Annotated in this window: 100 protein-coding genes, 1 tRNA gene and 2 pseudogenes (2 of these 103 only partly in view); 38 read left to right on the forward strand and 65 right to left on the reverse strand. The window is 65.5% G+C overall.

The features are described from left to right. The 5 genes from QFZ83_RS25380 to QFZ83_RS25400 form a co-directional block, all read left to right on the forward strand. Positions 1-566 carry the 3' portion of a zinc-binding dehydrogenase gene (locus tag QFZ83_RS25380; RefSeq protein WP_307511018.1) on the forward strand. 376 nt of this gene lie to the left of the window's left edge, so the window shows 566 of its 942 coding nt (coding positions 377-942); its start codon lies off the left edge, out of view; it ends in the stop codon at positions 564-566. Beyond that, the gene (locus QFZ83_RS25385) at positions 563-2017 is read left to right on the forward strand and encodes an efflux transporter outer membrane subunit (RefSeq protein WP_307511020.1); all 1455 of its coding nucleotides are present in this window, start codon (positions 563-565) and stop codon (positions 2015-2017) included. The genes QFZ83_RS25380 and QFZ83_RS25385 overlap by 4 nt, the downstream gene beginning before the upstream one ends. Beyond that, positions 2014-3138, forward strand: a complete 1125-nt coding sequence (locus tag QFZ83_RS25390; protein ID WP_307511021.1) for an efflux RND transporter periplasmic adaptor subunit — start codon at positions 2014-2016, stop codon at positions 3136-3138. Before QFZ83_RS25385 ends, QFZ83_RS25390 begins: the two co-directional genes overlap by 4 nt. Before the next feature lie 11 nt (positions 3139-3149). Continuing rightward, a complete protein-coding gene (locus QFZ83_RS25395) occupies positions 3150-6239 on the forward strand; it encodes an efflux RND transporter permease subunit (protein ID WP_307511022.1) in 3090 nt (1029 codons plus the stop codon). A 167-nt stretch (positions 6240-6406) separates the two neighbouring features. Continuing rightward, positions 6407-7267: a VacJ family lipoprotein gene (locus QFZ83_RS25400; RefSeq protein ID WP_307511024.1), complete on the forward strand. Its 861-nt coding sequence runs from the start codon at positions 6407-6409 to the stop codon at positions 7265-7267. Between the two features lie 283 nt (positions 7268-7550). On the opposite strand, the gene QFZ83_RS25405 is transcribed toward QFZ83_RS25400, so the two are convergent. Both QFZ83_RS25405 and hutH read right to left on the reverse strand, forming a co-directional pair. Continuing rightward, complete coding sequence (locus QFZ83_RS25405; protein ID WP_307511025.1) at positions 7551-8219, reverse strand: GntR family transcriptional regulator; 669 nt, start codon at positions 8217-8219, stop codon at positions 7551-7553. Between the two features lie 8 nt (positions 8220-8227). Next, positions 8228-9883, reverse strand: coding sequence for a histidine ammonia-lyase (hutH, locus tag QFZ83_RS25410; protein ID WP_307511026.1), 1656 nt, complete (start codon positions 9881-9883; stop codon positions 8228-8230). A gap of 89 nt (positions 9884-9972) precedes the next feature. On the opposite strand from hutH, the gene QFZ83_RS25415 reads away from it, so the two are divergent. Next, on the forward strand, positions 9973-10128 hold the full coding sequence (locus tag QFZ83_RS25415) for a hypothetical protein (RefSeq protein WP_307511028.1): 156 nt from the start codon (positions 9973-9975) through the stop codon (positions 10126-10128). Positions 10129-10394: 266 nt separating this feature from the next. Here QFZ83_RS25415 and QFZ83_RS25420 read toward each other — a convergent pair whose 3' ends face one another. Continuing rightward, positions 10395-11375 carry a LysR family transcriptional regulator gene (locus QFZ83_RS25420; protein WP_307511029.1) on the reverse strand — a complete coding sequence of 327 codons (981 nt, stop codon included), beginning with the start codon at positions 11373-11375 and terminating at the stop codon, positions 10395-10397. Between the two features lie 113 nt (positions 11376-11488). Here QFZ83_RS25420 and QFZ83_RS25425 point away from each other — a divergent pair, with 113 nt between their 5' ends. Both QFZ83_RS25425 and QFZ83_RS25430 read left to right on the forward strand, forming a co-directional pair. After that, on the forward strand, positions 11489-12487 hold the full coding sequence (locus tag QFZ83_RS25425; RefSeq protein WP_307511031.1) for an MBL fold metallo-hydrolase: 999 nt from the start codon (positions 11489-11491) through the stop codon (positions 12485-12487). A gap of 440 nt (positions 12488-12927) precedes the next feature. Next, positions 12928-13740, forward strand: a complete 813-nt coding sequence (locus QFZ83_RS25430) for a GntR family transcriptional regulator (protein ID WP_307511033.1) — start codon at positions 12928-12930, stop codon at positions 13738-13740. Here the strand turns inward: QFZ83_RS25430 and QFZ83_RS25435 are convergent. The 4 genes from QFZ83_RS25435 to QFZ83_RS25450 are packed head-to-tail and all read right to left on the reverse strand — an operon-like array spanning position 13737 to position 18695. After that, positions 13737-15419: an FAD-dependent oxidoreductase gene (locus QFZ83_RS25435; protein WP_307511035.1), complete on the reverse strand. Its 1683-nt coding sequence runs from the start codon at positions 15417-15419 to the stop codon at positions 13737-13739. The two genes, QFZ83_RS25430 and QFZ83_RS25435, sit on opposite strands and share 4 nt — an antisense overlap. Then, positions 15419-16816 carry an FAD-dependent oxidoreductase gene (locus QFZ83_RS25440; protein WP_307511036.1) on the reverse strand — a complete coding sequence of 466 codons (1398 nt, stop codon included), beginning with the start codon at positions 16814-16816 and terminating at the stop codon, positions 15419-15421. The genes QFZ83_RS25435 and QFZ83_RS25440 overlap by 1 nt, the downstream gene beginning before the upstream one ends. An 8-nt stretch (positions 16817-16824) precedes the next feature. Next, positions 16825-17832 (reverse strand): tripartite tricarboxylate transporter substrate binding protein, encoded by a 1008-nt coding sequence (locus tag QFZ83_RS25445; RefSeq protein WP_307511038.1) that lies wholly within the window; start codon positions 17830-17832, stop codon positions 16825-16827. 41 nt (positions 17833-17873) lie between these two features. Continuing rightward, positions 17874-18695: a shikimate dehydrogenase gene (locus QFZ83_RS25450; RefSeq protein WP_307511040.1), complete on the reverse strand. Its 822-nt coding sequence runs from the start codon at positions 18693-18695 to the stop codon at positions 17874-17876. A 205-nt stretch (positions 18696-18900) separates the two neighbouring features. Here QFZ83_RS25450 and QFZ83_RS25455 point away from each other — a divergent pair, with 205 nt between their 5' ends. Then, positions 18901-19590 carry an alpha/beta hydrolase gene (locus tag QFZ83_RS25455; RefSeq protein WP_307511042.1) on the forward strand — a complete coding sequence of 230 codons (690 nt, stop codon included), beginning with the start codon at positions 18901-18903 and terminating at the stop codon, positions 19588-19590. A 539-nt stretch (positions 19591-20129) separates the two neighbouring features. Here QFZ83_RS25455 and dmpG read toward each other — a convergent pair. The 15 genes from dmpG to QFZ83_RS25530 all read right to left on the reverse strand — a co-directional run bounded on the left by dmpG (position 20130) and on the right by QFZ83_RS25530 (position 35393). Beyond that, positions 20130-21170 (reverse strand): 4-hydroxy-2-oxovalerate aldolase, encoded by a 1041-nt coding sequence (gene dmpG, locus QFZ83_RS25460; RefSeq protein WP_307511043.1) that lies wholly within the window; start codon positions 21168-21170, stop codon positions 20130-20132. A gap of 10 nt (positions 21171-21180) precedes the next feature. Further along, entirely contained in the window at positions 21181-22134 is a 954-nt protein-coding gene (locus tag QFZ83_RS25465; RefSeq protein WP_307511044.1) for an acetaldehyde dehydrogenase (acetylating), read from the reverse strand. 17 nt (positions 22135-22151) lie between these two features. Continuing rightward, positions 22152-22952: a 2-keto-4-pentenoate hydratase gene (locus tag QFZ83_RS25470; RefSeq protein WP_307511046.1), complete on the reverse strand. Its 801-nt coding sequence runs from the start codon at positions 22950-22952 to the stop codon at positions 22152-22154. Positions 22953-23116: 164 nt separating this feature from the next. Next, entirely contained in the window at positions 23117-24055 is a 939-nt protein-coding gene (locus QFZ83_RS25475; RefSeq protein WP_307511049.1) for an NmrA family NAD(P)-binding protein, read from the reverse strand. A gap of 24 nt (positions 24056-24079) precedes the next feature. Beyond that, a complete protein-coding gene (locus QFZ83_RS25480; RefSeq protein ID WP_307511051.1) occupies positions 24080-24280 on the reverse strand; it encodes a hypothetical protein in 201 nt (66 codons plus the stop codon). Positions 24281-24561: 281 nt separating this feature from the next. After that, a complete protein-coding gene (locus QFZ83_RS25485; RefSeq protein WP_307511054.1) occupies positions 24562-25326 on the reverse strand; it encodes an SDR family NAD(P)-dependent oxidoreductase in 765 nt (254 codons plus the stop codon). A 79-nt stretch (positions 25327-25405) separates the two neighbouring features. Continuing rightward, positions 25406-26995, reverse strand: coding sequence for an AMP-binding protein (locus tag QFZ83_RS25490; protein WP_307511056.1), 1590 nt, complete (start codon positions 26993-26995; stop codon positions 25406-25408). Between the two features lie 423 nt (positions 26996-27418). Then, entirely contained in the window at positions 27419-28282 is an 864-nt protein-coding gene (locus QFZ83_RS25495) for an amidohydrolase family protein (RefSeq protein WP_307511058.1), read from the reverse strand. A gap of 65 nt (positions 28283-28347) precedes the next feature. Next, positions 28348-29943 (reverse strand): AMP-binding protein, encoded by a 1596-nt coding sequence (locus QFZ83_RS25500; RefSeq protein ID WP_307511060.1) that lies wholly within the window; start codon positions 29941-29943, stop codon positions 28348-28350. A 3-nt stretch (positions 29944-29946) separates the two neighbouring features. Then, on the reverse strand, positions 29947-30870 hold the full coding sequence (locus tag QFZ83_RS25505; RefSeq protein ID WP_307511062.1) for a nitronate monooxygenase family protein: 924 nt from the start codon (positions 30868-30870) through the stop codon (positions 29947-29949). Continuing rightward, positions 30867-31589 (reverse strand): ABC transporter ATP-binding protein, encoded by a 723-nt coding sequence (locus QFZ83_RS25510; RefSeq protein WP_307511063.1) that lies wholly within the window; start codon positions 31587-31589, stop codon positions 30867-30869. The genes QFZ83_RS25505 and QFZ83_RS25510 overlap by 4 nt, the downstream gene beginning before the upstream one ends. Then, complete coding sequence (locus QFZ83_RS25515; protein WP_307511064.1) at positions 31576-32361, reverse strand: ABC transporter ATP-binding protein; 786 nt, start codon at positions 32359-32361, stop codon at positions 31576-31578. The genes QFZ83_RS25510 and QFZ83_RS25515 overlap by 14 nt, the downstream gene beginning before the upstream one ends. Beyond that, a complete protein-coding gene (locus QFZ83_RS25520) occupies positions 32358-33308 on the reverse strand; it encodes a branched-chain amino acid ABC transporter permease (RefSeq protein ID WP_307511066.1) in 951 nt (316 codons plus the stop codon). The genes QFZ83_RS25515 and QFZ83_RS25520 overlap by 4 nt, the downstream gene beginning before the upstream one ends. Then, positions 33301-34176, reverse strand: coding sequence for a branched-chain amino acid ABC transporter permease (locus QFZ83_RS25525; protein WP_307511067.1), 876 nt, complete (start codon positions 34174-34176; stop codon positions 33301-33303). Before QFZ83_RS25525 ends, QFZ83_RS25520 begins: the two co-directional genes overlap by 8 nt. Positions 34177-34184: 8 nt before the next feature. Beyond that, positions 34185-35393: an ABC transporter substrate-binding protein gene (locus tag QFZ83_RS25530; protein ID WP_307511069.1), complete on the reverse strand. Its 1209-nt coding sequence runs from the start codon at positions 35391-35393 to the stop codon at positions 34185-34187. A 123-nt stretch (positions 35394-35516) separates the two neighbouring features. On the opposite strand from QFZ83_RS25530, the gene QFZ83_RS25535 reads away from it, so the two are divergent. After that, positions 35517-36185: a TetR/AcrR family transcriptional regulator gene (locus QFZ83_RS25535; protein ID WP_307511071.1), complete on the forward strand. Its 669-nt coding sequence runs from the start codon at positions 35517-35519 to the stop codon at positions 36183-36185. Between the two features lie 344 nt (positions 36186-36529). Here QFZ83_RS25535 and QFZ83_RS25540 read toward each other — a convergent pair whose 3' ends face one another. From QFZ83_RS25540 to QFZ83_RS25570, 7 genes are all read right to left on the reverse strand, one after another. Then, positions 36530-38182: an acyl-CoA synthetase gene (locus QFZ83_RS25540; RefSeq protein ID WP_307511072.1), complete on the reverse strand. Its 1653-nt coding sequence runs from the start codon at positions 38180-38182 to the stop codon at positions 36530-36532. A 28-nt stretch (positions 38183-38210) separates the two neighbouring features. Further along, the gene (locus QFZ83_RS25545; RefSeq protein ID WP_307511073.1) at positions 38211-39341 is read right to left on the reverse strand and encodes an NADH oxidase; all 1131 of its coding nucleotides are present in this window, start codon (positions 39339-39341) and stop codon (positions 38211-38213) included. Between the two features lie 165 nt (positions 39342-39506). Next, entirely contained in the window at positions 39507-40220 is a 714-nt protein-coding gene (locus QFZ83_RS25550; RefSeq protein ID WP_307511074.1) for a ThuA domain-containing protein, read from the reverse strand. Positions 40221-40223: 3 nt separating this feature from the next. After that, positions 40224-40577 carry an NIPSNAP family protein gene (locus tag QFZ83_RS25555; protein WP_307511076.1) on the reverse strand — a complete coding sequence of 118 codons (354 nt, stop codon included), beginning with the start codon at positions 40575-40577 and terminating at the stop codon, positions 40224-40226. 1 nt (position 40578) lies between these two features. Next, positions 40579-41325, reverse strand: coding sequence for an SDR family oxidoreductase (locus tag QFZ83_RS25560; RefSeq protein WP_307511078.1), 747 nt, complete (start codon positions 41323-41325; stop codon positions 40579-40581). 10 nt (positions 41326-41335) lie between these two features. Beyond that, positions 41336-42265, reverse strand: coding sequence for a 3-keto-5-aminohexanoate cleavage protein (locus tag QFZ83_RS25565; RefSeq protein WP_307511080.1), 930 nt, complete (start codon positions 42263-42265; stop codon positions 41336-41338). Positions 42266-42290: 25 nt separating this feature from the next. Continuing rightward, positions 42291-44048, reverse strand: coding sequence for a CocE/NonD family hydrolase (locus QFZ83_RS25570; RefSeq protein WP_307511082.1), 1758 nt, complete (start codon positions 44046-44048; stop codon positions 42291-42293). A gap of 137 nt (positions 44049-44185) precedes the next feature. On the opposite strand from QFZ83_RS25570, the pseudogene QFZ83_RS25575 reads away from it, so the two are divergent. Further along, positions 44186-44978 (forward strand): annotated as a pseudogene (locus tag QFZ83_RS25575) (transposase); the annotation flags it as partial. Between the two features lie 198 nt (positions 44979-45176). Here QFZ83_RS25575 and QFZ83_RS25580 read toward each other — a convergent pair. From QFZ83_RS25580 to QFZ83_RS25620, 9 genes are all read right to left on the reverse strand, one after another. Further along, on the reverse strand, positions 45177-46145 hold the full coding sequence (locus QFZ83_RS25580; RefSeq protein ID WP_307511084.1) for a tripartite tricarboxylate transporter substrate binding protein: 969 nt from the start codon (positions 46143-46145) through the stop codon (positions 45177-45179). A gap of 107 nt (positions 46146-46252) precedes the next feature. Then, positions 46253-47218, reverse strand: a complete 966-nt coding sequence (locus QFZ83_RS25585) for a LysR family transcriptional regulator (RefSeq protein WP_307511085.1) — start codon at positions 47216-47218, stop codon at positions 46253-46255. Between the two features lie 555 nt (positions 47219-47773). Then, the gene (locus QFZ83_RS25590) at positions 47774-48766 is read right to left on the reverse strand and encodes a tripartite tricarboxylate transporter substrate binding protein (RefSeq protein ID WP_307511086.1); all 993 of its coding nucleotides are present in this window, start codon (positions 48764-48766) and stop codon (positions 47774-47776) included. Between the two features lie 28 nt (positions 48767-48794). Beyond that, entirely contained in the window at positions 48795-50237 is a 1443-nt protein-coding gene (locus QFZ83_RS25595) for an MmgE/PrpD family protein (protein ID WP_307511087.1), read from the reverse strand. 33 nt (positions 50238-50270) lie between these two features. Further along, on the reverse strand, positions 50271-51263 hold the full coding sequence (locus QFZ83_RS25600; protein ID WP_307511089.1) for a tripartite tricarboxylate transporter substrate binding protein: 993 nt from the start codon (positions 51261-51263) through the stop codon (positions 50271-50273). A 48-nt stretch (positions 51264-51311) separates the two neighbouring features. Continuing rightward, positions 51312-51944 carry a YbhB/YbcL family Raf kinase inhibitor-like protein gene (locus QFZ83_RS25605; RefSeq protein WP_307511091.1) on the reverse strand — a complete coding sequence of 211 codons (633 nt, stop codon included), beginning with the start codon at positions 51942-51944 and terminating at the stop codon, positions 51312-51314. Then, positions 51941-52567 carry a 3-isopropylmalate dehydratase small subunit gene (gene leuD, locus QFZ83_RS25610; protein ID WP_307512812.1) on the reverse strand — a complete coding sequence of 209 codons (627 nt, stop codon included), beginning with the start codon at positions 52565-52567 and terminating at the stop codon, positions 51941-51943. The genes QFZ83_RS25605 and leuD overlap by 4 nt, the downstream gene beginning before the upstream one ends. 2 nt (positions 52568-52569) lie before the next feature. Continuing rightward, positions 52570-53970: a 3-isopropylmalate dehydratase large subunit gene (gene leuC / locus QFZ83_RS25615; RefSeq protein WP_307511092.1), complete on the reverse strand. Its 1401-nt coding sequence runs from the start codon at positions 53968-53970 to the stop codon at positions 52570-52572. A 1-nt stretch (position 53971) separates the two neighbouring features. Further along, entirely contained in the window at positions 53972-54844 is an 873-nt protein-coding gene (locus tag QFZ83_RS25620) for an oxaloacetate decarboxylase (protein ID WP_307511093.1), read from the reverse strand. Between the two features lie 132 nt (positions 54845-54976). On the opposite strand from QFZ83_RS25620, the gene QFZ83_RS25625 reads away from it, so the two are divergent. Further along, positions 54977-55795 (forward strand): GntR family transcriptional regulator, encoded by an 819-nt coding sequence (locus QFZ83_RS25625; protein ID WP_307511094.1) that lies wholly within the window; start codon positions 54977-54979, stop codon positions 55793-55795. A 361-nt stretch (positions 55796-56156) separates the two neighbouring features. Here the strand turns inward: QFZ83_RS25625 and QFZ83_RS25630 are convergent, their stop codons facing one another. The 4 genes from QFZ83_RS25630 to QFZ83_RS25645 form a co-directional block, all read right to left on the reverse strand. Continuing rightward, positions 56157-56399, reverse strand: coding sequence for a hypothetical protein (locus QFZ83_RS25630; protein WP_307511095.1), 243 nt, complete (start codon positions 56397-56399; stop codon positions 56157-56159). A gap of 2 nt (positions 56400-56401) precedes the next feature. Next, positions 56402-56605, reverse strand: coding sequence for a hypothetical protein (locus tag QFZ83_RS25635; protein WP_307511096.1), 204 nt, complete (start codon positions 56603-56605; stop codon positions 56402-56404). A gap of 584 nt (positions 56606-57189) precedes the next feature. Then, positions 57190-59337, reverse strand: a complete 2148-nt coding sequence (locus QFZ83_RS25640) for an amylo-alpha-1,6-glucosidase (protein ID WP_307511097.1) — start codon at positions 59335-59337, stop codon at positions 57190-57192. Then, positions 59334-60422 (reverse strand): glycosyltransferase family 4 protein, encoded by a 1089-nt coding sequence (locus QFZ83_RS25645; RefSeq protein ID WP_307512813.1) that lies wholly within the window; start codon positions 60420-60422, stop codon positions 59334-59336. Before QFZ83_RS25645 ends, QFZ83_RS25640 begins: the two co-directional genes overlap by 4 nt. 191 nt (positions 60423-60613) lie before the next feature. Here QFZ83_RS25645 and QFZ83_RS25650 point away from each other — a divergent pair, with 191 nt between their 5' ends. The 3 genes from QFZ83_RS25650 (at position 60614) to groL (ending at position 63454) form a co-directional block, all read left to right on the forward strand. Beyond that, positions 60614-61273 (forward strand): diguanylate cyclase, encoded by a 660-nt coding sequence (locus QFZ83_RS25650; RefSeq protein WP_307511099.1) that lies wholly within the window; start codon positions 60614-60616, stop codon positions 61271-61273. Positions 61274-61444: 171 nt separating this feature from the next. Further along, positions 61445-61765, forward strand: a complete 321-nt coding sequence (gene groES, locus QFZ83_RS25655) for a co-chaperone GroES (RefSeq protein ID WP_307511100.1) — start codon at positions 61445-61447, stop codon at positions 61763-61765. 63 nt (positions 61766-61828) lie between these two features. Continuing rightward, positions 61829-63454, forward strand: a complete 1626-nt coding sequence (gene groL, locus QFZ83_RS25660) for a chaperonin GroEL (protein WP_307511101.1) — start codon at positions 61829-61831, stop codon at positions 63452-63454. A gap of 307 nt (positions 63455-63761) precedes the next feature. Here the strand turns inward: groL and QFZ83_RS25665 are convergent, their stop codons facing one another. The 3 genes from QFZ83_RS25665 to QFZ83_RS25675 all read right to left on the reverse strand — a co-directional run bounded on the left by QFZ83_RS25665 (position 63762) and on the right by QFZ83_RS25675 (position 66950). Next, positions 63762-65060, reverse strand: a complete 1299-nt coding sequence (locus QFZ83_RS25665; protein ID WP_307511103.1) for an NRAMP family divalent metal transporter — start codon at positions 65058-65060, stop codon at positions 63762-63764. A 207-nt stretch (positions 65061-65267) separates the two neighbouring features. After that, on the reverse strand, positions 65268-66473 hold the full coding sequence (locus QFZ83_RS25670; protein ID WP_307511105.1) for a YihY/virulence factor BrkB family protein: 1206 nt from the start codon (positions 66471-66473) through the stop codon (positions 65268-65270). A 201-nt stretch (positions 66474-66674) separates the two neighbouring features. Beyond that, positions 66675-66950: a hypothetical protein gene (locus QFZ83_RS25675; RefSeq protein WP_307511106.1), complete on the reverse strand. Its 276-nt coding sequence runs from the start codon at positions 66948-66950 to the stop codon at positions 66675-66677. Positions 66951-67195: 245 nt separating this feature from the next. On the opposite strand from QFZ83_RS25675, the gene QFZ83_RS25680 reads away from it, so the two are divergent. Continuing rightward, positions 67196-67501, forward strand: coding sequence for a collagen-like protein (locus QFZ83_RS25680; protein WP_307511107.1), 306 nt, complete (start codon positions 67196-67198; stop codon positions 67499-67501). A 109-nt stretch (positions 67502-67610) separates the two neighbouring features. Here QFZ83_RS25680 and QFZ83_RS25685 read toward each other — a convergent pair whose 3' ends face one another. The 3 genes from QFZ83_RS25685 to QFZ83_RS25695 form a co-directional block, all read right to left on the reverse strand. Beyond that, positions 67611-67814, reverse strand: coding sequence for a histidine kinase (locus QFZ83_RS25685; RefSeq protein WP_307511109.1), 204 nt, complete (start codon positions 67812-67814; stop codon positions 67611-67613). A gap of 541 nt (positions 67815-68355) precedes the next feature. Continuing rightward, entirely contained in the window at positions 68356-68514 is a 159-nt protein-coding gene (locus tag QFZ83_RS25690; RefSeq protein WP_307511110.1) for a DUF3309 family protein, read from the reverse strand. A gap of 138 nt (positions 68515-68652) precedes the next feature. Beyond that, positions 68653-68835 (reverse strand): hypothetical protein, encoded by a 183-nt coding sequence (locus QFZ83_RS25695; RefSeq protein WP_307511112.1) that lies wholly within the window; start codon positions 68833-68835, stop codon positions 68653-68655. Positions 68836-69963: 1128 nt separating this feature from the next. Between QFZ83_RS25695 and QFZ83_RS25700 the strand changes: the two genes are divergently transcribed. From QFZ83_RS25700 to QFZ83_RS25710, 3 genes are all read left to right on the forward strand, one after another. Further along, on the forward strand, positions 69964-70188 hold the full coding sequence (locus tag QFZ83_RS25700; protein ID WP_307511114.1) for a hypothetical protein: 225 nt from the start codon (positions 69964-69966) through the stop codon (positions 70186-70188). Positions 70189-70299: 111 nt separating this feature from the next. After that, positions 70300-70458: a hypothetical protein gene (locus tag QFZ83_RS25705; RefSeq protein WP_307511115.1), complete on the forward strand. Its 159-nt coding sequence runs from the start codon at positions 70300-70302 to the stop codon at positions 70456-70458. Positions 70459-71606: 1148 nt separating this feature from the next. Beyond that, a complete protein-coding gene (locus QFZ83_RS25710; protein ID WP_307511117.1) occupies positions 71607-71834 on the forward strand; it encodes a hypothetical protein in 228 nt (75 codons plus the stop codon). A 36-nt stretch (positions 71835-71870) separates the two neighbouring features. On the opposite strand, the gene QFZ83_RS25715 is transcribed toward QFZ83_RS25710, so the two are convergent. From QFZ83_RS25715 to QFZ83_RS25740, 6 genes are all read right to left on the reverse strand, one after another. Continuing rightward, positions 71871-72260, reverse strand: coding sequence for a hypothetical protein (locus QFZ83_RS25715; RefSeq protein ID WP_307511119.1), 390 nt, complete (start codon positions 72258-72260; stop codon positions 71871-71873). 82 nt (positions 72261-72342) lie between these two features. Next, the gene (gene bamE, locus QFZ83_RS25720) at positions 72343-72786 is read right to left on the reverse strand and encodes an outer membrane protein assembly factor BamE (RefSeq protein WP_307511120.1); all 444 of its coding nucleotides are present in this window, start codon (positions 72784-72786) and stop codon (positions 72343-72345) included. A 53-nt stretch (positions 72787-72839) separates the two neighbouring features. Next, the gene (locus tag QFZ83_RS25725; protein WP_307511121.1) at positions 72840-74072 is read right to left on the reverse strand and encodes an HlyD family efflux transporter periplasmic adaptor subunit; all 1233 of its coding nucleotides are present in this window, start codon (positions 74070-74072) and stop codon (positions 72840-72842) included. Further along, positions 74069-76261 (reverse strand): type I secretion system permease/ATPase, encoded by a 2193-nt coding sequence (locus QFZ83_RS25730; protein WP_307511123.1) that lies wholly within the window; start codon positions 76259-76261, stop codon positions 74069-74071. The genes QFZ83_RS25725 and QFZ83_RS25730 overlap by 4 nt, the downstream gene beginning before the upstream one ends. Beyond that, entirely contained in the window at positions 76258-77592 is a 1335-nt protein-coding gene (locus tag QFZ83_RS25735; RefSeq protein WP_307511125.1) for a TolC family outer membrane protein, read from the reverse strand. The genes QFZ83_RS25730 and QFZ83_RS25735 overlap by 4 nt, the downstream gene beginning before the upstream one ends. A 71-nt stretch (positions 77593-77663) precedes the next feature. Next, positions 77664-82922, reverse strand: coding sequence for a tandem-95 repeat protein (locus QFZ83_RS25740; RefSeq protein WP_307511127.1), 5259 nt, complete (start codon positions 82920-82922; stop codon positions 77664-77666). 619 nt (positions 82923-83541) lie between these two features. On the opposite strand from QFZ83_RS25740, the gene QFZ83_RS25745 reads away from it, so the two are divergent. Continuing rightward, complete coding sequence (locus QFZ83_RS25745; RefSeq protein WP_373423484.1) at positions 83542-84375, forward strand: DNA-binding response regulator; 834 nt, start codon at positions 83542-83544, stop codon at positions 84373-84375. A gap of 492 nt (positions 84376-84867) precedes the next feature. Here QFZ83_RS25745 and QFZ83_RS25750 read toward each other — a convergent pair whose 3' ends face one another. Together QFZ83_RS25750 and QFZ83_RS25755 are read right to left on the reverse strand one after the other, a co-directional pair. Then, a complete protein-coding gene (locus tag QFZ83_RS25750) occupies positions 84868-85683 on the reverse strand; it encodes a DNA-binding response regulator (RefSeq protein WP_307511131.1) in 816 nt (271 codons plus the stop codon). A 129-nt stretch (positions 85684-85812) separates the two neighbouring features. Further along, positions 85813-86526 carry a response regulator transcription factor gene (locus QFZ83_RS25755; protein ID WP_307511133.1) on the reverse strand — a complete coding sequence of 238 codons (714 nt, stop codon included), beginning with the start codon at positions 86524-86526 and terminating at the stop codon, positions 85813-85815. 28 nt (positions 86527-86554) lie between these two features. Here QFZ83_RS25755 and QFZ83_RS25760 point away from each other — a divergent pair, with 28 nt between their 5' ends. Further along, positions 86555-88645: a sensor histidine kinase gene (locus tag QFZ83_RS25760; protein WP_307511134.1), complete on the forward strand. Its 2091-nt coding sequence runs from the start codon at positions 86555-86557 to the stop codon at positions 88643-88645. Positions 88646-88815: 170 nt separating this feature from the next. Here the strand turns inward: QFZ83_RS25760 and QFZ83_RS25765 are convergent, their stop codons facing one another. Further along, positions 88816-91131, reverse strand: a complete 2316-nt coding sequence (locus QFZ83_RS25765) for a TonB-dependent receptor (protein ID WP_307511136.1) — start codon at positions 91129-91131, stop codon at positions 88816-88818. A 636-nt stretch (positions 91132-91767) separates the two neighbouring features. Between QFZ83_RS25765 and QFZ83_RS25770 the strand changes: the two genes are divergently transcribed. After that, entirely contained in the window at positions 91768-91998 is a 231-nt protein-coding gene (locus QFZ83_RS25770; protein WP_307511137.1) for a hypothetical protein, read from the forward strand. Positions 91999-92375: 377 nt separating this feature from the next. Here the strand turns inward: QFZ83_RS25770 and QFZ83_RS32800 are convergent. Continuing rightward, positions 92376-92534: pseudogene (locus QFZ83_RS32800) on the reverse strand (acyl-CoA dehydrogenase family protein); the annotation flags it as partial. A 76-nt stretch (positions 92535-92610) separates the two neighbouring features. Here QFZ83_RS32800 and QFZ83_RS25780 point away from each other — a divergent pair. Next, the gene (locus tag QFZ83_RS25780) at positions 92611-92877 is read left to right on the forward strand and encodes a LysR substrate-binding domain-containing protein (RefSeq protein WP_307512814.1); all 267 of its coding nucleotides are present in this window, start codon (positions 92611-92613) and stop codon (positions 92875-92877) included. Between the two features lie 644 nt (positions 92878-93521). Here QFZ83_RS25780 and QFZ83_RS25785 read toward each other — a convergent pair. From QFZ83_RS25785 to QFZ83_RS25795, 3 genes are all read right to left on the reverse strand, one after another. Beyond that, positions 93522-94736: an integrase arm-type DNA-binding domain-containing protein gene (locus QFZ83_RS25785; protein ID WP_307511139.1), complete on the reverse strand. Its 1215-nt coding sequence runs from the start codon at positions 94734-94736 to the stop codon at positions 93522-93524. A 179-nt stretch (positions 94737-94915) separates the two neighbouring features. Next, positions 94916-94990 (reverse strand) — tRNA-Arg (locus QFZ83_RS25790). 43 nt (positions 94991-95033) lie between these two features. After that, complete coding sequence (locus QFZ83_RS25795; RefSeq protein WP_307511141.1) at positions 95034-95675, reverse strand: TetR family transcriptional regulator; 642 nt, start codon at positions 95673-95675, stop codon at positions 95034-95036. A gap of 206 nt (positions 95676-95881) precedes the next feature. On the opposite strand from QFZ83_RS25795, the gene QFZ83_RS25800 reads away from it, so the two are divergent. From QFZ83_RS25800 to QFZ83_RS25815, 4 genes are all read left to right on the forward strand, one after another. Next, on the forward strand, positions 95882-97222 hold the full coding sequence (locus tag QFZ83_RS25800) for an efflux RND transporter periplasmic adaptor subunit (protein WP_307511143.1): 1341 nt from the start codon (positions 95882-95884) through the stop codon (positions 97220-97222). Positions 97223-97238: 16 nt separating this feature from the next. Then, entirely contained in the window at positions 97239-100403 is a 3165-nt protein-coding gene (locus tag QFZ83_RS25805; protein WP_307511144.1) for an efflux RND transporter permease subunit, read from the forward strand. Next, complete coding sequence (locus tag QFZ83_RS25810; protein WP_307511145.1) at positions 100396-101817, forward strand: efflux transporter outer membrane subunit; 1422 nt, start codon at positions 100396-100398, stop codon at positions 101815-101817. Before QFZ83_RS25805 ends, QFZ83_RS25810 begins: the two co-directional genes overlap by 8 nt. Positions 101818-101933: 116 nt before the next feature. Then, positions 101934-102575, forward strand: a complete 642-nt coding sequence (locus QFZ83_RS25815) for a cytochrome c5 family protein (protein ID WP_306882593.1) — start codon at positions 101934-101936, stop codon at positions 102573-102575. Positions 102576-102641: 66 nt separating this feature from the next. Here the strand turns inward: QFZ83_RS25815 and QFZ83_RS25820 are convergent, their stop codons facing one another. From QFZ83_RS25820 to QFZ83_RS25830, 3 genes are read right to left on the reverse strand one after another with little or no spacing between them, the layout of a single operon-like run. After that, entirely contained in the window at positions 102642-103205 is a 564-nt protein-coding gene (locus QFZ83_RS25820) for a DUF2946 family protein (RefSeq protein WP_307511146.1), read from the reverse strand. 19 nt (positions 103206-103224) lie between these two features. Beyond that, positions 103225-104232: a YheT family hydrolase gene (locus tag QFZ83_RS25825; protein ID WP_307512815.1), complete on the reverse strand. Its 1008-nt coding sequence runs from the start codon at positions 104230-104232 to the stop codon at positions 103225-103227. Between the two features lie 41 nt (positions 104233-104273). After that, positions 104274-104726, reverse strand: coding sequence for a nuclear transport factor 2 family protein (locus QFZ83_RS25830; protein WP_013543846.1), 453 nt, complete (start codon positions 104724-104726; stop codon positions 104274-104276). Between the two features lie 215 nt (positions 104727-104941). On the opposite strand from QFZ83_RS25830, the gene rutA reads away from it, so the two are divergent. The 6 genes from rutA (at position 104942) to rutF (ending at position 109379) form a co-directional block, all read left to right on the forward strand. Next, positions 104942-106054 (forward strand): pyrimidine utilization protein A, encoded by a 1113-nt coding sequence (gene rutA, locus QFZ83_RS25835; RefSeq protein ID WP_307511147.1) that lies wholly within the window; start codon positions 104942-104944, stop codon positions 106052-106054. A 13-nt stretch (positions 106055-106067) separates the two neighbouring features. Then, the gene (rutB, locus tag QFZ83_RS25840; protein ID WP_307511149.1) at positions 106068-106871 is read left to right on the forward strand and encodes a pyrimidine utilization protein B; all 804 of its coding nucleotides are present in this window, start codon (positions 106068-106070) and stop codon (positions 106869-106871) included. A 25-nt stretch (positions 106872-106896) separates the two neighbouring features. Next, positions 106897-107289: a pyrimidine utilization protein C gene (gene rutC, locus QFZ83_RS25845; protein WP_307511150.1), complete on the forward strand. Its 393-nt coding sequence runs from the start codon at positions 106897-106899 to the stop codon at positions 107287-107289. An 82-nt stretch (positions 107290-107371) separates the two neighbouring features. Beyond that, entirely contained in the window at positions 107372-108190 is an 819-nt protein-coding gene (gene rutD / locus QFZ83_RS25850; protein ID WP_307511152.1) for a pyrimidine utilization protein D, read from the forward strand. Further along, the gene (locus QFZ83_RS25855; RefSeq protein WP_307511154.1) at positions 108187-108783 is read left to right on the forward strand and encodes a malonic semialdehyde reductase; all 597 of its coding nucleotides are present in this window, start codon (positions 108187-108189) and stop codon (positions 108781-108783) included. Before rutD ends, QFZ83_RS25855 begins: the two co-directional genes overlap by 4 nt. Before the next feature lie 38 nt (positions 108784-108821). Next, the gene (gene rutF / locus QFZ83_RS25860; RefSeq protein WP_307511156.1) at positions 108822-109379 is read left to right on the forward strand and encodes an NADH-dependent FMN reductase RutF; all 558 of its coding nucleotides are present in this window, start codon (positions 108822-108824) and stop codon (positions 109377-109379) included. 26 nt (positions 109380-109405) lie between these two features. On the opposite strand, the gene rutR is transcribed toward rutF, so the two are convergent. Then, on the reverse strand, positions 109406-110116 hold the full coding sequence (rutR, locus tag QFZ83_RS25865; RefSeq protein ID WP_307511157.1) for an HTH-type transcriptional regulator RutR: 711 nt from the start codon (positions 110114-110116) through the stop codon (positions 109406-109408). A gap of 250 nt (positions 110117-110366) precedes the next feature. Here rutR and QFZ83_RS25870 point away from each other — a divergent pair, with 250 nt between their 5' ends. From QFZ83_RS25870 to QFZ83_RS25890, 5 genes are all read left to right on the forward strand, one after another. Beyond that, positions 110367-111368 carry an isopenicillin N synthase family oxygenase gene (locus tag QFZ83_RS25870; RefSeq protein ID WP_307511159.1) on the forward strand — a complete coding sequence of 334 codons (1002 nt, stop codon included), beginning with the start codon at positions 110367-110369 and terminating at the stop codon, positions 111366-111368. A 13-nt stretch (positions 111369-111381) separates the two neighbouring features. After that, a complete protein-coding gene (locus QFZ83_RS25875) occupies positions 111382-111768 on the forward strand; it encodes a VOC family protein (RefSeq protein WP_307511161.1) in 387 nt (128 codons plus the stop codon). A 64-nt stretch (positions 111769-111832) separates the two neighbouring features. Continuing rightward, complete coding sequence (locus QFZ83_RS25880) at positions 111833-112939, forward strand: BMP family ABC transporter substrate-binding protein (RefSeq protein ID WP_307511163.1); 1107 nt, start codon at positions 111833-111835, stop codon at positions 112937-112939. Between the two features lie 21 nt (positions 112940-112960). After that, complete coding sequence (locus QFZ83_RS25885; RefSeq protein WP_307511165.1) at positions 112961-114493, forward strand: ABC transporter ATP-binding protein; 1533 nt, start codon at positions 112961-112963, stop codon at positions 114491-114493. After that, a protein-coding gene (locus QFZ83_RS25890) for an ABC transporter permease (RefSeq protein ID WP_307511167.1) crosses the window boundary here: on the forward strand, positions 114486-114604 show its start. Its footprint extends 1057 nt past the window's final position; 119 of the gene's 1176 nt are visible here — the first part of the coding sequence; it begins with the start codon at positions 114486-114488; the stop codon falls past the right edge of the window. Before QFZ83_RS25885 ends, QFZ83_RS25890 begins: the two co-directional genes overlap by 8 nt.

Here is a 114604-nt window from a genome sequence, read left to right on the forward strand (position 1 = left end):
GCCGCGCGCCGTTTCAGAGAGGGCAGAAGGTGCTCATCCTCGGTGCCACCGGAAGCTCAGGAAGCATGGCCGTGCAGATCGCCCGGCACCTGGGAGCGTCGCGGGTCATCGCCGCTGGGCGCGACAAGGAGAGGCTCGCGAAGCTGCCCGCGCTTGGCGCCACAGAGATCGTGACGCTGGGGGATGCCGGGTTGGGCGCCCTTGCGCGCGACGTCGATGTCGTGCTCGATCTCGTTTGGGGTGAGAGTGCGGTTCGCGTCATGGAGACCGTACTCAATCAACGGACGGATCGCAGCTTGCCGATCACCTGGATACACATCGGCTCGACGGCAGGTGAAGTTGCTGCCATCCCAGGCGCCTTCCTGCGTTCTGCAAGACTCCAGATCCTGGGCAGTGGATACGGCTCGGTGCCAGGTCGCGAGATCCTCATGGAGTTGCCAGCGCTGGCAAGAGAGATCGCAGGCGGAACGTTCCGGATCGCCGTGAAGGCCACGCCACTGCGCAATGTGGAGCAAGCGTGGGTCGAGGCAACCCACGCGAGCGAGCGCATCGTTTTCACACCATGACGAACGGTCGCCTGTCCTCCCTGGTCGCGACCTACGGGCTGGTCCTGCTGTTGGCAGCCTGCGCCAGCCCGTCATTGCGCGCGCCTGTAGCCATTGAGCTGCCCGAGGTCTGGCGCGCGCCCTTGCCCCATGACGGATCGACGGTGGCACTCGCCGATTGGTGGAAGGCATTTCCCGATCCGATGCTCGTCCATTTGATCGAACGTGCCCAGGCCGCCAACCCGAACCTGCAGGTCGCCGCCGCTCGGCATCGGCAAGCACGCGCCTTGGTCACACAAGCCCGAGCCGGCCTGCTGCCGCAACTTGGCGTAATTGCCGCATCGAGCCGTGGCAAGAATCTCAACAGCGTCCCCGGCGTTTCCACCCAGTCCGACGTCCAGTTCAATGCCAGTTGGGAGATCGACCTTTTTGGCGGCAAGCGCGCCGAAGCCGATGAACAGGCGGCGCAAGCTGACGCCGCGCAACACGACTGGCACGCCGCCCGCGTGACGCTGGCAGCCGATGTCGCCGGGGCCTACGTGAACCTGCGGCTGGCTCAGGCGCGCGAGGAAGTAGCCGAACTCGACGGCCTGCTGGCAGCTCAGCTTGCCGCGTGGGGGCGACAACAGCAGGCGGTCGGCCTCATGAACGCCAGCGACGTGGCCTTGTTGCAGACCGATGCTTCCCTCGCCACGGCCCGTCGCAGTGCCGAGCGAGCCGAAGCGCAGGTGGCCCTGCAGGAACTGGCCTTGCTGCTCGGCGTGTCGGCGACTCCGTTGGCGGCCGAGCTGCAAGCCCCCGCCTTGCCCGCCGCCTGGATATCTCCTCGCCGCTCGCTTCCCGGCGCGCCCGCCTTCGCGGTCCACACGATGCCGGCACAGTTGCTGGCGCAGCGTCCGGATGTGGCCGCGGCCCATCGGCGCTGGTTGGCCGCGCAGGCCCACCAACGCAGCGTGGACGCCCAGCGCTATCCGCAGCTCAGTCTGGGTGCATTGATCGGCGAAGCGCGTCTGCGTGTAGGCGGAGAGAGTTCGGTGAGTTCCCTGTGGTCGATCAGCCCGAGCTTGACGCTGCCGCTGTTCGACGGTGGGGCACGCCGGGCACAAGGCCAGGCTGCGCTCGCCGCAGTCGATGAGGCGGCTGCAACCCTGCAAGCGAAGTGGCAAACCGCCGTCGCCGAAGTCGAGGAGTCAATGGAGCGCACGGCAGCCACGCGCGACCGCCAGCGCGAAGCTGAATCCGTCGCGCGTGAGTGGCAGGGCATTGCACAGCGTGCCGTCCTGCAGGCGCAGGCAGGCCTGCACAGCGGAGCACAGCGTGTCACTTCGCAACGCAATGCATTGGCGGCGCACGGCGACTTGCTTACCGCCCAGGCGGATCAGGCACAAGCCTGGTTCCGTCTGTACCGCAGTCTTGGCGGTGGTTGGAACGCCGGCCCGAGTCCCATCGATCAACTTGCCGCTCAACCATGAAACTTCACCCCGTCTACCCCTTTTCTGCAGTCGTCTGTCTTTGCGTTGCCTCCGCCGTGCTGCTTGTCGTCACGCGCAGCGCCGCCCAACCGACGCCGTCCCCTGATGCGCCCCCCGCACTGACGGTCAAGCCAACTTCCGCCGTTGCACAGCGGTGGCCGCAGACACTGGCCGCAGTCGGCAGCATTGCTGCCTGGCAGGAAGTGGTGATCGGTGCCGAGATAGGTGGCCAGCGCCTGTCGCGGCTGCTGGTCGATGTCGGGGACAGGGTGAAACAGGGGCAGCTTCTGGCGCAACTCAGCCCTGGCACCCTGGAAGCCGATCTGAACGCCGGCCGTGCTGCGCTTCAGGAGGCCGAGGTCAATGCCGCAGAGACGGGCCGCGCTGCCGCCCGTGCCAAAGCGCTACAGGGCACCGAGATCTTGTCGGCCCAGGCCATTGATCAGGCACTGGCGGCCGGCGATGCCGCGCAAGCCCGTCTGGCCGCAGCCCGCGCACGGGTGCAGGCCGATACGCTGCGGCTGGCCTACACCCAGGTGCGCGCGCCAGACGACGGTGTGATCAGCGTCCGGCCTGCTGTTGAAGGTGTGCTCGTTCAAGCGGGCGCAGAAATCATGCGCCTGCAGCGCCAGGGCCGGCTGGAATGGCGCGCCGAATTGCCGGGGCCGGAACTCGGACGCGTGGCACCAGGCCAGGCCGTGATCATCAACCCAGGCGGTGCGCAGGCCACCGAAGGCCGCGTTCGCAAAGTTTCGCCTCAGGTCGATCCGCAAAGTCGTACCGGCATCGTGTACGTGGACCTCAAGCCCGCCGCGCCGGTGCGCGCCGGCCTGTTCGCCCGTGGTGAGCTGCTGTTAGACCAGCACACGGTACTGACGCTCCCCGAAACCGCCGTCCTGCTGCGCGATGGTTTCAGCTATGTGCTCCGCATCGATGGCGACAGGGTGCGCCAGCAGAAAGTAGTGTTGGGCGCGAGGCGCGGTGATCGGGTGGAGATCCGCGAAGGGCTTGCCGCCGACACGGCAGTCGTCGAATCCGGCGTCGGCTTCCTTGCGGATGGCATGACGGTGCGCGTCACCGCCGCCAGTCCGAATGCATCCCCCCGGACCACCACGCGCTGAAGGGGAAGACCATGAACTTCTCCGCCTGGTCGATCCGCAACCCCGTGCCGGCCATCCTTCTATTCGTCATGCTCACGGTGGCTGGGCTGTTCGCGTTCCACGGCGCCAAGGTCCAGAACTTCCCGGACGTGGATCTGCCCATGATCACCGTCATGGCCAGCCTGCCAGGCACTGCTCCGGCCCAGATGGAAACCGAGGTTGCGCGCAAGCTGGAGAACGCGATGGCCACGATGAAAGGGCTCAGGCACCTGCACACGAAGGTGCAGGACGGCGTGGCCACGGTCTCCGCGGAATTCCGCCTCGAGAAGCCGCCGCAGGAAGCCTTGGACGACACCCGCGCTGCCGTGGCCCGTGTGAGAGCGGACCTTCCTGCGGCCTTGCGTGATCCCGTCATCAGTAAGGTCGAGTTCAAGAATGATCCGATCCTGACCTATACGGTGGCATCGCCGCGCATGGACGACGAAGCACTGTCGTGGTTCGTCGATGACCAGATCACCCGGCGCCTGCTCGCCGTGCCCGGCGTCGGTTCCGTCATCCGCGTGGGCGGTGTGAACCGAGAAGTGCGCGTCGAGCTCGACCCGGACCGATTGCTGGCATTGCGTCTGAGTGCTGCCAATGTCTCGCGCCAGCTTGTCCAGGTCCAACGCGAGGCACCGGGCGGACGTACCAGGCTGGGCAGTGGCGAACAACCTGTGCGCATGGTCGTCGCGGCACCCTCGGCCAGCGCCCTCGCTGCCATGGAAATCCCATTGCCCGATGGACATGTCGTGCGGCTGGATCAGGTGGCCACCGTCACGGATGGGCTGGCCGAGCGGCGCAGTGGCGCCTTTCTCAACGGCAAGCCGGTGGTCGGCTTCGAGATCCTGCGCACCACGGGCGCCGGTGACATCGACGTTGCCAACGGCGTGCGCCAGGCGCTCGCGGTGCTGAAGACGCAACAACCGGACATCCAAATCACGGAGGCGATCAACGCTGTCGATCAGGTGGTGGAAAATTTTGAAGGCAGCATGTCGCTGCTCATCGAGGGCGCGTTGCTCGCGGTGCTGGTGGTGTGGATCTTCCTGCGCGACCTGCGCGCGACGTTTGTCGCCGCCGTGGCGCTGCCGCTGTCCATCGTCCCCAGCTTCCTGTTCATGCAATGGATGGGGTTCACGCTGAACCTCATCACCTTGCTGTCGCTGTCGCTGGTGGTCGGCATCCTGGTGGATGACGCCATCGTCGAAATCGAGAACATCATGCGCCACCTGGCGCAAGGCAAGGAGCCCCTGGTGGCCGCCCGCGAGGCGGCCGACGAGATCGGTCTCGCGGTGATCGCCACTACTTTCGCGCTGATCGCCGTCTTCCTGCCCACCGCCTTCATGACAGGTCTGGTTGGCAAGTTCTTCGTGCAATTCGGCTGGACCGCATCCATCGCCGTGTTCTTCTCGCTGGTCGTGGCGCGCTTGCTCACGCCGATGATGGCGGCCCACCTGCTGAAGAAGCCGAGCCGACCCCACGCCGAACCATTCTGGATGCCGGCCTATCTGAAGGCGGCACGCTGGGCCTTCACCCACAAGGTCGCCACACTGGCGATCATGGGGGCCTTCGGCATCGCCAGCTGCACGCCGCTGCTCATGGGTGCGATCAAGGTCGACTTCATTCCGCCGGGCGATCTGAGCCAGACCCGGATCAGCGTCGAGCTGCCGCCAGGCAGCACCTTTGAACAGACGCGCGCCATCGTCGATCAGGTGCACGCCGCCGTGACTGCGCATCCGCATGTGACGATGGTCTACGCGGCCGTCGGCGGCGGCAGCACAGGAGGCAACTTGACCGGCGGCGTTGCCGAAGCGCGCACGGCAAATTTGACGCTGAACCTGACGCCACGCAAAGAACGCCCGGGCCTTACCCAGCAGCTTATCGAGAGCGAGCTGCGCACACGCCTGCAGGACGTTGCCGGTGCACGTGTCAACTTGGCCGCGAATGTAGGCTACACACTGGTGCTCTCCGGCGAGGACAGTGACCTGTTGGCGCAACATGCGGCCACGGTAGAGCAGGAACTGCGCAGCCTGACAGGGATCGGCCAAGTGACCAGCAGTTCGAGCCTGCAGCGACCCGAGTTGATCGTGCGCCCGGACACTGCCCGCGCGGCCGATCAGGGGGTAGCGACCGATGCCATTGCAGAGACGGTGCGTGTGGCGACCTTGGGAGACTACGACCAGTTGCTTCCGAAGCTCAACCTGAGCCAGCGCCAGGTGCCGATCGTGGTACGGCTGCCCGACGAAGCGATGAGAGACCCGGAACTGCTGCGTCAGCTGACGGTGCCGGGTGCGCGCGGTCCGGTTCCGCTGCGTGATGTGGCTCAGGTGGAGATCGCCAGCGGCCCCGCGCAGATCAATCGCCTCGACCGTTTGCGCAACGTGAACTTCGAGATCGAACTCAACGGTCAGGCCCTGGGCGATGTGCAGAAGCGCGCCGCCGCGCTGCCCAGCCTATCGCACCTGCCGCCTGGTCTGTTCAAGAACGAGATTGGACCAGCGGAAACTTCCAACGAGCTTGGCCGGAGTTTCCTGCTGGCGATGGGAACGGGCGTGGTCTGTATCTACATCGTGCTGGTGCTGCTGTTCCACGCCTGGGTGCAACCGGTGACGATTCTCGGAGCGCTGCTCTTGTCGATCCCGGGAGCGATCCTGGCCCTGTTCGTGACCGGCACCAACCTCAGTATGCCCGCCATGATCGGGATGATCATGCTGATGGGCATCACCACCAAGAACTCCATCCTGCTTGTGGAGTACGCCATCGTGGCGCAGCGCGATCACGGCATGTCCCGGCTCGAGGCGCTGCTCGACGCCTGCCACAAACGCGCACGTCCGATCGTGATGACCACCCTGGCGATGGGCGCAGGGATGCTCCCCATCGCGCTGGGCTTAGGCGCCGATCCGAGTTTTCGCGCGCCGATGGCCATCGTTGTGATCGGCGGCCTCGTCACCTCCACCTTTCTGAGCCTGCTGGTCATTCCAGTCCTCTATGAAGTCGTTGATGACTGCGTCCAACGCTGCACGCCGAAGCGCTGGATGGCGGCGCGCGAAGGAGTCTCGATCGTTCGCACTTTCCCCAACCCTTGAACCGCGCTTGATCGCCTGCATTGGCAGGGGCTCTGTCCCCAACGCAACCGATGCGGCGACTCAACGGCCAGTCGAGCGACAGCCCTGTGGTCAACATCCAGCGACCGAACGCTCGTCCACCAACCTTGTGATTTTCTTTCCTCAACGCCTGCCTACCGGACATCCATATGAAAGCTCACCCTCCCCTGTTGCTCGCCGCGATGGTTCTGGCCACCAGCGCGTGCGCCAGCAGTTCCGCCCCACATCAGATACAGCGCGCGTCGGTGCCCGTCGCTCCAGTCGACGCCGCGCCGGCGACGCTTGCAGCAGCATTGCCCCAAGATGAGTCAAGTGCCATGCGTTCCGGTGCCGACACGAACGACATTGCCTCGTCCGATCCGGACGCAGAAGCGATCTATGAACAAAAATGGGCGCACGATCCCTGGCAGGGCTTGAATCGAAGGACCCACGGATTCAACAACGCGGCGGACAGGTGGGTGCTTCGGCCGGTGGCGGTGGGCTACGACACGATCACGCCTGCGTCGGTCCAGGCGGGCGTCTCGCGCTTCTTCGCGAACCTGCGCATTCCCGCGACGGCCCTGAACCAGGCCCTGCAGGGGCGCCCCCAGCATGCGGCGCAATCGCTCGGGCGACTCGTCGTCAACAGCACCGTTGGCATCGGGGGACTGTTCGATCCGGCTTCCCACCTGGGAATTGCGAAGCGCACTGACGAAGATTTCGGCCAGACGCTCGCGAGCTGGGGCTGGCGCGACTCGCGCTATCTGGTACTTCCGCTGTTGGGCCCGCGCACGGTGCGCGATACCGTTGCCATGGCGGGCGATCAACCGATGTCGCCCATCGGGCAGATTGACGACAGCGGAACTTACAACGGACTCCTCTTGCTGCAAACAGTGGACGGTCGAGCGCGGATGCTGCCGCTGGACAAGTTTCGTCAAGATGCGTTTGACGACTACATTCTCGTACGCGACGCTTGGGTTCAGCGGCGAAACCATCAGATCCGACAGGATCTGCTGCCCCATCGCGATTGAGGTGGAAACGCAACCGCGCGTCCCCTTCGGGATTGCAGAGAGTGCGACACCGTGAACGGACGGCGGCAGCAGCCACGAGGGCGGCCGCTTGAACTCGCGCCGCTCGATGGGCGCATTGGCGGGTTTTCAGGCCCCAAGTGCAACACCGGGATACGTCTTCGGTGCGTACCTTAGGTCGCGTGGATTGCAGATGGGCGCTTCGGCAGCGCTACCCTGCCAACCGGCCAAGCGCTCCGACGACGGCGACGTACTTGCCTGTTGCATGCCTGCCGCCTGCGGAGCACTACGTCTCGATGATTGCTTTGACCAGAACGGTTCTCGACTCGCCGATGTGCTTCTTGAGCAACTCGCAAGCGCGGTCCACCTCGCCAAACCTGACCGCAAGAAGAATTTCCGCGTGATCGGCACTCGAGGTTGGGTCCCAGTCTTCGGCGTGCGTGGCACCGATCATGTAGCGTGTTCTTGCGACATGGAGTTCCCTGATCGAATTGAGCAAGATCGGCATTCCGCAGGGCTCGTACAAGGCCATGTGAAAGCGCCGATTTGCCTCCTCCCAATCTCGCATGTTCTTGGCTTTCTCGCTCGCGGCGATGGCCGCCTTCGCCAGCGCAAGACTCTCGTTCGTCATCCTCTTCATCGCCCCGGCCAGCGCCAACGGTTCCAAGGCTTCACGCATCATGGTGATTTCGACGACAGACGCGAGATCCAAAGGTGCGACCCGCACACCTTTCCTTGCTGTGGCAACCAGCAGGCCCTCGGATTGAAGCTGCCGGAATGCTTCGCGTACAGGGATGTGGCTCGTGCCGAACTCCTTGGCGACCGCGTCCTGAAGCACTCTTGCGTCCGCCTTGAGCGTGCCATTGACGATTCGCTCTTTCAGGATGCGTGCGATCTTCTCGGACCACGACAAGTTCGATAGATCGTCCAACATCAGGGAAGAGGTCGTATTCATTTTTTCGGCTACAGATCAAGCGAGCCCACCGCTGCCTCGACTGCGGCGAGTATCGAACCGTCAACGACGGCCTTCTTCAGCGTGTCTAGGTCATCATGAACCCAGCGGTCCTCGCCCCATGTCGCAGGAACCACCGTTCGTACGGCTTTGAGTGCGGCCTGGCTGCCGACCCCCAGTGCAAACTGCTTCAAGTTGCGCTCGCTCAGATCGAGCGCCTGGGCCGCCAGAAGCAGTTCAACAGTGACGACGGCCTGCGCATTTTGGACCACCGTGCGGCTTCGCCGGGCCGCGAAGCATGAGTTGCTGATGTGATCCTCGGTGTTGCCTTTCGCAGGCAGACTGGTCGCGCTTGCAGGACTGCACAGGCCCATGTTCTCAAGCACCAGGCCCGTTCCCATGCTTTGCACGGTCGGAAAGCCGGAATTCACACCAGGACGTTCCGCAATCAGATTGGCAGGCAGCCCGAAGTTGCAAGCCGGATCAATCAGGCGTGAGCTGCGGCGATCGCAGATGGCGCTGAGATCGGTGACGACCAGCGCGAGCAAGTCCATGGCCTGTGCGATGTACTGGCCATGGAAGTGACCCGCGGAGACGATCTCGTAAGTATCGTCTTCCGGAAAAATCAGCGGGTTGTCGGTCGCGCTGTTCATCTCTGTCTGGAGAATGCCATCGATGTAGTCGAGAGCGTCCAAAACGGGCCCATGAACCTGCGGCGCACAGCGCAGGGAATATGCGTCCTGAATCCTCGGCGCTAGAGGCGGATTCTGCGGCAGCCCCACCGTCGAGCTCTCGGCATTGGGCGTTCCCCACAGAACGATCTGTCGCGCAGGCTCCGTACAGCGCGCCGAATTCTCGATGAGCTTGCGGATCGATGCGGCCACGCGCCGCTGGCCTTTGTGGGGTCGCGCCAGCATGACGCGATCCTGGAAGCACGCGACATCCGCGCGCAGCGCCTCGAGCGAAAGCGCAAGTGAGACCGTTGCGCTCGAAAGCAGCGCACGGGCGTCATGCGCTGCAAGCACTGCGTACGCCAGGGAAGCAGTTGCCCCGTTGATCAACGCCGTCGCGTCCTTGGCCTGCACGTCCAGGGTAGGCGCGAGGCCCGCTCGCTCGAATGCTGCGGCGGCTGAGAGCACCTCGCTCTCGTATTCGACCTTGCTCTCGGGCATTCCCATCATCGCCCCCGCCATCAGCGCCAGCGGCGCAAGATCACCACTTGCTCCCACGCTGCCCTTGGAGGCGACGATCGGCGTGATGTCGTGATTGAGCATGTCGAGCAGGCGGTCGACCATGGCCAGCCGAACACCGGAGTGATTGCTTGCGAAGGCATTCACCCGCAAGACCATCATGGCGCGCACAACCTCCTTCGGCATCAACTCACCCGTGGATGCCGAGTGCGACCGGATCAAGTTTGTCTGGAAGGCGACGACATCCTTCGCCCCGATCCGAAGGCTCTTGAGCGAGCCGACGCCGGTATTGAAGGCATACATGAGGGGCGCCGCGTCAGTCAGCCAGTTGGTCTCTATGTATTCACGTGCCTGGGCAAGCGCAGTCCTGCATTCCTTGTCCAGCTCGAGCCATTGGTGCCCTCGTGCGACCGCGACCAGCGACGCCGGGGTGAGGGATCTTCCATCAAGGATGACAGGAGCATGTTCAGTGTTCATGGATCGCCCATTTAATTTCATATATTATCTATGATACTTCGAGACAATGACCCCCCTCTGGGCGCACATCACAACTTGGATGCCTATTCATGTTGCGCTCAACAGATGGCCAACACGCGTCGCTCGACGCGACAGCATCGGGCCATGAGCCTGCCCTGCGGCCGTTCGGCGTGCTATCGGTCGTCATGATGTGGGTCGGCCGGCATTTCGACGACGCGACGGTGCTGGCCGCCGCCTTCGCTTGAGCAGGCAGGATTCGCGTCACTCGGTCGAGCCAGCCCAGCGCAGGCTGCAATAGAGCTGACGACGAGGAACATCCGTGCCTTCGCGGCTGCCGAGTGCCGTGACGATGTTCGGGTGTCCGCTGACCTCCTTCGTCCGTCATGGCTCAGCTCATGACCCAGAGAAATGCTAGCAAGAGTGAGTCGTTTGCCGGCACCTTCAAGGTGTCCTGAATCTCTGCTTGCCTTGCGGATCGCCGCCTCCGCGGGAGTACGGAAGGTCGTGCGGGCTAGGCGCGGCCAGACGCGCAGCGTTCCGGCTTTTTCGTGTTGCGCTGCCCTATCGCGCCGGCCCGACCGGTCCCTTCGGGCAGCATGTGCGCCCAAGCGTCCTGCAACCGCTCAACAGCAAAGTCAATGAATTGCCGGACACGTGGCGCAAGTTGACGGCCATGCGGAAAGACCACATGCAAAGGCTCCATCGGAGCCGCGAAGTCTTGCATCACATGCAAAAGGCGGCCGGCCTGGATGTGCGAGCCGACATCCCAAACCGACTTGAAGAAAATCCCGGCTCCCTCCAATGCCAACGACTGCGCCACATCGCCGTCGTTCACAAGAAAAGTCCCTTGGATCTTGACCGCGAGCGGTTGCCCGTTGACTTGAAATAGCCAATGGCCAGCAGGACGCGCGCCGTAGACGATGCACGCGTGCTGGGACAGTTCGTCAGGTGTTGTCGGCGCACCATTGCGTGCAACATAGGACTGCGCGGCACACAGCACTCGGTAGTTCGGCGCAATTTGACGCGCACTGAGCGACGAGTCGTGCAACGTACCGAAGCGGAAGGCAACGTCGATGCCACTCTCGGCCAAGTCCATGACATCGTCACTCAGTTTCAGGTTGATAGACAACGCGGGATGCCTTGCCTGAAAAGCGGCAACGATGGGCGTCAAGTATTGCCGTGCAAACGTGCGGGGAGCGGTCAGCGTCAGCATGCCGCTGACGGTATCGCGACTGCCCGCCATCAGGTGCTCCGCGCCCTGGATTTCCTGCAAGATACGGGCGCAGCGCTCGTGGAAAGCCACCCCCTCTGGAGTGAGCGACTGGCTTCGCGTGGTGCGCAGCATCAGGCGCACGCCCAATTTTCGCTCCAGCGACCCGATCCGCTTGCTGACCACCGCCAATGACAGGTCCATATCGCGGGCTGCGGCTGACATGCTGCCGGTCGCGACCACTCGAACAAAGACCCTTAGATCCACAACATCGTCAATCATGCGGCGGCTGCTCTCAACGTTATGAAGAGAGTGTATCTATTGCCTGCTACTTTATTAACCTTCCGGAGATGAAGAAACTGGCGTTATCGCTCTCAACCTCCAGGAAAGTCTCGATGACTGCACGTCAATCTTTCGCCCCGATGCTCGCCGCGCTGCTGATCGCCATCGGCGCCGGATCTTTCTCATCGGCCCATGCACAGCACAGCGCCGCCGAGCCCCTGACCAAGCTTGCCAAAAGTCAGGCGGGCTTCTATCGCTTAAAAATCGGTGACATCGCCGTGACCGCTTTGTCTGATGGGACCATCCCATTGGAGACGAAGATTCTGACGAATACGAAGGGCCACCACGTCGCAAGACTGCTCAAGGATGGATTTGCCGGAACGACCATCGACGCGTCGATCAATGCATTCCTGATTGAAACCGCCGGCAAGCTCATCCTGGTGGACGCCGGCACCGGAGAGCTCTATGGGCCGACGCTAAACAAGTTGCCGGCCAGCCTGCGTGCCATCGGCGTGGAGCCAGCGCAGATCACCGACATTCTCCTCACCCACGTCCACACGGATCACAGCGGCGGCTTGATGGACGGCACAACGCGAGTCTTCCCGAACGCCGTCATCCACGTTGAGCGCAAAGAGGTCGACTACTGGCTGGATCCACAAGCACTCGCACGAGCGCCCGAGTCTCAAAAGCAGTACTTCCAGCAGGCCAAGGCGAAGATCGGTCCCTACGCCGACTCCGGCCAAATCGAACCGTTTGACGGCGCCGTCGAATTGTTTCCAGGCATCCGCTCCGTGCCCGCTCCGGGTCATACTCCCGGCCACACGTTCTATTCACTCGAGAGCAGGGGCGAAAAACTCATGTTCTGGGGCGATGTGCTGCACGTGGCAGAAGTACAGTTGGCGGCGCCCGGTGTGACGATCCAGTACGACGTCGATCCCAAGGAAGCGGCCGCTGCGCGACGGCGCGCGTTCGCCGACGCAGCAGCGAAGGGTTACCTGGTTGCGCCTGCACACTATTCCTTCCCGGGTGTCGGTCATCTGCGCAAGGTGGCCGATGGCTATCGCTTCGTGCCGCTGACCTATGTCAACGACGCGCTACCGGTAAAAAGATAGACCTCGGAGCCCGGTTCGCCTTGAACCGAGCGAAGGGGGCGTGGCGCGAATGGCCGAACAAGCCGCATGTCAGGAATCTGATGTCGCCTGCGGTGCATGCCTCGCGTTTTCCATAAAGCGTCGAGCGCCTTCGCCGCCTCCTCCTCTGACCCTTGGCCACATCCTGAGCGATGGCAGCCTGCAACTTACTGCCTCCGAGAGATCTGCGGCCCGTTCGCGATGGGTGAACCAGAACCGCCTGGACATGCCTTGCATGATCTTCCTCGATGAGACGGCGAACTCGTCGCGGGCGGCGTCGAGCAGCAACTGGTCAAGACGCCAGCGCAACACCGAAAAACCTGGCCATCGTTGCGCTTGGCTTCCGAGAGGCCCAAATTCAGACGAACTGACGGCGTAGCTGCGTACCATTTCTCGATCCGAAAAGCCGCGGCGGCCGGCCTATGATCCTCGCCATGTCATCCACAGAGAAGCGCGCTAGCCACACGTCGCCACAAGCCGCAGGTCAACCGTCATTGGTGGATCCTCCCGAACGGGCCATCTTCGAAGGTCAATCGGAAGACTTGCTGTCCGACCGGCTGGCGCGGCAGATCCGCATCAGCATACTTCGCGGAGACAACCCCGCGGGCTCCCGCTTGAACCTTGACGAGATGAAGGGGCGATACGACGTCAGCCTGAGTCCCTTGCGGGAAGCGCTTTCCCGCCTTACCGCTGAAGGATTCGTGCGCTTCGAAGCAAAACGCGGTTTTCGCGTCAGCGAGATGTCGGGCGCCAACCTCGGCGAGATCACCACCATCAGGAGACTCTGCGAGCCAGTCGCGATCCGGGAATCGGTCTTGCATGGCGACGACGACTGGGAGGAGCGGGTAGCAGCTGCTGCGCACATGCTCGGCAAGCGCGTTGCGGCGGAGCCGAGCCCGATCTCGGCCGCCGAATGGGAAAGCGCCCATCGGAAGTTTCACCTCGCCGTGCTGTCGGGTTGCGGCATGCCGATGCTCATGCATTTCTGCAGCACGCTGATGGACTTGCAGGATCGCTACCGCCTGCAGCTGGCAAAGGGGGGCGCCTATTCCCGTCGGGCCGATGGCAAACATTTGGCCCTGCTCGATGCCTGCCTGACGCGCAATGCGAAGCTCGCCGAGAAGCTCGCACTTGAGCACATCGATCGCACCCACCAGGAACTGATCGCCGCGATGAGCGGCACGCCATTGCCAGTCGCGAAACCCCGGGCCGGAGCGCGCCGCCGAAAGAGCTAGCAATCGCTCAAGTGGCGGACGGCGCGCCATGCGAACGTCATGCCCGGCCCGAGAGTCGCTCCTGGGCCCGGGTAGGCGCCCCGCATCATCGAGGCCATGTCGTTGCCGCACGCATAGACGCCCGGGATCGGTCGTCCTTCGGCATCGAGGACGCGCGCGTCCGAATCCGTCCGCAGGCCCACGCTCGTTCCCAGGTCAGCGACGTGAATCTCGACTGCGCACAGGGAACGCGTGTCGAGAGGGCGCAAACACCGATTCGGTGTGCTCGTCGGATCGCCATTGTGCTGATTGAGCGCCGACTCACCGCGATGGAAATCCACATCCACTCCGCCAGCAGCGAGTTCGTTGTACCTGGTCAGTGTGCGCTCGAGCGCACCGGGCTCGAGCTGAAGGCGTTGTGCGAGTTGGCGGGGCGATCCAGCTCTCGTGAGATAGCCCGCCCGCGTAAGGCGCCGCGGCGACCTTCGGCCTGGATGCGCCAAGCCAAGGCCATGGCGTTCGACGAATGCAGCATCGGTGATCAAGAAGAAGCGCTCGCTGCCCGTGCGTCGGTTCGATTCGAGCATGCCCTCGCAAAAGTGGTGATACGAGTCCGCCTCGTTGGCGAATCGGTTGCCGGTCGCGTCCACCGCGAGAAGACCTGGCTTGGCCCGGTCCATGACGATGTGCGGAAAGGTCGCGACGCTGCCATCCGTTCGCTTCATGGTCGAGACTGGCATCCAGAACGCAGGCGGCATGTGGTCGCCGTCCATCGTGCCGCCCAGCGAAAGCCCCAGCTGGATGCCTCCGCCGGTCCCGCCCGCGTGCGCGACGCTGTACGCACGGGCGACCGCTGGCAACCAGCGCTGCCGCATCGCCGGGTTGCCCGAGAACCCACCGGTCGCCAGCACCACCGCCTTTCGGGTCCGCACCTGCCGCTCCCCTTGCGCGCCGGAAAGCGTGCAGCCGAATCCCGACGCCGTCCGCACCACTTGGGTGACCCTTGTATCGAAAGCGATCTCGACATCCGAATGCAACAAGCTGTCGAGAAGCTGCGCGACAAGCGCATTGCCCATGACGAGCCGCGTTCCCCGGGCACGGGTGAGCCGGTCTCTCGCGTATCGGGCGACCAGTCGTGCTGCCTGCAGGAAGGCTCGCGGCTCACGCAGTGCGTTCAGCAGGATCGGGATGTCGGTCTTGGAAACCATCATCCCGCCCAAGACCATGAATTCCGGCAGCGGCGGACGTACACGCGAAAAACTACGGCCGAGCCGGCGGCCGTCGAACGGATCGGGAGCGAATGCTCGACCGCCAAGCGTGGCGCCTGGCAGCCCTTGAAGGTAGTCGGGGTGATGGCGCACCGCTTCGAGGCGTACCTGCGTCTGCTCGCGAAGAAATCGCAGAAGCTCGGGCCCCGATTCAAGGAGCGCGTCGATCTTGGCGCGGTCGGCGTCCGCCCCGATGCATGCCTGCAGGTACGTGCTTGCCGCCTGGCGGCAGCCAGTGATGTCGTTGACGTCCAGCGGGGACGCGCAAGGAATCCATAGCGTGCCAGCCGACGTCGCGCTCGTGCCGCCCACCTGGTTGGTCGATTCGACGAGCAGAACCTTCAAGCCTCGGGCCGAAGCGCACAGCGCGGCCGTCATGCCAGCCGCACCTGCTCCTACGACGAGGACATCGAAGTCCAGCGCCTGTGGCATCACGCCTCGCTTTGAAGGATGGCGCCCTGCTCCCGCAAACGGTGCTGCAGCTCGGGAATGGATGTCTCCCGGACGTCGCCTGTCCAGCTTCGATCGGTCGAGCACATCGCGGCCGCCGTGCCCGCAGCCTGGCCCATCGCCATGCAGGTGCCCATCACGCGCGCCGAGCTTTGCGCCTCGCGCGTGGCGGACAGGCATCGGCCGACAACGAAAAGGTTGCGGACATCCTTGGCGATCGCGACAGCCAAGGGAAGATCGTAGGACCCCCCTTCCCTGATCGTCTGGCGGCGATGGGAAGATACCGCGAACAGGTCGATTTCGTGGCCGCCCTTGGCGACCACATCATCGCGCTTGCGCGCGGTCAGCACGTCATCTTCATCAAGGACGTAGTCGCCCACGATCCGACGCGTCTCGCGCACGCCGATCTTGCCCGCGACACCCGAGAAGTGTGCGTCCTCGAAGCCGGGCACGCGTTCCTTCAGGAATCGCATCGATTGCTCGATCTGAGCAAAGAAGGTCGGTACTGCCGCGCTGAGCCGCCGCATATCGGTCGCATCGACATTTCCGATCTGCGTGCAGTTGATGCTGACTTCGCGGCGCGCCGTGGAGATGGGCACCACAGCGACGATCGACGTGGGGAACATCTCACCGGCCTCCACCGCCCGCTGCAGGATGCCGCGCTCGCCAAGGAGCACCACCTTGGGCTGGCCCTGTTTCCAAAGGGCCTCGGCGCATTGTTCGCGCGACATGCCCAGGCCGGGAAATTCCGCGAGTCCGTAGTCTTCCGGATGGCTCCTTACGTTTCCGAGCAACCGGGGTGTGTCCACGCCAGTCATGCGGAAAATCAGCGACGGTGGCTGGAAGAAGCGTCCGTCCTTGCCCAGCTCCGTCTTGCCGCCAGCAGCATCCACGAGATCGGCGTCTCCGCTGGCGTCGATGACGACCTTGGCGCGCACCAGGTGGCGGCCGGACTTGTTCTGGACAAAGACCCCGCGCACCTGTCCGTCGACGGAAAGAACTCCCGTGGCGAGCGTGTAGAGCATCAGCTCGACGCCCGCCTTGTTGAGCAGACCCACGACAGCGAACTTCATCAGTTCAGGGTCGAAACACACGAGATGCAGCGATCGATAGTCGAAGACGGGACCGATGTAGCCGCCGAGCGTCTCGACCTCGCGCAACAGGTCGCGAGCCACGCCGCCGACGATCCATTCTCCGCGCGTCGAGATCATGCCCAACATTGAGATGCCGCTGACAAGTTCTCCGCCCACCATGGGCGAAGCTTCGACTAGCAGTGTCTTCGCGCCACTGCGTGCTGCGCTGACCGCAGCGGCAACGCCCGCGCTGCCGCCGCCCACGACCAGCACGTCGCATTCGATTTCATGAGTGATGTCCAGCATGGAGAAGCTCAAGTAGTGATTTTCTTTGTGATGACGATGTCGCCCCAGCGCTTCACCTCGGAACGCAGCAGGGTCATGAACTCTTCTCGCGAGCCGGCAATGGGAGTCGACCCCAGCGCCGCAAAGCGAGCGGCGACCGCCGGATCTGCGAGCGCCTTGTCGAGCGAGGCATTGAGCTTGTCCAGCACTGCGGCCGGCGTGCCCGCTGGCGCAAGCAGCCCATACCATCCCTGGGCATCGAGTCCGGGCATCGTTGCCTCGGCGAGCGTAGGCACGTTCGGCAACTGCGGTGAACGCCGTCGGCTGCTGACCGCGAGCGCGCGCAGCTTGCCACCCTGCACCTGCGGGAGTGCCGTCTGTACCAGATCCATGACGAACTCGATCTGGCCGCCGAGTAAGTCGACGATGGCAGGGCCGGTGCCACGGTATGGCACATGGGTGAAACTCGCGGCGGTGCTGGATGCCACCAACTCCGGAAGCAGATGCGTCAGCGTGCCGGCGCCGCCTGAGCCGTAGGGAACGGGCTTGGACCTGGCCGCCGTGATGACGTCGGCGAACGTCTTGTAGGGAGAGTCCGCGCGCACGACCACGACAAGCGGAGTCTGCGCAACGCCGCCGACCGCGGCGAAGTCTTCAACTGCGTCGAAGGGCAGCGGCTTCATCATCGTGGCATTGACCGCGTGTCCGTTGGATGCCATCAACAATGTGTAGCCGTCCTTGCGTGCCTTCGCGACCAATGCTGCGGCGATCGTGCCGCCGGCACCGGCACGGTTGTCCACCACGACGCTCTGCTCGAGCTGCTGCGAGAGCAGGGATGCGGTGATGCGGGCCAGCGTGTCGGCAATGCCACCGGCGGCGAATCCCACGACGATGGTGACGGGTCGGGCGGGAAAAGCTGGCTGCGCGTGGGCCAGCGGGGCCAGGCTGGCGAGGCCCATCGCGCCGAGAAACTGCCGCCTGCGCACAAGCCATTGGGGCAGGTGAGCGCTGGGAAGCCGAGGGTCTGTGGTTTCCATTGAATGTCTCCGGTAAGTTCGAATGGCGGGGAGCCGCTGCGTCAGCGGAAGAAATCGAGCAGCCGCTGCAGCTGCCCGTCCAATACCTGCTTGCCTGGGTGGATCTCGCAGCCCAGCTTGCGCGCGGCATGAAGAAGTGGCGTGAGTTCCGGGGTCATGACCACCTCGGCAACGACGTGGAATCCACGCAGCAGATCCGTGTCAATAGGTGAACGCGTGTCACCGGCCATTCCGATCGGCGTCGCATTGACGATCAGCTGGAAATCGGCCGCCGATGTCGCGCTTCCCGCATCGAAGCGCGTTCCCGCCGGGCCGTGTTCGGCAAGGCGCAACGCGAGCTGTTGCGCGCGCCAGCCATTGACGTCGACGACGGACACACGCGCAGCACCTTCCTGCGCAAGTGCAAGTGCAATGGCTGAGCCGACCCCGCCGGCGCCGATCACGAGTGCCGAGCACCCCTTTGTCGCAAACCCACGTCTGGCGAGCCCCGACACAAAGCCGTAGCCGTCGAAAAGATCGCCGAACGCCTTGCCGTCGCGAAACCGGACGGCATTTACGGCGCCTGCCACGCGTGCGGCCACCGAGAGTTCGTCCATCCAGTCGACCAAGGCGATCTTGTGCGGGACCGTGGCGATCCAGCCGCGCAAATTTCGAATCCGACGCGCTCCCTCGAAGACCGTCCGCAGATCCTCGCTGGATACCGGTGCCGGCAGGACGAGAAGGTTCTCGCCCGCCGCAAGGTAGTGCGGATTCATGGCTTGGGGCGCCTTCACCTGCGCGATCGGGTCGCCGACGATCCAGACGAACTGGGTCGCGGCATCTATGAGCGACGCCTTGCTTGAAGCGCTTTGATCGTTTTCCATTCATCGATGGTATCTTAATCATCGATGATCTGACAACAATCGATTATTCTTCGGACACTCTGATCACGCGAAATTGCGTCACTTCATCCCACCGAGGAGATCACGATATGAAGCGAAGGACCCTTCTAGGCACCGCTGCGGCCAGCGCCTGACTGCATGTGCGAATGGCTCACACACCCCTCAGGCCAAGCCGACACTGTTACTCGTGCACGGTGCCTGGCACGGGGCTTGGTGCTGGGAACGTGTTGTGCTCTTGCTGGGCAATGGCGGATATCGCAGCGTGGCAGTCACGCTGCCGGGCATGGGCGAGCGACGCTCGGAGTTGTCTGCAGCCATTGATCTGGACTGCCACATCAACGCTGTTTCCGACGCGGCGCGCGCCATCGAAGGGCCGGTCGTTCTTGTCGGCCACAGCTACGCGGGCTTTGTAATCACCGGCACCGCAGACCGCCTTGCCGCTTCTGGCACGCTTCGGTCGCTGATCTACGTGGATGCATTCGTACCGTCCGAAGGCGAGAAGGCTTCCGACTACATGCCAGAGGAGGCGCGCACAAAACTCGCCGCAACGCTCGCGATGGGTGATCCCGCTTATCCGCCGATACGGGCGGAGTTCTTCGGCCTCGAACAACCCGAAGATGTTGCGTGGGTGCAGGCCAGACTCACCGCGCAACCGGCGGCGACCTACTTCCAACCCATTCGGCTCGACAACAGATTGGGCGTCGGCATCAGGCGTAGCTATGTGGCGTGTCAGTCGCCCCGCCTCCCCGTCTTTGATTCGACCAAGGCACGGATCCGTGCGGACGCCTCGTGGATCTATCAGGAATTGCAGACGGGACACGATGCCATGATCACGTCCCCGGATCGCTTGGCCAAGTTGCTCATTCAGCTTGCCTGAGTGGAAGGTCAGCGGGTCGAATGAGCCACTTGAACGAAAAACAGCGTCTGGCGGGAAATCGTTGGAGGCTATGCCGTCCGGCCTCGCATGACCGGGAGCATCTGTGAACGCGACACGGCATGCGATCGACGCATCCAGCCGTGTCAGCCACGCGCGTGCTTGCAGACTCAATGTTGCTCCGAGACACGAGCGCGCTTGCGCACTTCCAACATCGCGGTACCCGAAGCGAGTACCGTGACGACGAGCCCTTGGCGAGCCAGTTGGCGGCGGTCTACATGGCCGGCATGGGCGAAATCTTCCGAGTGCCACTGGCCGGAGCACCCGAGGGCCTCGCGCTAGCGGAAGTTGTCGGAGCTCGGGCCGCGGCGCCCAACAGTAGCTTGTACACCCTGTCCGAGAGCCACCAGCCAGTCGCTGCTCTGGTACACACCGACGGTCACCACCACATCCCCGCATCGACGACAACGACGCTCGCGCAGCGCGGCATCCCTGAGCGGGCCGGGCGATGGACAGGGAGCACCATGGGGATCTTCGGTGGGTCAGGCGGTGGCCACAGCGGGTCCGGCTCCACGCGAACGCAGCAGGTCGAGCGCGACGTCGACGATCATGTCTTCCTGGCCGCCGACCATGCGGCGCCGGCCGAGTTCGAGCAGGATGTCAACGGCCGGCAGGCCGTAGCGTGCCGCGGCGGCTTCCGCATGCCGCAGGAAGCTGGAATAGACGCCGGCATAGCCAAGCGACAGCGTCTCGCGGTCCACGCGAACGGGCCGGTCCTGCAGCGGCCGCACGATGTCATCGGCCGCATCCATCAGCGCCTTCACGTCGCAGCCATGCTTCCAGTGCAGCCGCTCGGCCGCCGCCACGAAGACCTCGAGCGGCGCGTTGCCGGCGCCGGCACCCATGCCGGCCAGGCTGGCGTCCACGCGGTCGCAGCCTTCCTCCACGGCCACGATGCTGTTGGCGACGCCGAGGCTGAGGTTGTGGTGGGCATGCATGCCGGTTGCGGTTTCTGGGCGCAGCACGTCTTTGAAGGCGCGGAACCGGTCGCGCACATCCTGCATGCCCAGTGCCCCGCCCGAGTCGACGACGTACACACAGGTGGCGCCGTAGCTTTCCATCTTCAGTGCCTGCTGCGCGAGTTCCGCCGCGGTGGCCATGTGGCTCATCATGAGGAAGCCGACGGTGTCCATGCCGAGCTCGCGCGCGGTCTCGATGTGCTGCTTCGCGACGTCGGCTTCCGTGCAGTGCGTCGCCACGCGCACGACGCTGGCTCCGGCCGCGTGGGCCGCCTTCAGGTCGTGCACGGTGCCGATGCCCGGCACGAGCAAGGTGGCGATGCGCGCCCGGCGGACGGCGTTGCGCGCCGCGGCAATCCACTCGAGGTCGGTGTGCGCCCCGAAGCCGTAGTTGAAGCTGGAACCGGCGAGCCCGTCGCCATGGGCGACCTCGATGGAGTCGACGCCTGCGGCATCGAGCGCGGCCGCGATCTGCGCCACCTGTGCCAACGTGTAGCGGTGCCGGATGGCGTGGCTGCCATCGCGCAGCGTCACATCGGAGATGTAGATCTTCTTGTCATTCATGGAAATCTCCTCACGCGATCGCCGCGGCACGGGTAGCCAGCAGGCGCGCCGCGATGCGCTCGCCGCTCGCGAGGGCCGCGCTCGTCATGATGTCGAGGTTGCCCGCATACGCCGGCAGGTAATGCGCCGCGCCTTCAACCTGCAGGAACACAGAGGTTTTGAGTCCAGCGAGTCTTCCCACGCCAGGAATCTGCAGCGCCTGCCCGGGCAGGATGTGCTCGAACTGCACGGCCTGCTTGAGGCGGTAGCCGGGCACGTACTGCTGCACGGCCGCCACCATGGCCTGCACCGAGGCTTCGATCGCGGCCTCGTCGCCGCCGGCGCTCAGCGTGTAGACGGTGTCGCGCATCAGCAGCGGCGGCTCGGCAGGGTTAAGGATGATGATGGCCTTGCCCTGGCGGGCTCCGCCCACCACCTCGATGGCGCGGGCGGTGGTTTCGGTGAACTCGTCGATGTTGGCCCGCGTGCCCGGGCCCGCGGAGCGGCTCGACACCGACGCGACGATCTCGGCATAGTGCACGGTCGCGACCTGCGCGACGGCGCGCACGATGGGGATGGTCGCCTGGCCGCCGCAGGTGACCATGTTGAGGTTCGGCGCGTCCAGGTGTTCGTCGAGGTTCACCACGGGGACGCAGTAGGGGCCGATGGCGGCCGGCGTGAGATCCACCATGCGGAGGGCCGGCTTGCGCTCGCGCAGGAAGGCGTCGTTGCGGATGTGCGCCGCAGCCGAGGTCGCGTCGAACACGATGTCGATGTCGGCGAAGGCGGGGTGGCGGGCGAGCCCCTCGACGCCCTGGTCGGTGGTTGCCACGCCGAGGCGGCGTGCGCGCGCGAGGCCGTCCGAGTTCGCGTCGATACCGGCGAGCGCGACCACCTCGAGGTTTCGCGCGCCCCGCAGCGCCTTGATCATGAGGTCGGTGCCGATGTTGCCGCTGCCGACGATGGCAGCCTTGATCTTGTCCATGGAGTTTCCTTTCAGGGTCAGGTGAACCGCGCCGCGACGCGGCCGAGGCCTTCGATGTGCGCCTCGAAGAACGAGGGCCCGCCGATCGTCACCATGGGCCCGAGCGCCCCGGTGAGCACGACGTCGCCTGCGCGCAGCGGAGTGCCGAGGCGGGCCAGTTGCCGCGTCAGCCAGACGGCGGCATTCAGGGGGTGGCCCATGCACTCGCTGCCGCGGCCCTGGCTCGCCTCTCGGCCATCTTCGGTCAGTGTCATGCCCGCGTCGCGCAGGCTCAACCGGTCCAGCCGCTTCGGGTCGGCGCCGAGCACGTAGCCAGCGGCCGATGCGTTGTCGGCGATGGTGTCGAACAGGCGGATGTCCCAGGCCGCGATGCGGCTGTCCACGATCTCGAGCGCGGGCACCGCATAGGCGGTGGCCGCCAGGAGGTCGGCCAAGGTTGCGTCGCCGGCCGTCACATCCTTGTCGAGCACGATCGCGACCTCGGCTTCCACCTTGGGCCGGATGAAGCCGGCCAGCGGGATCTCCGCGCCGTCGCCAAAAGCCGTGGAGCTCCAGAGCGCGCCGTAGTCCGGCTGGTCGACGCCGAGCTGCCGCTGCACGCTGGCGGCAGTGAGCCCGATCTTGCGGCCCGTGACGCGGTCGCCGCCCGAAATACGGCGCGCCTCGTTGATGCGCTGCACGGCGTAGGCGTTCTCCTGGGTAGTCGGCCAGCCGAGAGACTCGGCACGGTGCCGCAAGGGCGTGCAGGGGGCGCGCTGCTGCTCGGCATCGCGCAGCGCCGCGGCCAGGGCTTCGGCGGGTTCGGGTGGATGTTGCATGGATGGTTTCTTTTGATGGGGTTCAGTTGAGGCAGCGCTAAACGCAGGTGAGTCGGCACCGCCCCGTACATCTGGGCCAGGCCGGTCAGGTCCGACACGCTGGCCGGGTTCACGGTGAGGTGCGCGGCTGCGCCAGGATCGTGGCGATCGCGTTTTTTCAGGGGTCACGCCACCCGGGCGCACCATGTGTTGAAAGACTCGGGCTCGCGTGTGTTGGCGAGCGACACCAAATAGTGCGGCTTCCAAGTGTTGCGAAGGAAGCTCTCCATCGTGGTGGGCAGCGGCCGGCGCTCGCCATGGAAGCGCACACGGCGGTCGTTCAGCGCGGCAAGCGTTTGGTTTTCGTAGCGCCACAACTCCGAGGTTCCGAACCGCTGGAGGAACTCGGCCTCGACCTCCTTCCGGTTCCTGTCGATGAACCGGTATTCCACCGGGCGCTCGATCTCGCGGCTGATCATCGCTGTCACCTCCGGCATGGAGAGGTCTTGCGAACCGACCTCTCGGACGATGCGCCTGTCCCCCGTGGGATGATTCAATTCGTGGGCCGCCAGCTCGGCGATGTCGTGCGTGGCCACCCAGGGCATCCTTACGTCGGGGTTCAGCGAATAGCCGATGCGTCCATGCCTCGCGATGGCACCCGTCCAGGCCAGCAGGTTCTCCATGAACCAGCCGGCACGCAAGTGCACCAGGTCGATGTTCTCGAGTTCGTTCAGCTTCTGATCGAGCTGGTGGAAGCCGGCGAAATGCCCGGTGGCACCCTCCACTTCAGAGCCGATGCCCGTCAGGCTCACGACCAGCCGGACCGGCGAATCGCGTAGCGCATCGACGAAGCGGCGTGCGACCGCCAGATAGTGCCCGTGGATGTCGTTGGCCCAGTCAGTCTTCACCATGAGGAAGGCGGCATCCGCGCCGTGGAAAAACTTGCCCAGTTCTCCTGCGCCCGTGTCGAAGCTTCCCAAGAAAGGCTCCGCACCGGCCTGCACCAGTGCGTCGAGGGACGGACCGCCCCGCGAGAGGGCCCTGACCTGGTGGCCCGCACGCAGCAGCTTTTGGGTGAGTTGAGCACCGATTCTTCCGGTGGCTCCGACGACGGCAATTTTCATGTTGTTTCTCGAGAGGATTTCAGTTCAAAAGGCAAGGGCGTCCAGCAGGCGCGTGGTGTGCGCGATCTCGTGCGCGGCGTGGACCTCGGGCCGCATGAAGAAGTCGGACTTGGCCCGCGCAACGGGCTCGAGGTCCGCTGCGAAATGCTCCGACGTCACTTCGTTGAGCCGGATGCGCTTCTCCCGCACGCCCCGGTCGGAGTTCGCGGCGTCCGGTGAACGCAAACACGTTGTCCGCGAATTTGCTGCGCAGGCGATGTCGGTCCTACGATCGTGTTTCGCCTTTTCATACGACTGTCTCCTCTGATAGCAATGTGATTCGAGGAGAGGTTAGCGACCGGGCGATTGCGGCGGAAATGCTTTGTCGGCATGGAGCCCATGCCGATCCGGGTGTCACGGTCCGGGAGGCAGCGGTCGGCGCCAGCGCGGGTGAGAGCTTCGATCTTCGCCCGGTCATCCCCGGCAGCAACCATGAGCGAGCGGATGTGTCGGGGCATTGGCGATTCCTAGGCGAGACTCTTGTTGGAACCGCCGTCTACGGCGAGCGTGGTTCCGGTCACGTAGGAGGCCATGGGCGACGCGAGGAACGCCGCCACCGCGGCGATCTCTTCCGGCTGTGCAATGCGGCCCAAGGGGATCGAAGCGACCAACTCCTGGAACTGCTGGCTCTCGCCTACGTTCGCAGCGTCGAGCCGCGGCGTCTGCACGAAGCCCGGGCAGAGGGTGTTGATGCGGATGTTATCGCCCGCGAGCTCCAGCGACAGGGTCTTCGCGAGCCCGATGACGCCAGCCCAGGTCGCAACCGACAAGCCGAACTTCGGAATCGGCTGCAGCGCAGAGAGCGCGGCGATGTTGACGATGCTGCCACCGCCGCGGCGCTTCATGCCGGGGACGACGCCACGCACCATGCGCACGACGCTCATCAGGTTCTGTTCCACCGCCCGCATCCAGCGCACGTCGTCGAATTCGATCGCCTCGCCGACTGGTGGCGCTCCGTCGTTGTTGACGAGGATGTCGACGCCGCCTTGCGCTTCGACGGCGGCGAGGATGTTCGCGCAGCCGTCGGCCATGCGGATGTCGCCGACGACGGTTCGGATGGTCCCGCCGGTCTCAGCACGCAGCCGCTCGGCGGCGGCCTCGAGCGCATCGAGCTTGCGTGCGCTGATCAGCACCTCGGCGCCTTCCGACGCCAGCGTATGAGCGATCGCGAAACCGATGCCCTGGCTCGCGCCGTTCACGACGGCAAACTTGCCGCGCAGTTTCATGTCCATGGTACTTCTCCTTTAAGTTTCTTCGGATTGGCCGGGTCCCGACCTCTTCCCGAATGCAAGTTCACCTTCTGCACTGGCCTCATACCCTTGCCAACAGCTGTTTCACCAGCTCGGGCCGGCGGATCTTGCCGCTGGGGGTCATGGGGAATTCGGTCATCACCTCGAGCTGCTCGGGCAGCTTGTAATCGGCCACTCGGCCTCTGAGCAGGCCCGCCACTTCGTCCAGCGTGAGCGACTGCCCGGGCTTGAAGATGGCGCACAGGCAGTTGCGTTCACCGAGGCGCGCATCCGGCATGCCGACGATCGCCACCTGCAGGAAGGCCAGATGCTGGTAGAGCAGCTCCTCGATCTCGCGCGGGAAGTACTTCTTGCCGGCGCGGTTGACGATCTCTTTCTTGCGGCCGGAGATGCGCAGGTTGCCTTTGTCGTCGGCCATCTCACCGAGGTCTCCGGTGCGGAACCAGCCGTCCGGCGTGAACGAATCGCGATTTGCTGCATCGTTGTCCAGGTAGCCCAGGTTCACCGAAGGCCCACGGGCGACGATCTCGCCATCCATGATGTCCACTTCCATCTGCGGCAGCACGCGCCCTACCGTGCCCATCACTGCGAGCGGGTCGTCGTCCATTCGGGTGCAGGTGTGAATACCCGTTTCCAGCATGCCGTATGCTTCCACCAGCTTCACGCCTGGCAATGCCGCCTGGAAGTCCTTGATCGCTTCCACCGACGCTGGCGCACCACCGCTGAGCATCACGCGCAGCGACGACAGGTCGTGGCGGCGCAGTTCCTCGCTGTTGATCATGGAAACCATGGCCGCTGGCGGCGTCGGAAAGTACGTGACCCGCTCGCGCTCGATGAGGGCCAGCGCGGCAGCCGCCGAGAAGCGTTCCATCAGCACGCCGCGCCCACCCGCCAGCACGATCTGCAGCAGCGTGCAGTACCCGGTGTTCAAGCCCACTGGCATGAACAGCAGGACGACATCGTCGCACCCCAGGCGCAGTGGCATGTTCATGAATTCCGCGGTGCACAGCGTCGTATTGAAGCTGTGCAGCACGCCCTTCGGGTTGCCGGTGGTGCCCGAGGTGAAGCACATGCGCATCACCTCGTCGGGGCCCATGCGCACGCGGTCCCCGTCGGCAATCTCCGGCGTGTTCTCGAGCGCCTGCGCGAAGGAGATGACACCGGGCGCATCGACCGTATCGATGCAGATCACCGTGCGCAGGTCGGGCAGGCCGCCGCGGAGGCCCTGGATCATGTCGACGTAGTCGTAGCCCTTGAACACGTGCGGGCAGACGTACGCCGCCGACTTCGAAAACCGCAGGATGTAGTCCAGCTCCAGCTTGCGCAGGTCAGAGCTGACCTTGTTGGCCACCGCGCCGATCAGCTCCAGCGCGAAGAAGACCACCGCAAATTCGATCCGGTTGGGCAATTGCAGCGTGACGACGTCACCGCGCCCGACGCCCTGGCGGCGGAGGAATTCGGCGAAGCACTTCACCTCGGACCACAACTGTCCGTAAGTGAGGCTGCGCTTGTCGTCCTTGAAGGCGGTGCGGCCGGCGTCCTCGCGCGCACGCTGCGCCAGCACGTCGCTGAAGACGCGATCGCTCCACCAGCCCTGCCGCCGGTACTCGGCCTGCAACTCCGGGGGATGGCTGCGGGATGCCTGGATCATGCTCATTCCTTGTTCATGCATGCGCTGACTGAGCGCTCAGTTTAAATAATGCACGCACCATTGTCAATGCGCGGTGCGCGCCTGATCAGGGGCTGGTGTGGGGTCTGCTGGCGCTGTCAATTACGGGGCGACACAAACGTTGCACCCATTCCGATGCCGGAGCTCACATCTCGAGAGCCTTGGCGCAGCCGATGACTTAGACCAGACTGCCAAGGGAGCTGCCATTGCGACGGTGCGGCGCTTCACGACCGCGGAAACGACGCTGAAACTACTGCCGCCTTCTGCCGTCGTGTGTGGCAGCGCCGCCCTCACGGACATCACGATGTAGCAAAAGGGCTTTGCGAGCGCCTGCATTCAGATCTCCTCGTTGAGCTCCGCGATGCTTCGGAGGGGAGATCGGCCGTCGTTGCGAGCCCCAACCCATCACTCAACTCCTATGGATGCCAGGAACGAATCGGCATTGCGGAAAAACACGTCGTCGAGAACATCCTGTTCGAAGCCCTGCTCGGCCCATTCCCTCGCGATGCGTTCGTGATTGAGCATCGGATAGTCGGCACCAAAGAAGGTCTTCTTCCGCAGTCGTCTTGCAATCTCGCGCTTCAGTTCGTCCGAGAAATAGCGGGGGGACCAACCATGAAGCTCCATCCAGACGTTCGCCTTGTGGAGAGCGATCGCGATCATCTCGGACTGCCAGGGCCACGCGACGCGAGCGGCGATCACGTTCAGGTCCGGGTACTTTGCGGCGACTCGGTCAACGTACCGCGGGTGCGCGCCCTCGAGCGTGATGCCCATACCACCGCGAGTTCCCGCACCGGTTGCGGACATGCCCACATGCATCAGGATCGGTCGGTTGGCCTCGATGCACATTCTCAGACACCGATCCCACGCGGGTTCATCCGGAGTGCCCGCGGGCGTGAGCGAGTGAACCGCCAGCCCGACAAGTCCCGGGCCATCCTGCAGGCAGCGCTCCAACTCTCTGACGTGGTCCGGCTGCGTTGGGTCGATGCCGATCCAGTTGCCCAGGACGACGTCCGGGTGCTTGCGCGCGTAGTCGAATGCGTAGTCGTGCTGGTCGCGCACCGCTCCGACGTCCATCCTGTACGTAAAAGCGAAGTCGAGCATGACCCGGACATTGTCCCTACGGAACTGCGCGGCCTGCTCCTCCTCGCTGACAAAGCTCATCTCCCATTTGAAATAGCCCTTCAAGGCCTTGCGATCTTCTGCCGTCTCGAACGGGCTGCCCTTCCAGCCTCGCTCCGTCCCCCAATGGGAGTGGAAGTCGATCATTCGGGGTGGGGTTGTGCTCACTCTGGGTACCTTTCTTGCTGGCGTGACGAACGAATGCGGATGAATCAGTTGACGTTGCGCGTCGTCTTGCGCCAGTAGGGCGCGCGCAGCGCTTTCTTGTCCACTTTCCCGACTGGCGTAAGGGGCAATGAATCCAAGACGACGATCTCTTTGGGCGCATACATCGAGCCCTTGACCTGCTTCACATGGTTCTGGAGGGCAGCCGCATCGACAACCTGCCCGGGACGTGCGACCACGAACGCAGTGACTGACTCGCCCCACTTCTCGTCGGGAACGCCGATGGCTGCTGCCGAGCTGATGGACGGGTGTTCAATCATGGCTCGCTCGACTTCGCTGGCGTAGATGTTGAAGCCGCCCGAGATGATCATGTCCTTCTTGCGGTCGACGATGTAGATCAAGCCTTGATCATCCTGGCGAGCGAGGTCACCGGTGTGCAACCAGCCGCCCTTGAGGGCCGCCTCGGTTTCGTGAGGAAGGTTCCGGTAGCCGAGCATGACGCCACGACTGCGCATCGCGATCTCCCCTACATCGCCCAAAGGAACGTCATGGCCGTCATCGTCGACCAAGCGGATCCGCGTGCCGACCATTGGTCGCCCGCAGGAAGCAAGCTGCTCCAAGGTGGCGGTCGCGTGCGCCGCCTTGGTGTGCAACGTCCCGACGCCGGCTGACTCGGTCTGACCATAGAGTTGGCAAAACACCGGTCCGATGCGCTCGCGCGCTTCGGCCAGTCGGGCCGGCGACATCGGCCCCGTCGCATACCAGATCGTCTCCAGGCTAGAGAGGTTTCTCGTTTCGGGGCGGCCGTGGTCCAACAGCGCGTAGATCATTGTCGGGATCGCGTTGGTCCAGTTGATCCGCTCGGTCTCGATAAGGTCCAGGAATCGCTCGGGATCGAAGCCCTGCTCGACCACCACGGTGCCGCCGCGAAGCAGGGCAGGCAGGACGCCGAGTCCCGTGGCGTGCGTGAGCGGCGCGGCTGCCAGGTAACGAGGCACGTGAGGCAACTCGGCGTCGGCCATGCAAGTGGCGACCGTGTGGACCATCGCGCGATGCGACACCATCACGCCTTTGGGCCTTCCCGTCGTCCCGCCGGTGTATTGCAGCCATGCGACATCTTCTTCGGTCGCCGGCCCTGAATCGAGCGCTCGGGATGGATGCGACTCGCCTTTGGGCAAGCCGCCCTCGTTCGGAATCACGATCACATGCGAGAGCGAAGCGACCTGATCGAGGATGTGGTGCGCCTGGTCCTTGAATGGTGCCGCGGCCACTAGCACGGAAGCCTCCGCGTCATTGCACACCACGATGTGCTCCTCGGCTGATGACCGGGTCTGCAGCCCTGTAAAGCGCCCTCCCAGCAGGTACACCGCAGCCGCGACGATCCAGGACTCCGGCATGTTCCCGCTCAGCATTGCGACCCCGACACCGGGGCCGACGCCTCGAAGTGCCAGCGCCGACATGAATTGCGACACAAGATCCGAGGTCTGCGCATAGGTGATACGCCGGTCGCCGGCAACGAAGGCCTCTGCCGAGCGATGCCGCGAGAGTGCCTGGACGATCACGTCGCCGAGCGACACGCCCGACGAAGCAGTCCGTGCATTTGCCGAAGCGGGTGCACCATGGGTGGCAGTGGGTTTAGACATGGTTCATCTCCTCGACTTGATACTTGCGCGCTGCAGACTATCTGCGGCCTGCTCGAATTCGCCTGCCATTCGCTCTACGAGTTCCGCTACGGTTGGCGTGTCGTAAATCGACCCGACGCCTTGGCCGGCGCTCCAAATGTCGCGCCACCTTTTCACGTCCTCCATCGGATCGATCGTTCCCGCTTCGATGGCCAATTGCGGCATCGTCGACTTGAGCCAATTCCCGCCCACTCCACCAACCTTGTCCGAATAAACGATGTCGGTAATGTCCGAATCGACTATCAGCTGCTTGTGACCTTCCTGGGCGCTGCTCTCCCGAGTCGCCGCCATCCGCGTGCCGACGTAGACCAGGTCGGCACCAGCGGCGATCGCACCCGCCATCGAGTACCCATCGCCGATGCAGCCGCCCAGGAGCAACGTGCGCTCAGGCCCCACGAGTGGTCGCAGTTCTGCGAGAAATGCAAACGGGTTGTACGTTCCTGCGTGTCCTCCTGCCCCGTCGCACACGGCGATGATCCCGTCGACATTGGCATCGAGTGCCTTTCGTGCGTGGCGCACACTGATCGCGTCATGGAAGACGAGTCCGCCGTAGCTATGAACCGCATCTGTGATCTCCCGCGTGATCCCCATGGACGTGATCAGGAGAGGGACCTTGTGATCGACGGTGATCGCCAGGTCTGTTTCCACGCGAGGATTGATCCGGTGGATGGGGAGTTGCACGCCAAAGGGGACGGTCTCGCCGACCCGGCTACGTATCTCCTTGAGCCAATCCTCGTAGCCATCAGACGTGCGCTGATTGAGCGCCGGGAAGGTCCCTACGATCCCTGCCTTGCAGCTGGCGACCACGAGGTTGGGGTTCGAGACCAGAAACATCGGTGCGGCCAACATAGGCAGACGCAAGGCGCTCTGAAGCTGCGGGGGAATCATGTTGCCCCTTGATGAGTGATTCCGAGGTAAGCCTCGGCCACGCGTGGGTCACTTACCAGTTCCGCTGCGGAGCCCTCAAGCGCCACAGAGCCGTTCTCCAGGACGTATCCGTACTGCGCAATCCGCAGGACCTTGCGCGCACTCTGCTCCGCGATCAGGACCGACGCACCAGCCGCATGAATCTCGCGCACCTTGTCCAGGATTCCGTCGAACACCTTGGGCGCCAGCCCCAGCGAAGGCTCGTCCAGCAGGAGGAGGCGCGGCTGCGTCATGAGTGCACGGCCGATTGCGAGCATCTGCTGCTCGCCGCCGGAAAGGTACGCTGCCGCTTGCCAGGCACGCTCCTTCAACACGGGGAACATCGCGAACACCTGTTCGAGGCTGCGCTCGCGTGCGGCACGGTCGCGTACCAGGTACGCCCCGAGTTCCAGGTTTTCCAGGACGCTCATTGCGCCAAAGAGCGCGCGCCCCTGCGGGACTTGCACGACCCCGAGCTCGGTGATGCCCGACGGATGGCGTCCTTGCAGCGTGATGCCGTCGAAGGCCACTCCGCCGCCGCGGATGCGATTCAGCCCGCTGATCGCGCGCATCACCGCAGTCTTGCCCGCGCCGTTAGCACCGAGTAGCGCCACGATGGAACGCTCGGGCACACGCAAACTCAACCCGCGCACGGCGTCCACGGCCGTGTAGCCGGAATACAGCTTCTCAAGCGCCAGCATCGGTTTCCTCGCCGAGGTAGGCCTCGATCACGCGCGGGTCGCGCTGGATCTCGGCTGGCGTGCCATCGGCGACGAATGTGCCGAATTGCATCACCGTTATGCGCTGCGCGAGTGCCATCATCACGCGCATGTTGTGTTCCACCACAACCAGGGTAATGCCGCGCAGCGCTGCCAACTCGCGGGCTGCTGCGACGGCGCTGTCTGCTTCCGACTCGCTCATGCCGGAGGTCGGTTCGTCCATCAGCAGAAGCTTCGGCGCAGCGGCAAGCGCCCGGGCGAGGTCCATCCGCTTCAGAAGACCGAATGGCAACTCGCTGGCGGGCATGTCACGCACCGCCGCGAGCCCAAATGCCTCGAGGCTCTCCTGCGCCAGGTTGTGCATGGCAGCCTCGGCGTCGCGCGCAAGGCGCGTTCGCAGCGCCTGATGAAATACATTCGCGCTGGCGCCGGCCCGACCCGCGCCCACCAGCACGTTCTCCAGCACGCTCAGTTCGCCGAAAGGCTCCACATGCTGGAAGGTACGGCCTATGCCGCGCCTGCTGCACAGGTGCGCCGGCAGCCCGCCAATGTCTTCACCGTCGAGCCGAATTCGGCCCGCTGCAATCGGCACGGCTCCTGTGATGGCGTTGATCACGGTGGTCTTTCCGGCTCCGTTCGGCCCAATGAGGCCGTGGATCGCGCCAGCGGCAACAGAGAGGGAGAGAGCCTGGACGGCGTGCACGCCGCCGAAGCGAACGTCCACGGCTTCGAGGGCGAGCCGCGGCGGGGTCATGCGACCGCCTCGCGACGACCCGAACGCCCCGCCAGAGCGGCACGCCACAGCACCACCAAGCCATGCGGCAGAAGCAGCATGAATGCCAGTAGCACAAGCGCGAACACGAGGTCGTTGTATTCGCGGACGGGGCGCAGCAATTCCGGCAACCCGGAGAGCACCACGGCACCGAGCACCGCGCCCGCCAGCGAACCCACACCACCGACGACAATGAACGTCAGCTGACGTATGGCCGCCGAAATGCCGAACTCGTTGGGATCGATGAATCCGACGAGTTGCGCAAACAGGCCACCGGCAAAGCCTGCGTAGGCGGCCGACAGGGTAAACGCCGTGAGCTTGATCCGTGCCAAGGAGATGCCGAGTGCTTGCGCAGCATGTGGGCTGAGACGCAGCGCGTTGAGCTCCCGGCCGAGCCGTGAATGCAGGAGGTTATGCGCCGTCCACACTGCTAGCACGCAACCAGCCACTACGACACCGTACACGGCGAACGGCGTCAACACCGCGCCGGGCCACAGTTCCGGCTTCGGGATCTTCAGGCCGCGTACCCCCCCAGTGACGCTGCTCCACTCCTCCAGGGCAATCTGCACGATCTGCATGAAGCCGAGCGTCGCAAGCGCGAGATAGATGCCTCCCAGACGCCGCGCCGGGAGCGCGAGCAGGGCTCCCACACCCGCAGCAAGTGCCGTACCGCAGGGGATTGCCAGCCAGAACGGCAGCCGCGCATACGCGGCGAGCAGCGCCGCCGAGTAAGCGCCGATAGCCATGAAGGAGGAGTGGCACAGCGAGATTTGCCCCGAGTTTCCCACCAGCAGATTCAGCCCGATAGCGGCGATGACATTCACCATCGCCAGCCCGATCATGTAGGCGGGGTAGCTGCCAAGTACGGCGCCGGCCAGCAGAAGTGCGGCAACGACGATCGCCGACCATACGAAACGTTGTTCAAACACGATGCACCTCTCGCGTGCCGAACAGGCCGTATGGCCGAAAAGCGAGCAGTAACAGCAGCACGATGAAGGGCACCAGGTTCTTGAACGTACTGCCCACCGCGACGGACGCGAAGGTTTCGATCAGTCCGACTGCAAAGCCCCCGACCACGGCGCCGGCGATGCTCGTGAAGCCACCCAGGACCGCAGCCACCAGGCCGCGCAAGATCAACTGTCCGACTTCTGGATTCACACCGACCACGGGCGCCACGAGCAGGCCAGCCAGCGCCCCGATTGCGGCGCTGATGGCCCAGGCCCAGCGGTAAGTCGCATGCACCCGGATGCCCATCAATGTTGCAGCCTCCGGGTTGAGGGCCACCGCCCGCATCGCCATGCCGTTGCGCGCGTAACGAAAGAACAAGGTGAGTAGCGCCGTCACCGCCACCGTGCAGAAGACAATCCAGAGCGAAGTGGGATTTGCGCGCAAACCCGCGAACAGCAACGGATCGTCACCAAATGGACCTTCCACACTGAAGACCGTGTCGCCCCATCGCACGGAGACCGCGCTCTTGATCGCGAGGCCGATGGCGAACGTCGCGATCACGAGAGTAAAGGCGGGAGCATTCGCGATGGGCCGGATCAGCAGCCGCTCGATCACCATGCCGAACACCGCGCCACCCAGCAGCACCAGCGCGAATGCGACGCCGTACGGGAGTTGAAACGACGCGAGCACCAAAGCAGCGTAGGCCCCCATCGTCGCCAGTTCGCCTTGACCGAAGTTGAGCACACCGGAAGCCTTGTACGGGATGACGATGGCTACGGCGACGAGCGCGTAGACCGCCCCGACGGCCAAGCCGGCAATGGCCAGCTGAAGGTAGAAAGTGGCACCCATCGCAGCACCTACTCGTAGCGCTTGAGGATCTCGGTCGGGTGCGTGCTACTCCACTGCACCGGTTCCCAGTTCCCGCCACGCACTTCCACAGGCGAGAGCGTCAGGTTGCCGATGTGGTGCTTGGCTGTGAAGCTACGAGGCGAAGCGACCGGGCCTACGCGGTAATTCTGCAAGCCTTCTAGGCCGCGGATGAACGATTCCGGCGTCGGCTGCGGCCCTGCACGGCGAAGGCCTTCGACCACGACATATGCATCAGCGTAGGCCAAGGCATCGAAGATGCTCGGCCGGCCGGCGCGGGCATTCGGATATTCACGGCGCCAGGCCGCCTCCCACTTTTGCATATCCGGATGTTTGGAGCCCGGCAGCATCGGAATGAGCGCGAAACCCTTCACGCCTTCGGCACCGCCCTTCGAGGCGGCGATGACGCCCTGGTCGACAATGGCCGATCCGACGAAGATCGGCTGCTTCAAGCCGAGATCCCGTGCTTGCTTGAGCGCGATGGCGGCTTCCGGCGGGCTGCCGAAGACGGCGATCACGTCGGGGTTGGCGCGCTGCGCCGCGATCAGCTGGGACGTGAAGTCCTTGTCGCCATTGTTGAACTCAAGGCGGCTCTCAGGTTCTATGCTGAACCACGCCTTCAGCTTCGCCACAGTGGCATCGCCCTCGTTGCGCGAGTATTCGTCGCGGCTCGTCATCAGCACGATTCTCTTGGCTTGGTAGTGCGACGCGAGGAACTCGGCGTACACCTCGCCGTAGCGGGCCGCCTCGGTGGTTGCGCCCCTGAACAGGTTTCGGGCAAACGGATAGGTGACTTCAGGTGCGGACGCGATCGACACGTACATCGGCGTGCCACGCTCCTTTACGTACCCGATCGTGCCGGCAGTCGCATTGCTGCCACCGACGGACATCAGCATGAACACCCTGTCCTGTTCAACCAGCTTCTTGACTGCCGCGAGCGCGCGGACCGGCGAATGCGCGTCGTCCTCGAACTGCATCTGGATCTTGCGACCGTTGACGCCACCGAGGGCGTTGATTTCCTTGAACGCGAGCGCTGCACCGTCACGCCCGGCCAGTCCCAAGAATGCGGCGGGTCCTGAAATTGGGCCAAAGGCGCCGATCAGGATGTGATCGGTCGCGACGCCGGCACTTTGGGCACTCGCCGTGGTCGCGGTGAGCACGAGGTAAGCCGATGCGGCCCACAGCAACAAGCGCTTCATCTGTTGTCTCCTTCGAATATGTTTGACTGACTGAGCGCTCAGTATTAAACGGCGGGAGGGTCACGTCAACCCCCGGGGTTATACTGACCCGGTGCTCAATCGGCAGGTTCTGAAGGAGAGTTGATGGCCGACGTGAAGGTAAAAATGGCCCCGGGACCGAAGGAGGCGCCGGCGCGACGCGGCCGGCCAGTGAAAGCCGCCAGTAAAGACGCGGACCTGGTGCGCGAAAGGCGCGGGCTCTTGGTGGCCGCTGCCGTGCGTGTCTTCAAGGAGAAGGGCTTCCACGAGGCGACCGTGCGCGACATCGGTCGCGAGGCAGGCATGACCCAGGGGACGATCTACAACTACGTCGGTTCCAAGGACGACATCCTTTACTTGGTCTGCGACCAAATCGTCTCCGAATACCAGGAGGAGACCCGCAAGGCCCTCGACAATTCGGCCGATCCGCGCACGCGGGTGCGCAGCGCGGTGCGCGCCTTATGCGAAGTGATGGTCAAGCACCAGGACGAGGTCCTCCTTACCTACCAAGACAGTCATCTGCTCGATACACGCTCGAGGCGCGTGATCTTTGCCCGGGTGGAGGAGTTTGTCGGGATGTTCGAGACCATCCTAACGGACGCGGCTCGTGAGTTGGGACGCCCGCTACCGGAGCCACACTTTGCGGCGAATGCCATCACCTTCTTTCCGACCATGCTCGCGCTCAGGCGATGGTCGCTAAAGGCGAGGCACCGGCAATCCGAACTGATCGAGTGGCTCGTGGATTTCCTCGTGCAGGGCTTGGGATTCGACTAGCGCGACCTTCTGCGACCAGCGCAGGCCGACTCAGGCGGCCGTCTTCGACTTCGATCCAGCCACTCGCAGCAAGCTTGCTGCTTGGTCCCCACTTTGCTGGGCGCGATGGCCCTATCGAGCCTACTCAACTGCAAGTCCGTCATCTGCTCGGCGATCGAGATGGTCCGCTGACGCGTCGGTAGGGCGGGGACCACCAGCGAAGATGGGATGATTGGACGCTCACCCCGAAGCGGACACCCCCCGCTAACTTGATCGAGGCCTGCCCTCGGCGAGCGCGGGAACTTGCCCTCTGACGCCAGCAAATGTTCGAACGCGAGCGGCTCAATGCCCAAAGCAGTTGCCGCTCACGCGTCTACGGCAGTAGGCGTACTCGAGCAGTACCGTCGCAGCTCGAACTTCTGGATCTTGCCGGTGGAAGTCTTGGGCAGTTCGCCGAAGACCACCGCGCGCGGCACTTTGAACCCAGCTAAGTGCTTCTTGCAGTGCGCGATGATGTCTTCGGGCGCGAGCTTCGCGCCCGCCTTAAGCTCGACGAAGGCGCACGGTGACTCGCCCCACTTAGGGTCAGGCTTGGCCACCACGGCGGCCGCCAGCACGTCCGGATGCCGATACAGGACGTCCTCCACTTCGATCGAAGAGATGTTCTCTCCGCCAGAGATGATGATGTCCTTGCTGCGGTCCTTGATCTTGATGTAACCGTCCGGGTACTGTACTGCGAGGTCACCGGTGTGGAACCAACCGCCCGCGAACGCCTGCTGCGTCGCCTTGGGGTTCTTGAGGTAGCCCTTCATGGTGATGTTCCCGCGGAACATGATCTCGCCCATGGTCTCGCCGTCCCATGGTACGGGCAGCATCGTCTGAGGATCCATCACGATGGCGCCCTGCTGCAGGTGGTAGCGCACGCCTTGGCGTACGTTCAACCGCGCGCGCTCGCCGATGTCCAGCCCGTCCCATTCAGGGTGCTTCGGGCAGACCGTCGCCGGACCGTAGACCTCGGTCAGGCCGTACACGTGGGTGAGGTCGAAGCCGAGCCGCTCCATACCCTCGATCATCGAGGCGGGCGGCGCTGCGCCGGCCACCATCGCTTTGACGCCGCGCGGCAAGCTGCTCTTCAGCTCATCAGGCGCGTTGACCAGCATCGAATGCACAATCGGCGCGCCGCAGTAATGTGTGACCCCGTACTCCCGGATCGCCTTCGCCATCGTGCCGGCATCCACTTTGCGCAGGCAGACGTTCACCCCGGCCCGCGCCGCGATGGTCCAGGGAAAGCACCAGCCATTGCAGTGGAACATCGGTAGCGTCCAGAGGTAGACGGCGTGCTTGGGCATGTCCCACTCCAGAATGTTGGACAAGGCGTTCGTGGCCGCGCCGCGGTGGTGGTAGACGACGCCCTTGGGGTCGCCAGTGGTTCCGCTCGTGTAGTTCAATGCGATGGCGTCCCACTCGTCTTCAGGCAGGGCCCAGGCGAACTGCGGGTCACCTTCGGCCACGAGTGCGTCGTAGGTCACCTCGCCGATGCGCTCCACCGGCCCGGTGTAGACCGGATCCTCGACGTCCACCAGCAGCAGCGGCGCGCTGCTCTTGCGCAATGCAAGCGCCTTCTTCAGCACGGGCGCAAACTCCGGATCGACGATGACCGCGCGGGCCTCGCCGTGATCCAGCATGAAGGCAATGCTCTCCGGGTCCAGCCGCGTGTTGAGGGCGTTAAGCACCGCCCCGGCCATGGGCACGCCGAAGTGCGCCTCCACCATCGGGGGCGTGTTGGGCAGCATGACCGCAACGGTCTCCCTTCTTCCGATGCCGCGCCGCTGCAGCGCGGAAGCCAACCGGCGGCAGCGGGTGTACACCTCGGCCCAGGCGCGGCGCAGGTTCCCGTGCACGATGGCCAAATGCTGTGGGTACACCTCGGCGCTTCGTTGGAGGAACGGCAGCGGAGAGAGCGACACGTAGTTCGCGGATGTTTGGGGAAGGTCCCGGTCGAAGAGCGGAGTGTCCATGGATGTCACCTATTTAGCCGCGGGGGAGTCAAGCTCGATCGTGACCTCTGAGCGACCTTCGACGAAGGCGTGGTGCCCGGACGCGGGAAATGTTCAGCTCCCGACAGCGGATGCAGTGCGCTCTCAGGGTCAGCGAATTTGAGATCAGTGTTTCCGATGGTTCGATCAGCAGCTTTTCCACGGCTCGATCAAGAATTTCATTCCCGTTGCGGGACGTGCGCACACCTTGAGTACTTCGGGTGAGGTGACCTCTTCCGGCGAAACACATCGGCTTTATCGGCTCGCAAATGTGGTTGTGAGCCCTGAAGCAACCCGGGGCTTTGAGCCCGTCAAGGGTTTTCCGTTGTGCCACCTTGAGATACCGAAGAACAAGCCAGCCGCCAGCGGCCCATGCGGTGCCGATGTCGCGCGGTATCTCAATCGGGCGAGGATCAAGAGTGCCGTAGACATACAGCTGTTTGAGAACTTCGGAGCCGAAACGGGTGACCACCTGGCCGGGACGGCGTCTGATGGCTGCTTCCATGCAACTCAAAATCTGCCCCCCCGCTGCCCCACCAATGAGATCGAGAGCAATCGTCGCTCCCGTGGCCGCAATAGCGTCAATGAGCTGTTCTCTGAAATGGTCGGAACTTGAATTGCAAACGTAGCGTGCACCCTGCTCTCGCAAGAGTCCCACTTTCTGCTCCGATCGCACAACGTTGACGAGCGGGATATCGTCAGCAAGACAAACCCGAAGGAGGATCTGTCCGAGATTTGACGCAGCAGCAGTTTGGACAATCGCTGTGTGCCTTTCACTGCGAGCTGTTTCAATCATCCCTAACGCGGCCAGAGGGTTGACGAAGCAAGAAGCAGCCTGTGCAGCGCTAGTCCCCTCGGGGAGAACGAGGCATTTCGCCGCCGGTATACAGCGATAGCGCGCGTACATACCTCCAGCCATCGCGGCAACCGTTCGCCCCATCAAAGACTGCGCAGCATGTGAACTTCCTGCCGCCACAGTTGTACCCGCACCTTCAAGACCGACCCGCATCGGCGCATCCCCGCGCGATTGCATCGCCTTCAATGATTCCACAGGCACAGGCGAAAGAGAGAGCTCAACCTGTCCTTCGGGAGTAACAACAGAGCGGAGTTGGAGTGACGCGCCCGGAGTTTGATTTTTCATGGTGAATGCCGGGTTAAAACAGTTGCAAGGCTCGTCCGGTCGAAAAACCAAGCACGAGCACCCATGCGCCATGCAGCACGCCAGTGCGCCGACGGCTGCGCAAATCCAGTATCTGACTATCCCGGCATCTTCCTTGAGGTTGAAGGCGCGGGCGGCAGAGTGCGGTCAAAACGGCCGCCGCTGCGCGGCCCATTCCACGCCGCGCTTCACCAGCTCTTGGAACACCGGCAGGCCCCAGGGGCCACGATAGTCGGACTGATCGGACGCGTCCGGGAACGGCTTGTCATAGGGCCGATTCGCGTGGCCGAGCGCGAGATAGAGCACGCCGCCATCGCCGACCGCCCGGCGGTAGAGCATCGGGCGATCGGCGTCCTCGAACTGAACGTCGCCGAACGCTTCGCCGCCCCAGCGCGTGTGGAGCAGCACATCGAGGTCCTTGGTGACATCCTCGATGCAATAGAGCTCGTCGGGCACTTCGAAGTTGCCGATGCCTTGGAGCAGCGGCTCTTCCGGCCGCGTCACCTTGACCGGAAAGGTCATGTACTTCGGGTGCGAGATGAAGCGCGTGCCGAGGATGCGCGGCATCGCCTGATTGCCCGCGACCGAATTGCTCGCATGCAACGCGAACCAGCGCCCGCCGCGATCGAGGAAGCGCCGGATCGTGGTGCCGGCCTTGTCGCTCACCGGCACCTGCGAGGTGTAGCTGACGAGCAGGTCAGCGCCGAGGATGCCGGCCGAATCCTCATAGTCGTTGTAGCAATCGGTGCGGATGCCGTGCGCGCCGTAGAGCGCCTGGGCCAGCTGCAGCCGCGCCCAATCGAAGTCGTGGTTGCGGTGGGGGCTGCCGCACACCAGCGCGGCGACGAGCGGGCGCGGCATCGTTCAGCCTACGCGCCCGAGGTGCCGCGTCGCGTCCTTGATCGGCAACGCCTCGATGAAAGGGGCCGGCATCAGAAGTCTGCTTTCCTGCCGGATGAATAGAGGAGCGACCTCGGCGACATACGCTTGCCACGCGGGGAGGTCGGCGAGCGCGGCGCGCCGGCGCATCCGGTCCTCGAACGAACTGAATCCCCAAATGAAGATCACTTGGTTGAGGTCCCCGACTTCCGTCGTGTAGCACCCGGCCATGTGCCCGAGCACGTCACACTGAAGGGACTTGCCCTTCTCTGCGTAGATCGCGAGGTAGTCCTTCAGGCGTGACGGCGGCAACTGGTAGGTCCGCATCTCGAAGAGCATCTTATCTTCCACCCGAGATGTCGATGACAGCACCGTGTACGTACGACGAGCGTTCCGAGGCCAGCCAGAGCACAGCGTCGGCGACTTCGTCCGCAGTGCCCGGACGCCGCATCGGGATCGTCGGCGCAATGCTCTCGATGAGCTTTGCGCCTCCGAACTCATCGTGCATTTCGGTGGCGATGACACCGGGTCGAACGCTGTTCACCCGAACGCCGAGTGGCCCGAGTTCCTTGGCGAGCGCGATGGTCATGCCGTCCAACGCGGCTTTCGTGGACGCATAGTGCACAAGCCCGGGCATGCCGCCATGACGTGCCGCGGCCGACGAGACGTTCACGATCGAGCCACCTTCGCCCCCGCTGGTGCGGCTCATGCGCCTGATAGCCTCGCGGGAACAGTAAAACGCGGAAAACACATTCGTCTCGAAGATCCGCCGCAACCTGTCCTCGTCGATTTCGGTGATCGAGCACCCGCTACCAGAGATGCCGGCGTTGTTCACCAGCGCGGAAACAGGGCCCAATTTTTGGTCAACTTCGGTGAAGAGCTTTGCGGCTCCCGCGCTGGTCGACACATCAGCGCAGATGGCAACGGCCCTGCCTCCTTGACTAGCGATGTCTCGTACGAGCGCTTCCGCCCGATCACGGTCACTCCGGTAGTTAACTGCGACCCCGTAGCCCTCCTTCGCACCAAGGAGCGCAATCGCGGCACCAATACCCCGGCTAGAACCGGTCACAACAAGCACTTTCGACACGTTCGTTCCTTCAGAAGTTGACACTTGTGACACCCTTTAGCTGCAGGCGCTCGCGCGCCTCCTCGGCAGAAGCGATCTCCAGCCCCAATCCTTCGATCAGCTTTCGCACGGCCCGGACCTGGTCCGCATTCGACTCAGCCAGCTTGCCGGGACGGAGCCAAATGGAATCTTCCAGGCCGACGCGTACGTTTCCGCCCATCGTTGCCGCCTGCGTCGCCACTCGCAGCTGCGCGGCGCCTGCACCGATCACTGACCAGTGGTACTGGTCCCCGAACAGCCGGTCGGCCGTCCGCTTCATATGCACCACGTCCTCCGTGTGCGTCCCCGCTCCTCCCAGGATGCCGAGGACAGACTGGATAAAGAGAGGAGCCTTCACCATTCCGCGGTCCAGGAAATGCCGCAGGTTGTAGAGGTGCGCGGTGTCGTAGCACTCGAACTCGAAGCGGGTGCCCGTCTCGTACCCGACCCGCAACACGTGCTCGATGTCTTTGAAGGTGTTCCTGAACACGAGGTCGCGGGTGCCCTCCAGGAACGGCGCCTCCCAATCGAACTTGAAATTGCTGAAGCGCTCCAGCATGGGATACATGCCGAAGTTCATCGATCCCATGTTGAGCGAGGCGACTTCCGGCTTGAACTCGATCACAGGTTGAATGCGCTCGCTCACGGTCATGCCCGGCGCACCGCCCGTGGTGATGTTGATCACCGCATCGCATCGCTCCTTGATCTTCGGCAAGAACTTGCTGAATGCCTCCGGCGACTGGTCCGGGCGCCCGGTAACGGGGTCTCGCGCGTGCAAGTGGATGATGGCGGCGCCAGCCTCGGCTGCACCCACTGCCGCGTCCGCAATCTCTTGGGGGGTGATCGGCAGGTGGGGCGTCATCGAGGGCGTATGGACACTGCCGGTCACAGCGCAGCTGATGATCACTCGGTGTTGCTTCACGAAAATGGTCTCCTGGAGGGATGAATCACGCTCGTGGCGGGATCACGGGAAGAAGGACGGAAGACGGATGCGCCGGACCGGTATGAATCGTGACCCTCCCACCGAACACCGATTGCGGACGGTCCCGCTCGTCGTCGTGAACGAACGCCCCACAGCCTCGCATTTCGTGTGCGGGGTGCAACGCCATCACGGGTGGGCCGGCGTATTCGAAGTCCTTGCCACGGACGCTCAGCGCCAGTCGGTAGCCCGGCGGCACCACGATGCTCGTCGGCCAGATCTCCACGTCGACCGAATAGACCTCGCCTGGCACGAGCGGCATGATCTCGTCGTGCGCATGCCAGGGCCGCCAGGGCTTCGAGCGCCCTGCGTCCAGCTTCCGGTGCGACGCACGCAGCCACCCTTGCGCGATCGGCGTGTTCGGATCGTTGGCGCCCTGGAAGGTGACTTCCTTCATGTCAGGCGTGAACAGGCGAACGGTAAGAAAGAGATCCGCGTCGGTGGTCTCGGAGGAAATGTAGAGACGGGCTGCCAAGGGCCCCGTCACCTCGAGTTCGCTAGTCGAGGGCGGCAGCATGAACACCAAGCCCGCCCCGAGGGCCTCGTAGGTAACGGAAGCGTTGTCCACCGGGACGGAGCTGCTGAGGACGGCATGCCCTGGCTCCAGGTAATACGGGGTCCAGCGCGTGTCCGGAATGGGCCATGCCTGTTCCTTGCGTGCAACGAACCTGTCCACGTGCCGGATCTGGAGGTTCACCGGAGGTTCGGCGTCCCAGCCGTTGTCCGCGCCCTTCAGGAAGTGATCGAAGAACCTTTTTTGCAGGGCAACCGAACTGGCGATGTAGAACGAAGACCAGTGGTCGCCGCCATGCAACTCAAGCCACTTTTGCTTGGAACTCGCTTGCGTGAACCCTTCGATGTTGCCCCGCAGATGCAGGCCGAGCCCACCCCAATTGCCCGCCGAGAGAAGCGGCACGTCAACGGAGTCCCATCGTCCCGACCGAGCCTCAAAATACGGATCCGGGAGGGCCCGGCTCGTCAACTCGTGTTCAAGGTTTACCCGGTTGGAACGCAGAGTCTCGTCATCCAGAGTCTCGGGGCCTGCAACCAACTCACCCGTCACGCGACTGCGCGGACCGCGATCGCCGGCGCCGTGCTGGACCTTCACGACTTGGGGTCCGTACCAGGACTTCCACAACGCCGTGCAAGCGATGCCACCATGGCGCACAGCGTCCCGATAGATGTCGGCGGCGCCTTCCCAAACACAGATCGCCGACAGCGACGGAGGACGGCGCGATGCAGTAAACCACTGGTTCACGCCGTAGTAGGAGATTCCGTTCATGCCGACTTTGCCGCTGCTCCATGGCTGCACTGCAGCCCAGGCAATCGCCTCGCAGATGTCGCTGATCTCTCGCTCCGACCAGGGATCCAGCAGTCCGGGAGAGCGGCCAGCGCCGCGGCTGTCAACGCGGATGCACACATAACCATCGCACACCCATTTCTCAGGATCCACCGTTTCCCAGTTCTGGTAGCGACCGCTGGATCCCTCCGCCACATCGGGATGGCTGCGGATCATGCCTTCCCAAGCAGCCGGATAGCCCTCCTGGAAGGCCAATCCCTTACCGTAGGGGCCATAGCTGAGGAGTACGGGGTAACGCCCATCCTCCACCGGACGAAACACGTCGGCGCGCAGAACCGTTCCGTCATCCATCGTGATGGGGACGTCCCAGTCCACAACGACGGCGTCAGCGATCGAGGCAACTTCAGACTCGTTCATTGCTTTCATTGCGTTGTCCTTAGGCTTTTCATGTAGGCAAGAATAAGAATGGCAATCCCGTTCGGGAAATGCTGTCGAGGCATGGCTGGCATGCCCTAGGAACGGCCTGCAAAAAAGCTCATCCTTTGCATGCTCTAAGCCCATGATTGCCAACCGCGTGGGCTCCGCCGAATCAGCTCGGTCTGGGCCTGTATCTGCCGACGAAGAAGACGCGCGAGCTCGAGTTTCTCGACGAGATGGATCGGGTCGTGCCCTGCAGCGCGCTGGTGCAGATCGTCGAGCCGCACAGCCCTCGGGCCAAGACTGGCCCACCGCCTTTTTTGTGTCGAGACGATGCTGCGTATCCATTGCATTTAGCAATGGTTTAGCCTGAGCGACCCACCGATGGAAGAGGCGCTACACCATGTGCCGCTGTACGGGAGTTCGCTGGCCTGGGTGATGGAGTGAGCCCCCTGCTCGATTAGGCCGCCATACTGCAGTTCGCCATCTGCTGGAGGCCCATGACCTGGAGGTCGACATGCTGCGCGTGGTCAACGGACATGCAGCACGATGCTGTGGACCGACACGACGGTGGATGCCACGCTGATCTCAGCACCGAGTTCGACCAGGAACCTTGAAGGCGATCGTGACCCGGAGATGTATTAGGCCTGGAAGGCAACCAGGGGCACTTCGGCTGAAGGCCCACGTCGGCGAGGATGCTGCGTCGGGATTGGTGCTCACGGCGGTGGGCACGTCAGCGACATCAACGTCGCAGAAGCACTGCTGCAGGGCGCCAAGCACGCGGCCTTCGGCGACTCGGGCGACCACGAGATGCACAAGCGAGCAGAGGCCGCAGGGCCGATCTGGCATGTGGCAATGCGCCCGGGCAATCACAGGCTGCTCAACTCATTCATCGAGCCGGAGTTCGTAGCCGAGCGTGTCGAGAAGGCGGCCGCAGCGGCTGCGCCGCGCAGCAAATCGTTGCCGGCCTTGATCGATCGAACTATCTGATTGCGCCAGCACCGCTTTGTTTATTCAGCCGTGGGTGCAGAACGTGTTCTGCAGACCATCCCTAGACAGTGGCGGTTATGCGAGGAGCACGAAGTTCAAGATAAGCGGGCGACCGGAAAGTCGCCCGCTCCGATGGACTCGCGACTTTCAAGTCTGGATGTTCAACGACTTGATAAGCGGCCGCCACTGCGCCTCGTCCGCTGCGACTTGGCGCGCAAATTCCTGCGGCGTGCTCGGGGTCGGTTCAATACCCCTCGCAAGCAACTTCGAACGCACGTCCGCATCGCGCAGATAGCTGCTCGCGTACAGCGCCCATTGATCCAGCACCGGGCGAGGAGTCCCTTTCGGCGCAAACAACCCGAGCCACACCCCGAGTACCAATTTGAGGCCGGTCTCCGTCAATGTCGGGACATCGGGCAACTGGGATAAGCGCTTGTTCGCTGCCAATGCGAGCGGGCGGACCTTTCCGGCATCGATGAGGCCGCCGGATGATGCAACACTGTCAGCGAGGAAGTCGATTTCTCCGGCAACCAGCGCCTGCACGGCCTGCGGTGTTCCCTTGTACGCGACAGGCGTCGCTTTCGCGCCCAAGGTCTGCAGGTAGAGTTCGCCAATCAGGTGCGACATCGAGCCAGGACCGATCGTTCCGTAATTCAATTTGCCCGGATTTGCCTTAAGCGCTTCGGCAAGCTCCTGCGCGGTGTGGTACTTGGAATTGGCCGGCACAATCAGCAGTCCGTCCATCCGCCCAATTCCTGTGAGTGGCTCAAAGTCGGTTGTGCCGCTGTAGGGGGACTTCATGGTGACGGCGGGTCCCGTCACGATCGATGTCGTAGAGCCGTAAAGCAGCGTGTAACCGTCCGGTGCGGCTCGCTGGGCGAGTTGCGTTCCGATAATGCCGCTTGCGCCGGGGCGATAGTCCATGACGAGCGGCTGACCCGACGCCTTATGCATTGCGATGCCGATTTCTCGTACTTCCGCATCGCCCGGCGATCCGGCTGGGAACGGAAAGATGAGCGTTACCGGGCGGCGTGGATAGTCGTTGCTACCCTGCGCGTGCAGTTGAGTTCCCAGCATCGACGCGATCGATCCCGCGATCATGTTTCGCCTGTTCATACGGCTGTCTCCTGTAGTATTTTTTGACTCGAGGAGAGACTAGCGGCCGGTCAATCGCGGCGGAAATGCTTTCTCGGCATGGGGCCCATGCCGATCCGGGTGTCACGTTAAAGGTGGCGAACGGCGCCGTCCTCTGACGGCATGAAACCCTTCAGCCTGGCAAGTGGCCAGCGACCGGTGGATATCTGCTCGTGTGCTACTTGACGAAGCATGAGCTGCATGCGCTGGCCTGCAACCGACAACCCCTGTTCGCGACCTTTGATCAAGAGCCAGGAGATCACCACGCCGTCGATGGGAGCCATGGAGATGGCACCCCGCTCAAGCAGGTCGCTCCCGGAACACAGGGGGAGGGTTGTGAAGCCCAACCCTGATTCCACCGCCTTCAGCACCAGTTGCCGAGTGTTGACCTCCATCGCCACGTTGAGGCGAAAATTGCGCTCGGCCATCGCACTCTCCACGATCATGCGCCCCACATTCGGGCGGCTCATCGCGACCATCGGCCGATCGACGAGATCTTCCACGTTCAATGGCTTGTTCATGGCAAGTCCCGATCCGGGCGGGCCGATCAGACACATTGGCTCTTCGATGAATGGGAAGGCTTCGAGACTGGCGAGCGGTTCTCCGGAGGCGACCACCGCTAAGTCCGCCCTACCCTGTGCAACCATCGACCAGGCGTCAAGGACGCCGCTCGAACCTTCGAATACTTTCAGCAAGACGTTAGGGAAGCTGGTCCTGAATCGATGTATTACAGGAAATGCGAGCAGCTCCGACATGGACGGAGGTAACGCGATCGTCAGCTCACCGCTCGCATCGCCAGACCGGTCTCGAACCTCTGAGCGCACTCGATCGAAATGCCGCAGCAGTTCAACGGCGCTCTCGCGAAGGGATTCCCCGGCCTCAGTGAGCGTGATGCCGCGTTCGGAACGGTGTAACAGTGTCGCGTCGAGATCTTCTTCGAGCGAGCGCATCTGGCGCGACAGCGCCGGCTGGGCGATGTGCAGGACCTCCGCCGCGCGCGTCACGCTGCCGAGTTCGGCGATTTGGAGAAAGTAGCGCAGCTGCCTAACGTTCATGACTTGCCAAAAGCCGTGCCTCGGTAGCGCCGAAGTGGCGACATTGCGCTCCGATGGCGCGAGGCAGGGTCAGCAGCAGTTTACTCTGCAACGGCTATAGCGTGCGGGGTAGGCCCCACGGTCCATCAACAGGTTCTGGCCAGTGACGTAGCCGGCGTAATCGCTGGCCAGGAATGCGCGCGCAATGCCGAATTCTTTCACCCCGCATCACGCGCAGCGGCGACCCGGATGCCCGACGCGTGACCGTTGTTCATATTGGCCGTCATTCGTACGAATGACGGCGATGGTGGCCCCCGCTAGGGGCGTCCATGGGGCCGGCGCCTGCTCGCCTCGGCTTCCCATGGCGGTTAAGTCCAGAGCTTTGCAGCCCGAGACATTACTCGGCCATCGCAACGATGGTTTTTTGACGGTAGCGCAAGAGCTCTGGGACACCGAGGGCACGCCAGTGCCTTTGAGCTAGTGCCTTCTCCCCTGCCTGGCCCGCTCGCTGTCCAGCGACTTGCTAATGCGCCTCGCTGGCCCCAGCGCTACTGCGATGCCGATGTCTTGCGAGGTTCATTCCAGGGTCATGTGCGAAGCGGTGACGATCTGTGCCATGCGCGCGCGTTCTTCCTGCAGGAATCTTTCGAAGGCCGCGCGCGGCAGCAGCATCGGTTGCGCGCCGCCGCGTTCGGTCTGTGCGACGAGATCGGCATCTTCCTTGTAGGCGGCGATGGTCACCTCGGCAATCCGGTCGAGGATCGCGGTGGGCGTTGCCTTCGGGGCAAAGATCCCACCCCAATGCTGCATCAGGATCGTCGGAAAACCCTGCTCCACCGTGGTGGGCACCTGCTTCAAAGGTCCCGTGCGCTCGCGCGCCGCGAGGGCCAGCGCACGCAGCTTGCCCGACTGCACGAACGCCGCCACGCCGATCGGCGCTTCGGAGGCCAGGTCGACTTCGCCGCCCACGATGGCGTTGACCGTCTGCGAGCCGCTCTTGTAGTGCACCAGCGTCACGGGTACCCCGAGCGCCGACTCGACCATCTCGGCGACGAAATGCCCGGTGCTGCCGCTGCCGGCGGTGCCGAAGTTGAGACGCCCCTTCGCGCGCGCCCAGGCCTGCAGTTCCTTGAGGTTCTGCACCGGCACGCCGGCGTTGGTGACCAGCACCGACGGCGCGGTGCTGGTGCCCACGACCGGCACGAGGTCGCTCTCCGCATAGGGCATCTTCGGCCGCAGCAGCGCATTGGCGATGGCGCCGTTGCCGGCCGAGAGCCAAGTGTAGCCGTCGGGCGCGCTCTTGGCCACGTTCTCCGAGCCGATGATGCCGCCCGCGCCGGGGCGGTTGTCCACGATGATGGTCTGGTTCAGCCGCTTGCCCTGGGCCTGCGCCATCGCGCGCACGTTGGTGTCGCCCGGGCCGCCGGCGGAGAAGGGCAGCACCAGGCGGATCGGCTTGCCTCCAGGCCAGGGCTCCTGCGCGCGGGCGGGCATGGCCGCAGCGCCCGCAAGGGCCAGCAGGCCGAGAGAGAAGCTGCGGCGATCGTGGCAAGGCGATGTGTTCTTCATGATGACTTGTTTCCTTTCAGGGACGGCTTCAGTCGAAGGCCGCCGCAACCGGCGGCGCCAGCAGCGCGAGCAGCTCGCGCACATCGGGAACGTCTTCGATGGAGCGCGTCATGTCCTCGATGGCCCGCTGTCGCGCGCTGTCGATCAGTCCGTCGGTCAGCATGCGGTACTTGGCCGCAACCTCGTCATCGGACTGCGGCGATTCGATGGCGCGCGAGGCATTGCGCTCGATCTGGATGCGCTGGCCGTCAGTGAAGGTCACGGCCAGCCGCACGCGGCCGCGCTTGAGCGGGCCGCCCGCATCGAACTCGGGCTGGTGCCGCACCTCGATGCGCGGCAGAAGCGCCCACACGTCGTCGGCATCGATGCGTGCCGGCGAGAACTGCCTGACCATCGCCGCGCCGTCGAGTACCGCGACCGCCAGTGCGTAGCCGATGTTCATCTGCGCGCCGATGGGCGTGAGCGGCCGCTCGGGCACCCACCAGCCGTGGTGGTAGACCGCATGGCTCACCTCGACCTCGATGCGCGCGATTTCCTCGGCCTTGAGCTTGCGCTGCGCGCCCGCATCGAACAGCGCATCGAGCGGCGAGTGGATGCCGCCCATCGCCGCATAGGGCTTGATGACGATGCGCTCCACCTCCCAGCGCTCGCCCAGTGCCTCGGTGATCTTCGAGGCGTCGGGATCGTGGCCTTCGCCGAACGTGGAAAGAAAGCCGCCGTACTCGCGCTCGAACACACGCTTGATGCCGGTGTAGCCGCCTTCCGCCAGCACCGCCGCATAGAGCCCGTTGCGCGCCGAGAAGCCGTGGTGCATGCGCTTGCACATCGCCTCGTACTGCGCGGCCATGAGGCCGGCCGACTGCGTGCCCGCGAGTCCCAGCGCGTCCTCGAAGCGCGCCGCATCCAGGCCCAGCAGCTTGCCCACCGATGCGGCCGCCGCGTGCGTGCCGAACACCGACCCCGAATGCCAGCCGCGCGACAGCATCTGCGCGCCATGCAGCGCCATGCCCACACGCGGGCCGACTTCGTAGCCGGCCAGCGCGGCTTCGAGGAACCGACGGCCGCTGACCCTCAGTTCGCCCTCCGAGGCGGCCCACAGCGCGGGCAGCACGATCGATGCGCTGTGCAGCGGGCCGAGCGGGTGGTAGTCGTCCAGCTCGAAGCCCTGGATGAAGGTGCCGTTGAGCAACGCCGCGCCTGGCGCGCTGGTGCGTGCGCCCCAGCCGACGATGGTGCGATCGCCGCGGCCTTCGAACTTCTGCACGATGTGGGCGGCGGTGCGCGACCACGGCAGTTGCGCGCCGACGATGGCGCAGGCGATGCCATCGAGGGTGAGCGCCTTGGCGCGCTCGCGGGCGGAAGCGGGCGCGTCGTCGAGGCGAAAGCCGGCGAGCCAGTGCGCGAGGCGCCCGGTGGGACCCGCGGGGTCGGTGGCGTGGGTTGTGTCAGGAGTGGGAGCGGCTGCTTGCATCAAGGATTTCCATTTCGATGAGTGAGGGGCTGGCTATTCGAGCGGATAGAGCTTCACGAGCGCCGCGAGGCGATCGCTCTCGTGGCGCACCTGCGCGGCGAACGCGGCCGGCGCATTGACCACCGGCTCGGCGCCCGCCGCGGCGATGGTCTTCTGCACGTCGGTGTCTTTGACCGCCTCGCGCAGCGCGGCGACGATGCCTTGCGTCACGCTCGCCGGTGTCCCTTTGGGCGCGAACAGCCCGAACCAGGTCACCGACTGGAACTGCGGATAGCCGGCCTCGGCGGTGGTCGGCACCTCGGGCAGCGCGGCTGCACGCTTGGGCCCTTGCGTGGCGAGGATCTTCAGCGTGCCGGCCTTGTAGTGCGGCAGCGCGGCGGTGATGCCGGTGAACGCCATGTTGACGTTGTTGGCGATCATGTCGGTCACGATCGCGCCTGTGCCGCGGTAGTTGACGACGATCAGGTTCGGCAGGCCCGCTTCGGCCGCGAGCTGTTTGGCCGAGATGCGCGCCGTCGACTCGCCGGTGCCGAGCGAGCAGGGCTGCGCGGCCGTCTTGCAGTACTGCACGAATTCGCCGAAGGTCTTCACCGGCAGCTTCGCGCTCACGACCACAGCAGCGGGCGATTGCGAGACGGCGGTCACCGGCTCCAGCCGCGCGAGCGGGTCGATGCCCTTGAGACCCGGCGTGTATTTGGTGACGACGATGGAGGGCACCTGGAGCAGCAGCGTGTAGCCGTCGGGCCTGGCTTCCATGACGCGGCGAGTGCCGATGAGGCCGTCGGCGCCGGGCATGTTCTCGACGACCACCGGCTGCTTCCAGATCACGCCGAGTTGCTTGGAGACGGCGCGCGCCGTGGCGTCGGTCCCGCCGCCTGCCGAGTAGGGCACAACCAGCGTCACTGGGCGGTCGGGCTGCCAGGCTGTTTGTGCAAGGGCAGGTGGCCCGAGCGAGAGCAAGGCGGCTGCGGCAAGCATGCCGGGGACCGGTGGTGGCTTTCGATTTCTGAGGCGTTCGAGGATCATGTTGTCTCCGTCTTTTTGAACTGAATGGAACCGGGGCGTGCAGCAGGTTCAGGGCGAAGGTGCGATCGGACGACCTCGCCAGTCCCGGCGGTAGGCCCCATCGACCCGGCCGCGCGCCAGTGCGTGCACGCGAAGCCAGGGCAGCAGCGTGATGTCGCGCGACAGGCCTGCGGGCGGGGCCGTACCGAGCGCGTAGAGCTGGAACACATAGCGGTGCGGACCGTGCCCGGGCAGCGGGCGGGGGCCGTCGTATCCGTCGCGACCGAGGCCGTTGGGCGCCAGTGCCACACCTGCAGGCGCGTGGCCGATGTTCAGCGCGCCTTCGGGCAATGCATCGAGCGAGCGCGGCCCCCACGCGAGCAAGTGCGTGATGGCGCGCGCCATCGGCACGTCAGGGTCTTCGCACAGGAGCAGCCAGTGCGTGGCCTGCGGTGGCAGGGCATTCCATGCGAGCGCGGGGGAACGGTTGTCGCCGACGCCTTCCCCCGCATGCCGCAGCGCCATCGCGGCGCCATGCGCGAAGTCCGGGCTGCGCAACGCGAGCATGACAGGCAGCTTCGCCAGCACATCGTCGCTGGAGGCCAGGCTCGCATCGCCGGCATGCCGCCCGCGCGTGAGGAGGCCGGCCCAGCGCAGCACCCAGGGGTGATGCCGCAGCGAAGGCGTGGCGGCCGCGTTCAAGCGGTGGCTCCTTGCACAACGGGCCAGGCCCAGGGGCGGCGCACCCGGTCGGCCTGCTGCCATTCGCGAATGAGTGCATCGTCCTTCAGCGTGAGGCCGATGTCGTCCAGCCCGTGCAGCAGCGCCTCCCGACGCAGCGGGTCGACGTCGAAGGGCGACGCTCGTCCGTCGGGCGCGGTGACGGTTTTCGCATGCAGATCGACCGTGACCGGCGCGCCTCCCGCGCACTGCGCGGCCAGCGCCTCGACCTGCGCCATCGGCCAGCGCACCGGCAGCACGCCGTTCTGGAAGCAGTTGTTGAAGAAGATGTCGCCGAAGCTCGGCGCGATCACGCAGCGGATGCCCAGCCCCATCAGCGCCCACACGGCGCCTTCGCGCGAGGAACCGCAACCGAAGTTCTCGCCGGCCAGCAGCACGGGGGCATTGCGAAAGGCCGGCTGGTTGAGCACGCAGGCCGGGTCTTCGCTGCCGTCGGGCCGAAGGCGCAGCGCCTCGAAGGCGTAGGGGCCGAGCTGGTCGCGCTGGAACGCGGTGAGCCGCTCGATGCGGACGATCACGTCGGTGTCGATGTTGGCGCGCATCAGCGGCGTTGCGGCGCCGGTGACTGCGGTGAACGGCGTCATGGTCATGCGAGCGTCCTCACGTCGGTGATGCGGCCGGTGACGGCGGCGGCGGCGGCCATCGCGGGGCTCGCGAGGTGCGTGCGTGCACCGGGCCCCTGCCGGCCGACGAAGTTGCGGTTGGAGGTGGACACGCAGCGCGCCTGCGGCGGCACCTGTTCGCCGTTGGCGGCCACGCACATGCTGCAGCCGGGTTCGCGCCACTGGAAGCCGGCAGCCTCGAACACTTCGCGCAGCCCTTCGGCCTCGGCCGCGCGCTTGACGTTCTCGGAGCCGGGCACGACCCAGGCGGTGACGCCATCGGCCACGCGCCGGCCGCGCGCCACGTCGGCCGCGGCGCGCAGGTCGGGCAGGCGCGAGTTGGCACACGAGCCGATGAAGACCCAGTCGACCGGCGTGCCCGCGATGGCCGCGCGGGGCGCGAGGCCCATGTAGGCGAGCGCGGCCTCGATGGCGCGGCGCGTTGCCGCGTCCGGGGCGCTGGCCGGGTCGGGCATGTGGCCGTCTATGGCGATGGCGTCCTCGGGGCTGGTGCCCCAGGTGACGGTGGGCGCGACCGCGGCGGCGTCGATGACCTCTTCACGGTCGAACTGCGCACCTTCGTCGGAGGTCAGCGAAAGCCAGTGCGCAGCGGCCGCATCGAAGGCCGCGCCCGTGGGCGTGAAGAGGCGCCCGCGCACCCACTCGACGGTGCGTTGGTCGGGCGCGATCAGCCCGAAGCGCGCGCCCAACTCCACCGTGAGGTTGCACAGCGTGAGCCGCGCCTCGACGTCCAGCGCGCGCACCGCCTCGCCCGCGAACTCGATCGCATGGCCCACGCCGGCCGCGGCGCCAAGCGTGCCGATGATGTGCAGCGCCAGATCCTTCGCAGTGACGCCCGCGCCGAGCACACCGTCGCAGCGGATGCGCATGCGCCTGGGTTTCTGCTGGCGCAGCGTCTGGGTGGCGAGGGCATGCGTGCTTTCCGAGGAGCCGACGCCGAAGGCCAGCGCACCGAGGCCGCCGTTGGTGCAGGTGTGGCTGTCGCCGCAGATCACCGTGAGGCCGGGCAGCACGATGCCCAGTTCGGGCCCCATCACATGCACGATGCCTTGGCCCGGCTGGCCCAGGTCGTAGAAGCGCACACCCGATTTCGCGCTGAGATCGCGCAGCGCGCCGTGCAGTCGGCCGCCGAGCGGGAAGGTGCCGGGGGTGCGGCCCGGCTGGCTCGAGGCGGCGTGATCGGGCGTGGCGAAGTCAAGCTCCGGGTTGTGCAGCGGCAGCCCGCGCGCCGCCACCTCGGCCATCGCGGGCGGACCCGAGAGGTCGTGCAGCAGGTGGCGGTCGATGTGCAGCAGCGCCCAGCCGTCGCCCAGCTCGCGCACGACGTGCGCGTCCCAGAGCTTGTCGAACAGGGTTCGGGGCATGTCAGCGCTGCTCCATGGTCGCGCCGGCGTTGAAGCGCATGCGCAGGGAGTCCCACTCGTCGGCACCGAAGCGGCGGAAGGTCTGGGCCACCGTGGCGTTGACGGTCGGCGCCCGGAATGTGGCCTTGAGCTCGGCGAGGGCCGCGTCGCCGGCCTCGATGGTGGCCTTGAGCATCAGGCCGGGAAGGATCGCGAGCTTGTAGCCCATCGCTTCGGCTTCGCGCAGGTCGAACACCGGCGTTCGGCCGCCCGGCACCACGTTGAGCAGGCAAGGGCCTTTCACGCGCTTCGGCACCGCCGCGACTTCCTCTGGCGTCTGCGTGGCTTCGACGAAAACCATGTCGGCACCGGCTTCCAGCGCGGCGTTCGCTCGGGCGATGGCTTCGTCCAGACCGAGCATGGCGCGCGCATCCGTGCGGGCGATGACCACGAAATCTTTCGAGCGCCGGGCTTCCACCGCGGCGCGGATCTTCGAGGCGAACTCCGCCTGCGAAATCACCTCCTTGCCGTCGAGATGACCGCAGCGCTTGGGCGAGACCTGGTCCTCGATATGGATGGCCGCGACGCCGCGCGCCTCGTACTCGCGCACGGTGCGCGTCACGTTCAGTTCGTTGCCGTAGCCGGTGTCCGCGTCGGCGATCAGTGGAATGGCCACCGAGCGCGCCATGACCGTGGCGTTGTCGACCATCTCGCTCATCGTGAGCAGGCCGAAATCGGGAAAGCCGCGCGCCGCCGAGGTGCCTGCGCCCGTCATGTACACGGCGGCGAAGCCGGCCTGCTCGATCAGGCGCGCGCCGATGGCATCGTAGGCGCCGGGGGCGATCACCATGCCGGGCGCGTCGAGCAGCCGGCGAAGCGTGGAAGAGGAAGTCATGGCGGCGTTGTTCCGTGCGAACCGGTGGAGTTTATGTGTTTATATTCTAAATACAACTTGCCAAAAACCGCAAGCCGCGAGCCGACCGCCATCCGGGCGCCTTGCTATGCTCGGCGCCCAACCTCCTTCGCCATGGCACGTCCTCCCGCACCCGCTCCTTCGTTCGACCGCGTCCCCGGCACCTCGCTGCACCGGCAGCTGTTCGTGGTGCTGCGCGACGAGATCACGCGCGGCGTCTATGCCTCCGGCGCGCTGCCGAAGGAAGAGGCGCTGTGCGAGCGATTCGGCGTCTCGCGCATCACGGTGCGGCGCGCGCTGTCCGATCTGGCTGCGCTCGGGTTGGTGGAGCGCCGCCACGGCCTGGGCACCTTCGTTCGCACCAACCTGCCGAAGGCACGGGCGCAGCCCAGCCTGGGGCTGGTCGACGGGCTGCGCAAGACCGCGCTCGAAACCGATGTCGAGGTGCTTGAAGTGGCGCAGGCCGTGCCACCGCACGAGGTGGCTGCCGCGCTGCACCTGGAGGCCGGCGAGAAGGCGGTGCATGCGCTGCGCCTGCGCAGCATCGACGGCACGCCGGTGATGCTGACCGATGCCTGGGTGCCCGCGCGCCTGGGCAAACGGGTCTCGGCCGCCGCGCTGCGCAAGCAGGCGCTCTACGAGATCCTGCTCGCGCAAGGCGTGAAGTTCGGCCGGGTGGTGCAGGAGATCACGGCCGAGGTGGCCGAGCCGGCGCGTGCCAGGCTCTTGAATCTGGAGACCGGCGCGCCGCTCCTCAAGTTCGTTCGCCTGCTTCACGATCTCGATGCACAGCCGGTGCAGCACCTCACCGTGTCCCTGGCGGCCGAGCGCAGCCGCATCCTCATGGACATCCCGGGCGAGACGATCAATACGCTTTCCGCGGGTCAGGTGGTGCACGATGTGCACCCGGCCCCTGCGAGGCGACAGCCCTAGCTCATAGCAAGCTTCCGCTCAAACTACGACGGCCGAGTCGTGGTGAACCACGTCTACTTCATTGCCTGGCCAAAGAAAACAGGGCTGGCCGCGGAAAGGGCGAAGGCGCCAGCTGTTGCCGTGTCTGCATCGTCGAACTACAGGCACCTTCGAGGACGAAGCCAAGGTCACCGACAACAATTTTCCCGGCCATCTACACGCTCGTACCGCAGGGAGCCCGCAGCAACGCGCAGCTCATACGCGATACAGACCTCCGCTGATCAATTCCGTGCCATCAAGATCTCGTCGCGGATCGCTTCGGCCGTCTTCGGTTCACGCGGCATGTGGGTCTCCTCTCGATGGAGGGAGCCCGTATCGCGCGTCAGTCTTCGAGGTCGAACTGCATCTGCAGTGTCCGGATGATCTGCGCGATGTCGGCCCGGTGGGTGCCGCGGTCGCTCACGACGCGGACCGTCCAGTTGGGGCCGCCTTCCTCGGACGGCATCCCGATGACGCCGCCCCGGTGCACGTCGGTCTGCTGGCCTCGAAGGCCCGGCAGGGCTTCGATGCGCTGAATCAGCATCTGCTTCAGCTGCGTGGCGGTGCGTACGGGTTTGCTCGGCATCGTCAGGCCGCCCCCTCGCGTAAATCGAGCACGCTTCGCGCAGCGAACATTGCTTCTGCGAAGGCTTGTTCAGTATTCGCGGCGGGCGACCGCTTGAGTCCCACAGGCTTCTCGTCGGCAATCCGAAATACCCAGCTGTAGCTTCCGTCCACCAGGACGACTTCGACTGAGATACGCCTGCCGCGGTACTCGAATTCTTCTTGCATCACTGCTTCCCCCTCCAGGGTTCAAATGAAAGTATTTTGAACCTCCTCGTCACCTCCTTGGCTCGCCAATCGCGTGACCCTTGGACCTGGCCGTGAGGGCGAAGCACTTAGACCAAGAACGCGATTCCGAATCGCACACCGGCGTGTATTGCGGATTCACCTCCAAAATCTTGCACTGTCTCCACCCCTAGCTCGCCCGCTCTGCGGCCCACTTATAACGATCGCAGTGAGCGCCGCGGCCGCGCTGGTCAAGGCCTTCTTTTAGTGCAAGCAAGCAGGAGCTTCAGGCGTTCGCTAGCGAGAGAACGCAAAGCGCGGACTTGCGCCGCTGAGCTGAGCTGACTCTCTGCAGAGCCATTTCGGATGCAATCGAGCAGATCCTTTTCCGCATTCCTTGCACGCAGTTCTGCTTCTCTCCAAAGCTGGTATTCGGGGCTTCCCCGCACAAACAGTCTCCTCAAGAACCGCTCAACCATTCGACTGGCGCACATCCCTCTTCGCAGGCTTGCCCGGCCTTGATGCGCGAGTGACCCGCCGCCAACCCTCGGGTCCACTCCGGCAACTCGCCTCTCGGGAGATCGCCGCTACACCTGCAGTCTCACGTTGACCGCCGGCCCGTCCGGCCGGCTGCGCGCCACCACGACGACCCGCTCTTGCTCGATGCGCTGGAAGTGCAGGTCCACGCGGCCGTCGCCCACCTGCAGGTCCAGCAGGCGCAAATGGTCGATGTCCGTCGGCAGGCGGGGATGCACGATCTCGACCTCGCGGCGGATGCCGTCCACGCGCAGGCCGAGGCAGGCCTGCAGCAGCATGAACACCGAGCCCGCCGCCCAAGCCTGCGGCAGGCAGGCCACGGGGTACGCCACGGGGCCCTGGCCCGGCTGCCGTTCGAACCCGCAGAAGAGCTCGGGCAGCCGCATGCCGAAATGCGCCGCCGCCTCGAACAGGTTGTCCAGGATGCGCACCACGCCGTCGCGCTCGCCGTAGTGCGCCATGCCCGCGGCGCACAGGGCCGCGTCGTGCGGCCAGACCGAGCCGTTGTGATAGGACATCGGATTGAAGCGCACAGCCTCCACCGGCAGCGTGCGGATGCCCCAGCCCGATTCGAAGGCGGGCGACAGCAGCTGCTGCGTGACCGCAGTCGCGCGCCCTGGTGCCGGCACGCCGGCGAACAGCAGGTGCCCCGCGTTCGACGAGCGCACCGCGCAGGGCCGGTTCTCGCCATCGACCGCGAGCGCATAGAACTGCTGCTCCGGCAACCAGAACTGGCGCTCGACCGCCTCGGTCACCTCTGCCGACCGCTGGCGCCAGTGCACCGCGCGGTCGTCGCCGCGCAGTTCCGCCAGGCTCGCCATCGCGAGGAAGGCCGCGGCGGCGTAGCCCTGCACCTCGACCAGCGCGATCGGGCCTTCGGGCGAGCGGCCGTCGGCGTGGAAGATGGAATCGTGGCTGTCCTTCCAGCCCTGGTTGGCCAGGCCGCTGCGCTCGCCGCGCTGGTAGGCCAGCAGCCCGCCGGGATGCCGCGCCATGTTGCGCTCCATCCATTCGCAGGCCGCGACGAGCGCGGGCCAGATGCCCTCGATGGCCGCGCCGTCGCCGGTGCGCTGCATGTAGGCGCCGGCCAGCGCCACGAAGAGAGGCGTGGTGTCGACGCCGCCGTAGTACTGGCCGAAGGGCAGTTCGTCGACCGCCGCCATTTCGCCCTTGCGCGTCTCGTGCATGATTTTTCCGGGCTCGGCGTCGCGAAAGCTCGAGGTCTGGTGCGCCTGCCGCGCGGCAAGGAACTTGAGCACGCCGAGCGCCAGGATCGGATCGATCCAGAGCGTCTGGAAAGCCGTGACGATGGCGTCCCGTCCGAACGGCGTCGAGAACCATGGGATGCCCGCGTAGGGGTACGGCCCCGTGGCCATGTCGGTGGTGAGCAGCGCCAGGTCGGCGCGAGAGCGATCGAGCCAGCTCTGGAACAAGCGCCCCGATGCCAGCAGGCGCGAGCCGCGGCGCTGGCGCGCGCGCATGCGCCAGCGCGCCAGCACGCCCGCCTCGCGAAAGCGCTCGGCCCCGGCCGCCGCGGGTTCGGTGCCCACCTCGATGTAGAGCGTCCATGCGCCGCGTGCGGCAAGCGTGACCTCGAACGCCGCGCCGTCCGCATCCAGGCGCTGCGGCGGTTCGGAGAAATCGATGCATGCGCTGCGCAGCACGGCGTCCAGGCCGCGATAGCGCAGCACGATGCCCCGCGCGCCGAGCTCGGGCGTGCCGAATTCGCCGCGCTGCGGGCGCACCTGGCCGCGCACCTCGAACATGTCGCGGAAGTCCGCGGCGAAGCGCAGGCTCAGCGGTGCGCGCGCGGGCTGGTCGCTGTAGTTGACGAGCCGCAGCCGCTCGAACATCCGCGCGCCCCACAGGAAACGCTTGCGCTCCAGGTGGATCACGCCCTGCGGGGTCGACGTCGAGCCGAGCACCGGCAGCGGCCGGTTGGTGAGGTTGGCGGTGAAGTAGACGTTGTCGCGGCTCACGCCGCTGGACAGCAGCGAGGGCCGGGTTCCGCTCAGCCGCAGCACGAAGGCCGAGAGCATGCGGGTGTCGTGATGGAACAGGCCATCGACGCCGCCGCCGACGTCGCCGTGACCGTCCATCACGATGTAGGTGTCGGCCTCCTTCAGCACGAAGGCATGCTGGACCGCGCGTTCCGGCGCCGCTTCGGCCTGGTCGGTTGCGGGTGTCTCGCTGCTCATGCTGATGCGAGCTCGCTGCAGAGCGCTTCCGCCGACACGGCGGCGCTGCCGTCGTCCTGGCCGAGGAGCCGGCGGTACTGCGCCACGTAGGCGCTGGCCATCGCGCGTGCCGAGAAGCGGCGCTCGAAGGCGTCCCGCACGCGGCGCCGGTCGAGCCGGTCGATGGCATGCACCGCGTCAACGGCCTGCGACATGTCGTCCACGATGAGGCCGCTCGTGCCGTCGTCGATGACCTCGGGCACCGAGCCGCAGCGCCAGCCGATCACCGGTGTGCCGCAGGCCATGGCCTCGATCATCACCAGCCCGAAGGGCTCCGGCCAGTCGATGGGAAACAGCAGCGCGCGGGCGCCGCCGAGAAACGCCGACTTCTCGGCGTCGCCGATCTCGCCCACGAACTCGATGGACGGGTCGCCCTGCAGCAGCGGCCGGATCACCTGCTCGAAGTAGTTGGCGTCCGCCGCATCCACCTTGGCCGCGATCTTCAGCGGCATCCCCGCCCTGCGGGCGATCTCGATGGCGCGGTCGGGCCGCTTCTCTGGCGAGATGCGTCCGAGGAACGCGAGATAGCCGCCGCTGCGCGGCTCGAAGCGGTAGGCCGATTCGTCCAGGCCGTGAGGCACGGTCGCGAGCCAGCTGGCGAATGGAATGGGCTTGCGCTGGTGGCGCGAAATCGAAACCAGCGGATAGCGGTTCCACCGCCGGTAGACCGCCGGCAGGTCCGCGATGTCCAGGCGGCCGTGCAGCGTGGTGAGCGTGCGGTGCGCCATGTCCTCGAAGAAGGGAAAGTGCAGCAGGTCGACATGAAAGTGCAGCACGTCGAACTCGTGTGCGCGGCGCTTCAGTTCGCCCAGCATGTGCAGGTGGCTGGCGAGGTCCGACTTCAGCGGTGCCGGGTCCAGGCGCAGCGCCTGCGCGCGCATCGGCGCGAGCTCGGCGCGGGTGCGGGTGTCGGCGGAAGCGAAGAGGGTGACCTCGTGGCCGAGATCCACCAGAGCGTTGGCAAGGTGTGCGACGACACGCTCGGTGCCGCCGTAGAGCCGCGGAGGCACGGCTTCGTAGAGAGGCGCGATCTGCGCGATCTTCATCGTCAAGACAATCTCCTCGAAAGGGAATGAATAAACAAGGATGAGGGCGAAGATGGAAGACAGGGCTTCCGGCCGGAATGTAGCGGCGGGCGCGAATTTTTCAACAGGGCCCGCCGTGGAAACCGCGGCGCTGCCGAACGCTCAAATCCTTTTTGGCTGACGTTGTTCTCCTTTCATTTGTGGAGGTGTGAATGAACCTTTTCGAAACCATTGCAGGCCATGCGGCCGCGATGCGCCTGCCGCTCTATGCGGTCACGGTGACCCGCGTGGCGAGGCGCGACGATGCGGCGCTCCTGTCCCTTCATTGGCATGGCTTCCTGCGGCGCACGCCGTTGAAGATTCCCGGCGTGGACCTGCCGCCGCGGCCTGTGGCCCAGTCGATGGCGCGCCTGGACATGTCGGGCGAGCGGCTCGATGGGCTGGAGAACGCGCTGCTCGAAGCGGCATGGCAGCTCGGCGCGTGGGACCTGGAGCGCGTGGTGCGCCCCGCGTGGTGGCGGCTGGGCGTGCCGGCGACCGAGGTGAGCGAGGCGCTGCGGGCCTTCGGCTACGTCAATGGCGACTTGGACGGCGACGAGCCGGCGCAAGGCGACCACACGATGGCGGAGGCGCCCGACCGTGAGGAGATGCTGCGCGAGGCCGGCCGGCGCGGCTATGTGCGCTGGCTCTTCAGGCCGCGCAAGTGCGGCATCTGGTCTGCAGTGCATGACGGCTCCGACGAAACCCTCGACAGCACGGGCGGCCGGACGTTGCCCTGCCCTGTGGTTGCCGGGCCGCCGCGCGAAACCGAGCCCCAGCGTACCGTCTACCGGCTCGGCCGCGCAAGCGGATTGCAGCTTCGTCGCAGCTGAAAAAAACAGTCACAAAAAAATCGTGTTCGCAGCCTCTTGAAGGCGCGCGCCGAAGCCCATAGCTCTCGCCCGCTGGCGCTTGCAAGCCGGCAAAAGGAAACGAACCGATCGCGCCGCCGGCGGGTGGCGCGGGTTCTCTTTTTGATGACCTTATCGCACAGGAGATCGAACATGAAACTTCATCCTCTCTACGACCGGGTGATCGTCAAGCGAATCGAACAGCAGCGCAAGACGGCGTCCGGCATCGTGATTCCGGATTCGGCCGCCGAGAAGCCCGAGCAGGGCGAGGTGGTCTCCACCGGCCAAGGCAAGCTGCTCGCGGACGGCACGCTGCGCCCCCTGCATCTGAAGGCGGGCGACCAGGTGCTCTTCAGCAAGTACGCGGGCCAGACGGTCAAGGTGGACGACGAGGAGCTGCTGGTGCTGCGCGAGGACGACGTCCTTGCCGTGATCGACAGCGGCGAGCGCGGCAACCTCAAGCGCGTTGCCTGACACGGCCGCGCATCGTTCTCTAGAGACAGACCAACCGATGAGTGAAGAAGGAGCAATCTCGAAATGACTGCCAAAGACGTCCAGTTTCATGACAACGCCCGCCAGCGCATCGTCGCGGGCGTGAACATCCTTGCCGATGCGGTGAAAGTGACCCTGGGTCCGAAGGGCCGCAACGTGCTGCTCGAGCGCAGCTACGGCGCGCCGGTCATCACGAAAGACGGCGTGTCGGTCGCCAAGGAAATCGAGCTCGCCGACAAGTTCGAGAACATGGGTGCGCAGATCGTCAAGCAGGTCGCCTCCAAGACGGCCGACGTCGCGGGCGACGGCACCACCACCGCCACGGTGCTCGCACAGGCGATCGTCCAGGAGGGCATGAAGCACGTGGCCTCGGGCATGAACCCGATGGACCTCAAGCGCGGCATCGACAAGGCCACGGCCGCCGTGCTGGACGAGCTGCACAAGCTCTCCAAGCCCATCTCCACCGGCAAGGAAATCGCGCAGGTGGCCGCGCTGTCGGCCAATTCGGACGACGCCATCGGCAAGATCATTGCCGACGCGATGGAGAAGGTCGGCAAGGAAGGCGTGATCACCGTGGAGGACGGCAAGTCGCTCGACAACGAACTCGACGTGGTCGAGGGCATGCAGTTCGACCGCGGCTACCTGAGCCCGTACTTCATCAACGACCCCGAGAAGCAGGTGGCGCACCTGGAAGATCCGCTCGTGCTGCTGCACGACAAGAAGATCTCCAACATCCGCGAGCTGCTGCCGGTGCTCGAGGCTGCCGCCAAGGCCGGCAAGCCGCTCTTGATCGTGGCCGAGGAGGTCGAGGGCGAGGCGCTCGCGACGCTGGTGGTCAACTCGATGCGCGGCGTGCTCAAGGTGGCGGCCGTGAAGGCGCCGGGCTTCGGCGACCGCCGCAAGGCGATGCTCGAGGACATCGCGGTGCTCACCGGCGCCACGGTGATCTCCGAGGAAACGGGCAAGCAGCTGGACAAGGCCACGCTCGATGACCTTGGCAGCGCCAAGCGCATCGAGGTGCAGAAGGAGAACACCATCATCATCGATGGCGGCGGCGACCAGAAGCGCATCGATGCGCGAGTCAAGTCGATCCAGGCGCAGATCGAGCAGGCCACCAGCGACTACGACCGCGAGAAGCTGCAGGAGCGCGTGGCCAAGCTCGCGGGCGGCGTGGCGGTGATCCGCGTGGGCGCGGCCACCGAGGTCGAGATGAAGGAGAAAAAAGACCGCGTCGACGATGCGCTGCACGCCACGCGTGCAGCGGTGGCCGAGGGCATCGTGCCCGGCGGCGGCGTGGCGCTGCTGCGCGCGCGTGCCGCGATCTCCGGACTCAAGGGCGCCAACACCGACCAGGAGGCCGGCATCCGCATCGCGCTGCGTGCGCTCGAAGCGCCGCTGCGCGCCATCGTCGCGAACGCGGGCGTGGAGCCTTCGGTGGTGGTGGCCAAGGTGCTCGAAGGCAAGGGCAACCACGGGTACGACGCAGCCACCGGCGAGTACGGCGACCTGGTCGAGCTCGGCGTGGTCGATCCGACCAAGGTCACGCGCACCGCGCTGCAGAACGCCGCGTCGATCGCGGGGCTGATCCTCACGACGGACGCGACGGTCGCGGAACTGCCGAAGCCGCAGAAGGCTCCTGCGGTTCCGGCAGGCGGCGGCATGGACTTCTGAGTCCAGGCACAGCGGGCCACGGCGCATCGGGATCCCGGTGCGCCGCGCGCCTTGCCATGCCACGCCGGCGCGTCGCGCCAAGGGTCAGGAGCAGGACAGCTTCAACGCCTCGATGCGACCGCCGGAGCCGAGCTTGCGCACCAGGCCCCCTTCGCGGCTGTTGGGTTCGAAGCGCACGGAGAGGTCCTTGAACATGGCGTGTTTCGTTGTGTGCTTCTCGACTGTGGACCGAAGCACAACAATGGCCTCTAGCGAGCGGCCGGTTAGGCAAGCGCCTCTTCTTTCGATGAATGCTGCGAGCCCAGCCTCACATCCAGTTCGTGCCGAGCATTGCCAATGCTGCCGCGCCCATCACGCCCGTGGCAGACCAGCCGACGATCTTCCACTTGAAGGGGATTCCCAGATCGCCCATGACGTTGGAGCTTGACCCCGCAAGCATCACACCGGCCATGATCGGCACCGAGCTCACAGCGTTGATCACTGCAGCATAGACCAGTGCCTTCATCGGGTTGACGCCAGACACGCCGATCGCCAGCCCCAGAAGCATGGCCGCCGCGAGAATTCCGTAGAAGGCCGGCGCGCTGGCAGCCGGCCGGTCCAGCCCCTTGCGCACGCCGAACATGCTGGCGAGCGCGTAAGCCGCCGAGCCGGCCAGCACGGGCAGCGCGAGCATTCCCGTGCCCACAATGCCCAGGCCGAACAGTACAAAGGCGGCATTTCCGGCAATAGGCTTAAGCGCCTCGGCCGCCTGCGAGGTCGTCTCGATCTGGGTCTGTCCATGGGCATGCAGCGTAGCCGCCGTGGCGAGGATCACGAAGAACGCGACGGCGTTCGAGAATCCCATGCCGATCCAGGTGTCGGTCTTCAACCGCCCCAGTTGCGCGGGCGCTTGCTGGGGCGCGCGTTTGAGCGCTTGGTCCTCCGGAACGCGGCGTATCTCCTCGACTTCTTGGGAGGCCTGCCAGAAGAACAGGTAAGGGCTGATCGTGGTTCCCAGGATCGCGACCACGGTGGTCACGAATTCCTTGCTCCACTGAAGGCGCGGCCACAAGGCGCCCTTGAGCGCTTCAATCCAGTCGACGTGCGCCGCGAACGCGACGGCCACGTATGCCAAGAGGGACAGGGTGAGCCACTTGAGCACGCGCACATAGCGCTCATAGGGCAGCCAAATCTGCAGCCCGAGCGACAGAAGCCCGAAGAAGACGGCATAGGCGGCTTTCGGACCTCCGATCACCAGCGCCGCCACATCGCCCATCGCATTCAGGTCGGCGCCCAAGTTGATGACGTTCGCAATCACGAGTGAAGCGATCAACAGCCACACGACTGGCGCCGGCCACAGTCGCGAGAACGCCTCCGTGAGGCCGCGTCCGCTGACCCGGCCGATGCGCGCACTGGCGAGTTGAATGCCGACCATCAACGGGTAAGTCAGCAGCAGCGTCCACCCGACGCCGTAGCCGAACTGGGCGCCCGCTTGCGAGTAGGTTGCGATGCCGCTCGGGTCGTCATCGGCCGCACCGGTGATGAGGCCGGGGCCCAGCTTGGTGAACCAACTCTTCTTGGCGCTTCGTGTCTCGTTGCTTGGTGCGGGATCTGGCCGTTGGGACATGACGTGCTCCGTCTTCAGGTTGTTGGCGTGTGGAACCTGCAGCAACTGTGTCGCATGCCTTCGTAGCAGTCATCCGCCGGGGTCGCGGTTAAAGGTAGGCCTATGGCCCGGGCGCGCACACCGAGGGCTTGCGCTCCTACAACGAGGGTGGCTCGAGAGGCTTACTTTTTTTCCCGTCCGCGATGCGAGTCGCGCGGATTTCGTTTCTCACTCTCTTTTCGCCCGTCCACGTTCCACGGACGTTCGTAGCGGGCTACGCGCTCGCAGCTTTGCATGCTTCTCGCGATTGCGCCTGATCTGCGACAACAATGCGCTTACAAGGCTGACGAGTGCGAGCTCGATGATTTGCTGCATCACCACGTTTTTGGCCTTGCGCGTTTGGGCCTCAACCCTCCGCTGTTGTTTCCCGATCTCCGACGTCGCATGGACGCTGGCGTCGGTCCCTTTTTCGGCTTGCAAAGCAGCCGAATCGGTTGCGGCCTGCGCCTTGGCAGCGGCAACCGAACCATGGGCAGTGGCATAGACCTTGGTGAACTCGGCACCCAGCAAGAAAATCTGTGCGGCGTAGTACACCCATGCCAGCAACACCACCAGGGAGCCGGCCGCGGCAAACGATTCGTTGACGCCACTCTTCCCAAGATAGAGCCCGATCAGAACCTTTCCGACCTCAAAAAGCACGGCGGTCACGATGGCGCCGATCCAGACGTCATGCCAGCGGATGGGCGCGCTCGGCATGAACTTGAAGATCATCGCGAACAGCAGGGTCAGGATGCCCAACGAAACCAAGACATTGAGTCCCTGGAGCAGGGTTTCCCAACCCGGAAACAAGCCCATGCTCCAGCTGCCCATTGCCGCCAGGCCGGCGCTGACGATGAGCGAGACCATCAGCAGGAACGCAAGCCCGAGGATCAAGCCGAACGACAGCACGCGCGCGCGCAAGACGCCCCATACCCCCTTGGGCTTGACCCGCTCCGGCACATGCCAGATGCGGTCGAGCGCACTCTGGAGTTCGGCAAAGACCGTGGTGGCGCCCAGGACGAGAACGAAAATGCTGATTCCGCCGGCGATGAGCCCTCTAGAAGGTTCGCTCGCGCTTTTGACAAGCCCTTGGACAGCGAGCGCGCCCTCCTCGCCAATCAGCCCGGAGAGCTGAGCCGCGATTTGCCCCTGCACCGCCTCCGCGCTGAACAAGGCTCCCGCCACCGCGATGACGATTACCAGCAACGGCGCCAGCGAGAACATGGTGTAGTAGGAAATTGCTGCACCCATGCTCGGCGCGAAATCGTCGATCCATGCCGTGACAGCGTCCCTGCACAGGCGATAGAGCTGCATGAAATTCGGCTTGAGAGTTGAGGTGATCACGGCAGGCTCCGAGTACGGCGTGAGTTTTGCGCAGCCTTTGTCGTCGACCATCCGTCAACTGCGCTCGCAGAGGTAGGCGAAAGGCGCGCCCATCGCGCGATGGTTTGCCCCGTTGCTGCCAGCTTCAGCAGCAGCTCCGGATCCACCGCCCGACGTCTCAAATCGACGCATGCTCCCCGCACAGACGTCCGATGTTGAATTTCTCCTGCGCGAGCGCGAACGCGCTGGATTGGCTTAAGTGGTCTCGCCGGTTCACTGAATCCTTTTCGCCGCCTCGCTGGCTCGCCAGCTGCTCCAACGCACAAGGGAGCGATTGCGGCTCCCGCAGCCATGGTTCTTGCCGGCAATGACGGCCAGCGGCATGTCAGGGCGCAGATGCTCCTCGGTCGCTTCGAAGACGCGCATTTGTATGCCTTCGCGCATCGGCTTCGTCATGCCGCCCTCGACACCCGGCACGATCTGGATGCGCAGCCGAATGCTGGCGAAGCGCCGGCAGCGCGACGTTCCCACAGGACTCTCATCACTCATCACTCATCACTCACCAACCATCCCCCGTGGTGGGTGCCTATCGCACCACTGTGCGTCCGTTTGCCAGCCTCCCGACTCGCCGTCAAGTCCCCACAGATGACACCTTGCACCTTGAGCGGACAGCCGTAATGCACGATTCATGACCGCTTCTATGCGCGGTGCCGAACAGACGCAGGCCGCGCCAGCAGTCACTGTGGCCGGCGCAGCCTCTATTGAGCTGCACCCCAAGACTACAAGGAACCGCCATGAAGAAGTATTTGCTCCCCTCCGTCCTGTTGCTCGCTCTGCTCGGCGCATCCGCCTGCACCGGCCCCATGGGCCCTCAAGGCAACACAGGCAACACCGGCTACACCGGCGCCACGGGCGCGAAGGGAAATACCGGCAACACAGGGAACACAGGGAACACAGGCGACACCGGCAGTACCGGCAACACCGGTGCTACAGGGGAAACCGGTAATCAGGGAAATACCGGCGCAACGGGCGCCAGAGGCAATACCGGCAGCACTGGCACCGGCAGCGGAACCGTTATCGTGGTTCCGGCCGCACGCTGACGCATTGACCAACGCGCTGTTCTTTCGGGACCGTTCAGGAATCCTCCGGGGCTGGTTCGGCGCTGAGGGAGAGCGCTTGGTCACGATATCAGATGACGCCCCGCGTTCGTCAATGCGAGGCAGCGCGATCGGCGAAGAGCGCATTGACTTCCGCAGCCTTGTCGAAGACCGTTTCGGCGCCCAGACGAGTGCACTCCGCGCGGTCGTCCGGAAGCCGCATTGGTCGACGCGACACGATTCGCTTCTTTATGCCGAGCGCTGAAAGGGCGGCCAACACGCCGAGTCCTGTTCCCTGTCTCAGCAACAGATCCACGGCGAGAAGCGGCCATGCCTCCTCGTTCGCCGGGCGCCAGCCACAGCTTCAACCTCAGAGAGCGCACGACCGACGACCTCTGTCTGCAGGTAGTCCACGAGCACAACCGTTGTCCCGGATCACCGACTCGTCTTCCACTGTGAAAACGGCAAGCATCATTTTGGGAAGCCCCCTGCGATGTCATGAACCGCGGGCTCATCTGGTCATCGAGCGCCCGACGTCGCTGGACAGGGAGAGCATTGCACCGAGTTCAACGAGGGGCAAGCTCGCATCTTCGAGCCCGCTTCGCCCCCTGGACATCATCCGCATGAGCGTGGCTTGACCGGAATGAGTTGTTCGCCACCGGGGATGCATGACTGGCGGAAGATCCGCCTCTGTCAGCCTTGCAGCGCGCGGCAACACACTTCTGGATGTCCTCGTGCGCATCGATGGTCATGGGCATCTCTGCGAAGTAAAGCCACTCGATCAACGGCATGGCAGTCTGGACTCCGCATCGATGCGGGTTGACCTCGCCGGCTGATCAACTTGAGTAAACCCAGCGTTAGATCCGTCCCGTCAACAACAAGACGATCAGCACGAGCACGACGATGCCCAGTATTCCGCTCGGACCGTAGCCCCAGCCACGGCTGTGTGGCCATGAGGGAAACGCTCCGACCAGAATGAGGATCAGGATGATCAAAAGAATGGTTCCAATGCCCATGGTTCACTCCTAGGTGGCTTGCTCGATATCAAAATACCGAGGCAGCGCATTTCAGTCTGTTCGCTGCCGAACGAACATGAATGCGCTTGCCTGACGCGAGCAGATGGTTCTTCCTTGCCTCCGGGGCTGCAACGGCCATCAAGGCGTCGGGCGTGCTGCTTCAGGATTTTCGATCGCGATCGCCGATGCGCTCTCGCAGATGATCGCGTCCACGTGTGCAAGCTCACGAGCGAGTTTTTGCGCGTGGCCTTGAACCTCGAGAGTCACTTCGATCATGCCGCTCGCCGCCAGCCGCTGTGCTGCGGCAACATCCGCCTGCAATGTGAGCCTCCGAGATGGCCTCGTGCGCCCGATCCGCACCAGCAGTTGAGTATCTGATTGCACGCTCGGTGGGTAATCGCTCGCCGCAGCCCCAGCTGAACCTCACCGGGATCGCCGTGTTCGATGCTGCTATGGTCCCGCGCAAATCTCAACTGCCCGAGTCGTACAGCGGGTCAGCTCCTGCGGCAATCCACTTGAGCGACGGCCGACCAGGTCGTGATTCATAGCTCGCGATCCAAATGAGTGCCCGAGTTGCGAGCCCGACATGCACTTGAGCGATCGTTCTCGTCGGACCGGCGTAAGTCAGCCGGCAGAGAAAAGTTGCCCCCCAGTAAATATCTGCAGAATGGCTCACTCCACCTGCATAGATCGGTCCAGCAAGCATTCGCGTTTGCCACTCATCGCGTTCCGGGCGGGCGTCCGGTGATTCAACCTGCGAGTCTTTGTCGACTTTCAACGTGACCACCTTGTTGAGCGATTCAACCCAGAGAGTGATCGAACTTCAATCCGCTCGTCTGTTCGACGCCGAACATAGTGGCGCCGCAACATCGGGCCAGCAGTACGAAGCAGCCAGGTGGAAGCCGGGGATGTCTGCGTCGTCTTTTGCCTCGACCGGCCCCCTGAAGAAGCGCCCAGCGTCCTGCTGGTCGACGGTCAGCAAGAGCGGTAGCAGGTTGCCCCTGCTTCTCGCATTCGATTCAACTCTGCGCCCCCGGGGCGCGTTTCTCAAGATCATCGGGACTCGCCCGTCCGTGCCCTCACTGCTGGAAGGCGCCCACACCGCTTCCACAAGTTCGGCAGCGGCGAGGACCGCTGTGCACTGAATTTCAGTCTCGGATTCGACCGGTCACGACGCGCCTCGTCGGCTGGAGGCAGCAGACGCATCGACTGCCCTGTCTCGGTCGGCGCGGCGTCGGAGAGACTGAAGGTGAATGGGGTGCGCCCGCATGGAAACTCCTGAAGTTGGACTTGGAAGTCCCCGATGCAATTGGCGCAGTGCGGGCGCCGTGCTTTGAGCTCGGCGGATGCGTTTCCGAAACACACGGTCGGGCAACGACCCGAGCGCGCAGATTCTGGGGCGCCGCGTTCGACGCGACAATGCACCCCATGGCACGTCTCTATCTCTCAATGACCGAAGGGGTCATCAACCACTGGAAGGCGCACGGCAACGCCTACCCGCAAAAGTTCATCCTCACCCCCGTCCAGCACGCCGCCTATGCGGAGTCTCGACGCAACGGCATCGGCGGCCCGAAATCCGATGTCCGCGTGCACATGGGCGTGCCGGTCGAGATCAGCGAGAACACGCCCGGCGTGATGATCGCTGCCGACGGCTCGGAGGTATCGCTCTCGTGACGCGCCGCGCGCTTTGCCCGGCACCCTCTTCACGCCATCACTTGCCGCTCAGGCCGAGCCGCGCACGCGTCTCGTGGTGAGCGTCAGCGACGGCGACATCACCGCGCGGCGGTGAGCCCGGTTCTACGGAAGATGGCGGTGGGCTTCGACGGGATCGACGCCATTGAAAAGAAGCAGTCCTTCGGCCCGCGCGCGAAGGAAGCGCTGTCCGATCTGGTCTACATGAAGGACGTGGAACTCGACTGCCCCATCTCCGACCGCAGCGTGTGACGCGTAGGCCTGTGCGCGATACACGAGTCGATTGAGCAGCCTCGTCAGGTCGCCGCCTTCCAGTCAAGCGCGTAGCCGCGGCACCGACATCTCGGTGATCTTGCCGACCTTGTCGCCCGGCGAAGAAATGCGCGGCGCAAGTGCTGCTGGTCTTCCCGCGACTGGCAACCCCGGCTTGATCTTGTGCTCATGGCAGGCCGCGGCGTCCATCTGATCGACGACAAGGCATGCAGCGACTTTCTGGTTCGGATGGATGTAGCCGCCGACGTGCTACACGTCGGTGAGCGTCCAGTCCGCCCCTCTCGAAAGCCGGCTCGGAGCACAGGTGCGTGCCGAAGTCGAACTGAGCCGGGGCAATTCAGCCTATGTTCGCTGACGCACGGTCTCATGCCAGCAATGCGCCTAGCCTGAGGGGCCTTCAAAGGATTCTCATGAACCGTTCACTACTGACTTTTGCGCTGCTCGGCGCGTTGAGCTTGGCCGCGTGCGACAGGCCCACTGCCGTGGTCGCCGTTCCAGCGGCGCCCGTGGCGGTGCCCGGACCCGCAGGCCCCCCGGGGATAGCGGGTGCTCAAGGCGTTGATGGAAAAAAAGGAGACACCGGCAAGCCCAGCGAAAGCACTACTGTGATCATCACGCCAGCTCCGGAGCCCCAGCCAGCGAAGTAAAGCGCGACAGACTTTGCGGATGTCCGACAAATGCTGAAGGCGAAAGCACGCCACCAGCGATGTGCCTTCGCCCCGAGCAAGCCGATGTTGCGAAGCGCCGCTCACGACTCGTCGAGGGCGTGCATGCTGCCGCGGCCTCGCTGCGATTGCGCGGTCCCGACTTCGAAGTTGCGACGACTACCTTGAGCGGGCGCCAGCGCTCCGGATTGACCAACGTCGGATGCATCAGCGAAAAATCGAAGCCGATGGGTGGCCATAAAGCCGGGCCGATCCGCGTTGCAGGTTCGCGGCGCAGTGGAGGCCTGGACCGATGGTTGAAAGCGCGGACGAGCTCTGCGCGTCCTGCCTTCGCGGCGCCTCGCGCCCAATGTACTCAATGAGGAATCATCTGCGGAACGCCGGAGTCAGAGATCCGCGAAGTTCAACACGTCCATGCCGCGAAGCGAGCTTGGCGCGAACTCGGCAACCGCCTGCTCAGCTGTGTCGTACAGCATCATCTTTGACGAAGCAGGATCGGTTGTTGGCGGCCTGTATGGCGCTTCCGGCTTTGCCCGCTGGCTGCGCAGCCTAGCCAAGAAGCGCTTCGATCGCGAGCGCAACGAGGACGCCGACGTACAACCACAGCGCGATGTTGCTCAATCGCAAGAGGTTTCTTCGAAACCGCTTGGTGCGACGGATCATCGTGCATCTCCCCCAACGGGCATGTGAACCCTCAGCGGCATAGTACAAATACGACGTGCCGACTCAGTCAGTTTGATCACTGAGCATCGGGTGAACCAAGTCACCGGGCGAGAAGACGGGCACTGCAGGTATTGGCGCGGCGGTGCGTCTGGGTTTGATCCGCACGACCACATGAAGGTCTTCCATCAGTTGAAGATCACCACAACTGGTACGCCGCAGCTTCACAGCCAGCAGACCTTGTAGCTTGGCGCGATGCCATTCAGCAGCGTCGGCGATTTCCGTGCGCGTCATGGCTGCGATTCCGATGCTATGTTCCAGTTCGGCGGCGCGTAAGCAGGCTGTGACGCGTTCGACGCTCCTGAGCGTGCTCTCGATCACCTCCAAGCAACGCTCGGCCAACTTGTTCGGCTCATCTGCAGCGTTTCCGTACACGAACGCTTCGTACGGACGCACTGCAGGTCTTGTTTGAAATGGCACGAGCTAAACCACCAGTTACCCAGGCAGAGATTCGACGGCTCGACCTCCGTCTGGCAGTTCAGTGCGAGACCAGATCCAAGCACTGCCGACGGCGCCACACCGCACTGCGCACGGTTTGGCTGCCGTCGAACACGACTTTGTATTGGCATACGAGGTAGTTGGCCGATCGCGGCATTTGGAACTTGAACTGGTAATCCCACTCAGTGCCGAGCGCCCCGGGCTGTTGCCTCAACGCCTGCCCGAGCGCGGCGAGGACCTGGGCCTGATTGATCCCGGGCTTGATCTCGCGAAAGCGCTCGGGCCGCGACACGATGCCGTCGCGCAGAAAGGGCTCCTTGAAGTCAGGGCGGCGCGCCTCGACGTCGCGATAGTCCAGCTTGTCGGGGTTGCTCACGGCATCTACTGGGTTGTCGCGCGCCGCCACATGAGTGGTGGCGCCGAGCAGCGCGGCGGCGAGCGCGAAGGCAGCGACGGTGGGTGATGCGTGCAGGGTCTTTTTCATGGCTAGCGTCCTCTTGGGTCAGATGAGATTCTTGGGAGAGATGCGCGCGCGAATCAGCGCTCGCGCATGGCTTCGCGCGCCTTGTTCAGCGGCTTGGTCAGGTAGTCCCACACGGTCTTGCGACCGGTGCGGATGTCGGCGGTGGTCACCATGCCGGGCACGATGGGCATGCGGCGGCCGGCCTTGTCGGTGAGTGCGTCGGAGTCGGTGCGCACGAGTACGGGGTAGTACACGATCTCGGGCTTGACCTCGTCGCGCTGCGTGTCGGGTGCGATGGTCACCACACGCCCTTTGAGGTCGCCGTACACGGCGTAGTCATATGCGGTGACCTTGATCTGCGCCTCCTGCCCGGGCCGCATGAAGGCGATGTCGCGAGGCGAGATGCGCGCCTCGATCAGCAACTGATCGTCCAGCGGCACGAGGGTCAGGAGCGAGCCGTTAGGCGGCACGACACCGCCGATGGTGGTGACCTGCAAGCTCTTGACGATGCCGCGCACGGGCGAGTTCAGGGTGAGCCGCTCGAGCGAGTCTGCACGCCCGCGCACCACGGACGACAAGGACTTCACCTCGGCATCTGCCTTGGCGAGTTCTTCGCGGCTGCGCACCATGTAGTTCGATCGCGCCTCGGAGATCTTCAGCTCCAGGTCGGCGGCCTGGCGTTGCAGGCGGATGAGCTCGACGTTGCTGGCCGCGCCGCTCACCTGCAGCGAGCGGGTGATGTCGAGCTCCTTGCGCACGAGCGCAAGCGCCTGGCCCAGGCCTGAAACGGTGTCGCGCATGCTGCCCTGCCGCGAGCGGAAGAGCGCGCTTTCGGAGTCGACCAGCTGCGCGTACGCCTTCAGCTCGGCGGGGAACTGAAGGGTGCTGCGCCCTTCCACCTCGGCGCGCAGGCGCACGCTGCTGGCCAGCGCGGCACGGTAGCGCGCGGCGGTCTCTTCCACGCTCGATTCGCCGCGCGTCGGGTCAAGCTGCGCGAGCACTTGGCCCTTCTCGACGATCTCACCCTCGTGCACGCGCAGCTCAGCAAGAATGCCGCCTTCGAGCGACTGGATGCGCTGCTCACGCGAGCTGGGGATCACCTTGCCCATGCCGCTGGACACTTCGTCGATCTCGAAGCACCAGGCCCACACGAAGAACGCGAGCAGAAAGAGCGCGATGAACCACACGACGCGCGCGGAGCCGCTGGCGCGCGCCTCGTCGAAGTCGTCTGCGCCGCCGGGGCCCCAGACGGTGGCGGTGGATACCTGTGCAGGCACCGGTGCCTTGGTCAATGTCACGGCGTTCATGCCTGTGCCTCCTTGCCACGGCCCGCGAGGGCCGTTGTCTCGCGCGATGCCGCCGCGCCTTGGCGCAGCCGCGCCATCACCTGGTCGCGCGGCCCGTCGAGCACGACAGCGCCGCCGTCCACCACGAGGATGCGGTCCACCGCATCGAGCACGGCCGGGCGGTGCGTGGCCAGCACCAGCGTGCGGCCTGCGGACAGCGCGCGCAGCTGCTCGATCACTTCGCGCTCGGCCACTTCGTCGAGCGAGGCGGTGGGCTCGTCGAGCAGCAGCACGCTGGGGCGGCGGAGCATGAGCCGCGCGAGCAGCAGGCTCTGGCGCTGCCCGCCCGAGAGGCCGCGCCCGCCTTCCAGCAGCGGATGGTCCAGCCCCGTGGGCAGACGGCGCACGAAGGCCCAGGCGCCGGTGGCTTGCAGGGCGGTGATCAGTTCGGCGTCGGTGGCATGGGGCGTGCCCATCTGCAGGTTCTCGCGCAGGGTGCCGTGGAACAGGCGCGCGTCCTGCGCGAGCAACCCGACGTCGCGACGCACGTCGGCCGGGTCGATGTGGGCCATCGACACGCCGTCGAGCACCACACTGCCTGCGCGCGGTTCGAGGAGACCGGACAGCGCCTGCAGCAGCGTCGACTTGCCCGCACCGTTGCACCCAAGCACGGCGATGCGCTCGCCAGGGCCGATGTGCAGCGCCTTCACGTGCAGCGCGGGGGTCTTGCCGTCGTGGCTGAAGACGGCGTCGCGCAGCGTGTAGTCCCCCTGCACGGCAGGCCGGTGCACACGCGTCTCATGGGGCGGGTGGTCGACCGGGAGCTTCATGAGCTGGTCGAGCGATTCGCCGGCCACCTTGGCCTGCTGCCAGCGGTTGAGTACCTGCGTCACGCCGGCCAGCGGCGCGAGCATGCGGGTCGACAGGATCGATGCGGCCACGAGCACGCCGGTGCTCATCTGCCCGTCCATCACCAGCGGCGCGCCGAAGAACACGACAAAGGCAAAGGCGCCACCCTGCACGGTCTGCGTCCAGTTGCTCAGGGTGTTGAGCAACGCGCGCAGTTTCAGGCCCGAGTCGGCGTTGACGGCGTTGTAGTGGTTCCACTGGTTCTGGAAGCGCGGCTCGGCCTGCAGCACCTTGATGTCGTCGATGCCCTGCACGGCTTCGACCAGCATGGCGTTGCGCAGCGACGATTCGCGCATGCCTGCCTGGGCCAGCGCGCGCAGGCGCGGCTGCGCCAGCAGGCTGGGCACGAGCAGCAGCACGCACGCGGCCAGCGGCACGAGCACGAGCCAGCCTGCAATGAACCAGAAGAGCACGCAGAACACGAAGAAGAACGGCAGATCGGCCACGGCCGCCACGGTGGTCGACGTGAGCATTTCGCGCACGGGCTCCAGCTCGCGCAGCTGCGAGATGAAGGTGCCGGTGGCACGCGGGCGCGCCGAGCCACGCACGCGCAGCGCGTGGCCGAACACGCGGTCAGAAATGCGCAGGTCGGCGCGCTTGCCCACCACGTCGGTGATGCGCATACGCGCGCCGCGCATGACCCAGCTGAACGCAATGGACAGCAGCACGCCGCCGAACAGCACATGGAGCGTGGGCAGCGACTGCGCGGGCACCACGCGGTCGTACACCTGCATCGAGAACAGCGTGCCGGCCAGCGCCATCAGGTTGTAGGCGAGTGACGCGACGAGGATGTGCGCGTAGGGCCGCCAGTCGGCCAGCACGATCTGGCGCAGCCAGTGCGGCTCGACGGGGCGGATGTAGGCGTCGACGCGCGAGTCGGGCGCCGATTGCGCGGGTCGCAGCACGGCCATGGCTTCGAGTGCGGGTTGCAGCTCCTCGATCGTGCAGACGGTTTCTGCGCCCTGGTCGCCACCGAGCATCACGCGCAGGCCCTGCGCCGAGATGGCGGTGACCACGGCCACCTGCCCGTCGCGCAGTTGCAGCACCACGGGCAGGCGCCAGGGGCTCAGGGTGTCCAGGCGCGGTGCGACCTGGCGCACGGTGAGCCCGGCCTGGCGGGCCATCTGGCGCACGCGCTCAGCGATGTCTTCGTGGTCGCTCCATGCGGCAGCGCCGCGTATGCGCTCGCGCGAGGTGTCGAGGTGGTAGTGGGCGGCCACAGCGAGCACGGCATCGGCCCAGCCGGCGAGCAGCTCGGGGCTGCGCGCGGCAGAAAGCTCGGGCATGGTGGCGGCGGTCATGGCCGGCCTCCGGCCACGAGGTCGCCCGCATCGACCAGCCCGAAGGCCTCACGCAGGCGGCCCGACTGATACAGGCACTCGACTGCGAGCCGCTGCACTTCGTGCGCGCTCTCGGCCTGTTCGAAGCGCGCGCCGTGGAACTCCTGCTCGGCATTGAGCAGGTCGAGCAGCGAGCGCGTGCCCAACTGCAGATATTGCTCGCGGTACAGGTCGCGCGTGCGCTGCGTGCTCTGCACGCGCGCGGCGAGCACGGGCAGGCGCTGCGCGTGGCCTTGCGACTGCACACGCGCGTCTTCGAACCGCTGCCGCACGCTCAGTTGTGCATAGCCCAGCGCGGCCTCGGCCGCTTCGACGGCGTGCGCGGCGGCGCGCTGGCGGGCCTGGCTGCGCCCGCCTTCGTACAGCGGCGCGGAGAAGTTGACGGTGAGCGTGCTTTCGGTGCCGGGCTGGCCGGCGAGCCGCGCGCCGGATTCGAGCCCCCGGTTGACGCCTGCGTTGAGCGACAGCGTGGGCAGCAACTGGGCATCGGCGCCACGCAGCGCGGCCTGTGCCATGTCGCGCTCGGCCTGCGCCATCTGCACGGTCGGTGCAGGCAAGGCCGTCTGCGGCTGCGCGGCGCAGGCGCGCGCGAGCGGCGCTGGCGCTTCGCCGGCGATGTCGACCGGCATGCGGCCCTGGGTCAAATGCATGAGGGTGAGGCGCCAGCGCTCGGCCTGGGACGCAGTGTTGAGTTGCTGGGCCCGCGCAGCCTCCAGGCGCGATTGCGCCTGCGCCACGTCGGACTGACTGGTCGCGCCTTTGGCCTGACGCTCGCCCACCAGGCCGGCCAGCGACTGCACGCCCTTCACCTGGGCCTGCGCGATCTCGCCGAGCATCTGCTGGCGGTGCACTTCGATCCATGCCTGCGCGGTGTCGCGCACCACATCGTCGATCGCCACGAGCAGCTTGGCGCGCGCGGCCGCGGCCGAGGCCTCGGCCTCGTTCACGGCGCTCGACACCTTGCCAAAGTCGTACAGCATCTGGGTCACAGACAGCGAAGCCTGGTGCACCTGGCGGCGACCGTCGGTCTGCAACTGCCGGTTGCCCGTGCGCGCGCTGAGGCCGGCGCTGACCTGCGGGTAGTAGTCCGAGCGCGCGGCTGCAATGCCCTCGCCCGCCTGCAGCGCTTGCCCGACCGCGTTGCGCACGGTCGGGTGCGAGGTCGCGGCCAGGCGCACGGCCTCGGTCATGCCCAGCGGGGTGGCGGCACTCGCTTGCGCAAACGCCCCCGTTCCGGCGAGCAGGAAGAAAAGGCCCGCGGCGGCGGGCGGAAGAAGACGGGAAGCAGACATGCGTAGGAACGTGCGGACAGCGTGTGGACCCCAAGGTGTCGGCGCCGCAAGCGGCGCCGACACCCGGTCGGTCAGTGGTGAAACGCGAGGCCCATGTGAAGCTCGTCGTCGAGCGAAGGGGCCACGGGCGGTGCGTAGGCCGTGAGCGAGTCGGCCGATGACGCCAGCGCCGGCACCGTGGGCGATGCCTGCGTGCTCGCAAAGGCCGGCGGGAACGCGGCCTGCAGCAGCGCCTGCAGCGACTCGGCCGCGGTGTAGGCATGCAGCATGTCGGACAGCTGCGCGCCACCCCAGGGGCTGTCGCCGAAGGGGAAATGCGGCGCATCGTGCTGCTGCTCGAGCGACACCGTCACTTCGTCGACACCGGCCAGCCCCAGCGAGTCGGCCGAGGTGTACATCGCTGCCATCCCAGTCGCACCGGCAGCGGGCGTGTAGTTGACGTGCAGCGTCTGCGTGGCCGCGTTGCTCGCATCGCCGTCGCGGTCGACCACCTGGTAGCTGAGCGTCTCGTCGTAGTTGTGCGAGGCGGCGGTCCTCGGTGCCACCTGGTAGCTGAATTCGCCCGAGTCGAAGTCCACGACCAGCTTGCCGCCCTGCGCCGTGGCAATGGTGACCTGGTGCGTCGCCGCGTTGTAGCTGAAGTCGCTGCCGGTGGCGGGGCCGGTCTTGGTCATCAGGCCCGTGCTGCTGTCGAAGGCGTAGGTGGTGCCGTCGATGCTCAGCGTGGACACATGGCCACCGTCGGCACCGAAGCCCGACGAGCCGCCGAGGCCGCCGGTCAGCAGGTTGCTGACCGTGGGTGGCACGCTGATCGTTCCCTGCAGCACATTGTTCAGCTGGCTCGTGTCGGTGATGATCTGGCCGTTGGTGTTCGTGCCGGTGTTGCCGTTGTAAGCGATGGGATCGATGAAGCCCTGCGCTGCGGGCAAGAGGTCGGACCCCAAGCCCAGGGCGAACGAGTTGATGTGGTTGTTCGTGAGAAAGTTCTTCCAGATCGTTTCTTCCGCCGCCTGGATGCCGAAGTCGGCCGAGCTGTTGCTGCTGTTGTTCGTCAACTGGCCGGTGTTGCCGTCTCCCCGCGTCGGTTCGCCGTCCGTGAGGAAGTAGGACACGTTCTGGGCCCCTGCCAGCTTGCCAGTGGCCGAGAAGCCGTTCATCGCCGCAGCCAGGGCCGCGTCGTAGTTGGTGTTGCCCGAAGCCTGCAGGTTCTGCACCAGCGCCTTGGCCTCTGCCGCCGTCATCCAGGCCTGCTGCGCCTGCCCGGTCGTGCTGAAGGTGACGAGCTGCACCCGCACGTCGCCGTACAGGTCGTAGCCGTCGATCAGGTTCTGGACAGCCGCCTTCGCACGGGAGAGCCGCGTCGGCGTCTCCTCGCCCATGCTCCCGGAGAGGTCCAGGACCACCATCAGGTTGGTGTTGATCGGCGCCACGTCGACGGCCTGTTCGCCGCTCACGAGCACTGGTGCGTCGTCCTTGACGGGCACATCGAAGCCCACTGGCGCAGCAGCGGCCTGGCCGTCGGTCACATGCGCCTCGAAATGCAGGTTCGACACGCCCTCGCCGTTGCCCGGCGGGTGGTCGATCGGCGACTTCAGCGTGACGGTGTAGCCCGCCTCGAAAAGCCCCGTGCCCGTGGCAGTGACATTGCCCACCGCCACGGTCATCACCTCGGTGGTGACGCCGCCGACGGTGACACTGCCCGTGAGCGTGTGCGTGCCTGCGTCCCAGGTCCATGACACTGGCTGGCCGCCGGAGGTGACGCCGGTCGGGCCGCTGAGCGACACCGACAGGTCGCCGGCCGCGCTGTCGGTATCCGCGATGGAGATCTTGCCGGTCGATTGCAGCGGCGGCTCTCCCGCAGCCGGAATGCCCCCGGGCAGGCTGCCTTCGGAGAGAGCCTCGGGCGCAGTCACAGTGGCCGTCGGCGCGTCGTTCACCGGGTTGATGGTCACGTTCACCGTGCTGGTGGTCGTGCCGCCGTGGCCGTCGCTCACCGTGACGGTGAAGCTGTCGGTGCCGTTGAAGTTCGGGCCGGGAACATAGGTGTAGGTGCCGTCGGCGTTGACCGTCACCGTGCCGTGCGCTGGGTCGCTGCCCTTCACGTAGGTCAGCGTGTCGCCATCCGCATCGCTTCCGATGATCTGGCCGCTGACCGGCGTGTCTTCGTCCGTGGTCTTGGTGTCGTTGGGCGCCGTCGGTGCTTCGTTGAGGTTCTGCTCGTTGAGCGTGACGGGGATGTTCGTGGTGACCGTGCCGTCGTTCGCGCCGACCACCAGCGAGTGGGCGTTGGCGCCCGCTTCGTAGTCGTTCACGAACGCCGCAGCGCCTGCAGCCGTGAGGCTGATCGCGCCCGTGACCGGGTCGATGGCGAAGTAGCCGTTGTCGTTGCCCGAGAGGATGCTGTAGGTGACCGTCGCGCTGTCGGCGTCGGTGGCGTGGACGGTGCCGAGCACGGTACCTGCGGGCCGGTTTTCGTCGTAGCCGAAGACGTAGCCGTCTGTCGTGTTCACCGGCGTGCCACCGCCGTCGACGAACACGGGGGCGTCGTTGACGGGGTTGATGGTCACGGTCACGGTGCTCGTCGTCGTGCCACCGTGGCCGTCGCTCACCGTGACGGTGAAGCTGTCGGTACCGTTGAAGTTGGCACCGGGAACATAGGTGTAGGTGCCATCGGCGTTGACCGTCACCGTGCCGTGGGCTGGGTCGCTGCCCTTCACATAGGTCAACGTGTCGCCATCCGCATCGCTTCCGATGATCTGGCCGCTGACCGGCGTGTCTTCGTCCGTGGTCTTGGTGTCGTTGGGCGCCGTCGGTGCTTCGTTGAGGTTCTGCTCGTTGAGCGTGACGGGGATGTTCGTGGTGACCGTGCCGTCGTTCGCGCCGACCACCAGCGAGTGGGCGTTGGCGCCCGCTTCGTAGTCGTTCACGAACGCCGCAGCGCCTGCAGCCGTGAGGCTGATCGCGCCCGTGACCGGGTCGATGGCGAAGTAGCCGTTGTCGTTGCCCGAGAGGATGCTGTAGGTGACCGTCGCGCTGTCGGCGTCGGTGGCGTGGACGGTGCCGAGCACTGTACCTGCGGGCCGGTTTTCGTCGTAGCCGAAGACGTAGCCGTCTGTCGTGTTCACCGGGGTGCCGCCACCGTCGACGAACACGGGTGCGTCGTTGACGGGGTTGATGGTCACGGTCACGGTGCTGGTGGTCGTGCCACCGTGGCCGTCGCTCACCGTGACGGTGAAGCTGTCTGTGCCGTTGAAGTTCGCACCGGGCGTGTACGTGTAGGTGCCGTCGGCATTGACCGTCACGGTGCCGTGCGCTGGGTCGCTGCCCTTCACGTAGGTCAGCGTGTCGCCGTCCACGTCGCTGCCGACGACCTGGCCACTGACCGGCGTGTCTTCGTCCGTGGTCTTGGTGTAGTTCGGAACCGTCGGCGCATCGTTCACGGGGTCGATCGTCACGTTCACCGTGCTCGTCGTCGTGCCGCCGTGGCCGTCGCTCACCGTGACGGTGAAGCTGTCGGTGCCGTTGAAGTTGGCGCCGGGAACATAGGTGTAGGTGCCGTCGGCATTGACCGTCACGGTGCCGTGCGCTGGGTCGCTGCCCTTCACGTAGGTCAGCGTGTCGCCGTCCACGTCGCTGCCGACGACTTGGCCGCTCACGGGCGTGTCTTCGTTCGTGGTCTTGGTGTAATTCGGAACCGTCGGCGCATCGTTGACCGGGTCGATCGTCACGTTCACCGTGCTCGTCGTCGTGCCACCGTGGCCGTCGCTGACCGTGACGGTGAAGCTGTCTGTGCCGTGGAAGTTGGCACCGGGAACATAGGTGTAGGTGCCGTCGGCGTTGACCGTCACCGTGCCGTGCGCTGGGCCGCTGCCCTTCACGTAGGTCAGCATGTCGCCGTCAGCATCGCTTCCGATGATCTGGCCGCTCACGGGCGTGTCTTCGGCCGTGGTCTTGGTGTCGTTGGGTGCCGTCGGTGCGTCGTTGAGGTTCTGCTCGTTGAGCGTGACGGGGATGTTCGTGGTGACCGTGCCGTCGTTCGCGCCGACCACCAGCGCGTGGGCGTTGGCGCCCGCCTCGTAGTCGTTGACGAACGCCGCAGCGCCTGCAGCCGTGAGGCTGATCGCGCCCGTGACCGGGTCGATGGCGAAGTAGCCGTTGTCGTTGCCCGAGAGGATGCTGTAGGTGACCGTCGCGCTGTCGGCGTCGGTGGCGTGGACGGTGCCGAGCACGGTACCTGCGGGCCGGTTTTCGTCGTAGCCGAAGACGTAGCCGTCTGTCGTGTTCACCGGGGTGCCGCCACCGTCGACGAACACGGGTGCGTCGTTGACGGGGTTGATGGTCACGGTCACGGTGCTGGTGGTCGTGCCACCGTGGCCGTCGCTCACCGTGACGGTGAAGCTGTCGGTACCGTTGAAGTCGGGGTTGGGCGTGTAGGTGTACGTGCCATCCGGGTTGACCGTCACCGTGCCATGAGACGGATCGCTGCCCTTCGTGTAGGTCAGCGTGTCGCCGCTGTCAATGTCGCTGCCGGTCACACGGCCGCTCACGGGCGTGTCTTCGTTCGTGGTCTCGGCGTAGTCGGGCGCCGTGGGCGCGTCGTTGACGGGCGAGACGGTCACGGGCACCTTCACGGTGGTGGTGCCGCCCTTGCCGTCGCTGACGGTCACTTCGAAGCTGTCTGGACCTTCGTAGCCAGGCTTGGGCGTGTAGAGGAACTGGCCGGTGGACGGGTCGACGGTGACGGTGCCGTGCTCGGGGCCCTTGGCAACGGTGTAGCTCAGCGTGTCGCGGTCCGGGTCGGTGGCGTGCACTTGCCCGGAAACCGGCTTGTCCTGCGCGGTGACGACGGGCTCGGCCTTCCCTTCGGGGCCGCGGTTCTGCGGCGGGAGCAGCGGCGGAATGAAAGCCGGACCACCGCCGCCGCCACCACCACCGCTCGCGGCGGCACCGACGCCCAGCACGCCGAGCGCACCCAGCAGCCAGCCCGGCACGCCGTCGGGCAGTAGCGCGGCGCCGGCGTCGTTCCATTCGATTTCGGTGAAGTGGAAGTCTTTCCAGGGCGCGGTGTACTGGCCCCACCACTGCACGCCGGCGCCGTCTTCGAGCACGAGGTCGTTGCGGCCGCCGTCAGGGTATTCGGCGAAGAAGCCCCGCACGGCGACTTCCTGGCCGTCGCGCAACACGAGCACGAGGTCGTCGCCGCGACGCTCGAACTTGAGCACGCTCTCGGGCGCGATCTTCAGCGAGACGATCGATGGGCGATCCAGAACCAGAGGGGTGTCTGCCGCCGCTTTGCGGGATGCGCCACCAGACTTGTAAACAGCTTCCATGATTTGTCCTTGCTTCTTGACTCCAGACCCCGGGGGCCTTCGTGCTAGACGAACAACCTGGGTCGCACATTGGGAAATCTCGAGTGCCGCGGCTCTCGAGGACTCGCCAGCACGACCCGACCGGGGTCATGCGGCTTGCACGAGGCGGGATTCTTGGTGCGGGGGGCGGGCCGGGCTTTTGCCCAAGAGGTCGCCGCTTTTGCCCTGCCGGACAACTTTTTACAAAGGTGTGCAAACGTCAACTACTTCACACGATTTGTGAGATAAACCCGCGAATTCGTCGGTGAGCCAAACCGGAAGCAGGCGGGCAATGGCGCTTTTCTGCGCATTGGGGCTTTGCCAAAGCGTCCGATTGTTTTGAATGAGCGGCCAGTCAGCTGTTTCCCACAATTCCTCGACCTCCCGATTGCCGCTTTCGAAGCGCCATTCCCCTCCGATGCGCTCCTGCAACGCGAGGATTTGTGACGGCGTCCCACGCGATGCCCGTCAAATCCACCGGGCGTTACCTCGCGTCATTGGAGGGATCCGCGAACTTTGTGAGAATGATTTCCAGTTAATTTCTTGGCTTCATAGCCTTCACTCAAAGAGCGCGGTCCCACTGCGCCGTGCCCGTTCTTCCATGTCATATTGGTCACCTCCGGAGCCCGGGAGAGTTCATCTTCTGGTGGTCGACGAAGGCGTCGGCGAACTCAAGCCCTTGCTGGAAACGCTACGTGGCGTCGGCTACCGCATCACCGTCGCTTTCGACGCGATGGAGGGCTATCGGCGCGCGACGACGCTGCAGATGAACCTGGTGCTGCTCGACGCGGGTCCGGGCAGCACCGACGGATTTGCCGCCTGCCGCCTGCTGAAGGCTGACCCGGCCACGGCGAACATTCCGGTGGTCTTCCTGACCTCGTCGGCCAGCTTGGAACAGCGCTTGACGGGCCTGCGGGCCGGCGCGGTTGACTACATCGTGAAGCCCGTCGAACCGGCCGAAGTGATGGCCCGGATCGAGATTCATCTGGCACTGGCGGAATCACGCAGGTCGCGCCTTGCCCCTGCCACAAAATCTGAGACCCCACCCGACCGTCAAGCGACGAACGGTGACGTCACATCGGGCCCAGGCACAGACCGCATGCTCATGCAGGCGGCGGAGCGACTGATCCTCGCCGACCTGAGCGATGTCTTGCCGCTGCGCGAACTGGCTGCGCGCGTGGGCACGCACGAGAAGCGCCTGTCGCGCGTGTTCAAGGAACTCGCGAACCGCACGGTCTTCGATTTCGTACGTGAGGCGCGGCTGCACGAGGCGCACCGCCTGCTGATCGAATCGGCCATGCGCATCGAGGAGATCGCCGCGGCGGTGGGGTTCTCGAGCGCCGCGAATTTTGCGACGGCATTCCGCGAGTACTTCAACTGCACGCCGTCCGCCTGCCGCCAAGCCGGCGTGGGCCGGCGCGCCCCCGACGCGTGACGCACCCGCTGCACACCACCCCGACGGGCAGGCGGCTTGCTGCCGGGCTTGACGCTGTGCCTGGGGCTGCGCTGCCAGCGCAGCGGAAGCGGTCGACCCGCGGCCGCCTATCGGCCAGCGAGGCGCTCGCCTTGCCGACCGGTGGTGCGAACGGGTTCGCGCCCGCCACGCTGGGCCGGCTCGTGCGGGGATTCTCGACAGCGGCGGTCTGGCTGCGCCTGTTGTGGGTCGACGACGCACAGCGGGCGCGCACCGCGCGACCCGGGCTCAACGCGACGTGGCTGCCGCATGCCGACTTTCATTCGCCGCACACGCGCGACAGGCGACCCGCGTGGACGCACACGCAGATCGACCTGCAGCCGGCGGAGTCTGTACAGGTGCAATTGCGTGCCATGAGCACGGGCCAGATCAGGCCGATGATGGAATTTCACGCTGAGGGGCCGCGGCGTCACATCGAACGCAACCACGCGCCGCCGAGCGAAACGCCGCTCTTCACGCCCCGCAAGTGCAGTCGCGACTCAGTTGCCGATACGCCGCAGGCGTGCTGCCGAAGCGTTCCTTGAACGCCGTCGTGAAGTTCGCGGCACCCGAGAACCCGATCGCATGCGCCACCTCCTCGATGCTGAGCCGCGACTGGGCGAGCAGATGCTGCGCGCGCGACAGCCGCTCCTCGCGCGCGAACTCGAGCACGGTGCGCCCTGTGTGGGCACGGAACGCCCGCGTCAGACGCTTCTCGTGCGTGCCTACGCGTGCGGCGAGCGTCGGCAGCGGTGGAATGTTCGCAAGGTCGCTCTCGATGAGCCGCTGCGCAGCCCTGACGATCACGCGGTCCAGGTCGTGGGGTGGTTCGTCTTCGGACTCCTGCGGCCTGCGGGGCGCCTCGGCGGCACCGTCGGGCGGATGCGCGCCGCGGCGTGCGAGCGCGAGATGGACCGAGATGCGAACCAGCACCTCTTCGGGTTCGAAGGGCTTGAGGATGTAGTCGACGCCGCCCTCTCGCAGACCGGTCAGCCGCTCCTCGAGCGTTGCACCCGCGGTGAGAAAAATCACCGGGATGTGCGCGGTGGTGTGATCCGCCTTGAGCAACCGGCAGGCCTCGAAGCCGCTGGTGGCTCCCAGGCGCATGTCAAGCAGGATTAAGTCCGGCTGCAGCACCCCGGCGCGGCGGTAGCCTCCGAGCGCGTCGAAGTCCAGGCTGACGCGATGGTCAGCGCCACGCAGCGCGGCAAGCAGCACCTGGAGCTCCTCGACGCTGTCGTCGATGACCATGATGTGTGCGCGCTCGGAAGATTGGAACCAGTAGGACATGAAGATGCGGCGCGTTGCGCGTGCCGCATGGTGCAAGCCCTGATCGTTTGTTTCATGCGCCCTTCCTGACCTTTTCTGACGGTTCCTGACCATGCGCCGGGCCCCGGTGCGCCCCGGAAGGGCGCAGCGTCAGTTCGCGAGCACGTACCCTGTGCCGCGCACCGAATGCAGCGGCAGGCGCATGCCGAGCTTCGCGGCCTTGCGGCGCAGCCGGCTGGCGATCGCATCGATGCGGTGCTCGTCGAAATCGAACACGTTGCCACCGAGCGCGCGGATCAGGTCGTCGCGGCTCGCCGCTGTGCCGCGCTGCCCGAAAAGGCAGCCGAGGAAGGCGCGCTCACTCGTGGTGAGAGCCATCTGCCGGCCTTCGGGGTCGCCCAGGATCCAGTCGCCCTCGAGCAGGCGCCAGGCGGCAGGTGCCGGCGGCGAGGTCGCTGCGTCCTCCTGCGGAGCGACCGTGAGTCGCCGACCGACGGCGTTTAGCGTCTCGGCCAATTCCAGCATGTTCACCGGCTTGACCAGGTAGGCGTCTGCACCTTCGCGCAGCCCCAGCAGCCGGTCCTTCAACTCGCCCCGTGCGGTCACCAGTACCAGCCCGAGCCGTTGCTGCACTGCGCGCAGATGTGAAACAACCGCGAGGCCGCTCTCGCCTGGCAAGCCGATGTCCACCACCGCAATGTCGCAGGGCCGGACCGCGAACGCCTTGTAGAACGACGGGGCGTCGCCGAAGCCCTGCACCTCGAAGCCGAGCTCTCCGAGTGCGAAGACGGTTTCCGCACGGATGTCTTCGTCGTCCTCGATCACATGAACGAGAAGACCGGTACGCTGGCTCGGGGATGGCATGGCGCGGAAAGTATAAAGTCGCGTCCCAATGCGCCTCGACGTCGAAACCACCCGGGCGGGTCCGGGCTGCTTGCTTGTTCTTCTGTTCCTGCTGCTGTGGTGCTTTGCAATGCCCGCCAAGGCGCTGGTACTGTCGGCTTCCGATGGCCTCGGCCGCGGCATCGAACTCTCCGGGGACCTCGAGATCCAGCGCGACCCCTCGAGCGGGTGGCGCATCGCCGACGTCACGCGCGGCGCGCAGCAGAGCGGCTTCGCGCCGCTCGAAGGGCCGGTGGAGGAAGGCTTCAGCCGCGACGCGGTGTGGCTGCGCTTCTCGCTCGCGCGCACGGTCGACGCGCCCGCACGATGGCTGCTGCGCGTGCGACCGCCGCGCATCCACGAAGTCACCTTGTATGCGCCGGACGGGCGCGGCGGATTCGCCGAGACGCCGCTCGGCGACGCCCGCCCGTTCGCGGCGCGCGAGATCGTCGACCACAACTTCGTGTTCCCGCTCGACATTTCGACCGAGCCGGCTGTCTATTTCCTAAGGGTGCGCAACGACGGGCCGTCCCTGCGGGCCGAACTGGACCTGTGGCAGCCTGTCGGCTTCGAGCACGACCGCACGGCCGACTACACCATCATGGGCATGCTGCTTGGCGCCGTCCTGCTCGCCGTCTGCATGAACCTGATCTTCGGGGCTTGGCTGCGGGATGGGCTCTACGCCCATTACGCGCTGTACGTGCTTTGCATCGCGACTCTGTCGATCAACCGCCAGGGGTTTGCAGCGCAGTGGTTCCTCGACGCTCGCCCCGAACGCGTCGCTCAAACGCTGCTTGCCGTCAATTGCTTCTTCAACATGGTCGGTACCGCGTTCATGTCGCGCATCTTCCAGTTTCGGCGCCACTGGCCGCCCGCGGCACATTTCTTCAACGCGGTCGTGGTGTTCAACTTCGTTGTGCTCGTGCTGGTCCTGGCCGGCCATCACGCCGCCATGGCGATCTGGGCGAGCGCGGGCAGCACCGCGTCCACGGTGTTCGGCGCGGTCTTCGTCTGCTACCTGCTCTTCGTGCGGCGTCAGTTCCAATACCTGCTTCCGGCCTCGGCCTTCGCGGTGGGAACGGTGCTGGGACTCTACGGGCTGTTGAAGCTCTGGTTCGGCGACGGGATGCCCGGCGTGCCGCCTGACCGCATCTATTGGCTCGGCACCATGTGCCACCTCGTCCTGCTGAATGTGGCCGTGGCCGACCGGACGCGGCGCGCCGAGCGCGACTACCGCGCCGAGCGCGAGCGCGTGCGCGCAGTGCGGCTGGAAGCTGAACAGGCGCTCGAAGGCACGGTGGTGCGACGCACCGCCGAACTGCAGCAAACCAATGCCGCGTTGCACGAGGAGATCGCGGCCCGAGCCCGTCTGGAGGCCCGGCTGCGTGAGTCGCTCGAGGTCGAGCGCCGGGCGATCGTGCAGCAGCGCGAGTTCGTCTCGATGGTGTCGCACGAGTTCCGCACGCCCTTGACAGTGATCGACGGCGCGGCGCAATCGCTCGACATCTCGAGGCTCGGCGGGGAGCCGGTGGTGAAGCAGCGCACCGAGCGGATCCGGCGCGCCGTGCAGCGCCTGACCATGCTGATCGAGAACATCCTGCTGGCCGACCGCCTCCAGCCCGAGAACCGGACGCTTCGCCTCGAAGTCCTTGACATGGCGGCGCTTGCGCGCGGCCTGTGCGAGAGCTTTCACTTTCCCGGCGCTTCGCGCCTGTCCATCGACGTGCATGAGCCCTTGCCCGAGGTGCGCGGCGATCGAGCGCTGCTCGAGATCGCGCTGCAGAACCTGATGCAGAACGCATTGAAGTACTCACCGCCGGAGCGACCGGTGCTCGTCGTGTTGCGGCAGACGGGCGACATCGTGCAGGTCGACGTGGTCGACCGCGGACCGGGAGTTGCAATGGCCGACGAGGCCCGCATCTTCGAGAAATATTTCCGTGCCGAAACGGCGAGCGCCGTGGCCGGCACCGGACTGGGGCTCCACCTGTCGCGCGAGATCGCGAGACGCCACGGCGGCGACGTGACACTGCACGAAACGGGCGCCAGCGGGTCGACATTCCGCCTCGCGCTCCCAGCTGCGCCGCCCGAACAAGTCACCTGATCCATGGCACGCATGCGGGAACGGGCACACGGCCTGCGCACCGACTGCGGCCTTGAGAAGGGTAAAGAGCTTCAGACAAGCGTACTCACATCAAGCCTTCCTTCAGCTGTCCGTGTAGTAGGTTCGTACACGTACTGTGGGGGGGGGAGAGAACGTCGGAATCCAACAGGTCAGTAGTCCAGCCGGACTGTCAGTCCCAGGGTGCGCGGCGTCCCGACCGATGCCACGTAGGCACCGTTCGCGGTGGCGGCCACGGTCGGGAAATACTTCTTGTCGAGCGCGTTGCGCAACCAGAGCGAAATGCTCCAGATTTCATTGCCCCGTGCGACCTTCCAGCCGGTGGCGAGATTCACCAGGCCATAGGCTGGGATGCGCGAGTGGACCGACCCGTCGAGCGTGCCGTCCTGTGCGGAGCGCCACGCGTACGCCGCTGAAACGAAGTGCTGGATGGTGGCGCTCACGGACCTGCGGTATTCGGCGCCCACGTTGAATGTCCAGCGCGGCGTCCCGGCAACCTGCCGTCCGGAGAGGCTGCAGCGCCCTTGCGGCACGAACGCGCGTTCTGACGGACAAGGCGCGTCCTCGTAGCGTCGATACCGTGCATCGTTGAAGGCGGCGTTGGCCCACATGGTCAGCCCGCGCGCCGGTCGCGCAGTGGCATCCAGCTCCAGTCCCCGGCTGCGGAGATCGCCCGCGTTCGTGAGGATCTCGACGTAGTTGCCCGCGCCTGCGCCGGCGGGCACGAACATCGACGTCTGGTAGCCGCGCACGCCTGCCAAGAAGGCGTTCAGATTCAGTGTCAGGCGATCATTCCACAGGCTGCTCTTGACGCCGACGTCCAGGCTGTCGACACGTTCGGGCCCGATGATCAGCGACGAGGCGCCGAGTGGGCCGGGAGCGGCACCCGGCCCCGCCAGATTGATTCCGCCCGACCGCTCGCCGTGCGAAAGGCTCGCGTAGCCGATCGCGTCGTCGTCCAGCCGGTAGCTCGCACTCAGGAGCGCCGATGGGCTGGTCTTCCGGATGGCCAGCGAGCCTGTGTCGTAGGCACCAAGCACGATCGGACGATTGCGCAGGAACGCGGTGGCAGCGGCACCACCGGTCGAGTCGCCGCGATGGGTGCGCCCCTCCTTGCGCTCCTGCGTGATGCGCACGCCGGCCGTGAGGTCGAGCCTGGACGTGGCGTGCCACGTGCCCTGGGAGAAGAGCGCGAAGCTCTCCGTGTCGAGCGCGCCGAAGCTCACGGTGCTCGCGTTGGCGAGCACCGGCAAGGACGTTCCCTGCAGAACGATGTCCGCCCGCGGACCAAACACGGTGAATATCTCGTTGCGCATGCGCTGGCGCATGTAGAACGCGCCCACCACATAGTCGACCGCACCGCCCGTGGGCCCCGCGTAGCGCAGCTCCTGCGAGAACTGCTGCTGGCGCACGCGGGAGCCGCCGTCGATCAGCACGGGGATATTGAGGTTGTCGTTGGTCGTCGGCACGAACGTCCAGGAACGGCCAGCGGTGATGGACGTGACGCTGGCGCCGGACCCGAGCTTCCAGCTCGCTTCGGCCGACACGCCCCCCTGGTCGAGATCGACACGCTCCACGCCGTCGGTATTGACCGCATAGCGCCGCGGGTCGGTGACGATGCCGGTGGCGCCGCCGGCCAGTGCGCGGGCCAGCGCCGGTCCGCTTCCCAGCGAGTAGATGACGCGGGTGCCGTAGGTGGAGCGCTCGCGGTGCGCATCGGCGATCAGGCGCAGGCTGAAGGCGTCGCCACGGCGTAGCAGCCATTGGCCGCGTATGCCGGATCGATTACCTCCGTTGACGCGGCCACCGTCGTAGATGTTCTCGATGTTGCCGCGTTCATGGGTGCCGTACACCAGCAGCCGGCCCGCCGTCTCTTCCGACAAGGCGCCCGAGAAGATGGCTTGCCCCTGTGCAAGACCGCGCTGCCCGATCGAGAGTTGCAGACTGCGCTCGGTCTCGCGGGTCGGCGCACGCGTGTGCAACGCCAGCACGCCGGCGGTCGTATTCTTGCCGAAAAGCGTGCCTTGCGGCCCGCGCAGCAGGTCCACCCGCTCGATGTCGAGCAGGTCGAATGTCGCCATGCCCGCGCGGCCCAGGTAGACATTGTCGAGGTAGATGCCCGTGCTGCCCTCGAGGCCGTCGTTCGATGGATTCCTGCCGACACCGCGCACCGCGACGGCCGATTGCCGCGGATCGCCGAAGGTGATGCTGGTACTCGGCAACCATTGCTGCAGGTCTTCGAGCCGCCAGCTTTGCTGCGTCTCAAGGGCCTCGCCATCGATCGAGGTCAGCGGGATCGGAACTTGCTGGGCGGCTTCCGAACGGCCCCTGGCATTCACGGTGATGGCGGGGAGCGTTTCGCCAGCGTCCAAAGGCGACGACTGTGCATGGGCCGCCGTGGCGAGCCCGAAGGCGAGAGCGCTGACGGCGAGGGAACGGGCGAGGAGATCGCATGGGCAGAAGGACATGCGCGTACTCTAGTAGACGCTGCGCGAGGTCCTGCCATGTGCGAACTCACGGCGGGATGCCCCGGTCCGAAATCTGTCCCGGTGGCGTGGTGGCGTGGTGGCGTGGTGGCGTGGTGGCGTGGTGGCGTGCTACGGTATCGCGAAACTCTTGGCGAGATTTGCGAAGCGGCTCCACCAGGGTCGGCCTGTTTTCTCCGAATGCGCTGTATCCCCACTGCCAAACGGCCTGCCCGCTCGCATTGGTGTTTTCTGAACCGGAGCAGAAACCTCCAGGCAGCGGCCGTCTATGTCGGGATAGCGCGCTTGCTCGCTGTGAGGCGAGCGGAGGCGTTGCGGCGTCAAAGGGTGGCTCACAACAGGACGGCAGGTATCGTTTCACGGAACTCTTGCACAGACTTCACTTCCACTTCACTCGGGCCAAGCACACTGCATCTCGACAGTGGTTTGGCGCTGGTAGGGGCCAGGGAGAAAAACAGCCGCTCAGGGAATCGCCTCGATGCCAACCGCTGTCACTCTTGAATATCTGCTCCCGAGAAAGGTACGCCCGTGATGGCCTGCTTGATTACACCGCCCGTCCCGGGTCTCGAAGTACCGCGTTGGACTATGCGATAGCAACGGAAGCAGCGGAATTTACGTATGACCGAAGAGCATGAACTGCCCGACGAGGCGTTGAGCGCGATGGCAATCGAGTGGCGCAGGAAAGCACTCGAGGGAGATCATCACGCTCGCGGGATTGCGCACGAACTCGAGACTGAATTGCGCAGGCGTGCTGGTGCACCGTTCGCCAACTACGACACCCTTGACATGCGGCCGCTAGCGATGCGCGCCACGCGGCCCGGTTGGTGGCGATTCTGGCGCGGTCGCTGAGCTCATGCGCCTGCGCGGTGACGCCCGAGCCCCTACGGCGCAGCCGAACCGACGATAACCAAAGGTAGGGAGACAGCGTCGAAGTGGAAGTCGACGCGGTCGGTGTGCTACGCACTGAGTGCGTGCGGAGTGAGGCTGGCCGTAAACATTGGAATGGCAGGCGCCAGAAGAGATGCAGCGGATCGGAAAGGCGCGTAGGGAACTCGATCGACGAACCAACTCACGATAAACAGGCGTTTACGAGGGCCAAGCAAGCAGCGCCATATGAGCCAGTTCACTCTGCCAAGCTCAACGGGAACGACCCGCATGCCTATCTGCACGAGTCCTGGCGCGCTGTCGACACAGGCGGCAGCCACGTCGAAGATCTTCCTGCCGCAGCGCGGGTGCACGCGGTCCTTGGCGTAGGCCACGGCGTGTTGATAGGCGCGCTCGGCGATCGCGATGCCCTGCATGCCCACCGCGTAGCGGGCCGAGTTCATCATGATGAACATGTACTCCAGGCCGCGGCTCTCCTGGCCGACGAGGTAGCCCACTGCACCGCCGTGGTCGCCGTACTCGGGAGGCGCCCCGCACATTCCGTTCGAAGTCGATGGCAAGCCATACAGCCTACCAATCTACGGACGCATGGATGCAAATGACTCAGGCACGCTTATCGCAGCGGCACTAACCGGCATTGGCGCGGTGTGTGTGCCGGCTTTGCTTGCTCAGCCATACACAGAACGCGGCAGTCTGGTTCCAGTACTCAAGGAATTCATGCCACATGACATCTGGCTCTATGCAGCGTACACGCAGCGTCGGCACAACAGCGCAGCCATGCGTGCACTGCTGAAACTGCTTGAAACGCGTATGAGAGGCGGTGAACTCGACCATCCAATATAGAAGCAGAGGGAGGAGACTTCACCGCCGTCGACGACCGCTATGCAGCGAACGGCTCAGGATCGACGATCTCACTCGAGTCAAGGGGTGAAGCACCCTCGAAAACGCGGCCTGTACTTGTAGGAGCATCCCACCGGTGCCGCGAACTGAAATCGAGTTGTATCACTTGAAGTACGCGGGTGGCGAGCCAGGGAGGCGTTTGGAAGACCTATACGTCGTGTGTGGGCAGGCCCAGCGCAGTACCACGTGGCTTGCCAATCATGGGCGGCGGACAGATTTGTTCACTCATCTGCTCAGTCGGAACGACCAGCGCGTACAGCGCGGCGCCCCAACGCGCTTTGAACGGGGAACTGAGGAGATACTTTTGCAGATCCGAGAGATGAGCAGAAGATCTGAGGTGAAGCTCCGGGTTTACATCGTGCAGCCCGGTCTGTCGAAAGCGCAAGCCTCGCACGGACAGCTAATGCTCCCGGCAGTCACGGAGAGGTTCCTCTCCGACAGGTACGAGATCCCGTTTTCCGTCTTGTGCAGCCCCTGATTTAAATCCCAAGAAGTCCATACACTGTCAGTCAGGTGCGTAGCGCATCGGCCCAGCAGCAACGACCAGCGCGGCTGGGCAAGCCGATACTGCTTAGGACTGCGTTCGGTCATTTGCCCGCTCCACCCGTTGACTCGCCGCGGAGACCATCGAGATAGTCAGCCCATCGTTGCATCATTTCCTTTCGCGCCGGTAGGTGCGCCGTGCGGTTGTAGGCGCGTCCGTTGGCATCCTTCACCGCATGGGCCAGTTGGTGCTCGATGAGGTCAACGCGCTCGCCCAACACTTCATCCAAGATCGTGCGCGCCATGGCGCGGAAGCCGTGGGCAGTCATCACGTCCGATCCATAGCCCATGCCGCGCAAAGCGGCATTGATGGTGTTCTCGCTCATGCAGCGCTCTCCGGTGCGAATCGACGGAAACACGAAGCGGCCATGGCCCGTGATCGGCTGAACGGCCTTCAGGATCTCGACGGCTTGACGAGAAAGCGGAACCAGATGCTCAACCCCCATCTTCATCCTTGCACCCGGGATGCGCCACTCAGCCGCCTTAAGGTCGATTTCCGCCCACTCGGCCGCGCGCAGTTCGCCAGGTCGCAAAAACACCAGCGGAGAGAGCCTCAGCGCCGCTGCAGTCGTAGGGTGTCCAGCGTAGCCGGCAACGGCGCGCATGAGCTGCCCTACCTGTTTGGGTTCGGTGATGGCGGCATAGTGAGTCGTGTTGACTGACACCAGAGCACCGCGCAGGTCGGCCGTTACGTCGCGGTCGACGAGCCCTGTTGCCACGGCGAAGCGCAGCACCTGCGAGCAGATTTGAACGATGCGATGGGCGCTCTCGTGGATGCCACGGGCTTCCATCTTGCGGGCCACCTTGTCCAGCACGTCCCTGGCCTTGAGGTCAGCAACCGGCATCCGGCCGATGCCAGGAAAAACATCCTTTTCCAACCAGTTGGTGACTTTCGCTTGCGTCGCGTCTGCGCGCTTGTTCGAGGTTTTATCGAGCCACTCTCTGGCGACCGCCTCGAAGGTGTTGGCCGCGGCGTTCGCCTTGGTCAGCTTTTCTTCGCGCTTGGCCTCGCTGGGGTTGATGCCATCAGCCAGTTGCTCACGGGCCTTATCGCGGCGTTGGCGGGCCTTCGCCAGTGACACCTCAGGGTAGACACCGAGCGCCAGCGTCTGAGGCTTCCCACTGATCCGATAGTCCAAGCGCCAGTACTTGCCGGCGGCCTTGACCCTCAGGTACATGCCGCCACCATCGGCGTAGCGCTCGCCGATCACCGAGCCCTTGTGCTTCACCTGCTTCACGAACGTGTCTGTCAGCGCCATCAGTCATCCTCGGTTGTCGGTACCTCGTTTTCCGCCCTCTGCGGGATACCGACAGAAGTACCGACAAAGTACCGACATGAGATGCTACGGGCTGCGAAGCGCTGAGGCAAAGAAAAACCCGCTGCGCCTATGAAGCGAGCGGGTTTTGAGAGGGTGCGAGATGCTTTGAAATGAGGATCTGGTCCCGCCGCCAGGAATCGAACCTGGATCTCAGCCTTCGGAGGGCCGAATTCTATCCGTTGAAATACAGCGAGAGGATAGGTCCGGAAAACGTCCGGAGCCAGAGATTATCGCCTATCAGGCAACAGCGGTTTCGGCCTCGTGCGCAACCGCAGTGCCGATCGCCGGACGCTCGAACCCGAGCCCCGCCAGATAGACGCGGAAGGTGCGCCGCCCGGTCGGCACGAGGTCGAAGGCGGTCGGGTCGAGCAGCCAGTTCTGGATGAGGCCGCTGATCAGCGCATGCATGCCCTGCGCCGCCACGTGGCCGGGCACCGGCAGCTTGACGTGGGCACGGCGCGCGGCCAGCCGAAGGGCTTTTTCGAAGTCGACCACGCAGGCGTTGCGCGCATCGAGATGGCGCTGCTGCACCGAGGCCATGTCGTGCGTGTATTCGACCTTGTGGGTGGCCACGTCGAACACGCGGCGCACCTGCGGGTCGGTGGTCATGAGGGTCAGCGCGTGGACCATGCCCTCCTCGATCTCGACCAGGGGATCGTCGCTGCCGGCCGAGGCGTCGCTCTTGGGCGCGGCCTCCAACGGCAGGATGACGCGCTCCATCATGGCGTTGAAGAGGTCGGCCTTGTCCTTGAAGTGCCAATAGATGGCGCCGCGCGTTGCACCGGCCTGCTGCGCGATCTGCTGCAGCGAGGTCTGCGAGACGCCTTGCGCCTGAAACAGCAGCTCCGCGGCATCGAGCAACCGATTCCGCGTAGCCATTGCCTCTTCCTTCGTACGACGTGCCACCAAGTCTCCTGATTTGTAAAGCGAACGCCCCTTGCGTATCGTGGGGCCATTAACGGAGTCACTATACATCCATGAATGTATGTAAACTACCGGGCTTCCCCGATGGCCCGGCTGTTTATGCTGTCTTCCTGTTCGCCTTGCGAACACGCCATCTCCCGTCTTCGCTTCAAAGGAATCGCATGCCTCTCCTGCATGTCTCGCGCCCATCGTCCTTTTCGCCGCGTCTCGCGACCGTGGCCGCCGTTGTCCTGTTGGTCCTCGCGGGCTGCGGCAAGGGCGATGCGCCCGCCGGTCCCGGTGGCGCAGGTGGTGGCGGTGGCCACCCGCCGGCGCCCGAAGTGGGCGTGGTCGTTGCCACCCCGACCGATGTCGGCCTCGTGACCGAACTGCCGGGCCGCCTGGAGGCCTCGCGCATCGCACAGGTCCGCGCCCGCGCCTCGGGCATCCTGCTCAAGCGCGAATTCCGCGAAGGCAGCGACGTGAAGGCCGGCCAGCTCCTGTTCCGCATCGACCCGGCACCGCTGGTGGCCGCTTCGCAGAACGCCCAAGCCACGCTGGCCCGCGCCGAGGCCAACGCCGTGCAGGCCAAGGCCCTGGCCGACCGCTACAAGCCGCTGGTCGAAGCCAATGCGGTCAGCAAGCAGGAATACGCGAACGCCGTCGCTTCGCAAAAAACCGCCGAAGCCGACGTGGCCGCCGGCCGCGCCGCGGTGCAGACCGCCAAGATCAACCTCGGCTATGCCGACGTGACCTCGCCCATCGCGGGCCGCATCGGCCGCGCCCTCGTGACCGAAGGCGCGCTGGTGGGCCAGGGCGACGCCACCGAGCTGGCCGTGGTGCAGCAGATCAACCCGGTGTACGTGAACTTCACGCAGTCGGCCTCCGACGTGCTGAAGCTGCGCCGCGCACTGGCCGCCGGCCAGTACAAGCGCGCGGGCGGCGAAGAAGCCGCCAGCGTGAGCGTCGTGCTGGAAGACGGCACCGACTACCCGTTGCCCGGCAAGCTGCTGTTCTCCGACCTCACGGTGGATTCGACCACCGGCCAGGTCACGCTGCGCGCCGAAGTGCCCAATCCCAAGGGCGAGCTGCTGCCCGGTCTCTATGTGCGCGTGAAGCTCGAGCAGGCCCAGGCCAGCAATGCGATCACGCTGCCGCAGCAGGCCGTCACCCGCACCCAGCAGGGCGACACCGTCTCGGTGGTCGACAAGGACGGCAAGATCAGCAAGCGCACCGTGAAGATCAGCGCCGCCAAGGACAACCAGTGGGTGGTGCTGGACGGCCTGAAGGCCGGCGAACAGGTGATGGTCGACGGCTTCCAGAAGCTGCAGATGATGCCGCCCGGAACGCCGGTAAAGGCCGTGCCCTGGAAGAAGCCCGACCCTAGCGCGGCCCCCGCTCCGGCGGCACCCGCGCCTGGCGCCGCTCCCGCAGCCGCACCGGCTGCTGCGGCATCGGCCGCTGCGCCCGCGGCAGCCCCCGCCGCGAACGGCCAGGCTTCGGCCCCGGCCGAGAAGAAGTAATTAGGAGCGCGCCCGCATGGCCAAATTCTTTATCGACCGCCCGATCTTCGCCTGGGTGATCGCGCTGTTCATCCTGGTGATGGGCGGCGTGGCAATCACCCAGCTGCCGATCTCGCAGTACCCGCCGGTGGCCCCTCCGGCCATCGTGATCAACGTCGCCTACCCCGGTGCCTCGGCCCAGACGCTCGAGGACAGCGTGCTGTCCGTCATCGAGCGTGAAATGAACGGCTCGCCGGGCCTGATCTACATGGAATCGGTGGCTCAGGCCGACGGTACCGGCACCATCACGATCAGCTTCGAGGCCGGCACCAACGACGACCTTGCGCAGGTGGACGTGCAGAACCGGCTGTCGCGCGCGACGCCGCGCCTGCCGGCCGCAGTGACGCAACAGGGCGTGCGCGTGGACAAGTCGCGCAACAACTTCCTGATGTTCGTGATGCTGTCCTCGGACAACCCGGACCTCGACCCGGTGGCGCTCGGCGACTACGCGGCACGCAACGTCGTGCCCGAGCTGCAGCGCGTCGTCGGCGTGGGCCAGGCCCAGCTGTTCGGCTCCGAGAACGCGATGCGCATCTGGATCGACCCGGCAAAGCTGCAGGGCTTCAACCTGTCGGCCACCGACGTCAACAACGCGATCCGCGCACAGAACGCCCAGGTGTCCTCCGGCACTATCGGCGACCTGCCCAACATTCCCGGCCAGGCCATCGCGGCCACCGTGGTCGTGAACGGCCAGCTCGCCAATGTGGAGCAGTTCAAGAACATCGTGCTGCGCGCCAACACCGACGGCTCGACCGTGCGGCTGAAGGACGTGGCGCGTGTCGAACTCGGCGGCCAGTCGTACGCCACCTCGGCGCGCCTGAACGGCGTACCGGCGGTCGGTGTCGGCGTTCAGCCGACTCCCAACGGCAACGCGCTGCAGTCGGCCAAGGCGATCCGCGCCAAGATGACCGAGCTCGCGCGCTTCTTCCCGCAGGGCGTGAAGTGGGACATTCCGTACGACAGCTCGCGCTTCGTGCAGATCTCGATCACCGAAGTGGTCAAGACGCTGCTGGAAGCCGTGGCGCTGGTGTTCGTGGTGATGTTCCTGTTCCTGCAAAACTGGCGCTACACGATCATCCCGACCATCGTGGTGCCGATCGCGCTGCTGGGCACGTTTGCCTCGCTGCTTGCGCTCGGTTTCTCGATCAACGTGCTGACCATGTTCGGCATGGTGCTGGTGATCGGCATCGTGGTGGACGATGCCATCGTGGTGGTCGAGAACGTCGAGCGCATCATGAGCGAGGAGGGGCTCTCGCCGCTCGAAGCCACGCGCAAGGCCATGAAGCAGATCTCCGGCGCCATCATCGGCGTGACGGTGGTGCTGATCTCGGTGTTCGTGCCGCTCGCGTTCTTCGCGGGTTCGACCGGCAACATCTACCGCCAGTTCTCGGCAGTGATGGTGACCTCGATCGCCTTCTCGGCCTTCATGGCGCTGTCGCTCACGCCGGCCCTGTGCGCCACGCTGCTCAAGCCCGTGGAAGCCGGCCACCATGCCGAGAAGCGCGGCTTCTTCGGCTGGTTCAACCGCGGCTTCTCGCGCACGGCCAAGGGCTACGAAAGCCTGGTCGCGCGCATCCTGCGCCGCGCGGCGCGCTACCTGATCATCTACGTGGCGATCATCGGCGCGGTGGCCTACACCTACACGCACCTGCCGAGCTCGTTCCTGCCGCAGGAAGACCAGGGCAACATCATCGTGAACGTGCAGCTGCCCCCAGGCGCTACACAGGAGCGTGCGCTGTCGGTCATGCAACAGGTCGAGGGCTTCATCCTGAAGCAGCCTGAAGTGCAGAGCATGGTCGGCGTGATGGGCTTCAGCTTCTCGGGCCAGGGCCAGAACGCGGGCCTCGCCTTCGTGACGCTGAAGGACTGGGAAGAACGCAAGGACCCGGCCCACTCGGCCAGCGCGCTGGCCGGCCGTGCCTTCGGTGCGCTCTCGGGCATCCGCGACGCCTTCATCTACCCGTTGAGCCCGCCACCCATTCCCGAACTGGGCAACGCCAGTGGCTTCAGCTTCCGGCTGCAAGACCGGTCGGGCGCAGGCCACGAGGCGCTGATCAACGCACGCAACCAGCTGCTGGGCATGGCCGGGCAGAGCAAGATCCTGTCGCAGGTCCGCCCCGACGGCCTGGAAGACGCACCGCAGCTGCAGATCGACATCGACCGCGACAAGGCCAGCGCCCTGGGCGTGACCTTCGACGCGATCAATGCGACGCTCTCGACGGGCCTGGGTTCGAGCTACATCAACGACTTCCCGAACCGCGGCCGCCTGCAGCGCGTGGTGGTGCAGGCCGATGCGCCGGCCCGCATGCAGCCGGACGACCTGCTCAAGCTGAACGCCAGCAACACGCAGGGCCAGCCGGTGCCGCTGTCGGCCTTCGCGACCACCAAGTGGGTCACGGGCGCCACGCAGACGGTGCGCTACAACGGCTACCCCGCGATCCGCATCAGCGGCGACGCCGCCGCCGGCTTCAGCACGGGTGCCGCCATGGCCGAGATGGAAAAGCTCGCCAGCCAGCTGCCGCAAGGCTTCGGCTTCGAATGGACCGGCCAGTCGCGTGAAGAAAAGCTCGCGGGTTCGCAGGCCATCATCCTATACGGCTTCGCGATCCTGGCAGTGTTCCTTTGCCTGGCCGCGCTGTACGAGAGCTGGTCGATCCCGTTGGCGGTAATTTTGGTGGTGCCGCTGGGCGTGCTGGGCGTGCTGCTGGCAACGATGCTGCGCGCCTATTCGAACGACGTGTACTTCCAGGTGGGGCTGATCACGATCATCGGCCTCTCGGCGAAGAACGCGATTCTGATCATCGAGTTCGCCAAGGACCTGCAGGCGCAGGGCAAGGGCATCGTCGAATCGGCGCTGGCCGCGGCCCACCTGCGGTTCCGCCCGATCGTGATGACCTCGCTGGCCTTCGGCCTCGGCGTGGTGCCGCTGGTGATCGCCTCGGGCGCCGGTTCGGCCAGCCAGCGCGCCATCGGCACCGGCGTGCTCGGCGGCATGGTGACCGGCACAGCTCTCGCCGTGATTTTCGTGCCGGTGTTCTTCGTGGTCGTGCGCACCCTGTTCAAGGGCAGTGCGCGCCAGCGGGAAGCCGACAAGCGGCACGCAGAAGCCGCCGGCATCGTGGAGGAACCCAAGCATGACTAAGAAACTGATTCCCACAGCCCTGGCCGCAGCGATGCTGCTGGCGGGCTGCTCGCTGATCCCGACCTACGAGCGCCCCGCCGCGCCGGTGCCGACCACCTTCCCGGGTGACCCGTCGCAACCGGCCGGCCAGGCGGCCGCGGCGCTGCCGTGGCAGGACTTCTTCACCGACCCGCGCCTGGCGGGCCTGATCCAGACCGCCCTGGCGAACAACCGGGACCTGCGCGTGTCGGTGCTCAACATCGAGCAGGCGCGCGCGCAGTTCCAGATCGAGCGCTCGGCGCTGTTCCCGGCACTGGGCCTCACGGGCAGCGGCTCGCGCTCGAGCCCGAACAGCTTCCAGGCATTCGACAGCAGCGTGGGCAGCGTGTCGTCGCAGTACAGCGTCAATTTCGGCTTCACCGCCTGGGAGCTCGACTTCTTCGGCCGCATCCGCGCGCTGAAGGACCAGGCGCTGTCGCAGTACCTCGCCACCGAGGAAACACGCAAGGCCGCGCAGATCAGCCTGATCGCCTCGGTCGCCACCGGCTGGATCACGCTGATGGCCGACGACGAGCTGCTGGAGATCACGCGCCAGACGATGGTCACGCGCGAGGAGTCGGTGCGCCTTGCCAAGCTGCGCTTCGACAACGGCGTGTCGTCCGAAATCGACTTCCAGGCCGCCAACACGGCCGCGGAAAGTGCTCGCGCCACCTACGCGCAGCAGCAGCGCGCGCGCATGCAGGACGAGAACGCGCTCGCCCTGCTGCTCGGCGCGCCGGTGCCGGCGGACGCCCTCTCGGGCGGCGCCAAGGGCCTGGACGGCATCAAGCCGATGCCCGACGTGCCCGCGGGCCTGCCCTCGGACATGCTGGTCGAGCGGCCCGACATCCGCGCGGCCGAGCAGCAATTGATTGCCGCCAACGCCAACATCGGTGCGGCGCGCGCGAACTTCTTCCCACGCGTGTCGCTGACCAGCGGCATCGGCACCGCGAGCACCGAGTTCTCGGGCCTGTTCGACCGCGGCTCCAAGGCCTGGTCGTTCGCGCCCACGGTCACGCTGCCGATCTTCGATGCGGGCCGCAACTGGGCCACGCTGCAATCGTCCAAGGCCGGGCGCGAGATCGCGGTGGCGCAGTACGAGAAGTCGATCCAGACCGCGTTCCGCGAAGTGGCGGACGCGCTGGCCGGCCGCGCCACGCTGGGCGAAGAGGTGCGTGCGCAGCGCGCGCAAGCCACCGCGGAAGCGGTGCGCTTCAAGCTCTCCGATCTGCGCTATCGCAACGGCATCGCCAGCGCGCTCGACCTGCTCGATGCGCAGCGCTCGCTGTTCACGGCGCAGCAACTGGCGGTCAACGCGCGGCTCCTGCAATTGCAGAACCAGGTCACGCTGTACAAGACGCTGGGTGGCGGCTGGGCAACGCGCGACAAGGGTTGAGGCGCCTGGGCGCCCGATATCGGGAGGCCAATCGCCCGCTGGGGCGAGGGGCCTCTCTATAATCGTCGGTTAATCTAGAAAAAGCCCCCCGACGAGCCCCCGTTATTGAGGACGCCATGAGCGCAGACCCGCACTACCAGGCCACAGAAGAAGCCCATACCGGCCCCATCAAGAACCCGAAGCAACTGCTGCTCGCGGTATTTTTCTCCTTCATTGCACCGATCCTGATCATCGTGGGACTTGTCTCCTACGTGGTCTCGGGCACCAAGCCCGCCGGCACCGCGGAGGGCGACAACATGGCGCTCTACGGCGTGTCCAAGGAATCGCGCGACAAGGAAGTGGCCGACCGCCTCAAGAAGGTCGGCGCCATCGAGATCCGCGATGCCAACCGCCCGCTCACCGCTGGCGAGGCCGTGTTCAAGGCCCAGTGCGTGGCCTGCCACGGCGCACCGGGCATCCCCGGCGCTCCTCACCTGAACGACGCTGCAGCCTGGGGCCCCCGCATCGGCCAGGGGTATGCAACGCTGCTGGAACATGCGCTCAAGGGCAAGGGCGCGATGCCTCCCCAAGGCGGCGGCGACTTCGAAGACCTCGAAATCGGTCGTGCGGTGGTCTACATGGCCAATGCCGGCGGCGCCAAGTTCCCGGTGCCCGAGCGCCCGGCGGCCGCGGCGCCTGCAGAAGCTGCTTCGGGTGCGGCGCCTGCCGCGTCGGCACCTGCTGCCGCAGCTTCGACGGCTGCGGCTCCCGCCAAGTAATCCGCTTCACGCCAAAGAAAAAGCCGGCTCAGCGCCGGCTTTTTTGTGGGCGTTTGGCGCCCTGGACTACTGTTTTGATAGCGCTGCAGCGGCCCCAGCATGGCCCTGCGCCGGGCTCATGACGTGGCCGAAGCGCTGAGGCAGTTCACTGGCCTGCACCGTCTCGGGCGTCCACAGGCCCTGTTCGATGGCTTCGGCTGCGATCCCCACGTCCTGCGTGTGCACCAGCCCGAGCCCGATCGGCGCGACCAGATAGAGCCGCCCGGCCTCGTCGAGCAGGCAGCCCGAGACGTCGACCGCCTGCCCGGTATGGGCAGTGACGGTGAATTTGCCGCCGCTCTCCTCCGCCACGCGCCACACCAGCGGCGCAGCCTCCAGTTCGACATACACACGCTGCGGCCCGTTCTGGAAGAACCACTGCCCTTCGTCGTCGTGCTCGTAGTTGCGATGGATGAAGTCGATCAGCTTGTCGTGCCGCAGCATCGAGCCCTTGGCCTGCACGAACGGCCCCTCGGCTTGCGTGCGATCGTCGCGCATGTACCAGTTGCCGCGCGCATCGAGGCCCAGCCAGCCGTAGCAGTGCGGCACGTTGGGCCATTTGGCGAGCGCTTGCTTGACGATGTCGTCCATGAATTCATTCTCCTGCCGGTTACGGCGTGGAAGCGTCAGCCAAAACGCCGCCGTGCAGTTGCAGCCAGCTGCCCACACGCTCCGGCATCCCCCGCACATGCCCAGGCGGCAACCCCAGCGGAAAGCCGACGTGCCCGCCGTGCGCCGGCTGCCACAGCGTCACATGCCGCCCGACCTCACCGGGCCCCGGCAGGCTGCGCGCCGGAATGAACGGATCGTTGAGCGCGTTCACCACCAGCGTCGGCACGCGGATCTGGCCCAGGTGCGGCTTGGACGAACCCCGCGCCCAGTAGTCGTCGGTGTTGCGAAAGCCATGCAGGGGCGCGGTGAACACGTCGTCGAAGGTGTAGAGGTCGCGCGCGGCCAGCAGCCGGTCGCGGTCGAACAGGCCCGGGAACTGCGCGAGCTTGGCCATCGCCTTGGGTTTCATGGTCGCGAGGAACATGCGCGTGTAGACCAGCTTGTTGAAGCCGCGGCCGATCGCCTCGCCGCCTGCAGCGAGGTCGAGCGGCGCGCAGACCGAAGCCACCGCGCTGACCGATTCACGCGCCGTGTCGCCCGCCTCGCAGGCCCAGCGCAGCAGCGCATTGCCGCCGAGCGAGACACCCGCGGCCAGCACCGGACCGCCGCCGCGCAAACGGTGCTGGTCGTGCATGCGCTTCAAGATCCAGCCGATCTCTTCGTAGTCACCGGAGTGATAAGCGCGCGGCGCGAGGTTCAGCTCGCCGCTGCAGCCCCGGAAATGCGGCACGGCAAAGGCCATGCCCTGCTCGGCCGCGAAAGCCGCGAAGGCCTCCGCATAGTGGCTGCGCGACGAGCCCTCGAGCCCGTGGAACAGCACCAGCAGCGGCCGCGGACCCGGCAGCGGCGCATCGATGAAATCGACGTCGATGAAGTCCCCGTCGGGCGCGTTCCAGCGCTCGCGGCGGTACGCGGGCGCCATGCCATCGAAGCGGCGCGCATAGAGCGCGGCCCAGATGGTCTGCAGGTTGCCGCCGGGCAGCCAGCGCGGCGCGACGTAGTCCATCGACGATCGAAGCGTGGAAGAAAAAGAATCGGCGGAAGACATCAATGCAGGGTCTGGGGCGGATCGTTCGCGTCGTCGGGCTCCCGCGCGCTGCCCGGGCTTGCGTGGTGCGCCACCATGCGCCAGCCCTGCGCGGTCTTGTGATAGACGTTGGTGGCCAGCACGAAGGCATGGCGCGGGCCTTCGGCGGTGAGCACCTCGATGCGCTCGAGCACGTTGTGCACCGCGCTCGCGAGCGACTCGATCTTGCGCACCCGCGCCGGCATGGCGTGGATCGCGCCGTTGCCGAACATCTGCTCGAACGCGGCGCGGATCGCCACGGCGCCCACCAGCCGCGGACCGCCGGGGTGCACGCAGAACACCTCGTCCTCGTCGGCCCAGCAGGCCATCAGCGCATCGATATCGCCGCGCTGCAGCGCTTCGTAGAAAGCCGCTTCGACGTCATCGGCGGTGCCGCCGATGGCCGCGGCGGTGCGGTGTGGTGTCTTGGGCATGGCGTGATTTTGCCGCGCCGTTCGTGACGCCGACGCTGCACCGCTTTGGCGAGGCTTGCACCGCGCCGCCGCAATTTTTCCGGTTCGCCTGCTCCACTTTGGACCAGTTGGTCAAAACCCAAGCACCTGAAAAACCTAACTCATTGATATGAAAGGCTTTATTCGATTGGCACGCACCATGCATAGGACTCCTCAACCCGCAACAGGAGCCCTTCATGAACGTCGGCATCTTCATTCCCATCGGCAACAACGGCTGGCTGTTGTCCGAGAACGCACCGCAGTACAAGCCCAGCTTCGCGCTCAACAAGGAGATCACGCTGAAGGCCGAGCACTACGGCGTCGACTTCGCGCTGTCGATGATCAAGCTGCGAGGCTTCGGCGGCAAGACCGAGTTCTGGGACCACAACCTCGAGTCCTTCACGCTCATGGCCGGGCTCGCGGCCGTCACGACGAAGATCAAGCTCTTCGCCACCGCCGCCTCGCTCGTCATGCCGCCGGCCATCGTCGCGCGCATGGCCTCGACCATCGACTCGATCTCCGGCGGCCGCTTCGGCCTGAACCTCGTCACCGGCTGGCAGCGCCCCGAGTATTCGCAGATGGGCATGTGGCCCGGCGACCAGTTCTTCGGCTCGCGCTACCAGTACCTGTCCGAATACATCCAGGTGCTGCGCGACCTCTGGGGCAAGGGCCAGTCCGACTTCAAGGGCGAGCACTTCCAGCTGGACGACTGCCGCCTGAGCCCGCAGCCGCAGGCCGACATGAAGGTGATCTGCGCCGGCCAGAGCGATGCGGGCATGGACTTCTCCGCGAAGTACGCCGACTACAACTTCTGCTTCGGCAAAGGCGTGAACACGCCCAAGGCCTTCGCGCCCGCGGCGGAAAAACTCATCGAGGCCGCGCGCAAGACCGGCCGCCATGTCACCACCTATGTGCTGATGATGGTGATCGCCGATGAAACCGACGAGGCCGCGCGCGCCAAGTGGGAGCACTACAAGGCCGGCGCCGATCACGAGGCCATCGCCTGGCTCGGGCAGCAGGGCGCGGCCGACACCAAGTCGGGCGCCGACACCAACGTGCGCCAGATGGCCGACCCGACCTCGGCAGTGAACATCAACATGGGCACGCTCGTCGGCTCCTACGCGACCGTCGCGCGCCTGCTCGACGAAATGGCCGAGGTGCCCGGCACCGAAGGCGTGCTGCTGACCTTCGACGACTTCGTGCAAGGCGTCGAGGCTTTTGGCGAGCGCATCCAGCCGTTGATGAAAAGCCGCGCGCATGTGCAGAGCCCCGTGCCTTCGCAGGTCGAGTCCGAGCGCCTTGCGGCCTGAAGAGGAGACGCGCATGACCACGCCCACTCCGAAGAACACCACCCTCACCTCGACCACACCCGTCGGCGCGCCGCGCCTGCCCGGCGCCCCCGCTCCGCTCGTGCTGCCCGCACGCCCCGAGCCGCTCGCGCTGCACGCCAGCGACTCCGCCCTCATCGTCGTCGACATGCAGAACGCCTACGCATCCATCGGCGGTTATGTCGACTCGGCCGGCTTCGACATCTCGGGCGCCCAAGGCACCATCGCCAACATCGCGCGCACCATCACCGCTGCGCGCGCGGCCGGCATGCTGGTCGTGTTCCTGCAGAACGGCTGGGACGCGGCCTATGTGGAAGCCGGCGGCCCCGGCTCGCCCAACTGGCACAAGTCGAACGCGCTCAAGACCATGCGCGCCCGGCCCGAGCTGCAAGGCAAGTTCCTCGCCAAGGGCGGCTGGGACTACGAACTCATCGACCAGATGAAGCCGCAGCCCGGCGACATCGTCGTGCCCAAGACGCGCTACAGCGGCTTCTTCAACAGCACGCTCGACAGCACCCTGCGCGCACGCGGCATCCGCCACCTGGTGTTTACCGGCATCGCCACCAACGTGTGCGTCGAATCGACGCTGCGCGACGCGTTCCACCTCGAATATTTCGCAGTGATGCTCGAAGACGCGACGCACGAACTGGGCGGCGCGGCCATCCAGAAGGCCTCGGTCTACAACGTGGAGACATTCTTCGGCTGGGTCTCCACGGTCGATCAGTTCTGCAGCACTTTCGCGCCGCAAGCCGCCCTTCAACCCGCAACGACCAAAGCGGCTGAAACAGCCATCGCCTGATTCATTTTTTCAAGGAGTTTTCCGAATGCCCAAGCAAGCCATCATCCCTCCCGGCACCGGCGTGCCGCTCGCCCCGTATGTCCCGGGCACGCTCGCCGACGGCATCCTCTACGTCTCGGGCACGCTGCCTTTCGACAAGGACAACAACGTGGTCCATGTCGGCGATGCCGCCGCGCAGGCGCGGCATGTGCTCACCATCATCCAGGGCGTGGTCGAGGCTGCCGGCGGCACCATGGACGACGTGACCTTCAACCAGATCATGCTCAAGGACTGGGCCGACTACGCCAAGATCAACGCGGTGTATGCCGAGTTCTTTCCCGGCACCAAGCCTGCGCGCTACTGCATCCAGTGCGGCCTGGTGAAGCCCGACGCACTGATCGAGATCGCCTCGACCGCGCACATCGGCAAGAAGGCCTGAGCCTCATGAGCGCCGCGCAGGGCCGCCCCAAGCAAGCTCGCTCCCGCCTGGCGGGAAGGCGCGTAGCGCCAAGGGTGCACCAATGACCTCGCTGCACTACGAGGTGCACGGGCCGTCGGACGCGGCCTCCACCGTGCTGCTGTCGTCGGGCCTCGGCGGCTCCGCCGGCTTCTGGCGGCCGCAACTCGGCGCGCTGGTCGAGGCCGGCCACCGCGTCATCGCCTACGACCAGCGCGGCACGGGCCGCAGCCCCGCCACGCTGCCAGCGAGCGGCTACGCGATCGCCGACATGGCGCGCGACGTGATCGAGATCCTCGACGCCACCGGCACGGCGCGGTGCCACTTCGCGGGCCATGCGCTCGGCGGGCTGGTCGGCCTGCAGCTTGCGCTCGATGCGCCCGACTGCGTGGCGAGCCTGGTGCTCGTCAACGCATGGTCGAAGCCGAATCCGCATTCGGCGCGCTGCTTCGATGCGCGGCTCGCGCTGCTCGGCGCGCTCGGTGCGCGTGCGTATGTCGAAGCCCAGCCGATCTTTCTGTACCCCGCCGCGTGGTGCGCCGAGCATGCGCAGCGCGTGGCCGACGAAGTCGATCACGCCTTTGCGCACTTCCCCGGCGAATCCAACATGCGCGCGCGCATCGCCGCACTGCGTGCCTTCGACATCGATGCGCGCCTTGCCGACATCACCGCGCCCACGCTGGTGACTGCCGCCAGGGACGACGTGCTCGTGCCCTGGACCTGTTCGCAGCGCCTGGCCGACGGCCTTGGCGACGTCACGCTCGACTTCGTGCCGCATGGCGGCCACGCGCACAGCGTGACCGAAGCCGATGCGTTCAACCGCAGCCTTCTCGATTTTCTTGCCCGTGTCGGCACACCCGCCAATCCCCCGGCTCACGCATGACCTCCACACAGATCCTCGAAGACGCCGCACTCGCGCTTCTCTTCACCAGCGCGCGCAGCCACAACGGCTGGACCGGCGAGCCCGTGTCCGATGCCCAGCTGCAGCGCATCTACACGCTCGCCAGCCTGGGGCCGACCTCGGCCAATTGCTCGCCCGCGCGCTTCGTGTTCGTGCGAACGCCCGAAGGCAAGCAGCGCCTTGCGCCCGCGCTGTCCAAGGGCAACCTCGACAAGACCATGAGCGCGCCGGTCACGGTCATCGCCGCATGGGACCGCAGGTTCTACGACAAGCTGCCCACGCTGTTCCCGCACACCGATGCGCGCAGCTGGTTCACCGGCAGCCCCGAGGCCGCGCACGAAACCGCCTTCCGCAACGCCAGCCTGCAGGCCGGCTACCTGCTGCTCGCCGCGCGCGCCGTGGGTCTCGATGCCGGCCCGATGTCGGGGTTCGACAAGTCGAAGGTCGATGCCGCTTTTTTCGAAGGCACCGACTGGACCACCAACTTCCTCATCAACCTCGGCCACGGCGATGCGTCGAAGGTGTTCGGGCGCCTGCCGCGCCTGCCCTTCGACGAGGCCTGCCTGCTGGCCTGAGGCCGGCGGCAACACACGCGCTTCCCAGGAGTCACGACATGCTCAACGCGATGGCCTCCCACCCCGCATCGAACCCGAACGGCCTGCCGCCCGGCGCGCCTTCCTCCTCCTTGCCGAAGGCCGACTACCGCAATGCGATGGCGCGGCTGGGCGCGGCCGTCAACATCATCACCACCGATGGCCCCGCCGGGCGCGCCGGCTTCACGGCTTCGGCCGTGTGCAGCGTGACCGACGAACCGCCGACCTTGCTGGTGTGCCTGAACCGCTCGGCCTCGGTGTACCCGGCGTTCAAGGCGAACGGCGTGCTGTGCGTGAACGTGCTGGCTGCGGGGCACCAGGCGCTCTCTGCGTTGTTCGGCGGCAAGACGCCGATGGACGAGCGCTTCGCCGCCGGCCGCTGGAGCCGCAAGACCACCGGCTCGCCGATGCTCGACGACGCGGCCGTGTCCTTCGATTGCCGCGTGGTGCACGCCACCAGCGCGGGCACGCACGACGTGCTCTTTTGCGAGGCGGTGGCCATTGCCATCGGCGGCGCGGCGGAGGGGCTGATCTACTTCGATCGCCGCTATCACGAGATCGCGGCACCGCCGCATTGATCCTTCGGCCCCAGGTTCACCCAGGTTCAGCGCGGCGTGATGCCCTGCAGCACGATGCGCTGGATGTTCTGCACCGTCTGTTCGAAGAACGCCGCATCGTCCAGCGTGTGCCCCGAGAGCGCCTGCACCTGCACGCCGAAATCCGCATAGTGCTGCGTGACCGCCCACAGCGCGAAGATCAAGTGGTGCGGATCGACCGGCGCGAGCTTGCCGGCCTCGACCCACGCCTTGATGACTTCCGATTTTTTCTCCACCAGCGTGCGCAGTTCGCGGTCGAGTTCGTCGCGCAGCAGCGGCGCGCCCTGGATCATTTCAAGACAGAACAGGCGCGACGCATCCGGCCGGTCGCGCGAGACGACGAGCTTGCGCCGGATGTAATCGCCGATGGCTTCGCTCGGGTCCTGCTCGGCGCTGAAGCCGCGCAGCGGTTCGAGCCACAGCGCGAGCAGGTCGCGCAGCACATTGACGTACAGCTCTTCCTTGTTGGCGAAGTAATAGAGCAGGTTGCTCTTGGACACATCGGCGCGCGCGGCCACCTGGTCGATCGACGTGCCATGCAAGCCGAAGCGCGAGAACAGCCCCAGCGCGGCACCGAGGATCGCGCTGCGCTTGTCCTCGATCTGGCGCAGCCGCCGGCTCACGGCGGATGCACTGCGCACCGCGGGTTTCGCTCGCTTGCGCGCCGGCTTGTCGGTGGTGTTGCTGCTGGCTGCGGCCAGCGCCTTGGTCTTCGGCATCTTCCCTCGCTTCTTCTGGATTCCGTAATCGTTCGACTGCGAACGACAAGCTTGCACGAGCCGTACCCGCAAGCGCTTGCCGTCGCGGCGCACCACTGTAAGGCCACCGTGCATCGCCTTGCGCCAACGCGGCCTGCAGGCCTCGCGCCGCGCACCATGCTGACGCGACAAAAGCGATTTGTCCATTTGGTCCAACTGGCACAGACGTTGCATGGAGCACGGGTACGCACGCCACGCATGAGGAGCACCCATGACCCTTCTGTCCGTCCCCATCATCGATCTCGCGCCCTACTTCGCCGGCAGCCCCGAAGGCAAGGCGGAGGTTGCAAGAAGAGTCGATGAAGCCTGCCGCAGCATCGGCTTCCTGGTCATCACCAACCACGGCATTCCAGCCGATCTGATCTCGCGCGTGGCGACCTTGTCACGCAAGTTCTTCGACATGCCGCTCGGCGAGAAACGCAAGGTCGACCGTCCGCGCGAAGACGCGGTGCGCGGCTACAGCGCGGTCGGCGAAGAGGGCCTGTCGTACAGCCTCGAAGAGGCGGCGCCCGGCGACCTGAAGGAATCGTTTTCCATCGGCCCATCGAACGTGCCCGACGACGACTACCACCGCGGCCCCGCCGCCGGTCCGCACTTCGAGCCCAACAGCTGGCCGCCCATCGACGGCTTTCGCGAAGCGTACGAGGGCTACTTCGAGGCGATGAGCGATCTCTCGCGCTCGCTGATGCGCATCTTCGCGCTCGGCCTTTCGCTGCCCGAGACTTTCTTCGACGACAAGATCGACGAACACATCAGCATGTTCCGCGTGCTCAGCTATCCGCCGCAGCGGGAGCAGCCGCTGCCCGGCCAACTGCGCGCGGGCGCGCACAGCGACTACGGCAGCCTCACCATCGTGCTGCCCGACGACAAGGGGCTGCAGGTGTTCAACAAGGCCGGCCAGTGGGTCGACGTGCCGCAGGTGGAAGGCGGCCTGGTGGTCAACATCGCCGACCTGATGATGCAGTGGACCAACGACCAGTGGGTGTCGACCCTGCACCGCGTGGTCAACCCGCCCTTCGAGGTGGCGAGCACCAACCGCCGGCAGTCGCTGGTGTTCTTTCACCAGCCGAACTACGACGCGATGGTCGAGTGCCTGCCCAGCTGCCTCGCACCGGGAGAGCAAGCCAAGTACCCGCCCATCTCGTCCGGCGACCACCTCACCTCGAAGTTCGTGAAGCAGACGACCTTCGGCGGCACCAAGGCGACGGCCTGAGCCGAAGCCCGACATGGCCCATCTCTCCTACGTCAACGTCTTCGCAAAAGACGTGGTCGCGCTCAGCGGCTTCTACCAGCGCGTGTTCGGTTTCCCCGAGATCGAGGCGATCCGCTCGCCGATCTTCCGGGGACTGGACACCGGCAAGTCGAGCCTCGGATTCAACGCGCTCGATGCCTACGAGCTGCTGCACCTGGCCGAGTTCTCCGACACGCGCGGCGTGAAGTTCCTGCTGAACATCGACGTCGACAGCCAGGCCGATGTCGACCGCATGGTGCCCGTCGCGCTCGAGGCTGGCGCCACGCTTATCAAGCCGCCCTACGTCACCTACTACAACTGGTACCAGTCGGTGCTGCTCGATCCCGAGGGCAATGTGTTCCGCATCAACTTCATGATGTGACGCGCGCGGACTCTCTTCTCTTTTCCTTCTGTCACTCCCCATGCTTCCCACGAAAGGTTGCTCCATGCTGCGCACACCCACCACCGGCTTCCTCGGCCTTGCACTGACGCTCGCAGCCGGCGGCGCGTTCTTCGTCACGCTGCCCGCCACGGCGGCCGACGGCTTCACCCTCAAGGACAAGCCCAAGATCGCGATGCTCTACTTCGGCCCCAAGAACGACGGCGGCTGGACGCAGGCCTTCGACGAAGCGCGCATCAAGATCGAGAAGGAGCTCGGCCAGAAGATCCAGTTCGTGGAGAACGTGCCCGAGGACGCCTCGGCCATCAAGCCGGCGGCCGAGAAGTTCATCCAGCGCGGCGCCAACATCGTGATCGGCACCGCCTTCGGTTACTCGGACAGCTTCAAGGACCTGGCGGCGAAGTACCCGGATGTGGCCTTCCTCAACGGCTCGGGCACCACCAACGGCACGAACCTTGAATCGTTCTACGGCCGAACCTACGAGAGCCAGTACCTGTGCGGCATGGCCGCCGGCGCGGCCTCCAAGACCGGCAAGCTCGGCTTCGTCGCGGCCAACCCCTTCGGCGTGGTGAACTGGACCATCAACGCCTTCGCGCTCGGGGCGCAAAAGATGAACCCCAACGCCACGGTCAACGTGATCTACACCGGCGCTTGGAACGACCCCATCAAGGAACGCGCCGCCGCCGCTGCCCTCATCGACCAAGGCGCCGACGTCATCGGCCAGCACGTGGACAGCCCCACGCCCCAGATCGTGGCGCAGGAGCGCGGCGTGTACGGCACCGGCCACCACCGGGACCTGCGCCAATTCGCGCCCAAGGCGACGCTCTGCTCGTCGGTGTGGGTGTGGGACCGGTTCCTTGTGCCCGAACTCAAGAAAGTGATGGCCGGCGGCTGGAAGCCCGCGCCCTACGGCGCCTTCATCGCCATGAAGGACGGCGGCACCGACATCGCGGGCTTCGGCCCCGCGGTGCCCAAGGACAAGGCCGCGCTGATCACGGCGGAACGCGAGGCGATCCTCAAGGGCAAGCAGGTCTACGCCGGCCCGCTCGCGGACCGCGACGGCAAGGAGCGCGTGGCCAAGGGCGCGGTGCTCTCGGATGCCGACCTCTGGAAGATGGACTGGTTCGTCAAGGGCGTGGTGACGCAGAAGTAAACAGGCGAACGAGAAAAGCCCATGCCCAACGCGCTCGAACTCACCGGCATCCGGAAGTCCTTCGACGGCTTCGCGGCGTTGACCGACGCCCACTTCGCCGCGCGCTGGGGCGAGGTGCATGCGCTGCTCGGCGAGAACGGCGCGGGCAAGTCGTCGCTGATGAACATCGCCGCCGGGCTCTATGCGCCCGAGGCAGGTCAACTGCTGGTGGACGACAACGTGGTGCGCTTTGCCGGCCCGCGCGATGCGGCGAAGCACCGCATCGGCATGGTCCACCAGCACTTCAAGCTGGTGCGGCCGTTCACGGTGGCGCAGAACATCCTCCTGACCGCGCCGCCGCCGGCCGAGTTCCAGAGCCACGGCGAGCGGCTGCGCGAGATCGAGCGTGATATCCGCAACAAGGCCGCGGAGCTGGGCTTCGAGATCGATCCTTCCAAGCGCATCGACGCCCTGTCCATCGCCGAGCAGCAGCGCGTCGAGATTCTCAAGGTGTTGCTGGCGGGCGCGCGCATCCTGATCCTGGACGAGCCCACGGCCGTGCTGACCGACCAGGAGGCCGCGCGTCTCTTGCAGACGGTGCAGGGGCTCGCACGCGGCGGCTGTGCCGTGGTGCTGGTCACGCACAAGATGGCCGACGTGAAGACCTATGCCGACCGCGTGACGGTGATGCGCGGCGGACGCACGGTGGCGACGCTGGCGCCAAGTGCGACGTCGGTGGACGAACTTGTGAAGCTGACCGTTGGCGAGTCTGTCGCAACGCAAGGCTTCCAGGCTACGACATCGCCGCGCGGCCCGGTGCGTCTGTCGGTACGCAGCCTGCGTTCACCGGCATCGCCGCAGGGCCGCCGCGTGCTCGACGGTGTCGACCTCGACCTGCATGCCGGCGAGATCTACGGCCTCGCCGGGGTCGGCGGCAACGGCCAGGGCGAACTGGCCAGCGCCATCATGGGCCTGCCCGACGTCAGCGGCGGCCTCGAGGGCGAGATGCATCTTGAAGGCCATGGCGATCTGAAGACCATGTCCGCGCCCGCACGCCGCAACGTCGGCATCGCCGCAATCCCGGCCGACCGCTACGGCCTTGCGCTCGCAGGCAACCTGTCGGTCGCCGAGAACTACGCCATCGGCCGTGTGCACAGCGGGCGCTACGGCCCCATCTGGCACCTGCGCCGCAACCGCATCCAGAGCGACACACAGGAAGCCGTGCGCACCTTCGACGTGCTGGGGGTGCGCTCGGTTGCACAAAAGGCCGCGCTGCTCTCGGGCGGCAACGCCCAGAAGCTGGTGCTGGCGCGCGAGTTCGGCAAATCGCCCACGCTCGTTCTCGCGCACAGCCCCAGCCGCGGGCTCGATGTGCGCGCCAGTGCCGAGGTGCATGCGCGCCTGCGCGCCGCGCGCGACAGCGGCGCCGCGGTGCTCCTCATCAGCGAAGACCTGGACGAAGTGCTGCAGCTGGCCGACCGCGTGGGCGTGATGACGCGCGGGCGCATCGCCGGCGAGTTCGCGCAGCCCGCTGACCGGCAGGCCATTGGACAGGCGATGGTGGACCATGGCTGAGGCAGCGCTCGCGACCATGGCACATCCCCCGACTGCCGACCTCAAGACATCTGCGGCCGTGCGCACGCCGCAGCCACTCGCCAGCCGCCGCTACACGCTGGAGATCCGCCA

The organism is Variovorax sp. W1I1, from assembly GCF_030815625.1.
Taxonomy (GTDB): domain Bacteria; phylum Pseudomonadota; class Gammaproteobacteria; order Burkholderiales; family Burkholderiaceae_C; genus Variovorax; species Variovorax paradoxus_C.

Coding starts and splice junctions, on each gene's coding strand:
- QFZ83_RS25880 (WP_307511163.1), top strand. CDS start 111,833: ATGCTGCGCACACCCACCACCGGCTTCCTCGGCCTTGCACTGACGCTC.
- rutF (WP_307511156.1), top strand. CDS start 108,822: ATGCTCAACGCGATGGCCTCCCACCCCGCATCGAACCCGAACGGCCTG.
- QFZ83_RS25450 (WP_307511040.1), bottom strand. CDS start 18,695: ATGGAAAACGATCAAAGCGCTTCAAGCAAGGCGTCGCTCATAGATGCC.
- QFZ83_RS25545 (WP_307511073.1), bottom strand. CDS start 39,341: ATGAAAAATCAAACTCCGGGCGCGTCACTCCAACTCCGCTCTGTTGTT.
- QFZ83_RS25405 (WP_307511025.1), bottom strand. CDS start 8,219: ATGAATACGACCTCTTCCCTGATGTTGGACGATCTATCGAACTTGTCG.
- QFZ83_RS25770 (WP_307511137.1), top strand. CDS start 91,768: ATGACCGAAGAGCATGAACTGCCCGACGAGGCGTTGAGCGCGATGGCA.
- rutA (WP_307511147.1), top strand. CDS start 104,942: ATGAACGTCGGCATCTTCATTCCCATCGGCAACAACGGCTGGCTGTTG.
- QFZ83_RS25820 (WP_307511146.1), bottom strand. CDS start 103,205: ATGGACGACATCGTCAAGCAAGCGCTCGCCAAATGGCCCAACGTGCCG.
- QFZ83_RS25425 (WP_307511031.1), top strand. CDS start 11,489: ATGACTGCACGTCAATCTTTCGCCCCGATGCTCGCCGCGCTGCTGATC.
- QFZ83_RS25870 (WP_307511159.1), top strand. CDS start 110,367: ATGACCCTTCTGTCCGTCCCCATCATCGATCTCGCGCCCTACTTCGCC.
- QFZ83_RS25625 (WP_307511094.1), top strand. CDS start 54,977: ATGGCACGTCCTCCCGCACCCGCTCCTTCGTTCGACCGCGTCCCCGGC.
- QFZ83_RS25470 (WP_307511046.1), bottom strand. CDS start 22,952: ATGCAACATCCACCCGAACCCGCCGAAGCCCTGGCCGCGGCGCTGCGC.
- QFZ83_RS25495 (WP_307511058.1), bottom strand. CDS start 28,282: ATGATCGACTTCCACTCCCATTGGGGGACGGAGCGAGGCTGGAAGGGC.
- QFZ83_RS25485 (WP_307511054.1), bottom strand. CDS start 25,326: ATGGACATGAAACTGCGCGGCAAGTTTGCCGTCGTGAACGGCGCGAGC.
- leuD (WP_307512812.1), bottom strand. CDS start 52,567: ATGACGCCGTTCACCGCAGTCACCGGCGCCGCAACGCCGCTGATGCGC.
- rutB (WP_307511149.1), top strand. CDS start 106,068: ATGACCACGCCCACTCCGAAGAACACCACCCTCACCTCGACCACACCC.
- QFZ83_RS25400 (WP_307511024.1), top strand. CDS start 6,407: ATGAAAGCTCACCCTCCCCTGTTGCTCGCCGCGATGGTTCTGGCCACC.
- groL (WP_307511101.1), top strand. CDS start 61,829: ATGACTGCCAAAGACGTCCAGTTTCATGACAACGCCCGCCAGCGCATC.
- QFZ83_RS25665 (WP_307511103.1), bottom strand. CDS start 65,060: ATGTCCCAACGGCCAGATCCCGCACCAAGCAACGAGACACGAAGCGCC.
- QFZ83_RS25700 (WP_307511114.1), top strand. CDS start 69,964: ATGACCGAAGGGGTCATCAACCACTGGAAGGCGCACGGCAACGCCTAC.
- QFZ83_RS25440 (WP_307511036.1), bottom strand. CDS start 16,816: ATGCTGGACATCACTCATGAAATCGAATGCGACGTGCTGGTCGTGGGC.
- QFZ83_RS25570 (WP_307511082.1), bottom strand. CDS start 44,048: ATGAAAGCAATGAACGAGTCTGAAGTTGCCTCGATCGCTGACGCCGTC.
- QFZ83_RS25755 (WP_307511133.1), bottom strand. CDS start 86,526: ATGCCATCCCCGAGCCAGCGTACCGGTCTTCTCGTTCATGTGATCGAG.
- QFZ83_RS25600 (WP_307511089.1), bottom strand. CDS start 51,263: ATGATCCTCGAACGCCTCAGAAATCGAAAGCCACCACCGGTCCCCGGC.
- QFZ83_RS25855 (WP_307511154.1), top strand. CDS start 108,187: ATGACCTCCACACAGATCCTCGAAGACGCCGCACTCGCGCTTCTCTTC.
- QFZ83_RS25415 (WP_307511028.1), top strand. CDS start 9,973: ATGTTGCGCTCAACAGATGGCCAACACGCGTCGCTCGACGCGACAGCA.
- dmpG (WP_307511043.1), bottom strand. CDS start 21,170: ATGAATGACAAGAAGATCTACATCTCCGATGTGACGCTGCGCGATGGC.
- QFZ83_RS25725 (WP_307511121.1), bottom strand. CDS start 74,072: ATGAACGCCGTGACATTGACCAAGGCACCGGTGCCTGCACAGGTATCC.
- QFZ83_RS25540 (WP_307511072.1), bottom strand. CDS start 38,182: ATGGACACTCCGCTCTTCGACCGGGACCTTCCCCAAACATCCGCGAAC.
- QFZ83_RS25535 (WP_307511071.1), top strand. CDS start 35,517: ATGGCCGACGTGAAGGTAAAAATGGCCCCGGGACCGAAGGAGGCGCCG.
- QFZ83_RS25530 (WP_307511069.1), bottom strand. CDS start 35,393: ATGAAGCGCTTGTTGCTGTGGGCCGCATCGGCTTACCTCGTGCTCACC.
- QFZ83_RS25385 (WP_307511020.1), top strand. CDS start 563: ATGACGAACGGTCGCCTGTCCTCCCTGGTCGCGACCTACGGGCTGGTC.
- groES (WP_307511100.1), top strand. CDS start 61,445: ATGAAACTTCATCCTCTCTACGACCGGGTGATCGTCAAGCGAATCGAA.
- QFZ83_RS25765 (WP_307511136.1), bottom strand. CDS start 91,131: ATGTCCTTCTGCCCATGCGATCTCCTCGCCCGTTCCCTCGCCGTCAGC.
- QFZ83_RS25830 (WP_013543846.1), bottom strand. CDS start 104,726: ATGCCCAAGACACCACACCGCACCGCCGCGGCCATCGGCGGCACCGCC.
- QFZ83_RS25465 (WP_307511044.1), bottom strand. CDS start 22,134: ATGGACAAGATCAAGGCTGCCATCGTCGGCAGCGGCAACATCGGCACC.
- QFZ83_RS25490 (WP_307511056.1), bottom strand. CDS start 26,995: ATGATCCAGGCATCCCGCAGCCATCCCCCGGAGTTGCAGGCCGAGTAC.
- QFZ83_RS25795 (WP_307511141.1), bottom strand. CDS start 95,675: ATGGCTACGCGGAATCGGTTGCTCGATGCCGCGGAGCTGCTGTTTCAG.
- QFZ83_RS25690 (WP_307511110.1), bottom strand. CDS start 68,514: ATGGGCATTGGAACCATTCTTTTGATCATCCTGATCCTCATTCTGGTC.
- QFZ83_RS25515 (WP_307511064.1), bottom strand. CDS start 32,361: ATGACCCCGCCGCGGCTCGCCCTCGAAGCCGTGGACGTTCGCTTCGGC.
- QFZ83_RS25620 (WP_307511093.1), bottom strand. CDS start 54,844: ATGACTTCCTCTTCCACGCTTCGCCGGCTGCTCGACGCGCCCGGCATG.
- hutH (WP_307511026.1), bottom strand. CDS start 9,883: ATGAACACTGAACATGCTCCTGTCATCCTTGATGGAAGATCCCTCACC.
- QFZ83_RS25550 (WP_307511074.1), bottom strand. CDS start 40,220: ATGCCGCGCCCGCTCGTCGCCGCGCTGGTGTGCGGCAGCCCCCACCGC.
- rutD (WP_307511152.1), top strand. CDS start 107,372: ATGACCTCGCTGCACTACGAGGTGCACGGGCCGTCGGACGCGGCCTCC.
- QFZ83_RS25430 (WP_307511033.1), top strand. CDS start 12,928: ATGATCCTCGCCATGTCATCCACAGAGAAGCGCGCTAGCCACACGTCG.
- QFZ83_RS25475 (WP_307511049.1), bottom strand. CDS start 24,055: ATGAAAATTGCCGTCGTCGGAGCCACCGGAAGAATCGGTGCTCAACTC.
- QFZ83_RS25420 (WP_307511029.1), bottom strand. CDS start 11,375: ATGATTGACGATGTTGTGGATCTAAGGGTCTTTGTTCGAGTGGTCGCG.
- QFZ83_RS25640 (WP_307511097.1), bottom strand. CDS start 59,337: ATGAGCAGCGAGACACCCGCAACCGACCAGGCCGAAGCGGCGCCGGAA.
- QFZ83_RS25635 (WP_307511096.1), bottom strand. CDS start 56,605: ATGCAAGAAGAATTCGAGTACCGCGGCAGGCGTATCTCAGTCGAAGTC.
- QFZ83_RS25555 (WP_307511076.1), bottom strand. CDS start 40,577: ATGCTCTTCGAGATGCGGACCTACCAGTTGCCGCCGTCACGCCTGAAG.
- QFZ83_RS25645 (WP_307512813.1), bottom strand. CDS start 60,422: ATGAAGATCGCGCAGATCGCGCCTCTCTACGAAGCCGTGCCTCCGCGG.
- QFZ83_RS25875 (WP_307511161.1), top strand. CDS start 111,382: ATGGCCCATCTCTCCTACGTCAACGTCTTCGCAAAAGACGTGGTCGCG.
- QFZ83_RS25745 (WP_373423484.1), top strand. CDS start 83,542: ATGTCATATTGGTCACCTCCGGAGCCCGGGAGAGTTCATCTTCTGGTG.
- leuC (WP_307511092.1), bottom strand. CDS start 53,970: ATGCCCCGAACCCTGTTCGACAAGCTCTGGGACGCGCACGTCGTGCGC.
- QFZ83_RS25500 (WP_307511060.1), bottom strand. CDS start 29,943: ATGTCTAAACCCACTGCCACCCATGGTGCACCCGCTTCGGCAAATGCA.
- QFZ83_RS25815 (WP_306882593.1), top strand. CDS start 101,934: ATGAGCGCAGACCCGCACTACCAGGCCACAGAAGAAGCCCATACCGGC.
- QFZ83_RS25805 (WP_307511144.1), top strand. CDS start 97,239: ATGGCCAAATTCTTTATCGACCGCCCGATCTTCGCCTGGGTGATCGCG.
- QFZ83_RS25390 (WP_307511021.1), top strand. CDS start 2,014: ATGAAACTTCACCCCGTCTACCCCTTTTCTGCAGTCGTCTGTCTTTGC.
- QFZ83_RS25730 (WP_307511123.1), bottom strand. CDS start 76,261: ATGACCGCCGCCACCATGCCCGAGCTTTCTGCCGCGCGCAGCCCCGAG.
- bamE (WP_307511120.1), bottom strand. CDS start 72,786: ATGAAAAAGACCCTGCACGCATCACCCACCGTCGCTGCCTTCGCGCTC.
- QFZ83_RS25505 (WP_307511062.1), bottom strand. CDS start 30,870: ATGATTCCCCCGCAGCTTCAGAGCGCCTTGCGTCTGCCTATGTTGGCC.
- QFZ83_RS25395 (WP_307511022.1), top strand. CDS start 3,150: ATGAACTTCTCCGCCTGGTCGATCCGCAACCCCGTGCCGGCCATCCTT.
- QFZ83_RS25595 (WP_307511087.1), bottom strand. CDS start 50,237: ATGCAAGCAGCCGCTCCCACTCCTGACACAACCCACGCCACCGACCCC.
- QFZ83_RS25590 (WP_307511086.1), bottom strand. CDS start 48,766: ATGAAGAACACATCGCCTTGCCACGATCGCCGCAGCTTCTCTCTCGGC.
- QFZ83_RS25670 (WP_307511105.1), bottom strand. CDS start 66,473: ATGGTCGACGACAAAGGCTGCGCAAAACTCACGCCGTACTCGGAGCCT.
- QFZ83_RS25585 (WP_307511085.1), bottom strand. CDS start 47,218: ATGAACGTTAGGCAGCTGCGCTACTTTCTCCAAATCGCCGAACTCGGC.
- QFZ83_RS25750 (WP_307511131.1), bottom strand. CDS start 85,683: ATGTCCTACTGGTTCCAATCTTCCGAGCGCGCACACATCATGGTCATC.
- QFZ83_RS25675 (WP_307511106.1), bottom strand. CDS start 66,950: ATGAGTGATGAGAGTCCTGTGGGAACGTCGCGCTGCCGGCGCTTCGCC.
- QFZ83_RS25825 (WP_307512815.1), bottom strand. CDS start 104,232: ATGGACTACGTCGCGCCGCGCTGGCTGCCCGGCGGCAACCTGCAGACC.
- rutC (WP_307511150.1), top strand. CDS start 106,897: ATGCCCAAGCAAGCCATCATCCCTCCCGGCACCGGCGTGCCGCTCGCC.
- QFZ83_RS25445 (WP_307511038.1), bottom strand. CDS start 17,832: ATGGAAACCACAGACCCTCGGCTTCCCAGCGCTCACCTGCCCCAATGG.
- QFZ83_RS25810 (WP_307511145.1), top strand. CDS start 100,396: ATGACTAAGAAACTGATTCCCACAGCCCTGGCCGCAGCGATGCTGCTG.
- QFZ83_RS25800 (WP_307511143.1), top strand. CDS start 95,882: ATGCCTCTCCTGCATGTCTCGCGCCCATCGTCCTTTTCGCCGCGTCTC.
- QFZ83_RS25735 (WP_307511125.1), bottom strand. CDS start 77,592: ATGTCTGCTTCCCGTCTTCTTCCGCCCGCCGCCGCGGGCCTTTTCTTC.
- QFZ83_RS25580 (WP_307511084.1), bottom strand. CDS start 46,145: ATGAACAGGCGAAACATGATCGCGGGATCGATCGCGTCGATGCTGGGA.
- QFZ83_RS25525 (WP_307511067.1), bottom strand. CDS start 34,176: ATGGGTGCCACTTTCTACCTTCAGCTGGCCATTGCCGGCTTGGCCGTC.
- QFZ83_RS25630 (WP_307511095.1), bottom strand. CDS start 56,399: ATGCCGAGCAAACCCGTACGCACCGCCACGCAGCTGAAGCAGATGCTG.
- QFZ83_RS25785 (WP_307511139.1), bottom strand. CDS start 94,736: ATGGCGCTGACAGACACGTTCGTGAAGCAGGTGAAGCACAAGGGCTCG.
- QFZ83_RS25680 (WP_307511107.1), top strand. CDS start 67,196: ATGAAGAAGTATTTGCTCCCCTCCGTCCTGTTGCTCGCTCTGCTCGGC.
- QFZ83_RS25760 (WP_307511134.1), top strand. CDS start 86,555: ATGCGCCTCGACGTCGAAACCACCCGGGCGGGTCCGGGCTGCTTGCTT.
- rutR (WP_307511157.1), bottom strand. CDS start 110,116: ATGCCGAAGACCAAGGCGCTGGCCGCAGCCAGCAGCAACACCACCGAC.
- QFZ83_RS25435 (WP_307511035.1), bottom strand. CDS start 15,419: ATGCCACAGGCGCTGGACTTCGATGTCCTCGTCGTAGGAGCAGGTGCG.
- QFZ83_RS25885 (WP_307511165.1), top strand. CDS start 112,961: ATGCCCAACGCGCTCGAACTCACCGGCATCCGGAAGTCCTTCGACGGC.
- QFZ83_RS25510 (WP_307511063.1), bottom strand. CDS start 31,589: ATGCTGGCGCTTGAGAAGCTGTATTCCGGCTACACGGCCGTGGACGCC.
- QFZ83_RS25650 (WP_307511099.1), top strand. CDS start 60,614: ATGAACCTTTTCGAAACCATTGCAGGCCATGCGGCCGCGATGCGCCTG.
- QFZ83_RS25740 (WP_307511127.1), bottom strand. CDS start 82,922: ATGGAAGCTGTTTACAAGTCTGGTGGCGCATCCCGCAAAGCGGCGGCA.